The 114,563-nt window shown below is 65.7% G+C and carries 101 protein-coding genes and 2 tRNA genes (2 of these 103 running past the window's edge); 48 read left to right on the forward strand and 55 right to left on the reverse strand.

The window, feature by feature from the left end; genetic code table 11:
- Both AC3CD9_RS11785 and AC3CD9_RS11790 read right to left on the reverse strand, forming a co-directional pair.
- Positions 1-132, reverse strand: partial view of a trans-sulfuration enzyme family protein gene (locus tag AC3CD9_RS11785; protein WP_488364045.1) — the 5' portion only. It extends 1,128 nt beyond the left edge of the window; only the first 132 of its 1,260 coding nucleotides appear in the window; its start codon is at positions 130-132; its stop codon lies off the left edge, out of view.
- Between the two features lie 175 nt (positions 133-307).
- The gene (locus AC3CD9_RS11790) at positions 308-1,225 is read right to left on the reverse strand and encodes a LysR family transcriptional regulator (protein ID WP_488364046.1); all 918 of its coding nucleotides are present in this window, start codon (positions 1,223-1,225) and stop codon (positions 308-310) included.
- An 86-nt stretch (positions 1,226-1,311) separates the two neighbouring features.
- Between AC3CD9_RS11790 and AC3CD9_RS11795 the strand changes: the two genes are divergently transcribed.
- The 3 genes from AC3CD9_RS11795 to AC3CD9_RS11805 all read left to right on the forward strand — a co-directional run bounded on the left by AC3CD9_RS11795 (position 1,312) and on the right by AC3CD9_RS11805 (position 5,527).
- Entirely contained in the window at positions 1,312-2,547 is a 1,236-nt protein-coding gene (locus AC3CD9_RS11795; RefSeq protein WP_488364047.1) for a YeiH family protein, read from the forward strand.
- 321 nt (positions 2,548-2,868) lie between these two features.
- The gene (locus AC3CD9_RS11800) at positions 2,869-3,936 is read left to right on the forward strand and encodes an IS110 family RNA-guided transposase (RefSeq protein WP_488364048.1); all 1,068 of its coding nucleotides are present in this window, start codon (positions 2,869-2,871) and stop codon (positions 3,934-3,936) included.
- Positions 3,937-4,153: 217 nt separating this feature from the next.
- Positions 4,154-5,527, forward strand: coding sequence for an SLC13 family permease (locus AC3CD9_RS11805; RefSeq protein ID WP_488364049.1), 1,374 nt, complete (start codon positions 4,154-4,156; stop codon positions 5,525-5,527).
- Positions 5,528-5,697: 170 nt separating this feature from the next.
- Here AC3CD9_RS11805 and AC3CD9_RS11810 read toward each other — a convergent pair whose 3' ends face one another.
- Positions 5,698-6,285, reverse strand: a complete 588-nt coding sequence (locus AC3CD9_RS11810; RefSeq protein WP_488364050.1) for a GNAT family N-acetyltransferase — start codon at positions 6,283-6,285, stop codon at positions 5,698-5,700.
- Between the two features lie 165 nt (positions 6,286-6,450).
- Between AC3CD9_RS11810 and AC3CD9_RS11815 the strand changes: the two genes are divergently transcribed.
- A complete protein-coding gene (locus tag AC3CD9_RS11815; protein WP_488364051.1) occupies positions 6,451-6,777 on the forward strand; it encodes a GNAT family N-acetyltransferase in 327 nt (108 codons plus the stop codon).
- A 63-nt stretch (positions 6,778-6,840) separates the two neighbouring features.
- Here the strand turns inward: AC3CD9_RS11815 and AC3CD9_RS11820 are convergent, their stop codons facing one another.
- The gene (locus AC3CD9_RS11820; protein ID WP_488364052.1) at positions 6,841-7,413 is read right to left on the reverse strand and encodes a DUF2306 domain-containing protein; all 573 of its coding nucleotides are present in this window, start codon (positions 7,411-7,413) and stop codon (positions 6,841-6,843) included.
- A gap of 121 nt (positions 7,414-7,534) precedes the next feature.
- On the opposite strand from AC3CD9_RS11820, the gene AC3CD9_RS11825 reads away from it, so the two are divergent.
- Positions 7,535-8,281: a MerR family transcriptional regulator gene (locus tag AC3CD9_RS11825; RefSeq protein WP_488364053.1), complete on the forward strand. Its 747-nt coding sequence runs from the start codon at positions 7,535-7,537 to the stop codon at positions 8,279-8,281.
- Between the two features lie 141 nt (positions 8,282-8,422).
- Positions 8,423-9,880: an NAD-dependent succinate-semialdehyde dehydrogenase gene (locus AC3CD9_RS11830; protein WP_488364054.1), complete on the forward strand. Its 1,458-nt coding sequence runs from the start codon at positions 8,423-8,425 to the stop codon at positions 9,878-9,880.
- 72 nt (positions 9,881-9,952) lie between these two features.
- Here the strand turns inward: AC3CD9_RS11830 and AC3CD9_RS11835 are convergent, their stop codons facing one another.
- Together AC3CD9_RS11835 and shiA are read right to left on the reverse strand one after the other, a co-directional pair.
- On the reverse strand, positions 9,953-11,020 hold the full coding sequence (locus tag AC3CD9_RS11835) for a zinc-dependent alcohol dehydrogenase (protein ID WP_488364055.1): 1,068 nt from the start codon (positions 11,018-11,020) through the stop codon (positions 9,953-9,955).
- The gene (gene shiA / locus AC3CD9_RS11840) at positions 11,020-12,384 is read right to left on the reverse strand and encodes a shikimate transporter (protein WP_488364056.1); all 1,365 of its coding nucleotides are present in this window, start codon (positions 12,382-12,384) and stop codon (positions 11,020-11,022) included. Before shiA ends, AC3CD9_RS11835 begins: the two co-directional genes overlap by 1 nt.
- Positions 12,385-12,540: 156 nt before the next feature.
- Here shiA and AC3CD9_RS11845 point away from each other — a divergent pair, with 156 nt between their 5' ends.
- Together AC3CD9_RS11845 and AC3CD9_RS11850 are read left to right on the forward strand one after the other, a co-directional pair.
- Positions 12,541-13,338, forward strand: a complete 798-nt coding sequence (locus AC3CD9_RS11845) for an IclR family transcriptional regulator domain-containing protein (protein WP_488364057.1) — start codon at positions 12,541-12,543, stop codon at positions 13,336-13,338.
- 43 nt (positions 13,339-13,381) lie between these two features.
- Positions 13,382-13,891 (forward strand): putative immunity protein, encoded by a 510-nt coding sequence (locus AC3CD9_RS11850; RefSeq protein WP_488364058.1) that lies wholly within the window; start codon positions 13,382-13,384, stop codon positions 13,889-13,891.
- Between the two features lie 181 nt (positions 13,892-14,072).
- Here AC3CD9_RS11850 and AC3CD9_RS11855 read toward each other — a convergent pair whose 3' ends face one another.
- The 3 genes from AC3CD9_RS11855 to galU all read right to left on the reverse strand — a co-directional run bounded on the left by AC3CD9_RS11855 (position 14,073) and on the right by galU (position 17,934).
- Positions 14,073-16,235, reverse strand: coding sequence for a hypothetical protein (locus tag AC3CD9_RS11855; RefSeq protein ID WP_488364059.1), 2,163 nt, complete (start codon positions 16,233-16,235; stop codon positions 14,073-14,075).
- A 116-nt stretch (positions 16,236-16,351) separates the two neighbouring features.
- Positions 16,352-16,948: a GNAT family N-acetyltransferase gene (locus AC3CD9_RS11860; RefSeq protein ID WP_488367544.1), complete on the reverse strand. Its 597-nt coding sequence runs from the start codon at positions 16,946-16,948 to the stop codon at positions 16,352-16,354.
- Positions 16,949-17,031: 83 nt separating this feature from the next.
- Complete coding sequence (gene galU, locus AC3CD9_RS11865) at positions 17,032-17,934, reverse strand: UTP--glucose-1-phosphate uridylyltransferase GalU (RefSeq protein WP_488364060.1); 903 nt, start codon at positions 17,932-17,934, stop codon at positions 17,032-17,034.
- Positions 17,935-17,979: 45 nt separating this feature from the next.
- Here galU and AC3CD9_RS11870 point away from each other — a divergent pair, with 45 nt between their 5' ends.
- The 4 genes from AC3CD9_RS11870 (at position 17,980) to mscL (ending at position 20,621) form a co-directional block, all read left to right on the forward strand.
- Positions 17,980-18,633 carry a 5-formyltetrahydrofolate cyclo-ligase gene (locus AC3CD9_RS11870; RefSeq protein ID WP_488364061.1) on the forward strand — a complete coding sequence of 218 codons (654 nt, stop codon included), beginning with the start codon at positions 17,980-17,982 and terminating at the stop codon, positions 18,631-18,633.
- 123 nt (positions 18,634-18,756) lie between these two features.
- Positions 18,757-19,074 carry an FmdB family zinc ribbon protein gene (locus AC3CD9_RS11875; RefSeq protein WP_488364062.1) on the forward strand — a complete coding sequence of 106 codons (318 nt, stop codon included), beginning with the start codon at positions 18,757-18,759 and terminating at the stop codon, positions 19,072-19,074.
- A gap of 205 nt (positions 19,075-19,279) precedes the next feature.
- Entirely contained in the window at positions 19,280-19,909 is a 630-nt protein-coding gene (locus tag AC3CD9_RS11880) for an SAF domain-containing protein (protein ID WP_487489196.1), read from the forward strand.
- 250 nt (positions 19,910-20,159) lie between these two features.
- Positions 20,160-20,621 carry a large conductance mechanosensitive channel protein MscL gene (gene mscL, locus AC3CD9_RS11885; RefSeq protein ID WP_062862383.1) on the forward strand — a complete coding sequence of 154 codons (462 nt, stop codon included), beginning with the start codon at positions 20,160-20,162 and terminating at the stop codon, positions 20,619-20,621.
- Between the two features lie 521 nt (positions 20,622-21,142).
- Here mscL and AC3CD9_RS11890 read toward each other — a convergent pair.
- Entirely contained in the window at positions 21,143-26,119 is a 4,977-nt protein-coding gene (locus tag AC3CD9_RS11890; RefSeq protein ID WP_488364063.1) for a DUF4011 domain-containing protein, read from the reverse strand.
- A gap of 107 nt (positions 26,120-26,226) precedes the next feature.
- Here AC3CD9_RS11890 and AC3CD9_RS11895 point away from each other — a divergent pair.
- Positions 26,227-26,302, forward strand: a tRNA-Arg gene (locus tag AC3CD9_RS11895).
- 152 nt (positions 26,303-26,454) lie between these two features.
- Here AC3CD9_RS11895 and AC3CD9_RS11900 read toward each other — a convergent pair.
- From AC3CD9_RS11900 to pdxH, 6 genes are all read right to left on the reverse strand, one after another.
- Positions 26,455-27,519 carry a universal stress protein gene (locus tag AC3CD9_RS11900; RefSeq protein ID WP_488364064.1) on the reverse strand — a complete coding sequence of 355 codons (1,065 nt, stop codon included), beginning with the start codon at positions 27,517-27,519 and terminating at the stop codon, positions 26,455-26,457.
- A gap of 167 nt (positions 27,520-27,686) precedes the next feature.
- Complete coding sequence (locus AC3CD9_RS11905; RefSeq protein WP_139468172.1) at positions 27,687-28,187, reverse strand: HNH endonuclease; 501 nt, start codon at positions 28,185-28,187, stop codon at positions 27,687-27,689.
- A gap of 416 nt (positions 28,188-28,603) precedes the next feature.
- Positions 28,604-29,431 carry a C40 family peptidase gene (locus AC3CD9_RS11910; protein WP_488364065.1) on the reverse strand — a complete coding sequence of 276 codons (828 nt, stop codon included), beginning with the start codon at positions 29,429-29,431 and terminating at the stop codon, positions 28,604-28,606.
- A 459-nt stretch (positions 29,432-29,890) separates the two neighbouring features.
- On the reverse strand, positions 29,891-30,577 hold the full coding sequence (locus AC3CD9_RS11915; RefSeq protein WP_139908932.1) for an iron-dependent transcriptional repressor DtxR: 687 nt from the start codon (positions 30,575-30,577) through the stop codon (positions 29,891-29,893).
- A 263-nt stretch (positions 30,578-30,840) separates the two neighbouring features.
- Positions 30,841-32,313 (reverse strand): aldehyde dehydrogenase family protein, encoded by a 1,473-nt coding sequence (locus tag AC3CD9_RS11920; RefSeq protein WP_488364066.1) that lies wholly within the window; start codon positions 32,311-32,313, stop codon positions 30,841-30,843.
- A gap of 124 nt (positions 32,314-32,437) precedes the next feature.
- Positions 32,438-33,109, reverse strand: a complete 672-nt coding sequence (gene pdxH, locus AC3CD9_RS11925) for a pyridoxamine 5'-phosphate oxidase (RefSeq protein ID WP_488364067.1) — start codon at positions 33,107-33,109, stop codon at positions 32,438-32,440.
- A gap of 218 nt (positions 33,110-33,327) precedes the next feature.
- On the opposite strand from pdxH, the gene serC reads away from it, so the two are divergent.
- Positions 33,328-34,509 (forward strand): phosphoserine transaminase, encoded by a 1,182-nt coding sequence (serC, locus tag AC3CD9_RS11930; RefSeq protein ID WP_488364068.1) that lies wholly within the window; start codon positions 33,328-33,330, stop codon positions 34,507-34,509.
- Between the two features lie 430 nt (positions 34,510-34,939).
- Here the strand turns inward: serC and AC3CD9_RS11935 are convergent, their stop codons facing one another.
- The 5 genes from AC3CD9_RS11935 to AC3CD9_RS11955 all read right to left on the reverse strand — a co-directional run bounded on the left by AC3CD9_RS11935 (position 34,940) and on the right by AC3CD9_RS11955 (position 38,879).
- Entirely contained in the window at positions 34,940-35,437 is a 498-nt protein-coding gene (locus tag AC3CD9_RS11935) for a DUF456 domain-containing protein (protein ID WP_488364069.1), read from the reverse strand.
- 179 nt (positions 35,438-35,616) lie between these two features.
- Positions 35,617-36,894, reverse strand: coding sequence for an MFS transporter (locus AC3CD9_RS11940; protein WP_172170337.1), 1,278 nt, complete (start codon positions 36,892-36,894; stop codon positions 35,617-35,619).
- A gap of 8 nt (positions 36,895-36,902) precedes the next feature.
- On the reverse strand, positions 36,903-37,862 hold the full coding sequence (locus AC3CD9_RS11945) for a DUF3027 domain-containing protein (RefSeq protein ID WP_488364070.1): 960 nt from the start codon (positions 37,860-37,862) through the stop codon (positions 36,903-36,905).
- Complete coding sequence (locus AC3CD9_RS11950; protein WP_101543626.1) at positions 37,862-38,242, reverse strand: cold-shock protein; 381 nt, start codon at positions 38,240-38,242, stop codon at positions 37,862-37,864. The genes AC3CD9_RS11945 and AC3CD9_RS11950 overlap by 1 nt, the downstream gene beginning before the upstream one ends.
- Before the next feature lie 406 nt (positions 38,243-38,648).
- Entirely contained in the window at positions 38,649-38,879 is a 231-nt protein-coding gene (locus AC3CD9_RS11955; RefSeq protein ID WP_101543627.1) for a hypothetical protein, read from the reverse strand.
- A 73-nt stretch (positions 38,880-38,952) separates the two neighbouring features.
- On the opposite strand from AC3CD9_RS11955, the gene AC3CD9_RS11960 reads away from it, so the two are divergent.
- Together AC3CD9_RS11960 and AC3CD9_RS11965 are read left to right on the forward strand one after the other, a co-directional pair.
- Positions 38,953-41,034: a helicase-associated domain-containing protein gene (locus AC3CD9_RS11960; RefSeq protein WP_488364071.1), complete on the forward strand. Its 2,082-nt coding sequence runs from the start codon at positions 38,953-38,955 to the stop codon at positions 41,032-41,034.
- Between the two features lie 136 nt (positions 41,035-41,170).
- Positions 41,171-42,805, forward strand: a complete 1,635-nt coding sequence (locus AC3CD9_RS11965; RefSeq protein ID WP_488364072.1) for a DNA repair helicase XPB — start codon at positions 41,171-41,173, stop codon at positions 42,803-42,805.
- An 82-nt stretch (positions 42,806-42,887) separates the two neighbouring features.
- Here the strand turns inward: AC3CD9_RS11965 and AC3CD9_RS11970 are convergent, their stop codons facing one another.
- The gene (locus AC3CD9_RS11970) at positions 42,888-44,567 is read right to left on the reverse strand and encodes an ABC-F family ATP-binding cassette domain-containing protein (protein ID WP_488364073.1); all 1,680 of its coding nucleotides are present in this window, start codon (positions 44,565-44,567) and stop codon (positions 42,888-42,890) included.
- Positions 44,568-44,671: 104 nt separating this feature from the next.
- A complete protein-coding gene (locus AC3CD9_RS11975) occupies positions 44,672-45,634 on the reverse strand; it encodes an EamA family transporter (RefSeq protein WP_488364074.1) in 963 nt (320 codons plus the stop codon).
- Between the two features lie 228 nt (positions 45,635-45,862).
- On the opposite strand from AC3CD9_RS11975, the gene AC3CD9_RS11980 reads away from it, so the two are divergent.
- The 10 genes from AC3CD9_RS11980 to pspAB all read left to right on the forward strand — a co-directional run bounded on the left by AC3CD9_RS11980 (position 45,863) and on the right by pspAB (position 55,985).
- Complete coding sequence (locus AC3CD9_RS11980; RefSeq protein ID WP_488364075.1) at positions 45,863-46,462, forward strand: CGNR zinc finger domain-containing protein; 600 nt, start codon at positions 45,863-45,865, stop codon at positions 46,460-46,462.
- Between the two features lie 15 nt (positions 46,463-46,477).
- Positions 46,478-47,254 carry a hypothetical protein gene (locus AC3CD9_RS11985; protein WP_488364076.1) on the forward strand — a complete coding sequence of 259 codons (777 nt, stop codon included), beginning with the start codon at positions 46,478-46,480 and terminating at the stop codon, positions 47,252-47,254.
- Positions 47,255-47,488: 234 nt separating this feature from the next.
- A complete protein-coding gene (locus tag AC3CD9_RS11990) occupies positions 47,489-48,247 on the forward strand; it encodes a response regulator transcription factor (RefSeq protein ID WP_039208507.1) in 759 nt (252 codons plus the stop codon).
- Between the two features lie 30 nt (positions 48,248-48,277).
- Positions 48,278-50,356, forward strand: coding sequence for a sensor histidine kinase (locus tag AC3CD9_RS11995; protein WP_488364077.1), 2,079 nt, complete (start codon positions 48,278-48,280; stop codon positions 50,354-50,356).
- On the forward strand, positions 50,353-52,461 hold the full coding sequence (locus AC3CD9_RS12000) for a S1C family serine protease (RefSeq protein WP_488364078.1): 2,109 nt from the start codon (positions 50,353-50,355) through the stop codon (positions 52,459-52,461). The genes AC3CD9_RS11995 and AC3CD9_RS12000 overlap by 4 nt, the downstream gene beginning before the upstream one ends.
- A gap of 228 nt (positions 52,462-52,689) precedes the next feature.
- Entirely contained in the window at positions 52,690-52,977 is a 288-nt protein-coding gene (locus AC3CD9_RS12005; protein ID WP_172171469.1) for a WXG100 family type VII secretion target, read from the forward strand.
- Between the two features lie 339 nt (positions 52,978-53,316).
- Complete coding sequence (locus tag AC3CD9_RS12010) at positions 53,317-54,066, forward strand: PspA/IM30 family protein (protein WP_101543641.1); 750 nt, start codon at positions 53,317-53,319, stop codon at positions 54,064-54,066.
- Positions 54,063-54,347, forward strand: coding sequence for a PspA-associated protein PspAA (pspAA, locus tag AC3CD9_RS12015; RefSeq protein WP_488364079.1), 285 nt, complete (start codon positions 54,063-54,065; stop codon positions 54,345-54,347). The genes AC3CD9_RS12010 and pspAA overlap by 4 nt, the downstream gene beginning before the upstream one ends.
- A 79-nt stretch (positions 54,348-54,426) precedes the next feature.
- Complete coding sequence (gene htpX / locus AC3CD9_RS12020) at positions 54,427-55,338, forward strand: zinc metalloprotease HtpX (protein ID WP_101543644.1); 912 nt, start codon at positions 54,427-54,429, stop codon at positions 55,336-55,338.
- 47 nt (positions 55,339-55,385) lie between these two features.
- Complete coding sequence (gene pspAB, locus AC3CD9_RS12025) at positions 55,386-55,985, forward strand: PspA-associated protein PspAB (protein ID WP_488364080.1); 600 nt, start codon at positions 55,386-55,388, stop codon at positions 55,983-55,985.
- Between the two features lie 90 nt (positions 55,986-56,075).
- Here pspAB and AC3CD9_RS12030 read toward each other — a convergent pair whose 3' ends face one another.
- From AC3CD9_RS12030 to AC3CD9_RS12040, 3 genes are all read right to left on the reverse strand, one after another.
- Positions 56,076-56,294, reverse strand: coding sequence for an RNA-binding S4 domain-containing protein (locus AC3CD9_RS12030; protein ID WP_025780455.1), 219 nt, complete (start codon positions 56,292-56,294; stop codon positions 56,076-56,078).
- Positions 56,294-57,115 (reverse strand): hypothetical protein, encoded by an 822-nt coding sequence (locus AC3CD9_RS12035; RefSeq protein WP_101543648.1) that lies wholly within the window; start codon positions 57,113-57,115, stop codon positions 56,294-56,296. The genes AC3CD9_RS12030 and AC3CD9_RS12035 overlap by 1 nt, the downstream gene beginning before the upstream one ends.
- Before the next feature lie 230 nt (positions 57,116-57,345).
- Positions 57,346-58,095 (reverse strand): TSUP family transporter, encoded by a 750-nt coding sequence (locus AC3CD9_RS12040; protein WP_488364081.1) that lies wholly within the window; start codon positions 58,093-58,095, stop codon positions 57,346-57,348.
- A gap of 76 nt (positions 58,096-58,171) precedes the next feature.
- Here AC3CD9_RS12040 and AC3CD9_RS12045 point away from each other — a divergent pair, with 76 nt between their 5' ends.
- Positions 58,172-58,939 carry a DUF1707 SHOCT-like domain-containing protein gene (locus tag AC3CD9_RS12045; RefSeq protein ID WP_488364082.1) on the forward strand — a complete coding sequence of 256 codons (768 nt, stop codon included), beginning with the start codon at positions 58,172-58,174 and terminating at the stop codon, positions 58,937-58,939.
- An 87-nt stretch (positions 58,940-59,026) separates the two neighbouring features.
- Here AC3CD9_RS12045 and AC3CD9_RS12050 read toward each other — a convergent pair whose 3' ends face one another.
- From AC3CD9_RS12050 to AC3CD9_RS12075, 6 genes are all read right to left on the reverse strand, one after another.
- On the reverse strand, positions 59,027-59,410 hold the full coding sequence (locus AC3CD9_RS12050; protein ID WP_488364083.1) for a hypothetical protein: 384 nt from the start codon (positions 59,408-59,410) through the stop codon (positions 59,027-59,029).
- Positions 59,411-59,612: 202 nt separating this feature from the next.
- The gene (gene groL, locus AC3CD9_RS12055; protein ID WP_039208485.1) at positions 59,613-61,256 is read right to left on the reverse strand and encodes a chaperonin GroEL; all 1,644 of its coding nucleotides are present in this window, start codon (positions 61,254-61,256) and stop codon (positions 59,613-59,615) included.
- A gap of 782 nt (positions 61,257-62,038) precedes the next feature.
- Positions 62,039-62,242 carry a cold-shock protein gene (locus tag AC3CD9_RS12060; RefSeq protein WP_025780447.1) on the reverse strand — a complete coding sequence of 68 codons (204 nt, stop codon included), beginning with the start codon at positions 62,240-62,242 and terminating at the stop codon, positions 62,039-62,041.
- 480 nt (positions 62,243-62,722) lie between these two features.
- Complete coding sequence (locus AC3CD9_RS12065) at positions 62,723-63,286, reverse strand: LytR C-terminal domain-containing protein (RefSeq protein ID WP_488364084.1); 564 nt, start codon at positions 63,284-63,286, stop codon at positions 62,723-62,725.
- Between the two features lie 2 nt (positions 63,287-63,288).
- A complete protein-coding gene (locus tag AC3CD9_RS12070; RefSeq protein WP_025780444.1) occupies positions 63,289-63,555 on the reverse strand; it encodes a DUF3263 domain-containing protein in 267 nt (88 codons plus the stop codon).
- Positions 63,556-63,884: 329 nt separating this feature from the next.
- Complete coding sequence (locus tag AC3CD9_RS12075; protein ID WP_488364085.1) at positions 63,885-65,351, reverse strand: aldehyde dehydrogenase family protein; 1,467 nt, start codon at positions 65,349-65,351, stop codon at positions 63,885-63,887.
- Between the two features lie 485 nt (positions 65,352-65,836).
- On the opposite strand from AC3CD9_RS12075, the gene AC3CD9_RS12080 reads away from it, so the two are divergent.
- A complete protein-coding gene (locus AC3CD9_RS12080) occupies positions 65,837-66,538 on the forward strand; it encodes a uracil-DNA glycosylase (protein WP_488364086.1) in 702 nt (233 codons plus the stop codon).
- A 121-nt stretch (positions 66,539-66,659) separates the two neighbouring features.
- Here the strand turns inward: AC3CD9_RS12080 and AC3CD9_RS12085 are convergent, their stop codons facing one another.
- Positions 66,660-68,567 carry a threonine/serine exporter family protein gene (locus AC3CD9_RS12085; RefSeq protein ID WP_488364087.1) on the reverse strand — a complete coding sequence of 636 codons (1,908 nt, stop codon included), beginning with the start codon at positions 68,565-68,567 and terminating at the stop codon, positions 66,660-66,662.
- Positions 68,564-69,844 carry an amidohydrolase gene (locus tag AC3CD9_RS12090; RefSeq protein ID WP_488364088.1) on the reverse strand — a complete coding sequence of 427 codons (1,281 nt, stop codon included), beginning with the start codon at positions 69,842-69,844 and terminating at the stop codon, positions 68,564-68,566. Before AC3CD9_RS12090 ends, AC3CD9_RS12085 begins: the two co-directional genes overlap by 4 nt.
- Before the next feature lie 285 nt (positions 69,845-70,129).
- On the opposite strand from AC3CD9_RS12090, the gene AC3CD9_RS12095 reads away from it, so the two are divergent.
- Entirely contained in the window at positions 70,130-71,068 is a 939-nt protein-coding gene (locus tag AC3CD9_RS12095) for an SGNH/GDSL hydrolase family protein (protein ID WP_488364089.1), read from the forward strand.
- The gene (locus tag AC3CD9_RS12100; protein ID WP_488364090.1) at positions 71,065-71,829 is read left to right on the forward strand and encodes an alpha/beta hydrolase; all 765 of its coding nucleotides are present in this window, start codon (positions 71,065-71,067) and stop codon (positions 71,827-71,829) included. Before AC3CD9_RS12095 ends, AC3CD9_RS12100 begins: the two co-directional genes overlap by 4 nt.
- A 112-nt stretch (positions 71,830-71,941) precedes the next feature.
- Here AC3CD9_RS12100 and AC3CD9_RS12105 read toward each other — a convergent pair whose 3' ends face one another.
- The 4 genes from AC3CD9_RS12105 to AC3CD9_RS12120 all read right to left on the reverse strand — a co-directional run bounded on the left by AC3CD9_RS12105 (position 71,942) and on the right by AC3CD9_RS12120 (position 75,688).
- Positions 71,942-72,862 carry a tryptophan 2,3-dioxygenase gene (locus AC3CD9_RS12105; protein ID WP_488364091.1) on the reverse strand — a complete coding sequence of 307 codons (921 nt, stop codon included), beginning with the start codon at positions 72,860-72,862 and terminating at the stop codon, positions 71,942-71,944.
- A 17-nt stretch (positions 72,863-72,879) separates the two neighbouring features.
- Positions 72,880-73,224: a protealysin inhibitor emfourin gene (locus AC3CD9_RS12110; RefSeq protein ID WP_488364092.1), complete on the reverse strand. Its 345-nt coding sequence runs from the start codon at positions 73,222-73,224 to the stop codon at positions 72,880-72,882.
- Positions 73,221-74,345 (reverse strand): M4 family metallopeptidase, encoded by a 1,125-nt coding sequence (locus tag AC3CD9_RS12115; protein ID WP_488364093.1) that lies wholly within the window; start codon positions 74,343-74,345, stop codon positions 73,221-73,223. The genes AC3CD9_RS12110 and AC3CD9_RS12115 overlap by 4 nt, the downstream gene beginning before the upstream one ends.
- Positions 74,346-74,485: 140 nt before the next feature.
- Positions 74,486-75,688: a low temperature requirement protein A gene (locus AC3CD9_RS12120; RefSeq protein WP_488364094.1), complete on the reverse strand. Its 1,203-nt coding sequence runs from the start codon at positions 75,686-75,688 to the stop codon at positions 74,486-74,488.
- A gap of 160 nt (positions 75,689-75,848) precedes the next feature.
- Here AC3CD9_RS12120 and AC3CD9_RS12125 point away from each other — a divergent pair, with 160 nt between their 5' ends.
- Together AC3CD9_RS12125 and AC3CD9_RS12130 are read left to right on the forward strand one after the other, a co-directional pair.
- A complete protein-coding gene (locus tag AC3CD9_RS12125; RefSeq protein WP_488364095.1) occupies positions 75,849-77,195 on the forward strand; it encodes an MFS transporter in 1,347 nt (448 codons plus the stop codon).
- 131 nt (positions 77,196-77,326) lie between these two features.
- Positions 77,327-79,339 (forward strand): ABC1 kinase family protein, encoded by a 2,013-nt coding sequence (locus AC3CD9_RS12130; RefSeq protein WP_488364096.1) that lies wholly within the window; start codon positions 77,327-77,329, stop codon positions 79,337-79,339.
- A 279-nt stretch (positions 79,340-79,618) separates the two neighbouring features.
- Here the strand turns inward: AC3CD9_RS12130 and AC3CD9_RS12135 are convergent.
- From AC3CD9_RS12135 to AC3CD9_RS12145, 3 genes are all read right to left on the reverse strand, one after another.
- Positions 79,619-79,694: transfer RNA gene (locus tag AC3CD9_RS12135), tRNA-Thr, on the reverse strand.
- Between the two features lie 318 nt (positions 79,695-80,012).
- Complete coding sequence (locus tag AC3CD9_RS12140; protein WP_488364097.1) at positions 80,013-80,873, reverse strand: DsbA family protein; 861 nt, start codon at positions 80,871-80,873, stop codon at positions 80,013-80,015.
- A gap of 326 nt (positions 80,874-81,199) precedes the next feature.
- The gene (locus AC3CD9_RS12145; RefSeq protein WP_488364098.1) at positions 81,200-83,215 is read right to left on the reverse strand and encodes a serine/threonine-protein kinase; all 2,016 of its coding nucleotides are present in this window, start codon (positions 83,213-83,215) and stop codon (positions 81,200-81,202) included.
- A 65-nt stretch (positions 83,216-83,280) separates the two neighbouring features.
- Here AC3CD9_RS12145 and AC3CD9_RS12150 point away from each other — a divergent pair, with 65 nt between their 5' ends.
- On the forward strand, positions 83,281-84,870 hold the full coding sequence (locus AC3CD9_RS12150) for an alpha,alpha-trehalose-phosphate synthase (UDP-forming) (RefSeq protein ID WP_482400744.1): 1,590 nt from the start codon (positions 83,281-83,283) through the stop codon (positions 84,868-84,870).
- Positions 84,871-84,880: 10 nt separating this feature from the next.
- Positions 84,881-85,882, forward strand: a complete 1,002-nt coding sequence (locus AC3CD9_RS12155) for a trehalose-phosphatase (RefSeq protein ID WP_488364099.1) — start codon at positions 84,881-84,883, stop codon at positions 85,880-85,882.
- 19 nt (positions 85,883-85,901) lie between these two features.
- Here AC3CD9_RS12155 and AC3CD9_RS12160 read toward each other — a convergent pair whose 3' ends face one another.
- Positions 85,902-86,987 carry a substrate-binding domain-containing protein gene (locus AC3CD9_RS12160; protein ID WP_488364100.1) on the reverse strand — a complete coding sequence of 362 codons (1,086 nt, stop codon included), beginning with the start codon at positions 86,985-86,987 and terminating at the stop codon, positions 85,902-85,904.
- Positions 86,984-87,967: a LacI family DNA-binding transcriptional regulator gene (locus AC3CD9_RS12165; protein ID WP_488364101.1), complete on the reverse strand. Its 984-nt coding sequence runs from the start codon at positions 87,965-87,967 to the stop codon at positions 86,984-86,986. The genes AC3CD9_RS12160 and AC3CD9_RS12165 overlap by 4 nt, the downstream gene beginning before the upstream one ends.
- 227 nt (positions 87,968-88,194) lie before the next feature.
- Between AC3CD9_RS12165 and AC3CD9_RS12170 the strand changes: the two genes are divergently transcribed.
- From AC3CD9_RS12170 to AC3CD9_RS12185, 4 genes are all read left to right on the forward strand, one after another.
- Positions 88,195-88,902, forward strand: a complete 708-nt coding sequence (locus tag AC3CD9_RS12170) for an ABC transporter ATP-binding protein (protein WP_229663984.1) — start codon at positions 88,195-88,197, stop codon at positions 88,900-88,902.
- 3 nt (positions 88,903-88,905) lie between these two features.
- Positions 88,906-90,234, forward strand: a complete 1,329-nt coding sequence (locus AC3CD9_RS12175; protein ID WP_488364102.1) for a DUF4032 domain-containing protein — start codon at positions 88,906-88,908, stop codon at positions 90,232-90,234.
- A gap of 147 nt (positions 90,235-90,381) precedes the next feature.
- The gene (locus tag AC3CD9_RS12180; protein ID WP_488364103.1) at positions 90,382-91,269 is read left to right on the forward strand and encodes an SDR family NAD(P)-dependent oxidoreductase; all 888 of its coding nucleotides are present in this window, start codon (positions 90,382-90,384) and stop codon (positions 91,267-91,269) included.
- Positions 91,270-91,453: 184 nt separating this feature from the next.
- Positions 91,454-92,953 (forward strand): amino acid permease, encoded by a 1,500-nt coding sequence (locus tag AC3CD9_RS12185; RefSeq protein WP_488364104.1) that lies wholly within the window; start codon positions 91,454-91,456, stop codon positions 92,951-92,953.
- A gap of 66 nt (positions 92,954-93,019) precedes the next feature.
- Here the strand turns inward: AC3CD9_RS12185 and rlmB are convergent, their stop codons facing one another.
- Entirely contained in the window at positions 93,020-93,958 is a 939-nt protein-coding gene (gene rlmB / locus AC3CD9_RS12190) for a 23S rRNA (guanosine(2251)-2'-O)-methyltransferase RlmB (protein ID WP_139468133.1), read from the reverse strand.
- A 60-nt stretch (positions 93,959-94,018) separates the two neighbouring features.
- The gene (gene cysS / locus AC3CD9_RS12195; RefSeq protein ID WP_488364105.1) at positions 94,019-95,470 is read right to left on the reverse strand and encodes a cysteine--tRNA ligase; all 1,452 of its coding nucleotides are present in this window, start codon (positions 95,468-95,470) and stop codon (positions 94,019-94,021) included.
- 246 nt (positions 95,471-95,716) lie between these two features.
- On the opposite strand from cysS, the gene AC3CD9_RS12200 reads away from it, so the two are divergent.
- The 5 genes from AC3CD9_RS12200 (at position 95,717) to AC3CD9_RS12220 (ending at position 101,076) form a co-directional block, all read left to right on the forward strand.
- Positions 95,717-97,264, forward strand: coding sequence for a sodium-dependent transporter (locus AC3CD9_RS12200; RefSeq protein WP_488364106.1), 1,548 nt, complete (start codon positions 95,717-95,719; stop codon positions 97,262-97,264).
- 1 nt (position 97,265) lies between these two features.
- A complete protein-coding gene (locus tag AC3CD9_RS12205; protein WP_101543736.1) occupies positions 97,266-97,379 on the forward strand; it encodes a methionine/alanine import family NSS transporter small subunit in 114 nt (37 codons plus the stop codon).
- Between the two features lie 350 nt (positions 97,380-97,729).
- On the forward strand, positions 97,730-98,821 hold the full coding sequence (locus AC3CD9_RS12210; protein WP_172171511.1) for an S-(hydroxymethyl)mycothiol dehydrogenase: 1,092 nt from the start codon (positions 97,730-97,732) through the stop codon (positions 98,819-98,821).
- Positions 98,821-99,492, forward strand: a complete 672-nt coding sequence (locus AC3CD9_RS12215; protein ID WP_172171513.1) for an MBL fold metallo-hydrolase — start codon at positions 98,821-98,823, stop codon at positions 99,490-99,492. Before AC3CD9_RS12210 ends, AC3CD9_RS12215 begins: the two co-directional genes overlap by 1 nt.
- Positions 99,493-99,663: 171 nt before the next feature.
- A complete protein-coding gene (locus AC3CD9_RS12220) occupies positions 99,664-101,076 on the forward strand; it encodes an amino acid permease (RefSeq protein ID WP_488364107.1) in 1,413 nt (470 codons plus the stop codon).
- Positions 101,077-101,260: 184 nt separating this feature from the next.
- On the opposite strand, the gene AC3CD9_RS12225 is transcribed toward AC3CD9_RS12220, so the two are convergent.
- From AC3CD9_RS12225 to AC3CD9_RS12240, 4 genes are all read right to left on the reverse strand, one after another.
- Positions 101,261-102,436 (reverse strand): hypothetical protein, encoded by a 1,176-nt coding sequence (locus AC3CD9_RS12225; protein ID WP_488364108.1) that lies wholly within the window; start codon positions 102,434-102,436, stop codon positions 101,261-101,263.
- 98 nt (positions 102,437-102,534) lie between these two features.
- Positions 102,535-103,020: a 2-C-methyl-D-erythritol 2,4-cyclodiphosphate synthase gene (gene ispF, locus AC3CD9_RS12230; RefSeq protein ID WP_488364109.1), complete on the reverse strand. Its 486-nt coding sequence runs from the start codon at positions 103,018-103,020 to the stop codon at positions 102,535-102,537.
- Positions 103,017-104,054, reverse strand: coding sequence for an IspD/TarI family cytidylyltransferase (locus AC3CD9_RS12235; protein ID WP_488367545.1), 1,038 nt, complete (start codon positions 104,052-104,054; stop codon positions 103,017-103,019). The genes ispF and AC3CD9_RS12235 overlap by 4 nt, the downstream gene beginning before the upstream one ends.
- A complete protein-coding gene (locus tag AC3CD9_RS12240) occupies positions 104,048-104,530 on the reverse strand; it encodes a CarD family transcriptional regulator (RefSeq protein WP_025779034.1) in 483 nt (160 codons plus the stop codon). The genes AC3CD9_RS12235 and AC3CD9_RS12240 overlap by 7 nt, the downstream gene beginning before the upstream one ends.
- Positions 104,531-104,882: 352 nt before the next feature.
- Between AC3CD9_RS12240 and AC3CD9_RS12245 the strand changes: the two genes are divergently transcribed.
- The gene (locus tag AC3CD9_RS12245) at positions 104,883-105,446 is read left to right on the forward strand and encodes a hypothetical protein (protein ID WP_488364110.1); all 564 of its coding nucleotides are present in this window, start codon (positions 104,883-104,885) and stop codon (positions 105,444-105,446) included.
- Positions 105,447-105,641: 195 nt separating this feature from the next.
- Here AC3CD9_RS12245 and AC3CD9_RS12250 read toward each other — a convergent pair whose 3' ends face one another.
- The gene (locus tag AC3CD9_RS12250) at positions 105,642-106,325 is read right to left on the reverse strand and encodes a response regulator transcription factor (protein WP_039208435.1); all 684 of its coding nucleotides are present in this window, start codon (positions 106,323-106,325) and stop codon (positions 105,642-105,644) included.
- Positions 106,322-107,746, reverse strand: coding sequence for an ATP-binding protein (locus tag AC3CD9_RS12255; protein WP_488364111.1), 1,425 nt, complete (start codon positions 107,744-107,746; stop codon positions 106,322-106,324). The genes AC3CD9_RS12250 and AC3CD9_RS12255 overlap by 4 nt, the downstream gene beginning before the upstream one ends.
- Positions 107,747-108,013: 267 nt before the next feature.
- Here AC3CD9_RS12255 and phoU point away from each other — a divergent pair, with 267 nt between their 5' ends.
- On the forward strand, positions 108,014-108,676 hold the full coding sequence (gene phoU / locus AC3CD9_RS12260; protein ID WP_488364113.1) for a phosphate signaling complex protein PhoU: 663 nt from the start codon (positions 108,014-108,016) through the stop codon (positions 108,674-108,676).
- A gap of 99 nt (positions 108,677-108,775) precedes the next feature.
- Here phoU and AC3CD9_RS12265 read toward each other — a convergent pair whose 3' ends face one another.
- Positions 108,776-109,720, reverse strand: coding sequence for an EamA family transporter (locus AC3CD9_RS12265; RefSeq protein ID WP_488364114.1), 945 nt, complete (start codon positions 109,718-109,720; stop codon positions 108,776-108,778).
- A gap of 71 nt (positions 109,721-109,791) precedes the next feature.
- On the opposite strand from AC3CD9_RS12265, the gene AC3CD9_RS12270 reads away from it, so the two are divergent.
- Positions 109,792-110,709: a LysR family transcriptional regulator gene (locus AC3CD9_RS12270; protein WP_488364115.1), complete on the forward strand. Its 918-nt coding sequence runs from the start codon at positions 109,792-109,794 to the stop codon at positions 110,707-110,709.
- 83 nt (positions 110,710-110,792) lie between these two features.
- Here the strand turns inward: AC3CD9_RS12270 and AC3CD9_RS12275 are convergent, their stop codons facing one another.
- Positions 110,793-111,536 (reverse strand): phosphoglyceromutase, encoded by a 744-nt coding sequence (locus tag AC3CD9_RS12275; protein WP_139468119.1) that lies wholly within the window; start codon positions 111,534-111,536, stop codon positions 110,793-110,795.
- A gap of 167 nt (positions 111,537-111,703) precedes the next feature.
- On the opposite strand from AC3CD9_RS12275, the gene AC3CD9_RS12280 reads away from it, so the two are divergent.
- A complete protein-coding gene (locus AC3CD9_RS12280) occupies positions 111,704-112,747 on the forward strand; it encodes a bile acid:sodium symporter family protein (RefSeq protein ID WP_488364116.1) in 1,044 nt (347 codons plus the stop codon).
- A complete protein-coding gene (locus AC3CD9_RS12285) occupies positions 112,744-113,502 on the forward strand; it encodes a GNAT family N-acetyltransferase (protein WP_488364118.1) in 759 nt (252 codons plus the stop codon). The genes AC3CD9_RS12280 and AC3CD9_RS12285 overlap by 4 nt, the downstream gene beginning before the upstream one ends.
- A gap of 13 nt (positions 113,503-113,515) precedes the next feature.
- Here AC3CD9_RS12285 and AC3CD9_RS12290 read toward each other — a convergent pair whose 3' ends face one another.
- Positions 113,516-113,896 (reverse strand): iron chaperone, encoded by a 381-nt coding sequence (locus AC3CD9_RS12290; RefSeq protein WP_488364119.1) that lies wholly within the window; start codon positions 113,894-113,896, stop codon positions 113,516-113,518.
- Positions 113,893-114,563, reverse strand: the 3' portion of a protein-coding gene (locus AC3CD9_RS12295; RefSeq protein WP_488364120.1) for a YbjN domain-containing protein. Its footprint extends 46 nt past the window's final position; only the last 671 of its 717 coding nucleotides appear in the window; its start codon lies off the right edge, out of view; it ends in the stop codon at positions 113,893-113,895. Before AC3CD9_RS12295 ends, AC3CD9_RS12290 begins: the two co-directional genes overlap by 4 nt.

A 114,563-nucleotide genomic window follows, 5' to 3' on the forward strand; every position in this document is an offset into this window, starting at 1 on the left:
CGAGGACAGATCGATCGGCGGGTTCACCGAGGCGCCGTCGGCGCGCTGAGGTCGTCCGGTCTCGACGACAACGGTGTCCGGAGCGAACTCGGAAGGAGGGGCGGGTGAGGAGGCTGGCTCAGGCTGTGTCATGCCCCCAATATATGCCTCACCGCATCTCACGGAATCGACAGCGATATTTCGGACACTTTTCCGTAACTCTGAAGGGTTCGCCCGGTGTCCGCTGCTTCGGACGGCGCGGAGGCTTCGACCAGCTCGAGCCCCGTCACTCGGGCCCCATCACTCGAGTCCCGTCACTCGAGTCCCGTCACTCGAGGCTGTTGATCATGTGCTCGAGCAGCAGACGTGCCCCGGGTGACTGTCGCCGGGTCCGCGCCCATACGGCGTGGAGTTCGCGTGTGAGGTCGACGTCGTCGGCCACCGGCAGCGGCACCAGACGTCCGGCTCGGAAGTCATCACGCAGGGCGAGTTCGGACAGAACGGCCGGGGCCACGGATGTGGCGGCGGCGATGCGCAGGGCGGAGTTCGATCCGTACTCCCCCGCCACGCACACTCCCCCCGCGCCGAGCAGTGCCGAGTCGATGACCTCCCTGGTGCCCGAACCGATCTCACGCACCAGCAGCGGCACCTGCGCCAGCTCCTCGGCGGTGATCGGCTTCGTCCAGGCGTGGGCGAAGTCCGGGGCACAGGCGATCATGAGTCGGTCACGGCCGACCACCTCGGCGTTGAGGTCCTGCGGCAGGGACACGGATTCGATGAGCCCGAGATCGCTGGTCTGCCGGCGCACCCGGTCGATGACGGTCGCGGAGTTCTCCACCGACAGACCGATGTCGATTGTCGGGTGCGCGGCGCGGAAGGTCGTGAGGTGGTGTGGCATGAGGTATTCGGCGACCGTCAGCGAAGCGCTGACCTTGACGGTTCCGGCGCGGGCGTCCTGGATGGCGCGCGCCCCGGCGTAGAGCGTGTCGTAGGCTTCGATGACCTTCGACGCCCATTCGGCGACGGCGCGGCCCTCGACAGTGAGTTCGGTACCCCGCGGAGAGCGCCGCAGCAGCGGCACCTTGAGATCCCGTTCGAGGTTGCGCAGGCTGCGGGAGGCATTCGGCTGGGCGAGATCGAGTTTAGCCGCGGCCTGGCCGATCGACCTGGCGTTGCCGCTGAGGGCCACCAGCAGCCCCAGAGCCTGGAGCTCGGGCCAGTTCTTCATATTCCCGAGATCGTGCATATGCTCATCATGACATATCAGATCCATATGGGTTGCGAAGAAATCACCGTCTACTGCGACCGTGCAGGCGTTGACAGACTGATGTCATGAACCGCTTCGTCTCCCTCTTACCCGGACTCGCCTTCGCCGCTGTGGCCACGGCCGTCGCGTGGCCGATCTCCATGCTCGCCCCCGTGCTCTCACCGCTGCTCGTGGCGATCGTGCTCGGCATCCTTCTGGGCAACCTCGTGCCCAACCTGCCCGAGGCGTTCATGCCCGGACTCAACTTCGCCGCGAAACCGCTGCTGCGCCTGGGCATCGTCGCCCTCGGCGCGCAAGTGGTGCTCGGCGACATCCTCGACCTCGGGTGGCTCGTTCTCGTGCTCGCCGCCGTCATCGTCGCCGCCGGAATCCTCTCGGCCCTGGCCCTGGCGGGACCGCTCAAAGTCGACCGCCCCCTGGCCGTGCTCATCGGCAGCGGATTCGGCATCTGCGGTGCCGCCGCCGTCGCCGGAGTCGAGTCGACTCTGAAGTCGAAGAAGGAGGATGTGGCCGCAGCGATCGGCCTCGTCGTCCTCTTCGGAACCCTGATGATCGCAATCGTGCCCGGACTCTCGACCGCGCTGGGCCTGTCCCCGGACACCGCTGGAATGTGGGGCGGTGCCGCCACCCATGAGGTCGCCCAGGTCGTGGCGATCGGCGGAATCATCGGGCCCGCGGCCCTCGAGATCGCGGTCCTCGTCAAACTCGCCCGCGTCATCATGCTCGCCCCCACCGTCGCCGTGTTCAGCTACGCCGTGCGCCGCAGCGAGGACAAGGCACTGACGAACACCGGCACCGAGGCGGCCGCCGGTTCCGCCGAGACCTCCGCAGCCGCAGGCCGGGGTGGAGAGAGCAAGGGGTCGGGCGCATCGGCCGCGGGGGCAGTGTCGACCGGTGGGCCGGGCGCATCGGCTGCGGAGGCGGTGTCGACCGGTGGGCCGGGCGCGTCGGCTGCGGAGGCGGTGTCGACCGGTGGGCCGGGCGCGTCGGCCGCGGGGGCGGTGTCGACCGCGACGAAGCAGACTCCGGCTCAGGGCAAACGTCCGCCGATCGTTCCGCTCTTCGTTGTCGGCTTCCTCATCATGGCGGCTCTGCGCACCTTCGGCCTGCTGCCGGAGATCGCGGTCACCGGACTCAACTGGATCCAGACCGTGTGCTTGGCGATGGCGATGTTCGCCCTCGGCCGCGGAGTGCAGTGGCGATCGCTGAAGAACCTCGGCGCCCGACCGATCGCCCTTGCCGCACTCGTCACGATCATCGTCGCCCTCATCGCTCTCGGCGGAGCCCTCCTCCTCACTTGATCCCCTCCCCAATTGCTACTGTGAGTATTGATGGTGGCTGGTCTGGGACTGGCTGGCAGAGTAGGAACTGACCGTCCCATCGATCATCATGACTCTTATTGCTACTGACTCGAACGATGTCCTCGTCGGGATCTGTCTGATGATTGGTGGGCGGTCGGCACCGGCTCGGCCCACATCGATAACTTGATCAGAAGGTTGTCCGTTCCTGACCGAACGTGACTCATCACAGTAGTGTTTCGACGTGACTATCTCCCGGACCGGAGCCGACCGCTTTGACGGTCGGACCTCATCCGCTCTGACACAGGAGAGTCACGAACCGTCATGACTATCATCTCGCATTTATACGCGTTTGTCGTTGGCGTCGACACCCACGCGAAGAACCACGTCTACAGCGTGCTGACCAACACTGGCGAGCACGTCGACACGGCCGCATTCCCGACCACGAAAGCTGGCCTGAAACGGGCCCTGGCGTGGGCTGGCCGCCGTACTCGCGGCGACCTCGATACCCTGTGGGTCATCGAGGGCATCGGCACTTACGGGGCGATCCTGGCCGACCATGTCGCCGACGCAGGCTATACGGTCGCCGAGGCCGCCAGCATGAATGCTCGCGACCGGCACGCCACGGGCAAAGACGACCAGATCGATGCCCGACGGATCGCTGGCACGGTCCTGCCTTTGGACGAGTCACGGCTGCGGTTTCCCCGGCAGGCTGATGGGCCGCGCCAGGGACTGCGGATCCTGGTCAAAGCGCGGGAGTCCATGACCCAGGAGAAGACACGCACCATCAACGCACTCACCGCGCTGTTGCGGACTCATGACCTCGGTATGGATGCGCGTCGGAAACTGTCGGTCGTGAAGATCCAGACGGTGGCGAAGTGGCGGCTCAGGAACGAGGCTGTGGAACTGACCGAGGCTCGTCGGGAAGCCATCCGGTTAGCCAAACGCGTCATCGAACTCGAGGCGGACATCAAGGACTACGCCACCCGGATCGGGGCGATGGTCAAGGACAGTCCAGCTGCGGTGTTGCTGGCTGAGCCGGGGATCGGGCCGATCACCGCGGCTGTGTTCTACCTGGCCTGGTCGCATCATGGGCGGGTGCGTTCCGAGGCAGCGCTCGCGAAGTTGGCGGGGGTCTGCCCGATACCGGCGTCGTCGGGGAACGTGGTGAGGTTTAGGCTTAACCGCAGTGGCGATCGGCGGTTGAATTCTGCGTTGTACATGGTGGCCATCACGCGGCTTTCTCACCAGGAGAAGTCCCAGGCATACATGGCTAAACGGCTTGGTGAGGGGAAGACGAAGAAGGAGACGATCCGGTGCATGAAGCGTCACGTGGCTCGTTCTGTTTATCGGATTCTCGAGGCCACGAAACCGATCGGCCAGGCCGCTTGACAGACATAGAAGGATCCTGACGGCGGCCCAGCAACCTCGCGCGAGGTTGCTGGGCCGCCGTCAGGTAGTTCTGAAGCTGCCTCGGCGAGGATTTTCCGTCTATCGGGACTTTCCGACGGTTCGGACACGCCTCAGCGGTACCCGCCGGTAACACTGGTAGTCTCTCAGCGAATCAGCCAGCGATGCTCAGTGTCGCTTCAGCCTTCGCAAGGACATCATGCTCACTCAGATCATTGCTCTGCTCATATTCATCGCCCTCTTCGCCATCGGCGCCGTCCGCGGTGTGCAGATCGGCGTGCTCATGCTCGTCGGCGCGGCCGGAACCGGGCTCCTCTTCACAGATATGGCAGTCGAGGACATCATCGCCGAATTCCCGCTGAGCATCATGATCCTGCTGGCGGGAGTGACCTACTTCTTCGCGATCGCGCAGGAGAACGGGACCGTCGACAAGATCATCGACTGGGCCCTCGAACGCGTCGGATCCTCGGCAGTGCTGCTGCCTGTCGTGTTCTTCCTCATCACCGGCGGAATCGCGGCCATGGGTGCCCCACTGGCCGGTCTGGTGATGATGCCGGTGGGAATGCAGGTCGCCCGCAAGTACGACGTCGACTACGCGCTCATGGGACTGGCGATCTGCTTCGCCATCGGCGCCGGAGGCTTCGCCCCGACGAGCCTCTACGGAATCGTCACGTACTCGACCGCCCATGATGCCGGAATCGACCTCTCCCCGTTCCTGCTCTTCGGCATCGCCGTGGCCGTCTACCTCGTCATGCTCGTCGTCGCCTACTTCATGTACGGTCGGTCGCTGTTCTCGAAGACGACTGTGGCGGCCGCCGAGCATGCCTCGACCGGAAGTGCCCAGTCGAAGATCTCCCGCGGCTCCGCCTCGGCGTCAAGCGTCGCCTTCGGTGAGGACGATGAGGACGAAGCGCTCTTCGATTCCTCCACCACCGACGAGGCGGGAGAATCCAAGCCGTTCACCTTCGTACAGATCCTCACCGTGATCTTCATGGTCGGCCTCATCGGCACCGTGGTCGTGCTCGCGGCGCTCGGCCAGGAACCGGACATCGGTCTGTTGTGCTTCATGTTCGGAGCGATCCTCGCACTCGTCGATCCGAAGACGGGCAAGGCCGCGATCCCGAAGATCGACTGGCCGACCGTGCTGCTCGTCGGCGGCATCATCACCTTCGTCGGCGTGCTGCAGAACATGGGAGCCGTCGACCTGCTCGGCGAGGGCGCCGAGTCGATCGGTTCGCCGCTCATCGCCGCTTTCGTCCTCTGCATCGTCGGCGGCCTGGTCTCGGCCTTCGCGTCGACGACGGGCATCCTCGCTGCGCTCGTGCCGCTGGCCCTGCCGCTCATCGCCGCGGGCGGGGTGCCCGGCTGGGCACTCATCGCGGCTCTGGGCGTGTGCTCGGCGGTCGTCGACGTCTCACCGTTCTCGACGCTGGGTGCCACGGTCGTCGCGACCGCCCCGGTCGAGGACAAGCCGCGCCTGACTCGCATCCTCGTGAAGTTCGGCATGTCGATGGTCGTCATCGGACCGGTCGCGCTCGTCGGCGGCCTGGTCGTGCCCGCCATGATGTTCTGAGGCTGGGTCCCGGGCCAGGCTCGCGGGCCCGGGCCTCAGGGCCTCCAAGAATAGGTCAGCATCGGACACTTTTCTCCAACAGAAGTGTCCGATGCTGACCTATTTTCCGGCTGCACCTCGCTCTTCAGCTGCACCCCGCTCTCCGGCTGCAGCCGCGCTTCTGCCGCCCCTCAGCTCAAGGGCTTGGCCAGGAGCACGAATTCGAGGTCGTCGACCTTCGGCAGACCGAAGCGCTCGTCACCGTAGGGGAAGGGCTCGATTTCGCCGGTGCGCACGTAGCCGCGGCGCTCGTAGTAGGCGATGAGTTCGTCACGCTTGTTGATCACGCTCATCCGCATCGACGTCGCACCCCAGTGTTTGGCCACCCATGCCTCGGCGAGGCCGATGAGTAAGGACCCCACCCCTTTGCCCTGTCCCAGCGGAGAGACGGCGAGCACCCCGAGGTAGGCGGCTCCGTCTTCGGGCTCTCGCACATAGACGCTGGCCACGGCGCGACCCTGCCCATCGCGGGCGAGCAGGATCTGGGAGTCCGCCTCGGCGAGCATGTCCTCGGCCATGGGACCGTCGAGCCGTTGTCCGCCGAGGAGGTCCGCCTCGGTGGTCCACCCCTGTTTCGATCCTTCGCCGCGATAGGCCGAGGACACGAGCTCGACGTAGTCGGGGATGTCGGCGGACGTCAGTTCGGTGACCTCGAATCCGGCTGCACGCAGCCTCTCGCGGTGCGCGTCGACCAGGGTCGCCGAGGGGTGTGCGGTCATAGGTGGGACTCCTTCAAGTTCGTCCGGTCGGCTGCGTCTGACCAGGCTAGTCGCTTCCTCAGAAACAGAACTATAGTGTCAACTGTCAGGATGGCGACGATCGTCGATCGATCGCCGACGACCAGCGCGCAGTGCCGCCGGCACGGACATTCGGGAGGAATGACTATGGACATCGACATCTCGGGAGAGACCTTCACCATCGCCGAGGATGCTGCGACCAAACGCTTCACCGTCTCCCACGCGGGCAAGGTCATCGGTCTCGCCGATTACATCGACCGTGAGGCGAGTGCCGATGACACCGCCGACGGTCCGGTGCGCATCTTCACCCATACCGAGGTGTCGCCCGAGTGGGGCGGTCGCGGCTTGGCAGCCAAGCTGGTGCGCTATGCACTGGAGACCAGCGCCGAGGCGGGGCTGAAGTTCCGGACCACGTGCTCCTATGTGCAGAATTTCCTGGCCAAGAACGACGAGTTCGACAAGTTCGTCGCCTGAGCATCACGCCCGGGATCGTCATTACGCGACCCGGGGACGTCAACTCGTATCCCAGAGTCGTCATTACGCAGTGACTTGGCCTGCATCGCTCAATTTCGTGGGCGTCAGCGGTTCGCCGCTGGCGTTTTCTTCTGCATTGCCCACGGTGGTCGCGCTCTCGACGACCTCCTGCTGGCGGTCGTGTCCGGAGACGAAGCGCAGGACGAAGATCGCCCAGGCGGTGACTGCCACGATGACCGCGGCGACGAGTGACCACAGCAGTCCTGGGTCACTGACTGCCAGCTGTGGGATCTCTCGTCCGGGGACTGCAGCGGCAAAGATGCCTGCGATCAGTGCACCCAGATAGGAGCCGACCATCATTCCGATGTGGCGGCGGACATTGCCACGGCGGATCGCGATGACGCCGAGCGTGGTGGAGATGAAGGTCCAGATCGCCAGGGCGTGGAAGAGCGTGAACGAACCGGTGAGTGAGTAGATGAACATTCCGCTCGTGCACACGAAGTACATGAGGATGACCCAGGACCGTCCGATGAAACGGTGTTTGCGGTCCTTGGTGCGGCGGATGATCTGGATGGGTCCCAGCAGGACGACACCCGTGGCGGCAATGGCATGGATGGCGATGAAGAGTGAGAACATGTCATTAAGATAGTGTCACTAACTAAGATTGGCAACGTGGATAGTGAACGCCGCTTCCACTATCCATTCACCGTCGTCGAGGACGAAACCTGCCGAAGGAACCCGCAGAAGGAGGGGCACAGTGAAGCTCAGCGCATTGGCCGATGTCACCGGCGTCTCGGCGGCGAGTATCAAGTACTACATCCACGAGGGGCTTCTGCCGCCGGGACAGAAGAAGAATGCGACGACGGCCGTCTACGACGAGGCGCACCTGCACCGGCTGGCGCTCATCCGCTGGCTGCGCGAGGAGCTGGCCACTCCAATCGCCGACATCGCTGAACTCACCCGCGCCATCGACGACGAATCGCTGCCGACGATCGAGCTGATGGGCGTATGCCAGGAGCTCGCCTTGCGCGGGAATTCCGGACTGCCCGCCTCGGCGCAGCGCGCACCGGGTTCCCCGCCGTTCACCCTGCGGGCCTCTGGAGCACATCCGACCGCAGTCTCCCCCACCCCTGACCGCTTCGATGATCTGGTCTCCGAGGTGATCGATCGCCTCGGCTGGCCCGATGAGGAATCGGCGGCGAGGAATGCACTGGCCCGTGTCATCGCGATGGTCGATGCGGGTGGATATCCGGTCACCGTCGATTCGATCGTCGCCCAGTGCCGGGCCATTGCCCCTATCGCTCAGTCTCATGTCCGCCCGATCAGCATCGAGCACAGTCGCGACAGGGTCTGCCTGAGCGTGATCCGCGGCATCACGATGTCCAATCGTCAGCTCATCGCTGCGAGCGCGCTGGCTCATGCGTCACTGTCGATGATCGCCCGCGCTTCGGATGCGGTCGACGGCGGTTCCGGAGGCGATGAGCCCGACAGGTCCGGCACCTGACAGGCGACGCCAGCGAAATGCCCAAGGCGCAGTGACCCGACGAGGACTAGACTGGAAGCGGCCGCGTTCCGATACTGCGGCGGGGACGTTCTCACGCCGACCACGCGGTTCTGCACCGACGACACTCAAGGAGGACGCGTCGTGGACATCACCCCGATCATCGACAAGCTGGGCACCGGACTGTTCATCGGCGGCAGATGGCGAGAGGCCGAAGGCGGCAAGACCATCGAGGTTCGAAATCCCGCGACAGGCGATCTCATCACCACCGTGGCCGACGGCTCTGCCGCCGATGCCGAAGAAGCCATCAAGGTCGCCGGCGACACACAGTCAGGCTGGGCGGCCACCTCGCCGCGAGAGCGCTCCGAGATCCTGCGGCGGACCTTCGAACTGCTCATCGATCGTGCCGACGACATCGCCGCGGTCATGACCGCCGAGATGGGCAAGCCCTTCGCCGAGTCCAAGGGCGAAGTCACCTACGGCGCCGAATTCTTCCGCTGGTTCTCCGAAGAGGCGGTGCGCGTCGAAGGCGACTACTCGCAGTCGCCGGACGGCAAGAACCGCATGCTCATCTCCCGCGAACCCGTCGGTCCCTGCATTCTCATCACCCCGTGGAACTTCCCCCTTGCCATGGGCGCTCGCAAGATGGGTCCCGCCATCGCCGCCGGCTGCACCATGGTGTTCAAACCTGCGAAGCTGACCCCGCTGACGTCGCTCATGCTCGTCGACGTCCTCGTCGAAGCCGGCCTCCCCGCCGGGGTGCTCAACCTCGTCACTTCCGAGTCTGCGCGCCGTGTCGTCACTCCCTGGATGGAGTCAGGCATCGCCCGCAAGATCACATTCACCGGGTCCACCGAGGTCGGGGTGGGGCTGCTCAAGCAGGCTGCCGACACAGTCATGAAGACCTCGATGGAGCTCGGGGGCAACGCTCCGTTCGTCGTCTTCGCCGATGCCGACATCGAAAAGGCTGTCGAAGGCGCGGTGGTCGCGAAGATGCGCAACGGCGGCGAGGCCTGCACCGCGGCGAACCGCATGTTCGTCCATTCCTCACTGGCAGAGGAATTCTCCTCGCGGTTGGCCGAACGCATCGGCGCGATGAAGGTCGGCAACGGCCTCGACGAGGACACCGAGATGGGCCCGCTCGTCGATCAGGATTCCCTCGACAAGGTCGCCGGCCTCGTCGATGAGGCCGTGGCCAAGGGAGCAAAGGTCCTCACCGGAGGGTCCCGGATCGAAGGCAATGGGTTCTTCTACACCCCGACGGTGATGACCGACATTCCCGATGACGCCGAGATCCGCACCACGGAGATCTTCGGCCCCGTGGCACCGATCGTCACTTTCGACTCGGACGAAGAGGGCATCGCTCTGGCCAATGAGACGGAGTTCGGGCTCGTCGGCTACCTGTTCAGCGAGAACGTCGAACGCGCCCTCGGCCTTGCCGACAAGATGGAGGTCGGCATGGTCGGACTCAACACCGGACTGGTTTCGAATCCGGCGGCGCCATTCGGCGGAGTGAAGATGTCCGGCCTCGGCAGGGAGGGCGGCCGTGTGGGCATCGACGAGTTCCTCGAGGTCAAGTACGTGGCGATGCCCCGCAGCTGACCCAGGCCCGGAAAGCCGCTGCTGCGCGCGATCTTCGACGGCGGCTGACTCCCTCGGCGCTCCCCGGGACAGTCAGCCGCGCAGGTTCACCCACTGTTTGACCCCGAGCCGACGGCCGGCATTGATACCGAGCAGATGGGGTGCTTCGTCGAGCGAGAGCGCCGGGCCGACGATAGCCTCGGTCGGCAGCGTCTCGAGCATGGCGACCGCGGTCGCCATATCCTGCGGGTGCTCGTAGATGAAAGAGCCACGAATGCTCAGCTGCCGCTGGACGATGTCGAAGCTCGACGCGCCGAGGCGGTCCTGATCCTCTCCGACGATTGTGACCTTTGCGAAAGGAGAGAGCTGGTCGACGACTGCCGCGAGTCCCTCTGAGACTCCGGCCGCATCGATGACGACCTGAGGTGCCGGGCCGGCACCGGGGACGAATGCCCGGGCTCCGAGCTCGACCGCCAATCGGAGCCGGGCCTCGTCCGGTTCACTCACCCAGGGACGATAGCCGAGATCCACGAGAACGAGTAGTGCCAACAGTCCTTGAGCTCCGGCACCGATGATGAGGACGTCTTCCCCACCTTGCAGTTCGGTGCGGCGGATCGCCGATGCCGCTACTGTCAACGGCTCGGCGCATACGGCGCGCTCCACAGGTATCCCAGCCGGCACGCGGTGGCAGAATCTGCTGGGATGGTCGACCACCTCGGCGAGGAATCCCGGCTGAGTGAGCACGCCGGCGCTCAGCCGGGAGACACATGCCGCGGTCACGCCCCGAAGACAGTACTCGCACCGCCCACAGGTGATGTTGGGTTCAAGCGCGACTCTGTCGCCGATCGCCCATTCCTCGGCCCCGCGCCCCACCTCGACGACCTCTCCGATACCTTCGTGTCCGAGTCGCCACGGCAGCTCGGGAGGCGTCCGCGAACCGGAGGCCAGGCTGAGATCGGTGCCGCAGATTCCCACCGCGAGTATCCGCACCCTCACATGCCCGGAGGCAGGGCGCCCAGGCGGTCCCGGTCGAGTGAGGACCTCGACGCGACCGGGCGCGGTGATCTCGACAGACCGGATCGCTCCGCTCGAGGCAGACTTCGCTTCGACGCGCTTCTCACCGGTCGGCAGGGCGGCGGCGGAAGAGGGGCTGCGAACCATCAGGCGGACACGACCTGAATGGATTCGACAGTCGAGCGTTCGGCGCGGCGGCCCATCTGCCATTTGCGCACGAGGTGCATGGCGATCGAGATCGAGATGAGGCAGCCGCCCCCGAGGTAGGCCGCCACGAGGTACCAGGTCCCGTTGCCGAGTCCGACGAGGAATGTCGCGATGAAGGGGGTGAAGCCGCCGGCGATGGCGCTGGCGAGCTGGTATCCGACGCCCGCTCCGCTGTAGCGGAACTCGGGGCTGAACATCTCGGCGAACAGCGGCTGCTGGACGCTGACGACGGCATCGTGGGCGATGTTGATGAGCAGCACGGCGAAGATGACGATGCCGACGATGTTGCCGGCCTCGAGGAAGAGGAAGAACGGGACGGTGCTGACGAGGCCGATGACGCCGCCGGTGAGGTAGACCCGCAGGCGTCCGTAGCGGTCGGAGAGGTAGGCGAAGGCAGGGATCGTGACGATGCCGAGACCGCCGACGAGGAGCGTGATGTTGAGCATGATCTGTCGATCGAGTCCGAGCTGCTCGGTCGAATACGACAGAGCGAAGGTCGTGACGATGTACATGGTCAGCAGTTCGATGAAGCGCAGCCCGACGATCTGGAAGATCTGTGCGGGATAGCGTTTGAAGGCTTCGAGGATCGGCAGTTTTGCGGTCTTGTCGGTCTTCGCGTTCTTCACACGCTCGACGTACTCCTCGGATTCCTCGACGCCTGCACGGATCCACAGCCCGACGAGGACGAGGACGGCGCTGAAGAAGAACGGAATGCGCCAACCCCAGGCGAGGAATGCCTCAGCGGAGAAATTGCTGCTGAGCAGTGCCACGAGCCCGGTGGCCAGCAGCAGACCGAAAGAATATCCGATCTGCACTCCACTGGAGAAGAATGCCCGCAGCTTCGGCGGTGCGCTTTCGACGGCCATGAGCGCCGCACCGCCCCATTCCCCGCCGACGGCGATCCCCTGGATGCAACGCAGCAGCACCAGCAAGGCAGGAGCGAGCCAGCCGACGGATTGGTAGGTCGGCAGGAATCCGATGAGAGCAGTGGCCACGCCCATGATCGTCATCGTCCACACGAGCATGGACTTGCGCCCGAGGCGGTCGCCGAAGTGGCCGAAGATGATGCCGCCGAGCGGGCGGAAGATGAAACCGACGCCGAAGGTCGCGAATGCGGCGAGCGTTCCAGCATGGGAGCTGTAGTCGGGGAAGAAGAGCTCCCCGAAGACCAGTGCGGCGACGATTCCGTAGAGGAGGAAGTCGTACCATTCGACGACTGCGCCGATGAACGACCCGGCGGCGGCCCGCCTGGCCCGCTTGAGTTCCGCGGAGGCTCCCGCGTGCGTGCTGTCCGGTGCTGACATGACATTCCCCTTCGAATGATGGCCTCGCGGTTCCTCCGCGATGAGGGCGTGCTCGTGCTTGTCGCAGATCACAGTATCACGATGTGCGATAAACGTACATGTGTGCACATAGCGCACAATGCAGAATGGATCGGACCTTGCCGATACCCTGGGACGGTGAAGTCAGAGAAGAATTCAGGAGCAGATGCGTCGACCGGCGGCCATTACGTGAAGTCTGCCGAAAAGACGCTGTCGGTGCTGTTGGCGTTCACTTCTGACGATCCGCGACGGACGGTCACTCAGGTTGCCGAGGCGACGAGTCTGACTCGGGCCGCTGCCCGCAGGTTCCTTCTCACGCTCGTCGATCTCGGGTATCTCAGCAGCGACGGCACCCAGTTCTCACTCACCCCGCGTGTGCTCGACATCGGGGCGGGCTTCCTCGCCGGGCTCGACCTTCCGAAGGTCGCTCAGCCCCACCTCAACCGGCTCGCGAACGATCTCGACGAATCCGCGACGCTGAGCATCCTCGATGAGGACGATATCGTCTACATCGCCCGCGCCACTGCCCCGCGGCTGCACACCGTCACCGTCAATCTCGGCAATCGACTGCCCGCCTGGGCGACGTCGATGGGCCGGATCCTCGTCTCCGAGCTGCCGCCGACGGATCGGCAGGCTTTCCTCGACCGCACCGAGATCTCCACATTCACCGACAGGACAGTGTCTTCCCGGGAGGAACTCGGCGGGGAACTCGAGCGCATCCGCGAACAGGGATGGTGCCTCGTATCGCAGGAGCTCGACGAGGGGCTGCGAGGATTGGCCGTGCCCGTCCGCCGCGGCGATACCACCTTGGCCGCGCTCAATGTCTCATTGCACGCGTCCCATCTGCGTGGGCTCTCGATCGAGGACGACGTCGTCCCACGCCTACAGGCCGTCGCGGCGTCGATCGCTGAGGACTTCGGCGGGCGCTCCCAATGACGAACAGCTGCCCCACCGCAAGGGTGATTCTCCGGGTTCATTCATGATCCTGCCGGAGGTCCGATATCCGCGGATGATCACGATTCGCCGAGGCGGCTCCCTCACCGATGCCGACCACCGCCTTCTCGCGCTGTGGGCCGCCGACTGCGCCGAACACGTCCTGCCGTTCCTCGAATCCGTCTGTCCCGAGGATGAACGACCTCGCGAAGCCGTTGCCGCCGCCCGGGCGTGGGCAGCCGGTGAAATGCCGATGCTGGAGGCTCGCGCCCTCGGCGGTCATGCCATGGGTGCGGCACGACCCCTGCGTGGGCCAGCCCGGTTCGCCGCCTATGCGGCGGGGCAGGCGGCCTGTGTCGGACACGTCGCCGAACACGACCTCGGGGCGGTGGCCTACGCGATCAAAGCGGCCCGAGGGGCGTCAGGGAAGGACCTTGCGGCCGGTCGTGCCGAACGCGACTGGCAGCGTGACCGGCTGCCGAATGAAGTCCGCGAACTCGTACTGGAAGATCAGGCACGCCGCGATGCGATCTGCTGGTCGGTCTTCAGCGCCTGATCGCTGGTGGCACCCTCCACGGCAGACAGCACGCTTTCAAACGGGTGCTATCGAACTGGACTGCCAGCGACCAACCCTCGTGGACACCGTAACCCTGGCACGCAGAAGCCCCGCACGGATGGCGGGTTCTGCGTCGGCATCGCGAAATCCTTTCGGACTTCGTTTCAGCGGCTTCGGGGCATCACGCGCGCCGGCGAGCGAGAACGTCGTTGACGGCGCCGAGGTCGGCGGCCTTCGTCGTCCGGATCGCCTTGCGTCCGTGGCCGAGCGGTCCGTTCTCGCGGGCGGAGTCGCTGAGTTCCGGACGGTAGCCGAGCTCTTCGGCGAACTCAGCCGCGATATCTTCACGGCTGCGTGCCTCGGTTTCGTACGAGCTGGCATCGGCCGCCGACGCCGAAGGCACCGGATGCTCGGCCTCGGGTGCGTCGACGTAGCTGGGCACCGGCAGCGGGGTCGGCGACCAGCCGTCACGCGATTTCAGACGCTGCATGAACGGGTCATCGACCGTGCGAGCCGCCGCATCGAGTGCAGCGTGGACATCCGCATCGACTTCCTTTCGACCGGCCGCATCTGAGGCCGTGTCGGTCTCAGCGAGGAGGTCGGCTCCGAGCGAGACCGGAGCCTTGGTGGATTCGGTCCGGGACTTCTCTGCAGGCGTCGCCGATGTGGCGTCGGCATCGTTCTCACCGTCGACCGTGGTATCCGTCGCCTTCGGCTCTGCCGTCGACGTTGATTCCGCGGTGGCGACGGTGCCCGACGTCGAGGCGGCCTCGGAGTCGGCGGCCGCCTCGGCGGAAGTCGCGTCACCGTCTTCGGTGGAGTTCTCCTTCACGACCGGGATCGGTCCGGTGAGGAGGACCTGGCGCGTGGTGTGGCCCTCCGTGGCTTCCTTGCGGATGCGCACGAGCGGGATCTCTCCGGTGTCCGCCTCTTCGCGGGACTTCTTCGCCTCGGCGGAGCGGTTCATCGCTGCGCGAGCCTGCGCGGCCTTCGCCGCCGCGCTCGTGCCCTGGGCGGCCGCGGCGATCCGGGCAGCAGTCCCGCTCGAGGTCGATGCAGGGGCTGTGCGAGGCTGCTGATTGACCGGAACGGTCTGCGACTTCGCGGACTTCGCGCCCTTATGAGCTGCAGTCTGCGATCCAGTTGCAGGCTGAGCATCAGTCGTCGTCCTGGCCGTGGCAGTCTGTCTCGCCGTGGCTGTCGACGGTTCGGCCGGCTTCGACTCGGAGGCGCGCTCGACCTCGGCGGCGCGCTCCGGCTCAGTGGCACGCTTCGGCTGGCCCACTGACCGTGACCGTGCGGTCTCCTGCAGACGTCGCAGCTTCTTCTTCGTCTCCCGCTTGCGCAGATTGAGCGTGCGCACGAGGAAGAGAGTGACGACCGCGAGTCCGAGGAATACACCCGCCAGGGCGATGTGCACGACCGAGAAGGCTGCGAGCACACTCGACACAAGGATGCCGAGGACCGAGGCGAGGAAGACCAGGGAGAAGCCCCTGACCATGGTGTTCAGCGACTTCAGTGACTCCCGCAGGGTCGTGGCTTGCTCGGTCATCGCATGTTCCTCATCGGTTCCGATGGTCGGATTGGAAATCTGTCGGTTCTGTCCATCTGTGCCGGCCATCCCCTCGCCGAGGTGGCCGCCGCGTCCCGTCCGGGACCGGCCTTCACGTGGTCCGCCTCCGTGAGGAGCTGGACCGGCGCCGGCCGAAGCCATCCGGCTCGTCGACGCCTTGTGCCCCGCGCCGGTCGAGTGCGGCGGATGGGCCTGTGGCGAACGGCCCTGTCTGCCCGACTGCCCGACGGAGCGGCCGCTGTCGTTGAAGACGGCATGGACCGCGGGGTGGAGCAGTCGCACATTGTCAGTGGCAGCGCCTGCACGAACACCTGTGTCAGTGCCGACGCCTACGCTGGAAACGACAACACCGCGACCGACGGCCGCATGGTCGGCGGACAGGGAGGAGTAAGTTTCACCGACCGCAACGGGAAGGACGTTGAGCTGGGCGTGCTCGGCAGCCTCGGTGATGGTGTGTGCTTCGGCGTGACCGTCGATGACGGCGAGCTCGGGAGTGGAGGCCGAGAGACTCAGCTTCGGGGCCTCGACTTCCTGTGAGACGTCCGGGGTCGGAACCGACGGCACCTTCCGAGGTTTGTCGTGGAAGACCTGGATGCGCTCCGAATGGTCGTGCCCGGGGATGGCTGTCTCGGCGGAGACGACGGCCGCATTGTCCGGAACCGTGTCGATTTCGACGCGCGAGAGATCCGTCGCGGACTTCCGAATCATTGCGGGCACAGCAACGGCGAAGACCACGACGATGGCGATGACGACGATGATGCTGGTGTCCACAATGCCACCCTAAGTTGCAGGCATCAGGGAAGTCGTGAAGACGCGAGGTGTGTCGGTCAAACTGGGGCGAAGTTCACCGAATTCCCAGGTGGCGGCTGGACGTCCCCGGTTCGCGCCTACCACCCGCCGGTGCCGTGCCGGTATGCGGTCAGCAGACCCTGCGGGACCTCCTCGGCGAGGAGGGCGAATGTGCGGTGGTCGCACCACTGCCCATCGATGTGCATGTACTTCTCGCGCAGCCCCTCGTCGCGCAGGCCAAGCTTCTCGACCACGCGCAGGCTCGCGGTGTTCTCCGGGCGGATGTTGATCTCGATGCGGTGGAGTCCGAGGGCGAAGTAGCAGTGGTCGGCGGCCATCGCCACGGCGACCGGGGTGATTCCGCGCCCGGCCACGCGCGAGTCGATCCAGTAACCGATCTGCCCGGACAGGATCGAACCCCAGCTCAGTCCCGATACGGTGATCTGTCCGCGGAAGTTCCCGTCGACCTCGATGGCGAACGGCACGGTCTGCCCGCGTTTGGCCTGTTTGTCCTGCATCCGCACCATCGTGCGGAAGCCCGGCAGCTCCTGGCCCGGCGCAGGCAGGGTCGCGTCCCACGGGCGCAGCCAGTCGCGGTTGAATCGGCGGACCTCTCGCCAGGCCTCTTCGTCGCGGCGGCGCAGCGGTCGCAGCACGATATCGGACTGTCGATCAGTCAGGATGACAGGCCACACGCGGCTGCCCTCGCTCTCGGGATCAAGGTCGGTCTGCCCGGATGGGCTGAACCAGGACGGTCGGCTCGGACCCGTGTCGGCGCTCAGCCCAGCGTCGGCACGAACTCGCGCAGCCACGCTTTGAGATCGTCGCCGAGGTCTTCCCGGTCGCACGCGATCTGCACAACGGCCTTGAGGTAGTCGAGCTTGTCCCCCGTGTCGTAGCGGGCGCCCTTGAACACGACTCCGTAGACGCCGTGGCCCTCGTCGTCTCCCGCGAGCTCCTGCAGCGCATCGGTGAGCTGGATTTCGTTGCCGCGTCCCGGCTTCGTCGTCTCGAGGACGTCGAAGATCTCCGGCGCCAGCACGTAGCGGCCGATGATGGCGAGGTTCGATGGAGCATCCTCGGTGGCGGGCTTCTCCACGAGGTCGGTGACCTTGACGACTTCGTCGTCGGCAGTGGCCTCGACGGCGGCACAGCCATAGAGGTGGATCGCCTCGGGCGGAACCTCCATGAGCGCGACGACGCTGCCGCCGGTCTTCTCCGCGACCTCGATCATCTTCGGTAGGATCGGGCTGCGCTCATCGATGAGGTCATCACCGAGCAGGACCGCGAACGGCTCGTTGCCCACATGCTGACGTCCTTTGAGCACGGCATGGCCGAGTCCCTTGGGGTCGCCCTGGCGGACATAGTGGATATCAGCGAGTTCCGAGGGATGGCGCACAGCGGCGAGTTTCTTGTCATCGCCCTTCTGCGCGAGCGCCGCCTCGAGCCCGTCGACCCGGTCGAAATGATCCTCCAGCGGCCGCTTGTTCCGACCGGTGATCATGAGAACGTCCTGCAGGCCGGCATCGACGGCTTCCTCGATGACGTACTGGATCGCCGGCTTGTCGACGACGGGGAGCATCTCTTTGGGGGTGGCCTTCGTGGCGGGGAGGAACCGAGTTCCGAGACCGGCGACGGGGATCACGGCCTTGCGAACGGTGCGCTGCGCTTCATCACTCATGAAGTCATCTTAACGAATTCGCCGAGCCCGGTTAGTCTGAAATGCGTGGACTCACAAACTTCGAAGGCGCAGCTGCGGTCCCGCATCCGCGCCGCTCGCGCAGACCGCTCCCTCACCGAGGCGGCTCCGGGTACCGTGGCGGCTGCGGGGACCGTGGCGGCCGCTGCGTGGGACCTCATCCGAGAAACACCGGTTCGTTCCCTTCTTGCCTATGCGGCGCTGCCCGGAGAGCCGGACCTCGACCCTGCACTCGATCGATTCCTTGCCGCCGGCGGTGCCGTCTACCTGCCCGTCGTCACCAAGGTGGGCGAACCTTTGATGTTCGGCCAGGTCACTGGTTCAATGGCCAGCCTGAGACCGCAGGGCCGATGGGGAATCCGCGAACCGGCCCGGGATGGTGAGCTGCTCACCGCCGCCCAGCTGCTCTCCCCCACGATCGGCCTCGACCTCGTCTTCGTCCCCGCCCTGGGCTTCGGCGCCGATGGTGCTCGGCTGGGAAACGGAGGCGGCTTCTACGACAGGACCTTCGGCCCGCACGGGGCGGAGCCTCTCGGTTCGGCAACATCTGGTTCGGGTCCCCGCATCGTCGGGGTGTGCTTCGCCGACGAGCTCAACCTCAAGGGCCTCGCCGCAGAGGATTGGGACCTGCGCATCCCGGAGGCCGTCACCGACGATGGGACTCACATCTTCACGGCCTGATCGTCGGGAATCAGCGCCCACTCGCGCGTGTTGATATGTGGATAACCTTGTGCATATCCCGGACCGGTGCTCCGGGGAGGTTCCGACGTGCACTATAATTTTGTCGTCGAAGAAAGGTCTCGAATGCCCGTCTACTCCTACGCCTGCAAGAGCTGTGGTCACGCCTTTGATATTCATCAGGACTTCAGCGATGACTCGCTCACCGTCTGCCCGGAATGCCAGGGCCGCCTGAAGAAGGTCTTCGGCGCCGTGGGCATCAGCTTCAAGGGATCCGGCTTCTACGCCACTGACTCCCGCTCGAGCAAGTCGAGCACCGTCAGCTCCTCGAGTTCAGACTCCTCCTCGAAGGAATCCTCGAGCTCGTCGTCGAAGGAATCCTCCAGCTCGACGACTTCGTCATCGAGCAGCTCCTCGGCAGCGAGCACTCCAGCCGCCAGCTGAGCGACGCCGGTCGTCAGCGCACCTTCCCAGCCGCCAGCTGGCCGCCTCTGCCCACGAGGTGATTCGCCTCAGCCGCCAGCCGACCGTAAACTGCATCGATCCGGCTCTCGTCACTCAGACACCGATCACCTGTGGACGGCACGAACTGTCCACAGGTGAGTTCCAAACCCTTGCCGCTGGCCGCGCAGCGCCGCAGGCTCGGTGCATGGGCATCTTCCACCGCATCCGGTCCTCGTCTTCTGGCTGGTCACGGCCGTCTCGCATTCGGCCGCAGCGCATACTCGCCGCCGTGTGCCTCGCGTGCGCCTGCGCTCTTGCCGTCTGGGTGCTCACACCGAGCAGCGCAGGAACGGCGATCGTCGTCGCGAAGTCGGACCTGGCGCCCGGAACCGAGCTCAAGGCCCAGGACCTCACTCTCACTCAGTTCCCTTCCGACCTCGTCCCCGACAAGGCATTCAGGTCCGTTGAAGAGGTGAAGGGGCGGGCCACCTCGGCGGGGTTATCGAAGGGGTCACCTCTGACCTCGTCGATCGTGCTCGATCAGCAGGCGCTGCCGAAGGGCAGTCGTGATCTGCTCATGCCGATCCGGTTGGCCGATGATGCCTCGGCGGCACTGCTCCAACCGGGGCAGAAGATCCGTCTCTTCTCGTCGCTGCCCGACGGCGGGTCTGAAGTCGTCGTCGAGAAAGTGACGATCGCCCGCCTCGTCGACAAACCCGAAGGAATAGCTGCGGAGTCAGGACAACTTGTTTCCGTGATCCTCTCTGCCGATGATGCCGGGCGTGTCGCCGAATTCGCCGGACTCCCCATCAGCTTTGCGATTCTCCCTCGCTGAACCATGTCATCGCCGGGCCTTTGGCCCTGCTGATCTGCGGGGGTCGGAGACGTCTGCGTTCACCCGACCGACGCTCATCACTGCAAACCGATTACCCGGAGCATCACAGCGATTACCCGGAGCGTCAATACGATGATCAGACTCGCAGAACATTTCTGCTGACAATGAGTTACCCATGTGTACTATTGGAACGTAATTGAGCTATTCGATAACAGCATTTCAGTGAACACACACCGAAAGGGTTTCTCTAATGCTTAAGGGATTCAGAGACTTCATTCTCCAGGGGAATGTCGTCGAACTCGCAACAGCGGTCATCATCGGCGGCGCTTTCACCGCCATCGTCACCGCCTTCTCCGACAAGATCATCAACCCGCTCATCGCCGCTGTCGGTGGTGCTGAGGGACCGGCCCTGCAGATCCCGCTCAAGGAGGGCGTGCCCGAGGCAACCCTTGATATCGGTGCGGTCATCACTGCGGCCATCAACTTCCTCATCGTGGCCGCGATCGTCTACTTCATCATCATCGTGCCGATGAACAAGCTCAACGAGCTGCGCAAGCGCGGAGCTCCCGAAGAAGAAGTTCCTCCGACCACCGAGGATCTGCTCGGCGACATCCGCGAGATCCTGCGCAACCAGGTTGCCTCGCCTGCCGGGCCCGCCGAGGGTCCCGCCACCGACGGTCCGATCGATCCGAACCAGCCTCCGCGGCACTGATCACCAGCTGATCGCGAAGAAGGCCCGCTCTCATCCGAGAGCGGGCCTTCTTCATGTCTGAGACCTATCCAGCCCGCTTGAAACCTACCGACCCGTCGGAAAACTATCGGGCTATCTGCGACCGATCGGGCGCAATTGACCAACCGGATAGGGCGGGTTCGACGCCCGGACAGATCGAAGCCACTAGACGGAACAGGAGCTATGACCAGTGCGGGGGCTTCTGCGAACGGTAGTAATCCTCGCTGAAACCGCCGCCACCGGATTCGGCTTCATTGCGCAGAGTCGCTCGGTATCGGCGCTTCGCCGCTTCGATCCGGGCCCTCCGAGACTCAGCAGTTTCGGCATCGCCGTCGCCGTGTGGTGGCTCTGTCGGCTCAGTGCCGGACTCGCCGTCCCCGTGCGGTGGCTCGTCCAGTTCAGCGTCGGACCCGCCGGCCCCCGTGGCGCTGGCATCGCCCGATTCTCGGTCGCTGCCGCCCGTTCCTCGGTCGCAATCAGCATCCTCGGCGCCGGTGGGCCGGTCAGGCATCGTCGTTCTTCAACCCCGACTTCGCCGAGGTGGTCCCGTCCGTCCCGGAATCACCCGACTCCGCCTCGGCCGAAGCCGACCCGTCGGAATCAGCGGCGGTCGAATCCTCGTCGGCGGAACCCGCGTCTGCGGACTCGGCCCCAGCCGCGCTGGCGGCCTCGGCGTCGTGCGTTCCAGTTGCCTCTGCGGACGAACCTGCACTGTCGTCACCGGCGCTGTCGGTCCTCGCACCGACCGAATCAGCGTGGGCGGGCTCGTCGGCCGCCTCGGGTACCTGGTCATTGCTTGCGGTCTGCACGAGGCCGGCGGAGCGGAGCTCATCGGCACGGATCTTACCGGTGTCGAAGGTCGGCAGGATGTCGTTTTCGACGGGGCCGGCCGAGTTCGACCGTGGGATGAACACCTCAGCGCCCGTGACCTTCTTCGCCTGCGCATGGCGTTCGCGGTAACGGTCCACGGCGGCCTGCAACCGGGAATCGCCGCGGCTCGAGTTGCCCTTCTGCGCCAGCGCGGTGCGCAGCAGGTCCTTGATCTCACCGTCGCCGCGCACGACCGCATCCGACTGGATCCAGTCGATCATCTGATCGAGGCCTTCGGCGGTGTACTTGTGCATCGGCAGACCGGGCACGAGCTTCGGTCGGCTGCCGGTACGGCCGACGACCACCGAGGCGGCACGCGCCGCGTTGAGCACGGCCTGCGGACTCATCGTCTCCACGGTGGCACGCCAGGTCTCGAAGATCTTCTCGGTCTCGGTCTGCGGGTCGACGAATGCATCGGTCGACCACACTCGCATGAACTTCCAGCCTCGGCGGCTCAGCTGTTCGGGCAGCACCCGGTCCCGCTGGCGCAGGCTGCGCATCGACGCGTATTCGGGTCCGTCACCGGCGACGGCGATGATCATTCCGTGCTCGTCCTCGGTGGAGTTCGCCACGGCCAGGTCGATGCCGTTGTAGTGTTCGTGAGCGACGACGCCGAGCTGCAGCAGCCGGTCAGCGATGTCGTTGAACAGTGGATCGTAGATCTCGCCGTGCGGTCCGGGCTGGTGGACGCCGCCGGTCGCGACCTCCTCGAGCAGCTGCGGGAGCATGACCGCTCCCCCGTTGAGTTTGCTGCGGTCGAAGTCCTCGGCCTCGATGCTCGAGACCAGGGTCAGCCGCTTCCTGGCCCGCGTCATCGTGGCCGCGAGGATGCGACGACCATCCGGCCCGGACAGCGGACCGAAGTCGTGGATGACGCGACCGTGGACGGTGCGGCCATATCCGAGGGTGAAGATCACGGCATCGCGCGACATGCCCTGGACGCGTTCGGCGTCGGTGACGACGAACGGTTCCTTCGAAGAATCGTTGAAGAACGCCGCCACATACGGCAGATCCTTCATCGCCCGCGAGATCGCCGTAGCCACTCGCTGCGCATGATGCGGAGTGAGCGCGACGACGGCCAGCGACTCCCGCGACCGATTCCGCGCGTGCTTGAGCACCAGATCGACGACGCGTTTGACCTCGGCATCGGGGCTCTCGACCCGACCGGTCCCGATGTCCGTGGGGCCCCTGCCATCGGCGACATAGGAGAATTCGAGGCCGCTGCCCTCACCGGTATGCGCGGTCGGCAGCGTCGAAATCGTCGAATCGTAGAAGTGGCGATTGGCCAGGTCGATGAGCCCGACCGGGGACAGTCGGTAGGAGTTCGACAGTCGCATCCGCGGCAGGAACTCGCCGAGGCGGTCCTGCACCGAGCGGGGATGTTTCCCGTCGTCCATGCCGAAGCGATCGACCGCGATCGAGAACGGGCGCGGTCCGAGCAGGCGGGAGTCGCCGAGGGAGATGACTTGGCGGGCCCGGGTGATTCCGGGGACGACATCGGCGACCGAGAGTCGTCCGGCATCGGCGATGACGACCGCGTCGAAGAGAGGCAGAGCGGAGAAGAGTTCGGGCACCGTGTACGGGCTGCCCATCCACACCGGGGCCAGAGTCGTCAGCAGTTCGGGTGCCTGGGTGGAGATCCGCTTCGTCGAAGTGTGCTTCGACAGCAGCTCCTGTTTGATGACTCCGGCGGCGATCGGATCAGATTCGATTCCGCGCTTCCATGCCTGCGCATGGTTGAAGCGCAGTCGGGAGGCACCGGCGGCGACGAAGGCGCGGTCGTTCTCGCGGAAGCCTTCGGCGACCTGGTGGAGAGCGGCACCGTCGTGGCGGCCGATCGCGGGGTCTTCACCGGCCATGGTCTGCAGTACGGAGGCCCAGTAGGCGAGGTCGAATTCCGGGCCGACGAGTGACTCGTCGACCTTGCGTCGGCGCAGATCGGCCATGAGGTCGCCGAGGCCCTCGCCGTCGAGTTCACGCTGCAGGCGGGAGCGTTCGGGCAGGTCGGCGAGGTTCTCCGAGTCGCTGCCCATCGCTTCGGCACGTGCCTGGAGTTCCTCGATGAGCATCGATCCGAGGTCCCCGCCGTCCGGGGTCGTCTCGAGGATCGGAGCGAGCTTGGCCATATCGGCTTCGACGCTCTGGAGGATCTCGTCGGCTTCGAGGACGCCGCGCGGGATCTGCGGCCGGCCGTCGTGTCCGGCGAGGTCCGAGAGGATGACTCGCTGGGCGCGGACGTCGATGAGGGCCTCGTGGAGGTCGGCCACCTCGGCGCCGGGGCGGAGGAACTCCGCGGCCGACTTCTTCAGCCGCCGGCGCTGCATCATGCCCATCTCGACGCCGACATCGGCCCGGTATTCGGGTGTGCCGGTGGCGGCGATGAGGTCATCGAGGCGGTGGTCGTAGATGTCCGGTGCGAAGTTGTCGAGCGTCTTGCGCACGCGCAGGAGCACGCGGATGGCGCGGGACCAGTCGTCGACATTTCGGCGCGGGTTGAGTTTCGCCTTCTGCAGCACCGGTTCGGTGGCTGCGACGAGGTCGGGGATCATCCGACCGATGCGTTCGGCCACGGTGCGTGCGGCTTCGGCTTCTTCGACGGATTTGAGATCGGCTCCGAACCAGACGGTGTCTTCGACATCGAGGGTGAAAGCACCCAGTCCGGCGAGTTCACCGAGTTTTCCACGCAGGATGTACCGGCGGTCGTCACTGGCGCCGAGGATATCGTCGTCGAAGCGCACCGGGGTCTGCGGGGAGTCATCGCCGGAGGTCAGTTCGGCGAGGTGCTGCATGGTTTCGTAGACGGAGACGTCCCACGGCTTGCGCCTGCGGTGCAGGGAGGAGACGTGGTCGGCCAGGGTCGCGCGCTGTTCGTTGAGTTCGGTCAGCAGGTGGGACAGGTCCGGGCGTTCGGATTTCTCTGCCGAGGCGATGAGACCGATGAGCTGTTTGCGGATGTCTTCGGAGCCGACGCGGGTGTCGACAGCGAAGTCGGAGAGTCCGACCTCGCCGAGGCGGGCAGAGAAGTCGTCGAGCGCATCGGAGGTCTGCGCGAGGAAGAGGACGCTCTTGCCGGTGTGCGCCAGTGTGGTCGCCACGGCGACGGCAACCTGGGTGGCGCCGGTTCCGGGCGGGGTGTCGACGACGACGGAGTGACCGGACACGGCAGCGTCGACGACGGCCTGCTGGTCACCGTCGACATCGATGACGAGGAATTCCTCCTGCGGCTTCCGGTCGGGAAGCGGGGTGATCGGCTCCTGCAGCGCAGCGGGTACGACGTCCTCACCGTCGGCGTCAGCCGCGGCAGCTGTCTTCTCAGACTTGGTCGCTGATACGGCTTCGGCGTCGGTCGACGTCTTCTCGTCGTCGGTGGACGTGTCGACGGCGGAATCAGTGGCAGTGACCGGCTCTGCGACCTCGAGTGGTTCGTCGGTGATCGGCACGGTCGGCTGACCGTCGTCCACATCGGCATCGGCATCCGCTGCATCAGCGGCACCGGCAGCTGGCTCGGACGAAGGCTTCTCGGTCGCAGCCTTCTCACCGGTCTTCTCGACGCCGCTGATCCCCTCGTCGCCGCTGGTCTCCTCATCGCCGCCGGTTGCCGACTCTTCGGCGGACTCAGCGGCATCCTCGGCGGGGTCGCCTTCTGCCGTTTCCGCAGTCTTTGTCTCAGCTCCGGACTTCGCTGCGTCCGCGGAGGTCGCTTCCGGCGCTGACTTCTCGTCGCCTGCGGGTTCGGTGTCTGTGTCTTCGGATCCGGCGGCAGCAGCGACACCGGCGACTCTCTTCGCTTCGGCTCGCTTCTGCTCGGCTTCGGCCTTCTCGGCGGCGGCGATCTTCTCGTCCGGGAGGACGCCCGGCTGCGGCACGTAGGACGGACCCCCGAGGGAGGCACGCACGTCTTCGTCGCCGGCCAGCGCCCGCAGAACGGGGTGTTGGGTGGGCAGGTAGTCGGTGGAGAACGGGTTCGCAATGTTGGCGAATGTCGAAATGATCAGGCGGTGGTTGATCCGCAGGCCGGGCACGTTCTGCCCCAGATCGCGCAGACGGTCGAGAGCCGGGCCCGGGTCGAATCCGTGCGGTCCGCCGGTCGCGTCGACCCATTCGTCGACGGGCACGTCGAGGTCATATTCCTCGCGCAGATGCTGGACGAGCGCAGGGTTGATCGTGATCTCGTTGTCGAGCACGATTTCGTAGTCTTCGACGCGGGAACCGCGGGGCACCAGCGTGATGTGGCGCATGACGACGGGGGCGTTGAACTTGAACTTCGCGTCTTTTTCCGTCCACGAAGCGAACCCGAGTGCCAGGTGGGCGGTGCGGATGCCGCGTTCGTTGTCGAGCTGCTCTGCCTTCGATCGGATGGATTTTGCACGGCGACGCGCATCCGTGAGGATGTCGTGGTCGCGGATGAGGCTGGAGAGTCGGGTGGCGCGACCGGCCAGCAGCTGTGCCAGGCCGGAGGGGTGGGCGCCGGAGAGGTCGATGCTTCCGTCACGGGAGTCCCGGAAATGAAGCATGGTGTCGCGACCGCCCAGATGGGCAGCCTGCTTCTTCCACTCGGCGAAGACATCTCCGAGTTCTGGGAACTGTTCGTCTCTAACGGAATCCGACACAATTCGACCCTAACGAGAAACTGTCCATAATAGGTGCTGGCACACCGTGGAACAGTGAGGTTTCTTCTACGCTACACTGGGTGATCGTGGTTGAGGACGACCACCTGGCCCCCGTAGCTCAGGGGATAGAGCACGGCTCTCCTAAAGCCGGTGTCGGCAGTTCGAATCTGCCCGGGGGCGCCAGAACCACCTGTCCGAGTAAGATCCACTTGCGGATGTCGCCCAGACCCACCATCACCGAGGCGGCCGATCGTATCGATCGGCCGCCTCGGTGATTGTCTTCCGACCTGAAGGATCCGATCCTCGTGATCGGGATTCACGGACTCAGGCGGGGTCTAGAGACCCGGCTCCGCCGGAGGCTCATTCTGTTTGCGGCGACCGTGATCGCGGGCGACGCGGACGACCATCGTCGGGCACTGCGAGTACGGCAGCACCGACTGCGAGGTCGAACCGAGCAGGAGGCCGGCGAATCCACCGCGGCCACGCGATCCGATGACGAGGACTTCGGCGGTGTCAGAGGCTCGAACGAGCACCTCGGCGGGCTGGCCGTCGAAGAGTGTCCACGTGACGTCGAGATCAGGGAACTCCTCGGCCAGGCGCTGTTTGGCGACGACGAGTTTGTCCGCGCCCTCGTTGACGAGGCGTTCGAGGTCGGCGGTGCTCGGCAGCCACTCGGGACCGATCACCGTTGTGGTGATCACGGCGACGATGTGCAGCGGTGATCCACGGCGCACAGCCAGTCGGGCCGCCTTCCACAGCGCCGGGGATTCGGCGCCCAGAGAGTCGACGCCGACGACGACCTTCCCGTCGAAGCGCAGCCCTTCGATCGATTCGGCATTGGGGTCGTGGGTTTCGACCTCGACGCCGTCCTGTCGGATCGGCCGCGACGAGGTCGGGTGCGCGGGGCGTTCGGCCTGGTTGTCCCAGCAGGAGGGGACGACGACCGTCGGGCACGCGGAGTGCGCCGGCAGAGCGCTCGAGACCGTGCCGAGGAGACGGCCGGCGAAGCCGCCGCGCCCGCGGGACCCGACGACGGTGAGGCAGCCGGTCTTCGATTCGTCGATGAGCACACCGGCGGCGTCTCCGATCTCGATGACCGCCTCGACGGGAACACCGGCGGCCTTCACCTCGGCGGCGGCCTCCTTGAGCGTGTTCGTCACGGCCGCACGGATCGAGCTGTCGTCGATGGGCACATAGGACACGTCGATGGCGGCCGCGGCCACGCTCGGGATCGTGTAGGCGCCGACGAGGCGGATCGGACGGTCAAGGGAGCGTGCCTCTTGGATCGCCCAGGCCAGGGCGTTGCGGCTCGGCGGCGAACCGTCGATTCCGACGATGACAGCTTCGGGCTCACCGGCCGGGGCCGGGTCGGGGTTCTGTGGGCGATCCTGCTCACTCATCGCAAGCTCCTTGGGTCGAAGCGAACTTCTGTTTCGTCCACCCTAGAGCACATTGACGGTGAGAACTTCACCTATGTCACATCGTTATCCGAATTGCGCCAACATATGGACAACACGGTCCCCTATCTGGGACGATGCCCTGTTTTCAGGCGGCGCTGGAGTTGTTGTCAAGCGGCGCTGGAGTATTCGAGGAATGGTCGCCACTTCTCGACGGGCTTGTCGATCCCACGCATCCACAGCTGACCCAGGCGGGGCTCCTGCGGCAGGAAGCTGAGCTTCCATCCGATCTCGCTGAGAGTGCGATTGCCCTTGCGATTGTTGCATTCGCGGCAGCACGCGACGAGATTCTCCCAGGTGTTCGCTCCTCCGCGGGACCGTGGGACGACGTGGTCGACGGTGTACGCCGGTTTCGAGCAGTAGGCGCAGCGGTGGCCGTCTCGACGCAGGACTCCGCGACGGGAGAGCGAGACGCGACGATTGCTCGGCGGGCGCACATAGCGGGTGAGCAGGATGACGGAGGGCTGATCGAGACTCATGTGCTCGGATCTCACCGGAATGTCCTCTGCGGCCAGGACTGTCGCCTTTCCGGTCAGCACGAGCACCACGGCTCGTGTGAACGGAACGATCGACAGCGGTTCGTAACCGGCGTTCAGCACGAGAGTCTTCATATCTCGCCCCTCATCTTCTTCTCTACTGGGCCGAAACCGGCTGCCCCGGCCCCAGGGAACACAAAAGGCGCCGTGCTCATGGGCACGACGCCTGGGAAAGAGGGCACGGAGACAGATATGTACTCCGCACCAGAGACTGGAGCGGCTATTCGAATTATTCGACTATGCCCCATCTGCTTTCCTTCGCATCAGCGGTTGACACCACTTGGCGCCCACCATTTATGGAACTCAATCTTCTCCAGAGTAACGCCGCGCGCGCCCGTGACCCAATTCATACGGCTCGCGTCACGGAAACTTCGGTTTCCGTTCACCGAATCTGGTATGCGCGAGTGTGCGCCCAAAGTGTCCGGGCATACGAAAGCTCCCCGTCCGACTCGAGGACCGTCGAGTCGTACGGGGAGCAATCGGAAAGAAGATCAGAGAACGCGGATGAAGGTGACGTTGCCCATCCAGCTGTAGCTGCGCTTCGAGGTTCCCGAACTCGGCGAACCGGCATCGTACATCTGTCCGCCACCGGCGTAGATGCCGACGTGGCCGGGGTGCCAGATGAGGTCACCGGGCTTGGCTTCGGACTGCGAGACGATCTGGCCTGCGCCCTTCTGAGCACCGGAGGTGCGGGGCAGGTTCACGCCGACGTGGCTGTAGACCCACGAGGTGTAGCCGGAGCAGTCCCAGCCGCTCTGGCTGGTTCCACCCATGACGTAGGGGGTTCCGACGCCCTTCTGGGCCCAGGCGAGGACCTGCTCGGCCTTGGATCCGTCGATGGATCCCGAGTCCTTGGAGTCGGACTCGCCCGAATCGGACGATCCGCTGTTGGCGTCCTCGTCGGAGTCGCCGGAGGTGGCGGCCGAGTCGGGAGTGGAGGTTTCGGTGGGGGTCGGCTTCGGCTTGGGCTTCGGAGCAGCCTCAGCGGTGATGGCGTTGCTCTCGACACCGAAGGAATCGGACTTCTCGTCGTCCTTCTTGTCCTTCTTGCTGTTCGAGTCGTCGCCGATGGTGACGGTCTGGTTCTCGAAGTCGACCTTCTGGGTGGTCTCGGCTTCTGCGGAGACCTTGCTCTGGTCGTCGGCTCCCTGACCGGCGGCCGGCATCACTGCGGCGGTCAGCAGACCACCGCTGGCAGCGACAACCGCTGCACGACGGCCGAAGACGCCTGAGTTGGCGTTCAGAAGTTCAGTGAGTTCGGTCAGTGGAGTCTTGACCTTGGCATCGGCGGCGCGGCGGCCATGCTGCTTAGTTGCCACGTTTTCCCTCTCGTCCCTATTGGCTTCTCTCAGCCAACCGCCACTATCGGTCCTTGGTATCTCACGGCGAGCGTGGCGCTCGGATCTCGCTGTGAAGTCGTCATTGCGTGAACGACCTCCACAACTGTAACCAATCGGTGACTGATTGTCACGTTTTTGTCACAACCACCGGAGGGAAACCGTGATGTTTTCCATAAAACCCCAGGTCAGAGGCTCAAAATGGCTTGAAATATTCGTAACATTTTCTCGTTATACGACGTGACCCAGGGGTGGAAGAACCACTCCCTGGGCCAGAGATCACACTGATTTGTAACGAATCGGGGTTCAGGCCCCCGCTCTTTCGTTACCGTAGCTCGGTCGCGCCGTTATCGAGACACAGCCTTGCCGTCACCGAGACACGATCTCGTCCCGTTACCGAGACTCAGTCTCGTCGCTATCGGGCGGAGGCCTCTGGGCGTCTCAGCTTCGGTAGGCGAAGACGTGCGAGGCGGTCTCGACCGGCAGGTCGAGTACGTCCTGCGCACCGGGCACCTGCACGGTGATGTATTCGCCGTTGCGAGAGATCTCGACATCGCTACCCGGCAGGACGCCGGCGACCTGGAACTGCTGAAGCAGGTGGATATCGACCTGCAGGGGTTCGGCCAGCCAGGCGATCGTCAGCTTCTTCGCGCCGTCTCGGCCGACTGCCGTGGCGAGGTCGATGACGTCGGTGGTCTTCGAGGCTTCGCCGCCGATAACGTCGAGGCCGGGGATCGGATTGCCGTAGGGCCCGGTGGAAGTCTCCGAGAGCAGCGTCACGAGCTTGCGCTCGACCTGCTCGCTCATCACGTGCTCCCAGCGGCAGGCCTCGTCGTGGACGAGTTCCCACTCGAGTCCGACGACATCGGAGAGGAGACGCTCGGCCAGACGGTGCTTGCGCATGACGTCGGTGGCGATCCGTCGGCCTTCCGGAGTGAGCTCGAGATGGCGGTCGTTGCCGACGTGGAGCAGTCCGTCGCGCTCCATCCGGGCCACCGTCTGTGACACGGTGGGGCCGGAGTGATCCAGGCGCTCGGCGATGCGGGCACGCAAGGGCACGATCGACTGTTCCTCGAGCTCGATGATCGATTTGAGGTACATCTCGGTTGTATCAATGAGGTCGTTCACTTCTGACCAGCCACTCCACTCTTCGTCTTCAGGTCGTTTCGACCGTTTCAGGCGTTGTCACCATTTCGGGTCGTTCCGACCCTGCCCCGCCCCGCACAGGCGAACCCGTTCGCGGCCGTTGCGATCTGCCCCAATCCTATCGTGCGTTCAGCAAATCCCGTGAGTCGAGCAATCGCCCCGTCCCGGACGCGGCATCAGCCGGTGCCTGATGGCTCGGCCGGGGTGTGCATCTGCCCGCTCGGGAGGAATTCGCACCGGCCTGCTCAGCCCGCATTCGTGTAGGCCGTCTTGTGCACTGTGAAGAACTCGCGTGCCGCCCGGGCCTGTTCGCGGGGACCATAGCTCGACCCTTTCCGTCCGCCGAAGGACACGTGATAGTCCACTCCTGCCGTCGGGGCATTGACCATGACCATCCCGGCATCGGCGTAACGCTTGAAGTGGGTCGAATATTTCAGGGAGGTCGTGAAGATGCCCGCGGACAGTCCGAACTCGGTGTCGTTGGCCACGGCCAGCGCTTCGTCGTAGTCGGCGACCTCGATCACCGAGGCGACCGGACCGAACACCTCTTCGACGTTGATCGTGTCGCCCGGCTTCGTGCCCGTGACGAGTGCGGGGGCGAGGAAGTATCCGTCCGTGTCCGCATCGATGAGCTCACCGCCGGTGACCTCCCCGCCTTCGGCTCGGGCCTTGGCGATGTAGTCGAGGTCCTGGTCGAGCTGGGTCCGGGAGACCACGGGTCCGATGGCGACGCCCTCGGCGCGGGCGTCTCCGACGGTCAGGGCCGCCATCTTCTCCTTGAGCAGCGCGACGAATTCGTCGTGGACATCGGAGGTGACGATGAGGCGGGAGGACGCGGTGCAGCGCTGGCCGGTGGAGAAGAAGGCTCCGTTGATCGCCGCATCGGCGGCCGCTTCGAGGTCGGCATCGCCGAGCACGACGAGGGGGTTCTTCCCGCCCATTTCGCACTGCACCCTGATCTGGTGGGCCGCAGACGATGCGATGACGGACCGTCCGACGGCGACGGACCCGGTGAAGGTCACGGCGTCGACCTTCGCCGAGGTGGTCAGTGCGTCCCCGACCACGGAGCCCGGCCCCATGACGAGGTTGAGGACCCCATCGGGCAGTCCCGCCGCGGCGAGGATATCGACCAGCGCGTACGCACTGGCGGGGACGAGCTCGGCAGGTTTGAACACGATCGTGTTGCCGAAGGCCAGAGCCGGGGCGATCTTCCATGCCGGGATGGCGATCGGGAAGTTCCACGGGGTGATGATGCCGATGACGCCGATGGGCTCGTGCGTCATCTCGGCGATGAGTCCGGGGCGGACCGAATCGACGATCTCTCCGGTGTTGCGGATGGTCTCGCCGGCGAAGAACTTGAAGATCTGGGAGGCGCGCAGCACCTCGCCCTTGGCTTCGGCGAGCTGTTTGCCCTCTTCCCGGGCGAGCAGATCGCCGAGTTCGTCGGCGCGTTCGGCGATGAGGCTGCCGGCCTTGTCGAGGATCGCGAATCGCTGCTGTGAGCCGAGGTCCGCCCAGGCGGGGGCGGCAACGCGAGCGGCATCGATCGCCGAGGCGACCGTGGCGGCATCCGCGCGGGCGTAGCGGCCGATCACATCGGACGGGTCGGACGGGTTCGTATTCGTCGACCGGTCGTCACTGGGCACACGTGCGCCGTCGATGAGGTTGTCGAAGACGGCGTCGGGTCCGTACTGGGTGCTGAGTACTGGGGGTGTCATGGGTGCTCCTTTGCATCGTCTGCGCCCGGTTGCGGTGCGCATGTTGTGACCATCGTGCCGGGAGGCCGGCGCCCTGTGCTGATTCGTTCTGCAACACGGAAGGTCAGGGCCCTGAGGAAGAGCTTCAGGGGTAGAGGCGGACGACCTCCCAGGCCGAGGCATCGTCGAGGTCAGCCGCTTCGTGACTGCCGTCGGCGCGGCGGAAGACCCACCGGTCGTGGAACCGGTTCTGCTGGCCCTGCCAGAATTCGATCTCGAAGACGCGCACGCGGAATCCGCCCCAATGATCGGGCCGCGGCACGTCCTGCCCCTCGAGCTCGGCCGCCGCGGCATCGTATTCGGCCTGCATCTGCTCGCGGCCCGTCACCGGCTGGGACTGCTTGGACACGGTCGCCCCGATCTGCGATCCACGGGGGCGGACGGCGAAGTACGCGTCCGAGTCCTCGGGGGCGGCCACCTCGGCGAGACCGCGGATGCGGACCTGTCGTTCCATGTCCTGCCACGGGAAGTTCACGGCGATGCGGGGGTCGGCCCGCAGTTGCCGGCCCTTCGCGGAGTCGTAGTCGGTGAAGAACAGCAGTCCGCGCTCGTCGAGGCCTTTGAGCAGGACGATGCGCGAGCTCGGGCCCCATTCGTCCAGGGTCGAGACGGTCATCGCATTCGGTTCGCGGACATGGTCGGCCGCCTCGTCGTACCACTGGCGCAGCAGGCCCAGGGGTGCGGTGTCCGGGTGTTCGAAGACGGCTGAGTCATAGGACTTCCGGGTCTGCGGGAGACGATCGACGGGCTCACTCATGTCTTCACTCTACGACGCGGCACGGACACGAGTCAGCCAGGTCCCGCCTCGGTGGGGCGGCCAGGTCCCGCCTCGGTGGGGCGGCCGGGTCCCGCCTCGGTGGGGAGGTCAGGTCCCGCCTCGGTGGGGCGGCCGAGGCAGGGAATGTCGAGTCGGCACGTCCGTCACATGACGGACCGGTCCCGGGTGCCGGGCGGGCCCGCCGTAGAATGTCGAGCGTGACTGCGACGAATATTGAGATCCCGAAGAACTTCCTGCCCGCCGACGGACGCTTCGGGTCCGGCCCGGCCCGCATCCGTCCCGCCCAGATCGAGGCGCTCAACGCCAATGCGGCGAAGGTGCTCGGCACCAGCCACCGCCAGGCGCCGGTGAAGAACCTCGTCGGCCGTATCCGCTCCGGCCTGGCCGAGCTGTTCAGCCTGCCCGACGGCTACGAAGTGGTGCTCGGCAACGGCGGGTCCACCGTCTTCTGGGACGTCGCGGCCTTCGGCCTCGTCCGCGAACGGGCAGCCCACGCGACCTTCGGCGAGTTCGGACAGAAGTTCGCAAAGGCCACCGACACCGCCCCGCACCTGAAGTCCTCCCTCATCCTGGGCGCCGAACCCGGCACCGCTGCGATCCCGACTCCCGAGGCCCTGGCTGCCGCTGGTCTCGTGGACTCCCCCGCCGAGGCGGCCACCGGCGAGAACGCCGCCGACGTCTTCGCCTGGCCCCACAATGAGACCTCGACCGGTGTGGCCACTCGGATCGCACGCCCGGCCGGGATCGCCGAGGATGCCCTCGTCGTCATCGATGCCACTTCCGGCGCAGGCGGACTGGCCGTCGACATCGCCGAGACCGATGTCTACTACTTCGCCCCGCAGAAGAACATGGGCTCCGACGGCGGACTGTGGGTGGCGATCATGTCGCCGCGGGCGATCGCCCGCGCGCAGGAGATCAAGGACTCCGGACGCTGGATCCCGACCTCGCTCGACCTGGTCACCGCGATCGAGAACTCGGCGAAGGACCAGACCTACAACACCCCGGCCGTGGCGACCCTGCTCCTGCTCGCCGAACAGATCGAGTGGATCAACGGCAACGGCGGTCTGTCCTGGGCAGCCGAGCGGACCGCTGAGTCCTCCGGGCTCGTCTACGACTGGGCGGAATCCGCCGAGGCGACCCACCCCTATGTTGCAGACGCTGCGGATCGTTCGTCGGTCGTGGCCACCATCGATTTCGATGAGTCGGTGGATGCTGCTGTTGTGGCCAAGGTGCTGCGGGCCAATGGCGTCGTCGACGTCGAGCCCTACCGCAAGCTCGGTCGCAATCAGCTGCGCATCGCGACCTTCGTCTCCGTCGACCCCGACGATGTGCGGGCACTGCTTAACTGCATCGACTTCGTCATCGACGCCCTCAAGTAGCGCGGAGCCGCGGCTGGCTGCTGCGGACGCGACGCATACGCAGGTGCCGAGCGCCAGCTACCAGCGCCTCGGCCGCGCAACTCCTACACTCAGTGCCATAACGCCCCGTTGCAAAGGGGCGTTATGGCACTGAGTGTGTCGGATGCGTGGGCCGCGGTAGAAGAAGCCGCTCAGAGGACGTAGTGCCGCTACCGGTGAAGGATGCATGCGCCTCGGGCGGAACTTGGGGCATCCCTCACCCCTCGCGACAAAACACCCCACTGCAACGAGGCGATTTGGCGCTCAAGGTGACAGATGCCCCAGTAACCGTAGGAGAAGCCGCTACGGGTGCAAGTTGTCACTAATGGTGAGGAATGCTTACGCCGCCCCCTCATGTGAGGTGTGAGGGACGTACAGGCGTCTCGGCGCGAATCGTGCTCCGCACTGAGCCTCAGGCGAAGAAGTGGATGAGCACGCCGATGCCGAAGGTGATGCCGGCGAGCATGGCGAGGATGAACTCGATGCCCGCGCCGAGGCCGATCGCCTTGATCGACTCCCAGCTGGAGTTCCACGCCGTCTTTCCGTCCTTGAGGCGGGAATACTCGGCGAGATACAGACCGGCGACGAAGCCGATCGGCAGGCCCAGCACCGGAATGACGAAGAAGCCGATGACGGCGAGCACCCCGCCCAGCAGCACCGACGAGTTCGGCACCTGCATGGATTTGAGTTTGCGGCCGGTGAGCACGAGCGAGGCGCTCATCCCGGCCGCGACGAACACGGCGACGATGGCGAAGATGATCCACGTGGTCGGTCCGCCGATGATGATCGCCCAGATGAGAACCGCGATGGCGATGAGGATCGACCCGGGCAGCACCGGCACGATGATGCCCAGGCAGCCGACGAGGATCGCCAGGCCGACGAGCACCGAGGTGATGATGTCAGTTGTCACAGTCCGTCCGTTTCCCTTGCTCGACCCTCGAATCCCTCGCCGAGGCGGTCGATCGAAATTCTATGACACGAACCTCCGGACCCGCCGAGTGCCGAATCCCGCCGATTGCCGGCTTCCGCCCGACACCGCCCCAGGTCGAACTCCCACCTGCGGACGTCGACCCCGCCCGCTCGAACCCGTCAGTGTCCGCTGCCGCCGGGCGGCCTGCCCTGATAGCTCATGTGCAGCCGGATCCGCGACTTCGGATCCCGGTGGAGGCGCAGGTCCTTGGCCATGATCATCCACAGCAGGCCCACGGCGAAGGCGATGATCCCCGAGGCGGCTCCGACGACGAGCGCCATCCGCGGTCCGAAGGCGTCGGCGACCCAGCCGGCCAGCGGTGCCCCGATCGGGGTACCGCCCATGACGACGGCCGCGTAGATGGCCATGACTCGGCCGCGGTAGTTCGGCGCGGTGGTCGTCTGCACATAGGCGTTCGCCGAGGTCATCATCGTCAGCGATGCGAAGCCGACGAACATCAGCGAGGCGGCGAAGAGATAGTAGTTGGGCATCAGCGATGCCACGCCGACGGCGACACCGAATCCGCCGGCGGCGCCGAAGATGAAGCGCAGGCGGGGCTTCTCCCGCCTGGCCGAGGCGAGCGCCCCGGTCACGGAGCCGATGGCCATGACGGAGTTGAGCAGGCCGAAGCCGCTGGCGTCCTTGCCGAACTCGATCTTCGCCATCGTCGCCGTGTAGATGTTGAAGTTGAATCCGAAGGTCGCGACGATGAACAGCACGACGAGCACGACAGTGATGTCCGGGCGCCTGCGCAGATATTTCAGTCCGCCGAGGACTCCGCCCTTGCCGCGCCGACCGGAAGGGTGCAGCTTCGACTTGTCGAGCCGGAGGAGCACCGTGAGCGTCGCGGCGAAGCCGAGTCCGCTGATGAGGAAGACGGGACCGGGGCCGATGACGGCGGTGAGCACACCTGCCACTGCCGGACCAATCATGCGGGCGCCGTTGAAGGACGCCGAGTTGAGGCTGACGGCGTTCGGCAGCAGCTTCTCACCGACGAGTTCGGAGACGAAGGCCTGCCTGGCCGGGTTGTCCAGGGTCGTGAGCATCCCGAGCGTGAACGCGAGCACGTAGACGTGCCAGAGGACGATGACGTCGGTGATGGTGAGGACGAAGAGGACGAGTCCGATGAATCCCAGCAGCGCCTGAGTGACCATGAGCAGACGCCGTTTGTCGAACTTGTCGACGAGGTTTCCCGCGAACGGGAACATGATCAGCTGCGGTCCCAGCTGCAGCGCCATGGTGAGGCCGAGCGCCGAAGCGTTGTTGTCCGTGAGCATGGTCAGGACGATCCAGTCCTGCGCCGTGCGCTGCATCCATGTCCCGGTGTTGGAGATCAGGGCACCGGCGAACCAGTGCCGGTAGTTCGGCTCCGACAGTGACCGGAACATCTGGGACATCGAGTGGTTCAGCCCTCCTGGAACTCGAGCTCGCCGGAGTAGTCGTCGACGACCGCTTCAGCAGGCTCGTTGTTCGGCCGTCTCACATCGGTCTCCGAATGCGCACCGCACCCGGATTCGAGTCCGACCACGCGACCGTCGAACGGCGACCACGCATTGGCGCAGACCCCGAACTTCTGGCGCAGCGATCCGGCGATCGGCATGAGGTAGCCGCAGCTGCCGCAGTGTCCGGCCGCGCGTGAGGCGAACTCGCTGTCGGGTCCGGCATCGGATTCCGCCCATCGGCTTGCGGCCGCGCTCAGCCCGTCGGAGGAGAGCACGCGTTCACGACCGAGACCGAATTCGAAGTTCTGGATCTGGTCGACGTTGTCCGCCGCATTGTCCTCGGTCTGCTGGAAGCCCGGCTGCAGGTTCGGGTCCTGGTCGAGCTTCGGCAGGGTGTCACGCGGGCCCAGGTCGCCGGGTTCAAGTCGTTCCTCCCACGGCACCCATTCGGGGGCGACGAGGGCATCGGGCCCGGGCAGCAGTGCGGTTTCGCAGACCGTGACCTTCTTCGCGCGCGGAGCGCGGGCGAGCACGGCCACCCACCGCCAACCGCGGTAGGTCGGGTCGGTGCACACGAAGTAGTGGGTGACGAGACGGGTCGCCTCGGCCACCGTGCCCAGGTGTTCGCCGACGACGGCAGTGCCGGCCACCTCGGTGATGGCGGTGCGGGCGATGTCGATCGCCGCGGCCAGCTGGGTGTCGAGGACGACCTTCTCCGTGCCCGATCGCGGACGACCGGTCTTCGCTGCCTTCGCCGAGGCGGTCGTGCCGGAATCCGCGGCGACCGCACTTCCAGCGGCGGTCGATTCGCCCGCAGCGGCGGGCACATCGTTGCCCGGGGCCGCCTCGGTGGTCTGTTCGGCGTCGTTCTCGGCGGGCGCGGCGGTCTGCCGGGCCAGCCAATCACTGAACAGTGATGACATCAGGACTCCAAATCGTCGGCAATCGCCCGCAGCAGGCTGGCGACCTTGTTCCCATGGGTGGGGTCCGGGTAACGGCCGTGCTGCAGTCCGTTGTTGAGGTCATCCAAAACTTTGATGACATCTTCAACCATAACTGCCATGTCCACGGCCGGACGTCGGCGGGCCTTGGCGACCTTGCCGGGAGTGGTGATCGGGCGGGCCTTGAGCACCTGCGCTCCGCGGCGGGAATCGACGACATCGTATTCGAGCCGGGTGCCCTTGGTGACTTCGACTCCCTCGGGCAGCACGGAGGAATGGAGGAAGGCCTGCGAGCCGTCCTCGGCGATGACGAAGCCGAAGCCCTTGTCGGCATCGAACCATTTCACGCGTCCGGTGGGCATGATGTCCTTTCTGTCTGTTCGTACCCGTTGAAGCGGGCTGATCGTACGGCGCCCGCAGGTGCGGGCTGTGTGTCGGTCGGCTGCGGAGTCGGATTCCGCGGCCGGGAAGCTGGTCGGGTGGTGTGGTCGCTGTGCTCGTGTGCCCTCATCGCCGTCGGTCGGACCATGCCGACTGCGGGACCGAGGGCATCGCGTCGGCGCTGTGATCCCTGGCTCTCAGCTATCCGTGGAGGTCACGTGCAGGGTGGCGGTGAGCACCTTGTCCGCGGCGGAAGATCACGGGGGCGTGCGCGATTGGGTGGTCGGCCGCCTCGGCGAGGTGGGGATCCGCACCGCCTGGATCACACTGTGCGGGTGTGGCTCATGCCCGTACCCGAACCTGCGGGGTGAGGCATGAGTGATGGTTTCAGCGGTGGCCCACCCCGGTCTGTCTGCGTCGGATGGCGGCTCGGATCATGGCCACGCAGGCGAGGATGACGGCGATGGGCACGAGGATCATGGGCAGGTAGGTCAGCAGCGGACTGGGCGTGAGTCCCATCCAGGCCTGGCCGAGGACGCCGATGAGGCCGAGCGCCCCGATGGCTGCGGCGGCAACCGCGGCGACGACGATGGTCGTGTCGACTCGAGTGGCTGACAATGCGCGTCCTTCCGTCCGATCTCTGATCCTTCTCTGCGCCTCCATTGTACCCCTCGCGATAGACTGATCTGCGATGTCAATGACCTTCAGCCAGTGGCTGTCCCACAGTGCAGATGCCGACTTCGAGTCCTTCGTCCGGACTCGACGCGACCTCCTCCAACCCGAGTCCCCGACGATGGCGGCCCTGGCCGCGGCCGCGTCCTCGCGCATCGGGGTCTCCCGCGGCATCGAAGCTCTCGATGCGCAGTCGCTCGAGGTCTTCATCGCCTTGGCCAAGGCGGCCCGGACGACGCCGGAGATCAAGATCACCGGCAATCCGCATATCGATCCCGCCCTCGCCGAGGCGGCCCTGCCCCGACTGCGCGACCTCGGCCTGGCATGGCCGGCCGGTGGGGACGGGAACTGGCGGATCCAGTCCGAGGCCATCACCCTGCTGCCGACCTCGGCGGCCGAATCCTCCCGAGCCTATCCCTGGCAGATCGATCCCTCGTCGGTCGATGCGAGCACGGCCACGATCGGCCAGCCGCTCATCCACAACAGCGAACAGGCCGCCGTGGCCGAGGTCATCTCATCCCTGCGCGGCCTCGTCGATGAGCTCGCCGCCTCCCCGATCTCCCGGCTGACCAGCGGCGGCATCTCGAAACGGGACGTCTCCCGACTCGCCCGCACCCTCGACCTGGGTCTCGAGCAGACGATCACCCTGCTGCAGGCGGCGAAATCGCTGCACCTCATCGGGGTCCTCGACGATGCGCTCGATCCGCAGTGGACGGCCGCCGACGATGCCGACTCCGCCCTCGCCGGCGATCGTGCCGAACTGTGGGCGGCGCTGGTCGGGGCGTGGCTGCGCGATCTGCTCGACGTCACGCAGCTGGCGGCGGGGGCGAGCGAGAACGAACGCCTCACGGTGCTCGCGGCTCCGAAGAAGTCCCTGTTCAAGGGCTATGGGCTGTCGGTGCCGGCGATGCCGCTGCTGCGCATCGCCGTGCTCTCCGTCCTCCATGACATCGGTCTGGGCTCGGCACGGTCGGCCGGGTGGATCCATGCCGAGGTGCTGCGTCGGCATCCGCTGCTGCCGGCGCACGAATTCGCAATGACCGAGGCCGTTCTCCACACCTGTGTGAGCTTCGGGTTGGCGACGACTCCGCTGCAGGAGCCGGATCATTTCGGTCCGAGCCGGTTCGGTCTTCGACTGGCCGCCGGGCTGGATCGGGCGATGGCCGAGCATGCCGAGCAGGACCCCTCGATCCTGCCGTTGGGTGTGTCCGTCGAGGCCCTGACAGTGCCCGGCGATGTCATCGCCGCGGTCGCCGAGGGGCTGGGGGCCGAGGTCGACACAGTGCTCATCCAGTCCGATCTCACCGCCGTGGCCACCGGCCCGATCGAACCGCGGGTCCACCGTATTCTGCGCAAGTATGCCGTCGTCGAGGCACGCGGCCAGGGCACCGTCTATCGCATCGACGCCGAGACCATCGAAGACACCATGCAGTCCGGGACCACCCCGGAGGAGGCCTTGGCCGAACTTGCAGGCATCAGTGCCGAAGAGCTGCCGTCGACCTTGGAATTCCTCGTGCAGAACACGGCCTCGAAGCTGCGCCGGGTGCGGGTGGCAGGGGCCCGGGCGGTGCTCATCGTCGACGACCCGGTCGACCTCGATGTCATCCTCTCCGATCAGGCGATGATGCCGGCCGGTCTCGAACGTCTGGCCCCGACCGTGGCGATCGCCCAGCTGGGCCCGGAGCGGACGATGCATCTGCTCGAGGCCGGGGATCACCATGCTCTGCTGCATTCGGCGGCCGGGCCGGTGCGCAAGCGCCGGGTGATCACCGAATCGGAACCCGAGGTCAGCGTGAGGCGACGTCCGCGGGTCAGCGACGGCCACCTCGGCGAATATATTCGAATCCTGCGGTCCGCACCGGCGGCGGCCGCCCAGGTGAGCACGGATGAGCCTTTAGGGCATATGGATCGGCTGCGGGAAGCGGCGGAGGCGAAGCGGCGCGTGCTCATCCGGATCGCGGATTCCCACGGCAAGGAACGGACGATCGAGATGCTGCCGGCCACCCTCAACGCCGGCCGCGTCCGCGGAGTGGTGACGACCACCGGAGCCGAGGCCTCCCTGTCCGTCGCCCGCATCGTCTCCGTAGACCCCTCCCCTTAATTGCTACCTGACGGGGGCCCAGCAACCTGGCGCCAGGTTGCTGGGCCCCCGTCAGGTAGCTCGGAGCGGGAACAATCGGGGTGATGGACGTGTTGTGTCCTCTGGTGTCATCACACTTCGGGAAGGGAAGTATTGAATGAATGGTCCGTTGATCGTGCAGTCCGATCGGACTGTGCTGCTGGAATCGGGACATCCTCTGGCCGTCGAGGCGGCCGTGGCGATCGCCCCGTTTGCGCAGCTGTCACGGACCCCGGAGTACATCCACACCTATGAGATCACTCCGCTGGGGCTGTGGAACGCTCGCGCCAGCGGCCATGATGCCGAATCCGTCGTCGATGTGCTCCTCGAATTCGCGAAGTACCCGGTCCCGCATGAGCTGCTCGTCGACATCGTCGACATCATGGACCGCTTCGGTGTGCTCACCCTCATCGACCACCCGATCCACGGCTTGACCCTGACCTCGACGGAGACGGGACTGCTCGATGAGCTCGTCGGTCAGCCCGACCTCGTCGGCAAGTTCGGCAAACGCATCGACGCCGAATCCGTCCTCGTCCACCCCTCCGAGCGCGGCGAACTCAAACACGCCCTGCTGCAGCTGGGCCACCCGGTCTCCGACCACGCCGGCTACGTCGACGGCGAAGCCCACGAGATCTCCCTGTCCGATGATGCCCACGGCGGTCAATGGCACCTGCGCGACTACCAGAAGCAGGCGATCGACCAGTCGCTGTCCGGTGAGTCCGGGGTCGTCGTTCTGCCGTGCGGTGCGGGGAAGACTATCGTCGGCGTGGCCACCATGTCTCGGGTGCAGACGACGACGCTCATCCTCGTGACGAACTCGGTCTCGGCCAAGCAGTGGAAGGACGAGATCCTGCGCCGCACCACCCTGACCGAGGACGAGGTCGGCGAATATTCGGGATCGACGAAGGAGATCCGCCCGATCACCATCGCCACCTACCAGGTGCTCACGACTCGCAGGAAGGGCTCGTATCTCCACCTCGAGCTCCTCGACGCGAAGGACTGGGGCCTGGTCATCTACGACGAGGTTCACCTGCTGCCGGCGCCGATCTTCCGGCTGACCGCAAGTCTGCAGGCTCGCCGTCGCCTCGGCCTGACCGCGACGCTGGTCCGTGAGGACGGACGCGAGGACGAGGTATTCTCCCTCATCGGCCCCAAGCAGTACGAGGTGCCGTGGAAGGAGCTCGAACGGCTCGGCTATATCGCCTCGGCGGCCTGTCATGAGGTCCGCGTCCGGCTCGACGGCGGAACCCGAACCGCGTATGCCCGCGCCGACGGGGAGGACCGGTACCGGTTGGCCGCGACATCGGATGCGAAGCTGCCGATCGTCTCCGAGCTCGTCGCCGATCATCCGGATGCCCAAATCCTCGTCATCGGTCAGTACCTCGACCAGCTCGAGGAGATCGGAGCCGAACTCGGTGCGCCCGTGCTCACCGGGCAGACCCCGGAATCGGTGCGCCAGGAGCTCTTCCGCGAGTTCCGGTCCGGGGAGATTCCGGTGCTCGTCGTCTCGAAGGTCGCGAATTTCTCAGTGGATCTGCCGGCCGCCTCGGTGGCGATCCAGGTCTCCGGAGCGTTCGGGTCCCGGCAGGAGGAGGCTCAGCGCCTCGGGCGGATCCTACGTCCGAAGGAAGACAAGGGTTCGGCCACGTTCTACACGGTCGTCGCCGCCGATACCGTCGATGAGCACTTCGCCGCTCAGCGCCGTCGGTTCCTCACCGAGCAGGGCTACAGCTACAGCATCGAAGTCCGCTGACTCTCCCCTCAATTGCTACCTGACGGGGGCCCAGCAACCTGGCGCTAGGTTGCTGGGCCCCCGTCAGGTAGTTCGGGGAGACTCACCTGCGGTCGCGAACCACACGCCCTTCGTTCCAGACTGGTGTTGTCGACTCATAGACTTCGCCGGCGGCCCCGAAGACGAGGAACCTGTCGAAGTCACGAGCGAACCAGCGGTCGTGAGTGACCGCCAGTACCGTCCCATCAAACGATTGCAGCGCAGTCTGCAATGCCTCAGCGGAGACGAGGTCGAGGTTGTCGGTGGGTTCGTCGAGCAGCAGAAGGGTTGCGCCCGCGAGCTCGAGCAGCAGGATCTGAAAGCGCGCCTGCTGTCCGCCCGAAAGCGAATCGAAGGACTGTTCTGCAGCTCCGGCCAGCTCGTAGCGGGCAAGTGCCCGCGAAGCCGGTTCTCGCGGCAGGCCTGCTCGATGTTCGTCCCCGTGGTGGAGGATGTCGAGCAGGGTCCGCCCGCGCAAGTCCGGGCGGCCGTGCGTCTGCGCGAACCAGCCGGGACGCACGCGGGCTCCGAGTCGCACTGTTCCGTCGTGGGCGACGGGTGCGATGTCGATGTCAGAGACCGGGCGGTGCTCGGGTTCGGGGTCGCTGCCGCCGGCTGCGAGCAGCCTCAGGAAGTGCGACTTTCCTGACCCGTTCGATCCGAGTACGGCGATCCGATCCCCGTAATGGACTTCGAGGTCGAACGGCAGCATGAGGTCGGTGAGTTCGAGCGCATCGGCGACGATCGCGATCTTGCCCGTGCGTCCGCCGCGCAGACGCATTCCGAGGTTCTGTTCACGCGGAATGGCTTCGGGCGGGCCGGCGGTCTCGAAGCGCTCGAGACGAGTCTGCGCGGCTCGGTACCGCGAGGTCATGTCCGAGTTGTAGGCGGCCTTCTGCTTGTACATCTGCACCAGCGACCGCAGCTTCGCGTGTTCCTCGTCCCATCGCCGGCGCAGCTCCTCGAGCCGTTCGAACCGGTCCGACCGGGCTGCGTGGTAGGTGCCGAATCCGCCCGGGTGCACCCACGCGGTGTTGCCCGCCGCAGAGAGCTCGACGGTGATGATCTGCGTGGCCGCCTGAGCGAGCAGCTCACGATCGTGGGACACGAAGAGGACGCTCTTGTCCGTGTCCTTGAGCTCGGCTTCGAGCCATCGCTTTCCCGGGACATCGAGGTAGTTGTCGGGCTCGTCGAGGATGAGGATGTCATCGGGTCCGCGCAGGAGCGCTTCGAGCACGAGCTTCTTCTGCTCCCCTCCCGACAGGGTGGTGATCTGACGGTCCCGGCAGCGGTCGTACGACATTCCCAGCGCCGAGGTGGTGCAGGTGTCCCACAGCACCTCGGCATCGTATCCGCCCACGTCCGACCAATCGTTGATCGCCGTGGCGTAGTCCATCTGCACGGCCGTCGACTCGCTCTCGGGTCCGAGCAGCTTCTCTTCGGCCCGACGCAGATTCGCCGCCGCACGACGGATCGGCTTCGGAGCCAGTTCCTCGAGCGCCTCGGCGATGGTATCGGCGGAGATGAACTGACGCATCAATCCGATGCTGCCGGTATGCGAAACGGCTCCCTCATCAGGGACGAGCTCACCGGTGAGGATCCTCAGCAGAGTGGTCTTGCCGGCACCGTTGGCACCGATGAGCGCGGACTTGGCCCCGTCCCCGACGCGAAACGACACCGATCCGAGCAGAGGCCTGCCGTCGGCGAGGGTGTAGGAGACATCGTTGATCTCGATATGGCCCATGTGGTCAACCTATCAACATCTCTTGCGATCGCAGATGTCTTCGAGCTACCTGACGGGGGCCCAGCAACCTGGCGCCAGGTTGCTGGGCCGCCGTCGGGTAGCAATTACGTAGTGATGAGGGAGGGTTCGGACTTGGCGACGACCTCGCGGCGGGCGACGCGGCGGGCCAGGCGGGACTCGCCCCACTTGATGAAGCCGACGCCGCCGAGGATGAAGACTCCGCCGAAGAGCTGGATCGGGGCGGGCATCTCGAAGAGGACCAGCCAGGCGACGATGACGGAGAACGGGACCTCGACGAGATTGACGAACGATCCGACCGTCGCCCCGACATAGCGCAGACCGAGGATCCCGGTGATGTAGGCGCCGACCGTGAACACGACGATCATCGCCATCGGCACGACCCACGACATCGACACCCCGCCGAAGTCGACGTCCGCCGTCACCGCGTTCCACGGCATGACGCCGGCGAGCACGATGGCCGACATCGCCAGCGCCCCGATGCCCATGCCCAGACCGGTCAGCGCGACCGGTGGGATCGTGATCGTGTCCTTCGCTGAGACAAGGAAGTAGCTGGCCAGGCAGACCGCGGCAGCCATCGCCATGACCACGCCGAAGATGCTGATCGACGATCCGCGCAGGTTGAGCACGAGCAGGAGCCCGATCATCGAGACGACGACCCCGATGAATGTCACGGTCGCCGGCCGGGTCCGCGTTCGCGCCCAAATCCAGAAGACGATGAGCATCGGCGCGGTCATCTCCAGCAGCAGCGCCACAGCCACGGTGAGGTGTTCGACGGCGACGAAGTAGAACCCCTGGACGCCGGCCATCGAGACCAGACCGTAGATGACGACGGTGCGCCAGTGCGTGAGCACTTCGCCCCAGCGTCCGCGCAGGGCGATGAGGGTGGGGATGAGCAGCAGGACCGCGGAGCCGGCCAAGCGGATGAGCACAACCGCGCCCGGCGTCCACCCGATCGCGTACATCGTCTTCGCGATCGGCCCCGACACCGCGAAGAAGAACGCGGAGGCAAGAGTGAGCAGGAACCCTGCGATGACGGTGCGATTCATTCCTGACCTCCTGATGTGGTGAAACGTTGAGTGGCGTACGAGGACAGACGTCCCCCGAGGTGGTGGTGCGGTGTTGAGTTGACAGTGCGACGCTGAGCGGATGGCTCGGTGGCGGATCATCCCCTCGCCGAGGCGGCCCGACGGCTGCTGGTTTCAGTATCGACCCTGAATCTGAAATGGGTCAAGTGCATTTTGGTCCTTACATCCTGTGGCAGAATGTTATTCACCATGGCTTTCATCTACGACATTCGCGCGAACCTCACGATGCTCGTCGACCTCCTCAACACCTCCGGCGACATCACGGACGGCGGTGACGAACTGACGACAACCGCGAAACTCCGCGAATTCGCGGCCCGGCACGACTTCTCCGGACCATTGACCGCCACCAGAAGCGACGTCGACGAGACATTGGAACTGCGACGCAGATTCGCCGCAGCACTGGATGCGAGCATCGACGCCGAGACCGACGACGAGGTCGAAGCGGGGACGATCGCGGTCGTCGATGAGATCAATCTCACACTGAGTGACTCGGGGTCAGTGCCGCAATTGGTCAAACACGACCACTGGGACTGGCACCTGCACGCGACCGGCACTCAGGCCAGCCTGGCCGACCGAGTGGCCGCCGATGTCGCTCTGGTCCTCATCGACCTCATCCGCTCCGGCGATCTCGACCGGCTCGGGCGCTGCGCCGCCGAGGACTGCCGTGCCTACCTCGCCGACTTCAGCCGCAATCGCTCGAAGCGCTTCTGCGATACCGGCAGCTGCGCCACCCGCACACACGTCGCGGCCTTCCGCGCCCGCCACTCCGACGCCGACTCCCACAACTGACCCGAGGAGCCGCCCATGTCGCTTCAGCCCTTGCGCATCACCGCCGGACGCAAGCTCGCCGCCGGCCTTGCAGGCATCATCACCGTGTCGGCCACACTGGCGTCGGGCTTCGCCATCGTGCTGCTCGCCTTCCTCCCCACCGGCGTCGGCGGAGAGCTGACCGAGAAGCCTTTCTTCCTCGCCCTTGCCACCATCATGGCCATCTTCTCCGTCGCCTTCAGCCACGCACTCATGCGCGCCGCTCTCGGTCGCATCCGCACCGGCGGCGGTCTCACTCGCTTCTTCCGGTATCAGCTGGCAGCACTCGGGTGCGGCGGCGGACTCGGCCTCGGCTTCGTCCCCGCCGCGACCGACGCCGCGCCGGCCTGGTGGGTCGTGTCCATTGCCACCGGCGCCGGACTCACCGCCGTCTCCCTGCTCGCATTCCGTAAGGCCCGGTATCCGATTCTCGACCGCCCTCCCTCCCCCAATGCAGCCTTGGCCGAAGGCAGCGTCATCGATTACTGGCCCGGCTCCTCGGCAAGAGCACCGAGCCTGACCGTTGTTCACTTCGTCGACAACCGGGGCCGGGACCGCTGGGCCCGTCACCTCGTCCAGCAGGACCCTTCACTACGAGGCACTGTCGGCCAGGTGATCTATGACCGCCACCGCCCTGAGCGGGTTCGGCGCTTCGCCGTCACCCGGCAGCTCTTCGACCTCCGCCCACCGCGTGAGATCCGAGAGAATCCGACGTCCCGGTCGGGCACCGTCTTCCCGATGCCACCTGACCCTCGCCCGCCGCGCCCACGCTGAGCCGAACACCCATACTCAGCTGAACGCGCCCTCGCACACCCACCTCGGCGGGCAAATCTGAAAACAAACTGGGCGCGGCCACATTTTTCACTGAAATCGAGCCTTCGTTCCTGAGAACGAATACCCGATCCAGGACCCAAAAGGACTTTCCTGCGAGTTTTCAAGTGACGCATGTCACATTCGTATTCAGCTGACCTCCAGCCCACTCCCAGAAATGGGTCTCAGACTGGATTCATGACTACAGCACAGAACGACACCGACATCGAAGCCACCCTGCTCGTTGTCGATGATGAACCCAATATCCGCGAACTCCTGTCCACCAGTCTCCGCTTCGCCGGCTTCGACGTCGTCTCCGCCGCCAACGGCGCCGAGGCGCTGCGACTCGCCGAGCAGACCGACGTCGATCTCCTCGTCCTCGACGTCATGCTCCCGGACATGGACGGCTTCACCGTCACCCGCCGTCTGCGCCAGATCGGTATGAACGCCCCCGTCGTGTTCCTCACCGCCCGTGACGACACCTCGGATAAGATCACCGGTCTGACCGTCGGCGGTGACGACTATGTGACGAAGCCCTTCAGCCTCGAAGAGGTCGTCGCCCGCATCCGCGCCGTCCTCCGCCGCACCCGCAATCTCGAGGACGAAGAAAACGCCGTCATCGTGGCTGGCGACCTCGAACTCGACGACGATACCCATGAGGTCCGCCGCTCCGGCATCCTCATCGACCTCTCCCCCACCGAGTTCAAGCTGCTGCGCTACCTCATGCTCAACACGAACCGCGTCCTGTCGAAGTCGCAGATCCTCGACCACGTGTGGGAATACGACTTCGGCGGCGATACCGGAATCGTCGAGTCCTATATCTCCTACCTGCGCCGCAAGATCGACGTCACTCCGGAGACGGATGCCGCCGGCCACCCCGTCGAGATGGAGTGGACACCGATGATTCAGACCAAGCGCGGGGTCGGCTACATGCTGCGCACACCGGAATCCAAGTAGTCGTCCATGCAAGGACGATAGATTACATACGTGGCAATAGAATCCCGTCCCTCCCGTCCCGGCTTCTGGGAAGAATGGTCTCTGACCACCAAGCTGCTGGCCATCATGATGCTGCTCATGCTGCTCGTCCTCACGGGGACGAGCGCTTGGGTGTTGGAGAACCTGCGCGACAGCCTCGTCCAGCGCACCGATGAACGACTCATCAGCGCCTCCGAGACCCTGGCGAAGCAGGCCTACCAAGATGTGTTCCAGAAGGCCGAACTCCAGTCCGGGGACGACGACGCCGAGGATGCGCCGTCGTCGACGACGATCGATTCGAATTCCTGGGATCAGCTCAAGAGCCTCCTGCCGGGAGGCTTCTACGTGCAGTTCTACAACACGGACGGGGATCCGATCCGCGACCCCGTCGCCCCGGAGCCGCAGAACCATCCGATCCTGCCGAAGATCAATGAGAAGGAAGTCTATTCCCGCGCCGGCGAGCCCTTCACCGTCGCCGGAACGAGCTCGCAGTGGCGAGCGCGTGCGATGAAGGTGAAGAACACCGACGTGCTCGTGTCCATCGCGGTGCCTTTCGACCGGGAAGTCGACAACATCAACGAGCGGGCCCGGAACACGATGATCGGCATCGGCCTGTTGGCCCTGGCGATGGTCGCAGGAGTCGGCTATTGGGCGATCAACAACACGTTCCGGCCGCTGCGCGATATCGAGAAGACCGCCTCGCGCATCGCCGCCGGAGACCTGTCCCAACGTGTGCCCAGCTATCCGCGCAACACCGAGCTCGGGCGGCTGTCGGCGGCACTGAATACGATGCTCGGACGCATCGAGGACTCCTTCGACGGGCAGACCCGCTCGGAGAAGCGCATCCGCCAGTTCGTCTCCGACGCCTCGCACGAGCTGCGCACGCCCCTGGTCACGATCCGCGGTTATGCGGAGCTGTACCGCCAGGGTGCGATCACGAAGTCCGAGGACGTCGCCAATGCGATGGAGCGGATGGAGTCCGAGGCCAAGCGCATGGGCGTCCTCGTCGACGATCTCGTCGTCCTGGCCAGGCTCGACGAGCAGCGTGCCGCCGAGATCGGTCCGGTCGATCTGCACAAGGTCGTCCGCGATGCCGCCGCCGATGCCGCGGCACAGGCCCCGGACCGCGATATCAGCTTCATCGGACTCGATGGTGAGGACGCCCAACCCGTGCCGATGATCCGCGGCTCCGAATCGAAGATCCGCCAGGTCATCGTCAACCTCGCCGGCAACGCCGTACGCCACACCCCCGAGCATGCGGCGATCGAATTCGCCGTCGGCGTCGTCGGTCTCCCCGATTCCGTCGACCCCGATTCCGCAGACACCGGCGAGATCCGTGAGGGCGGCGCCCGCGGCCAGAACGGTCGCAATGGTGCGAAGAACGGGGCGAAGGACAAACCCCGTGAGCGCGGGTTCGTCACCGGCGGGGTCCGCATCTTCCGCCGAGGCGACTCTGCCGGACACGACCAAGCCGACACCCAGCCGACTCCCCGGACCGCTGCACAGTCCCCGACCAAGCCCGACCGTCAGGTGGGTCCCGAGAGTCCCCCCGCGAATGCGGAGCAGGGAGAGGGGCAGCACAACGGGCAGCTCAGGACACCGTCCGGATCGCAGTCGGCGCAACCCACCGGTGCTCAGAATTCCGGACCGCAGAATGGGGCAGCGGCCGAATCCCAGACTGCGTCGCAGTCCGAATCATCAGCCGGGCCCCAGTCGGGACCTCAGTCCAAGGCTCCCGAGCCGGCGAACATCGTCCCCGATGTCACGGCGGCCGGATCGATCACGGTCGATGAGTCACTGCGAGGATTCCCCAACGGCAGGGTCCGCTTCGAGGTCAGGGACCACGGCGACGGAATCGACCCCGAGGTGGTTCCGCGCATCTTCGAGCGCTTCTACCGCCTCGACGTGTCCCGGACGAGGGACACCGGCGGATCCGGGCTCGGGCTGTCGATCGTCAAGGCGATCGTGGAGAACCACCATGGCGCGATCTCCGTCCACGAAACTCCGGGCGGCGGTGCGACGTTCCGCATCGACCTGCCCATCTCCGACAACGGCGAAACCACTGCGGACACGCGAAAGGATGAGCGATGAACGAGAACACCGACCCTCAGAATCCGGATGAGGTGTCCCGCAGCTCCCGATCGGATGATCAGACACCGCCTCCGTCGGGGAATCAGGGCAGCGGTTCCGCCGCCGGGGGACGTCGCAGCCCATCGGCTGGTGGCTACCGCGGGTCAGGAGCCGAGGTTCCGCGCACCTTCCCGTCCCAACCCAACGGCCCTGCACGCGTCAGTCCACCGGTCGCACCGCCCGAGAGACGCCCCGACGTTCCGTCGACTCAGGCACAGAACCCTGTGGACGGTTCCCCTCACCGAGGCGGCTCTCCCTCCCAGCAGCCGTCGCCGTATCAGCCGAACGGGCAGCAGCACTCTTCGTACCAGCCAGGCAGCCAACAGCAGGGCGGCCAGCAGGGACACCAGAGCGCCCACGGCAACTACGGCAGCCAATCGCAGCCGGATCGGCAGAACGTCCAGCCGAATCAGGCTCAGCACCAATCTCCATACGGGCAGCCCCAGCAGAATGGTCCGCAGTCGTATCCGGGGCAGAACAACGCCGGACAGAACAGCACCGGCTCGACCGCTGACGGAACCGGTCCCTCGGCAGGAGCCGGCGCAGCAGCAGGAGCCGGAGCGGCAGCTGCTGGCGCTGGTGCTGGTGCTGGTGCTGGTGCCTATCACGCCGGTGCGAACTCACAGCAGACAGGTTCCGCCGGCTATCCAGCCGCTCCTGGCAACCCGAACGGCCCCGGCAACCCGAACGATCCCCAGAACCCGCACGGTCCCGGGTACCTGAACGCTCCGGGCCAACAGCCTGGTTCCGGTCAGCAGGTCGCTTCGAACCAACAGAACGCTCCCGGCCAGCCGACCGGCTCCAACGCCTATTCGGCGGCACCCGGCTCTGTCCCCTATTCCTCGGAATTCTCAGCCGTCGGTTCCCAGCCCGGGTCCGGTGGACCGGGAAATCCCAACGGCCCCGATGGTCCGGTCGGGCCGGACGGGTTCGGTCCGTACGGAGCTCAGCAGCCGCCTCGGCGAGAGAAGAAAGGACCCGGTTGGGGTGCGACGATCGCGATCGGCCTGGTGGCCGCGCTCCTCGGTGGGGCTCTCGCGTTCGGCGGAAACTATGCGCTTTCGGCGCTGCAGCAGGACGAACCGCGCAAGGTCGCCGAGGAGACGATCGAAACCCCCGATTGGACGCAGGTCGCAGAGAAGACCTCGGACAGTGTGATGTCGATCCAGGTCGGCACTCGAGGCCAGGTCCAGGGACTCGGCTCGGGTGCGCTGTATGACGATCAGGGCCACGTCATCACGAACAACCACGTCGTCGCGCCGGCGGACACCCCCGACGGCGAGATCGCCGTGACCATGAAGAACGGTGAGACGACGGAGGCGAAGATCGTCGGCCGCGATCCCTCGACCGATATTGCCGTCATCAAGCTCGAGCAGGTGCCCGACGGAGTGAAACCTCTGGTCATCGGCGATTCGAAGAAGCTGACCGTGGGCGATCCGGTGATGGCCCTGGGCAACCCGCTCGGACTGGCCAACACCGTGACCACCGGCATCGTCTCCGCGCTCGACCGTCCGGTGTCGACGGAGAACATCGGCGACGATGCCTCCTCGCAGGAGAAGGAGATGACGATCACGAACGCCATCCAGACGGATGCGGCGATCAACCCCGGCAACTCGGGTGGACCGCTGGTCAATGGTGATGGCCAGTTCATCGGTGTGAACTCGGCGGCCGCATCGCTGAGCCAGGGCGAGGGAGGTCAGTCCGGGTCGATCGGCATCGGATTCGCGATCCCCGCGAACCAGGCTGTGATGATCGCCGATCAGCTCATCTCCTCCGGCAAGGCCCAGCATCCGTTCCTCGGTATCACTCTCACCGACGGGCACATCAACAGCGGCGGGATCAGCCGAGGCAGCGCCAAGGTGCAGTCCGTGGCCGGCGGATCCCCCGCGGCCAAGGCCGGAGTCAAGGACGGAGACGACATCGTCGAGGTGGCCGGAACCAAGGTGAACAACGCCATCGCCCTGCGTGCCCTCGTCCGTGCTCAGCCGGTGAACACCCCGGTCGAGGTCACCGTGATCCGCGGCGGGAAGGAACAGAAGCTCGACGTCACGCTCGTGCTGCAGTAGGCACGTCGCCGAGGCGGTCCGCCGGCTCAGCGGTCAGCCGCCCTAACTTCCACCACTCAAGCGTCCGCGCTTGGGGATCCCGTCGTGACTCAGCCACCTGGAGGGTGTGGACAGCCGAACGCTGTCCACACCCACTTTCCGTGCTCTTCCTCCCTTCGGCCACAGTCGCCGACACTGATGTCGTCTCGCCCGACCGCGGCGGAACGTCTCTGACCAAGAGGAGTGATGATGAGTTTCGAAGTCGACGCCGAACGCGTCCAGTCCGCTGCCACAGCCGCCGCGAACACCTCCCGCAATCTCGTGTCCGAATCCGACACGATGATGCGCAATCTGCTTGCCCTCCAGGAATGCTGGCGCGGCAGTGCGGCCCAGAATTTCCAAGCCGTGGTCAACCAGTGGGAGCGTGCGCAGAAGCAGCTCATGGAATCGCTCGACTCAGTCCACGGAGCGCTCCACACCGCGGCCCGGCAGTACTCCGAAGTCGAGGCGGCGAACTCGCGTCTCTTCGCCCCCTGAGCCGATCGGATTCCACACTCACGATCGAGCTTGCGCTCGTGACGGGCAGTTCCCTTTCCGCCTCGTCGAGTCCCTGCTCGGTCGGGCGTCCCGACCGGATCTGCTCGCGCTGCACGCCCTGTCGAGTCCCGTTCGCCGAGCGTCACAGACCCCCGCCGCGGGCACCCGAGATTCCGCGGCCGGGATCTGTTCGTTCTCGTAGTCGGCGTCTGGCAAACTATCAGCCTTTCTCAGTAGACTTGAGAGCGATAGTTCGCGGCGGTGTTGGCCAAGAATCTCCGGACCGGAGTGGATCGGGTTGGCAGCGTCGGGTCAAACCAATGCAGGAGTCGACTACGGATGAGTATCTTCCAACGGATCGCGACGATCTTCGGTGCCAAGGCCAACAAAGCTCTGGACAAGGCCGAAAACCCCAACGAAACCCTTGACTATTCGTACCAGAAGCAGCTGGAGCTGCTGCAGAAGGTCCGTCGTGGTGTTGCCGATGTCGCCACCAGCCGCAAGCGCCTCGAGCTGCAGATCAACCAGCTCGAACAGCAGCAGAACAAGCTCTCCGGTCAGGCCGAGAAAGCCATGCAGATCGGTCGCGAAGACCTCGCTCGCGAGGCACTGACCCGCAAGTCGGGGCTGACCCAGCAGATCACCGACCTGCAGACCCAGCACGAAGGACTGCAGGGTGAGGAGCAGAAGCTCACTCTCGCCTCGCAGCGTCTCCAGGCCAAGGTCGACGCCTTCCGCACGAAGAAGGAGACGCTGAAGGCCACGTACAACGCTGCCGACGCACAGACCAAGATCGGCGAGGCGTTCTCGGGCATCTCGGAAGAGCTCGGTGACGTCGGACTCGCCGTCCAGCGCGCCGAAGACAAGACCGCGTCGCTGCAGGCGCGGGCCGGTGCCGTCGATGAGCTCCTCGCTTCAGGTGCCCTCGACGACGTCACGGGAACCCAGAAGGACGACATCACTGCCCAGCTCGACTCCCTCTCCAGCGAGAACGACGTCGAGATGGAACTCCAGCGGATGCGTGACTCCCTGCCTGCCGGGTCCGAGAAGCAGGACCAGAAGTCGCTCGAAGGTGAGGATCAGCAATGATCATCCGCATCATGGGCGAAGGACAGTTCGACGTCGAGAACGTCGACCAGGACCTGCTCCAGAAGTACGACAACCAGGTCGAAGATGCCGTCAACGCCGGCAACGAGGAAGCCGCCCGCACCGCGCTGAGCGCCCTCCACGACTACGTCACGGCCAACGGGCAGCCCGTCGCCGATGACTACCTCGGATCCTCCGATGTCGTCATCCCCTTCGTCGACGCCACCTTGGCCGAGATCGCCGAACTGCTCACCGGCGAGGGTTTCATCCCGGACCCGGCCTGAAACCACAGAGCACCGAAATGCACCCGGCCCATTGTCTTCGACAGTGGGCCGGTTCTGCCACTGCCAGAGAGGAACCCCGATGAAGAATCGCTTCGTCAAAGACAACGGACTGACCATGCGGATGGGATGGACGATCTTCCTCAACGGCCTCATCTATGTCGTCCTCATCCTCGCGATCTGGTGGATCTTCGGACAGAACATTCCCGGAGTCATCATCGCCGTCCTCATCAGCGCCGGCGCGTTCTTCTTCCAGTGGTACTTCTCCGACAAGATCGCCATGCGTGCCATGGGCGGACGGGAGGTCTCCCCCGAGGAGGCTCCGGAGCTGCATACGATCGTCGACCGACTCTGCCAGCTGGCCGATTCGACGAAACCCCGCGTGGCGGTCTCGAACTCTCCGATCCCCAATGCCTTCGCCACCGGCCGCTCCCCCGAGCGCTCGGTGGTGTGCGTGACCCGTGGTCTGCTCGAGAAGCTCGACCGTGATGAGGTCGAGGTCGTGCTCGCCCATGAGCTCTCACACGTCGCCCACCGCGATGTCACGGTGATGACCGTTGCCGGAGTCACCGGTGTCGTCGCCGCACTGATGATGCGCGCCGGTTACTACATGAGCTTCGGACGGTCGAACAACAATAACAACGGCATCCCGATCCAGCTGCTCTTCATCCTCGTCGGAGCAGTCGTCTACGGGCTCTCGTTCGTCCTCATCCGCGCCCTCTCCCGGTATCGCGAGTTGGCCGCCGACCGCGCCGCAGCCATCCTCACCGGTGCACCGTCCACACTGGCGTCGGCACTGACGAAGCTCAGCGGAGATATGGCCAAGATCCCGGAGAAGGACCTGCGGTCGTCCGCCTCGGCGAACCACCTCGCGCTCATCCCCGCCATCAGCGGGAAGGCCGCCTTCGGCCAGCTCTTCTCCACTCACCCCTCACTCGAGAAGCGACTGGAGCAGCTGGCCCAGATCTCCGCCCAGCTCTCCCGCCCCGAGTGAGCGCCCACCGCACCTTTTGAACTGCGCACCACCGACATAGGAGCTCCATGGGATTCTTCGACGCACTGCTCGGCCGGTCCAAACCGAAACGGGCCAACCTCGACGACCTCTTCGCCCTGCCGCCGGCGGCACTGACTCTGCAGGCCGCGACCGGCTTCACCCCCACCGGTGTCGGGGCCGTCGCCTTCCGTCAGGTCGAGGGAGCCGCGTTCCAATCCGCCGAGTCCGAAAGCGTCGCCCTCATCGGCTCCGACCCGGCCGCCTCGGTGAGGCAGGAGAACGACGGCTTCGGGTTCACGTGGCAGGTCGTGGCCGATGAGAACGCCGAGGTGGTCAACCTCGTCACGAACATCCACGCCGTGAACTCGGCGCTGGTCAATCAGGGCTTCGACACGATGCTGCTGTGCACAACCGTGTACTTCGTCCATCCCGATGGGCGTCGGATGGCGCTGGTCTACCAGTACAAGCGCGGAACCTTCTATCCGTTCGTGCAGTTGGGACCGAAGCAGCGGGACAATCCCCTGGAGATCCAGGTCAAAGGCATCCTCTCGAACGAGCTGCCGTTCGAAGAGGACACGTCGAACTGGTCGGCGCTGTGGGACGCCCCGGGCATGAAAGACACCCCGGGAGCTCCTGAACTGCAGTAGGCAGTTCAGCCGGAATAGAAAGCAGTTCAGTCCGAACAGACTGATGGAGGGCGTCCCCGCAGGGACGCCCTCCACTCATAACTGAAGCTGTCAGCCTTCTTCAGCAGCCACCTCGATGACTTCGCCGAGAGCTTCGATGCGGTCGCCGGGTCGGATCGTGGCACCGCGGCGGGTCTCGACCTCGCCGTTGACGCTGACCTCACCGTCGGCGATCATGTCCTTGGCCATGGCACCGTGTTCGGCGATTCCGTGGAGCTTGAGCAGCTGACCGAGCCTGATCGACTCGCCGCGGATCTCGATCGTGTCCATCAGAATATGTCTCCGAATCCGTCGAACAGGCCGCCGCCGTCACCGCCGTCGCCTCCGAAGAAGCCGCCGCCGTCACCGCCGCCCATGTCTCCGCCCATATCGCCACCGGCGTCGCCCATGTCGCCGCCGTATGCGCCGTCCCAGCCGCCGCCCATTCCGCCGAACATCATGGCACCCATGAGGACGCCGGGCAGCAGGCCGGAGCCGGCGTAGGAATTGAAGTAGCCGCGGTTGTATTCGGCGTAGGCCGGCCCGGCCTCCCAGTAAGCGCGACGGGTGTGTCCGTCACCGGTGACGACCTTGCGCACCAGCGGATCGGCGCCGACAGCGACGCGTTCGGCGTCGGCGGCGCACACGGGCACGGGGCGCAGCTGGCCGCCGGCCGGTGCCCAATCGATGTCTTCGACCGAGGGACCGTGCTGCGGGTTGAAGAAGCAGGGCGGACGGCGCACCGGCAGGGGTTTGCCTTCGACCCGGGCGCGAACGCATTTTGCGGCATAGCGGCCGTCTTCGAGCGCCTCGGTGACGTGGCGGATGTCAGTGGGTTCGGAGACCTTCTCGAGTGTCTCCTTGGCGACATCGTACGAGTCGAGCGCCTGCTTGTAGTCCTGCGCTCCGCCGGTGTCGAGGTCGACGCCAGCGGTGATGACGTCGAGTTCGGCGACTTCCTCACCGAATGCGGTGACGTCCTCTTCAGCGGTCTTCTTCACCTGCTGAAGTTCAGCGGCGTGCAATTCCCGCTGCCGCTTCTTCTCCTTGCGGTGACCGATGAAGAAAACGGCCCCGAGAACTACGAGCAGCAACAGAAATACTTCAGTCACGATCCATGCCTCCCAGGCTAGCTTTGTCCTCGAACAGTATGCCCGATGAAACTGGAAGACGTCTGAGCCTGTGCCCCACATCTGCTCAGTCCGCGGCCGTCGACGACGGCTCAGTCCCGGCGGTGGAAGACCGGTGCATGCAGGTCACGCGACGCCGTTGCGCGCGGGTCATCGAACACCGTCGCTCGCCCAGTGCGCCACCGCCTCAGACGGGCCAGTCCCCCGCCGCCTCAGACGAGGGCCACGAGACCTTTGACCAAGGCCGCAATCCCGCCTCCGAAAGCGAGGACGAGCATCCCGATCCGCGCTGCGCCCACGTCGATATGGCGGGAGAGCCAATCGCCTCCGGCGAGGCCCGCGACAAGGACGAGCCCGAGTCCGATCCAGACTCCGATCTCCAGATGCGGCCAGGTCCCTCCGTCGAGGATCACCTTCATCACCACCGCCGAGGCGGTCCCGACCACGAGGAAAGGCTGCAGGGTGGCCGCGAACGACCGCTGTTCCCAGTTCGTCAGCACAGCGTAGGCGCTCACCGCCGGTCCCCCGGCTCCTGCCGCGGCAGACATCGCCCCGGAGAAGAGACCGGCCGTCAGGCGTGTGCCGATGTTCGCGGGGATCGTCCGCCCCAGCTTCCCCAAGGTCAGCGAGCTGATGAGGGAGACGATGATGAGTGCGCCGATGAGGATCTGCAGCGGTGGAGTGGGCAACGATGACGACAGGAGTGCGCCGGGGATGGTGCCGATCACCGCGCCCAAGGCAAGATGTCGGAAAGGCGGCCATTCCACCTCGGCGAAGGTGCGGACGAAGACGGAGAATGAGGCGACGATTCCGCAGATGTTGACGAGGACGACGCCGCTGAACGGATCGAGGAGGAGGACAAGGAAGGGGCCGCTGACCAGGCCGAATCCCATCCCGGTGACGCGTTGGGACAAGGCGCCGAGGAACACTGCGAAGAGGATGAGCACGACGACGGGTTCCACTCGGTCGAGTTTAGTCCAGCCCGATTCCCGGCTGATCCTCAGTCTCACCGCTGATCGCGGGGTTAGAGTATTCACCATGAATGCCAGTCCCCTCTGGTCGCGGTTCAGCGCAGATCCCCGATCGTATGGGCAGGTCCGGGCCTCTGATGCCGATCGCGCGGTCGTCAGTGATGTCCTCTCGGAGGGGTATGCCCTCGGTCAGCTCGATGTGGAGGAATTCGATGAACGCACCGAGGCGGCTGCGAAGATCAAGACGCTCGGTGAAGTCCCAGCGCTGATCGAGGACCTCGTCCTCGCCGATCCAGCCGAGGTCGAACCTGGCAAGCTCGATGATGCGGGCCGCGCGCAGGCATTGGCTCGCCTCGAGGCGGACCGGGTGCCGATCACGCCGGAGCAGATCGATGCCGCGGCGCAGAAGTACTACCGGGACCGGGTGCGTCGTGCACTGCTCGGTGCTGTTGCGGGCCCGGTCGGGATCGTGCTGGCGATCTGGGCGATCACGTCGATCGCGCGCGGTGACTTCATCTTCTTCTGGCCGATCTTCGTCATCATTCCCACGTTGCTCGGCGGACTGGGACACATCGCACGCAAGGACGAGATCATCCGCAACCGGAAGAAGGAGCTCACTCGCCGGGCCCGGGCCCAGCTCGGTGATGCTGAGGCCAAACGACAGCTCGACGAGGGCGAGGCTCCCGAGCGGGATTATGAAGCGGACTTCGGCACGGGCCTGCAGCCGCCGCATCCGTCCCATCCGCCGTACTCTCCCGGACAGAACTCACGGCGGGAAGAGAGGGACCGGCGCCGGTCCCACCGCCGCCATAACCGCGACAATCCCTGGGACTGAGATTACGTTCCGAATCTTGCAGGGTCTGGGCCTCTTCAGGCCCGGAAGCTCCGTTTCCTACTCAGACCGGGCACGTCCGGAACCGTCTCAGACTTGGAAGATCCGGACCTGGCCGAACTCCTGTGCTTTGTGCGTGGTGAACCACATGGTGTGCGAGAAGTGCCGCAGGTCGTCGCCGTCAGCCTCGGCCTGCCAGTATCCCCACGCGGCCGCGGCCTTGCCGTGGGTGATCGCGGCTTCGAGGTGGCCGACCTCGTGAGAATGGCCGGACAATTTCAACAGCGCTTCGACGACGGCTTCCCGACCCGTGTGGGTTTCAACGTCGGAAGGGTGGACGATCTGCAGCACGCAATCGTCGGCGATCACCTCGTTGAGTGCTTCTCTGTCGCCGTTGAAGAGATTCTCCTCGAACGTCGCAACGTAGACGTTCTTCGGACTGTTTCCGCAGGCATCGGTTCCGGTGAAAGTCATGGGCCCAGCCTATGCGGGGCGAGGTTGCGGAACAACGGGTCGGCGGGCCGCCTCGGCGATGATGGTCGCCGACGCACGACGGGCGGACACTTCCGCGTGAACGATCTGACCGTCGGGCCGGGACCCGAGAGTCCGGGCACGAAAACGGCCGTGCCGGCACCCTTGCGGGCACCGGCACGGCCGATCGAACAAGCGGTGGCTATCAGAAGCCCATGCCGCCCATTCCACCCATTCCGTCCATACCGGCAGCTGCGTCTGCACCTGCGGCGGCCTTTTCGGGCTTGTCGGCGACGACCGACTCGGTGGTGAGGAACAGACCGGCGATCGAGGCGGCGTTCTGCAGAGCAGAGCGGGTCACCTTGACCGGGTCGTTGATGCCGGCGGCCAGCAGGTCCTCGTACTCACCGGTTGCGGCGTTGAGACCGAATCCGGCTTCGAGGTTGGCGACCTTGTCGGCAACCACACCGGCTTCGAGGCCGGCGTTCGTCGCGATCTGCTTCAGCGGGGCTTCGATGGCAACCTTGACGATGTTGGCACCGGTGGCCTCGTCTCCCTCGAGTGCGAGGTCGGCGAATGCGGCCTTGCCAGCCTGGATGAGCGAGACGCCGCCACCGGCGACGATTCCCTCTTCCACAGCAGCCTTGGCGTTGCGCACGGCATCTTCGATGCGGTGCTTGGTTTCCTTGAGCTCAACCTCGGTGGCGGCTCCGGCCTTGATGACTGCAACACCGCCGGCCAGCTTGGCCAGACGTTCCTGCAGCTTCTCACGGTCGTAGTCGGAGTCCGAGTTCTCGATCTCGGCGCGGATCTGAGCGACCCGTCCGGCGATCTCCTCGGCGTCTCCGGCGCCCTCGACGATGGTGGTCTCGTCCTTGGTGATGACGACCTTGCGGGCGGTGCCCAGCAGATCGGTGGTCACGCTGTCGAGCTTGAGCCCGACTTCCTCGGACACGACCTGGCCACCGGTGAGGATGGCGATGTCGGCCAGCTGCGCCTTACGACGGTCACCGAAGCCCGGAGCCTTGACGGCCACGGACTTGAAGGTGCCCTTGAGCTTGTTCAGCACCAGGACGGCCAGGGCTTCGCCCTCGACGTCTTCGGCGATGATGAACAGCGGCTTGTTGGACTGCTGGACCTTCTCGAGGACGGGCAGCAGGTCCTTCACGTTCGAGATCTTGGAGTTGACGATGAGGATGTAGGGATCCTCAAGGACAGCTTCCTGGCGGTCGGTGTCGGTCACGAAGTAACCGGAGATGTAGCCCTTGTCGAAGCGCATACCCTCGGTCAGTTCGAGCTCGAGTCCGAAGGTGTTGGACTCCTCGACGGTGACGACACCTTCCTTGCCGACCTTGTCGATGGCCTCGGCGATCAGTTCACCGATTGCGGGATCTCCGGCGGAGATGCCAGCGGTAGCGGCGATCTGTTCCTTGGTCTCGATGTCGATGGCGTTGTTCAGCAGGACGTTCGTGACGGCCTCAACGGCCTTCTCGATGCCGCGCTTGAGGCTGAGCGGATCAGCACCGGCTGCCACGTTGCGCAGGCCTTCGCGGACGAGAGCCTGTGCGAGCACGGTAGCGGTGGTGGTTCCGTCGCCTGCGACGTCGTCAGTCTTCTTGGCGACTTCCTTGACGAGCTCGGCGCCGATCTTCTCGTAGGGGTCCTCGAGTTCGATCTCCTTGGCAATGGAGACGCCATCGTTGGTGATGGTCGGTGCGCCCCACTGCTTTTCGAGCACGACATTGCGACCGCGGGGTCCAAGGGTCACCTTGACCGCGTCCGCAAGCTGGTTGAGGCCAGCTTCGAGTCCTCGACGAGCTTCTTCGTCGAATGCAATCATCTTTGCCATAGTGGCTTAGATCCTCCCTGATGGAGTGGAGTGGGAATCCAGAGCAGTCATCAACGCCCGCGACGGCAGAGAGTGTGTCCGCATGTTCCATTCCACATATGGACCACGCTCTCGAGACGACTGGTGGGAACCCATCGGTTTTCACCAGTACTAGATTTAGCACTCTCCCCATGCGAGTGCAAATGTTTGTCGCCCGCCAAGATGGGCGAGGGCAGTTCAGATCCGCGAGTTGTCGGCGCGCGATGGAGGCGCAGCGGGCAGTTCGGCCCAGCGCGAAACGGTTGGCGCAGGTGGCGCGCCCGGGGTGGTGCGGGCCTCAGACCCGGCCCTCGGCTCGCGCCCCAAGCTTGCGAACGGACTCCGCCCGCGACCCGCAGGTCGACTCCAGAGGCTTCCCCGTCCGCACTTTCGGTATTCGGTAATGCCTACTCTGAAAAGCACACCGAGGAAAGTGAGCATTACGAAACACGGTGGTCAATTACGCTGATTGATCCACGACCAGCAAGTGGCAGGCATCAAATCGTCACGTTCCAGAGGCCACTCCCGCGCGAGCACTCCGCTCCGCAGACACTCCGCGGGAGGGCACTCCCGCGAGCACTCCTCCCGCAGACACTCCCCTGCAGGCACTCCACCCGCGGGCCAACTACCGCCCGCGGGCACTGAAAAGCGCCGAGCAGTTGCCTGCTCGGCGCTTCCCCCGTGCGGTTGGTGCCGGTCGATCCGAAAGCCGTTCCGACGTCCCGCCGCAGCGGATCAGAAAACTGTGCTGACAGCAGTCAGTCTCAGAGGAGGGTGACGGACTCCGCCTGAGGACCCTTTTGTCCTTCTCCAACTTCGAACTGAACCTGCTGGCCCTCTTCGAGAGAGCGGTAGCCGTCCATCTGGATTGCGCTCCAGTGAACGAACACGTCCTGGTTATCGCCTTCGAGGGTGATGAATCCATAGCCCTTTTCAGCGTTGAACCACTTGACGGTACCTTGTGCCATTACTTCTCCATACAGTGCAGTGCCATTGAAATCCCGCATCGCAGCCGCGATCAGATGACCTCACCCGAGATACGGAAGCTAGTAAAACTCAACTGACCCCGCGACTTCTCTCATTGACCTCTAGAGAATAATCTCGGTGAAGCACGAATAGAACACAAGGTGCTGTGCTTGCCTAGCTGTTGCAACTCTACCGCAGGCGCGCATTCCACCTAGAGCGGTTCAATACTGTTATAGATTCGTTACCTAAGGGTTTCTGCCCTGTTCACAGCGGGGATCGCGGCGAATGGAATCAGACCGTTCGGTCAGGAATTCGCCGAGGTGGCCGACCCTCCTATGACCCGACCACAGCCGAGCAGTCCCGCCGTGTCATGCCCTCATCGCCGAGGCGACCGAGGCCGAACCGATCCCGCCGTCTGATGCTCTCACCGCCGCCGAGGCGACTCACTCAGTCGCGCTGCCGCGCCGCCGAATCGCCTCGGATCACTCCGAACCCCCGCCTCCGCTGGGCTCAGGTCCGCGATCGGCGATGTCCGAACAGATGACGACCGTGACGTCGGCTTCGAAGTCGGACGAGGCTTCCGTGGCAGAGACCCCCAGCGACTTCGCGACGAGCTTGGCCTGGGACGCGTTCTCTTCGCCGTTGTAGTACACGGTCGAATCAGAGAGGTTCGTCGAGTAGTTGCCGACCTGGCCGAGCTTCCAGCCCTTTTCTTCGACCGCCTCGGAGAACTTCTTCGCAGCACCGGAGACGCCGGAGCCGTTGAGCACGTCGACGGTGATCGAGTCGTCTGCGACGCTGACTTCGCTCTCACTCGGCGAGGGTTCGGCCGACGACGATTCGGAGGCCGGAGGGTCGGCGATCTTCGACTCGGGGTTGCCCATCGAGGAGAAGATGATGTTGATGGCGGCCACGACCAGCAGGACGGCGACCAGGGCGAGGATGATGACCAGCGAGATGGCCCCGATGTTCGACGACGCCGCGGACTCCTGTCGATGGGCACCGCTGCGCCGGCCGGGCTCGATCTCGTCGAATTCGTCGGTCATGTCTACCTCGAGACGCGGGCTTGGGCGCGTTCGCTCTGCCGCGTGCTGCGGATTCGGCGAAGGCGCTTGACCAGCATGGGGTCGCTGGCCAGAGCTGCAGGGTTGTCGAGAAGCGAGTTGAGGATCTGGAAGTAGCTGGTGGCTGACATGTCGAAACGCTCACGGATCGCGTGGTCCTTGGCGCCTCCGTATTTCCACCACCGCCGCTCGAACTCCAAAACGGCCACCTCGAGCTCGCTCAGTTCTGAGGTGTCGTCGTTCGGCGGCATAGAGGTTGTGCTCCTTCGAGAGGTGTCTGTGCTTCTATCCTATCGCCGGATCGGCGGTACCGAAATTTTCGGCGCGCCGTCGCGGATGTGAGGTCGGTCCCGACCGGGGCACGGCTCGCGGGACGACAGCTCGCACATGCCCGGCGGCTGCTGCGCCCGCAAGCGCATCACCCCGCCGCAGGTCATCGGAATGATGCCGACTGCGACGGGGTGAAGGGAACGACCTTCGCCGAGGCGGGGCCGCCTCGGCGAACCGGGTGACCCGATCTCGGGGATCGGATCGACCCCACATTCGACCGCGAGGACAGACCCGCCTCGGCGGGATCGGATCAGCGGATGCGGATGTTGACCTGCTTGATCTGGGTGAAGCCTTCGAGCATGCCCTCGAGCGAGGCCTCGCGGCCGAAGCCGGAGGTCTTCATGCCGCCGTAGGACTGGCCGGCCAGCTGGCCGCCGCCCTGGTTGACCTGGACCCAGCCGGATTCGATCCGGTTGGCCATGGTCAGGGCCGCGTCGACGTCCTTGGTGAAGACGAAGGCCGCGAGACCGAAGTCGGAGTCGTTGGCCATGTCGATGACCTCGTCGATGTCCCTCCACGGAATGACCGAGAGGACGGGGCCGAAGATCTCTTCACGGCTGGTCTGCCAGTCGTTCTTCGCCTTCGAGAAGATCACGGGCGCGTGGTAGAAGCCGGGTTCGCCGACTTCCAGCGAATCGGAGCCGTCGTAGGCGATCTCGACGCCGTCCATCGACTTGCCCATCTCGATGTAGCTGGCGACCTGGTCGTACTGCTTCTCGTTGATGATGCAGCCGATGTCGGTGGACTCATCGCGGGGGTCGCCGACCTTCATCTTCGACACCGCGTCGACGAGCTTGGACAGGAAGTCGTCGTAGATGTCCTCGTGGAGGAACAGACGCGAACCCATGGTGCACGACTGGCCCTGGCGGGCGAAGCGGGTCGACAGCAGCACCTGCTCGAGGGTGTCGTCGTCGTTCGAGTCCGGGAAGATGATGTTCGGGGACTTGCCGCCGAGCTCCATCGACGAATGCGCGAGACGACCGCCGGCTACCTCGGCGACGTGACGGCCGACGCTCGTCGATCCGGTGAACGAGACCTTGTCGACGTCGGGGTGGACGTTGAGGGCCTCACCGATGACCGAGCCCTTGCCGGTGACGACGTTGAGCACACCGGCAGGGAGGATGTCGGCGATGATCTCGGCCATCTTGAGAATCGTCAGCGGTGCATCCTCGGCGCATTTGAGGACGATCGTGTTGCCGGCGGCGATCGCGGCTGGGGTCTTGAAGGCGGCGATCATCAGCGGCGAGTTCCAGGGCAGGATGCCGGCGACGACACCCAGCGGCACGCGCTTGGTGTACTGGAGCTGCTTGTCTCCGGCGGGCAGGGTGTTGCCCTTGACCTCACCGGCGACGCCGCCCATGTAGCGGAACAGGTCGGCCAGGGTGATCGTCTCCGGGCGAGCCTGGGTGCGGATCGCGTTGCCGGTGTCGAGAGCGGTCAGCTGGGCGAGCTCCTCCGAGGCGGCTTCGAGCGCATCGGCACAGGCCAGAAGCTTCTTCTGGCGTTCCTTGAACGGCAGGGACGCCCACTCGGGGAAGGCTTTCCGTGCGGCTTTGACGGCGCGGTCGGCGTCGGCCTCTTTGCCGTTGGGCACCTTGGCGATGACGACGTTGCGGTCGATCGGGGTGATGACATCGGTGGTGTCGCCGTCAGCGGCGTCGACCCACTGACCGCCGATGAGCATCTTCCAGTTCTTGGCCTCTGGGAATTCCGACATTTCGGTCCTTTCGTTCAACGATGAACTCCTTAGGCCGAGCATAACGCGTGGCGCTGAACGGCAATACACCGGTTCGATAGGCGATCGCGCACACCCGATCTGCGCTCCGTGCACATGCACGCAGGTCGATTCCCACCCTCGCCGAGGCGGTGCCGACGTTATCGTCCGCCTCCCCCGAGGTGGTGCTGACGTTATCGTCTGCCGTCGCCGAGGCGGTGCCCGGGTTCGCAACGCTCGCCCTTCCCTCGTCTGCGCGGTGGATGGCGGATTGTTGGGTCGATCCACGGTGATATCAGTGAGGAAACCACCGTGGATCGACCCAACAATGACGTCCGTGGCGTCTTCCCGCCCCCGCTTCCCTCCGCTCGCGACAGCGCCGCCGTTCCTGCTCCGCCCATTCTTTGGCAGCTGACGCCCATTCCTTGGCAGCTGACACCACTGTGCCAGCGCGACCTCGTCCGCCGAGCATCGATACACTCGTGCCCATGACGTCGACGCCTCCGCTGACCGAGATCATGTCCCCCGATTGGGCGAACGCCCTGGCCGGAGTGGAAGAGCGCATCCACTCGATGGGCAGCTTCCTCCGCGATGAGATCGCCGCCGGTCGCGCCTACCTGCCTTCCGGGGACTTCGTGTTCCGCGCCTTCGCCGAACCGCTGTCCGAGGTCAAGGTCCTCATCGTCGGCCAGGACCCCTATCCGACGCCCGGCCACGCCATCGGCCTGTCATTCGCCGTCGACCCCGATGTCCGCCCCCTGCCGCGGTCGCTGGGCAACATCTATAAGGAGCTCGAGTCCGACCTCGGGATTCCGCCGGCCGCGCACGGGGACCTGCGTGCCTGGTCGCGCCAGGGAGTCATGCTGCTCAACCGGGCGCTGACCGTCTCCCCCGGCGAACCCGCATCCCACCGCGGCAAAGGCTGGGAGGAGATCACGGAACGGGCGATCACCGCGCTGATCGAACGCGATCAGCCGCTTGTCGCGATCCTCTGGGGCCGCGACGCCCGGAACCTCGCTCCCCTGCTGACATCAGGAACCGCCGAGGTGGCCATCATCGAATCCGCACATCCCTCACCTCTGTCGGCACGGCGGGGATTCTTCGGCTCCCGACCGTTCTCGCGCACGAATGAATTGCTCGCGCAGAAGGGCATCGACCCGATCGATTGGGCCCTGCCGAATCAGGTCTGAACTCGGCTCAGGCCCGCAAGATAGGGCATGATCCCGGATCCGATGAGCCCGGATCAGGTCTGAGTCCGGATCAGATCTGAACTCGGGTCAGGTCTGAGTCCGGGTCCGATCTGAGCCCGGATCAGATCTGAATCGGACCGGTCTCGGTCTCCTCTGAGGATCCCGTTCCTCCGGCCCCACTCGGCTGAGGCTTCGCTGCTCCGGTCTCGGTCGACTGCGCCTTCGCTCCTCCGGGCCCACTCGACTGCGTCTTCGCGCCTCCCGGCTGCACCGAGTCGATGACGGCGGTCGAGGTTTCGCCGCTGCGCACCTCTTCGACCTTCTCCTCGGCCGAACTCTGGCTTTTGAGGTTCTTCAGCGGCAGCGCCAGATAGCTCCCGAGCACAGCGCCGACGGCCAGGGCCGCATTCGCCAGGATCGCAGTGAACAGTGAGGACAGGCCCACAGCGAACGTGACATTCTCCGAATCCGAAGCGATCTGATAGACGGCGGTGAAGATCGACAGCCCCTGCAGCAGGGTGTAGATGCCGGGAATCATGAGCACGATCGCCGGGGCCCCCAGCCTCAGCGCGAGCGGCCGCGACAGGAAACCGGTGACGGTGGCAGCCAGCAGACTGGCGAGCACATTGTCGATCTCCAGCAGCGTCAGCGACATCATCGTGATGTGCGAGGCGAGGCCGACGAGCGCCGCAGGCAGGATGAACCGGCGCCTGGCCGACATCGCCACAGCGCCGGCCATCGACACCACGGCCGCCGCGACCATCGACAGGATCGCCGTGACCACATGCGGACTCGTCTTCGGCACGAGCACTTCGATATGGCTGAGCCCGATGGCCTGACCGCACACGATGCCCAAGGCGATGCCGGAGACGATGCCGGCCAGAGTCATGAACACCCCGACGACCCGTCCGGCCGCGGTCAGCGGGAAGTTCGTCAGCGCGTCCTGAACCGCCGAGTACAGCGACTGGGTCGGCAGCAGCAGCACGATTCCGGCAGCCACAAGGTACTGCGGAGAGCTGATGATGCCGACGTCGCCGGCGATGGTGGCGATGAGCGTCGCCGAGGCGGCCTGCAGAGCGGTGATGAAGAACGACGGCAGGTGGGTGCGTCCGAGCAGCTTGCCGAACTGGAACACGACGATGGCCATCGTGATGCCCAGGGGAATCGCGACCGGGCCTCCCCCGAGCAGCAGGACGAGGGCACCGACCATGAAACCCCAGGCTCCGGTGGTGAACCATTCGGGGAACGGTCGCCGCTGCGTGCGAATCGCGTCGAGACGACTGCGTGCCTCATGGAATTCCAAACGCCCGTCGACGAGGTCGGTGACGAGCTTGTGCACCGAGGCGAGCTTCGCGAAATGCGTGGACTCACCGCGGTTGACCCGCATCACCGTCAGCAGACGCCCGTCCGAAGTCGAATAGTGCACGACGAGAGTGTTCGATGTCAGATCGACCTCGACGGTGGCCAGACCGCACGCCGTGCACGCGGCGATGACGGAGACCTCGACATCGCTGGTGCCGGCACCGGCACGCATCATCATCGCCGCGATATCGGCGGCGAGGTCGAGGATCATCCGGGCTTCGTCTTCGCTCGGCTCATTCGCCTGGACGGGCGCCTGGTACGGGGTGCCCTTGAGCGCGGTGACGATCGGCACCGGCTGCGTGTTCTCCGTCGTACCGGAGACGAGTTTGCCCACGGTGCGCCGGGCGACCTTCTGGGCGATGCGCTGAGACGCACCGAGGTGGTCGGTGCGGGACTTCGACCGCCCGCCGCCGCGCTCGGCCTTCGCCGCCTTCGCCGCGGCGGCCCTAGCGAGATCTTCGGGCTGGGGTTCCGGTGAGGAGTCCCTCAGTTCGGCAAGTCGCTGCAGGCGGGTGCGTTCGAGGAGTTCGCGCAGGGCCTGGGATCCGGCCTCCGGATTGCCGCCGGAGGCCGGGGCCGGGGACGAACCGCGGACAGGGCCCGGCTCAGCCGGATCCTCGACCCGAACCTCGGTGGTGGTGGCGTCTTCGAGTTCTCTGTCGCTCACGGCTCGCTGATGAGTGTCGGGCCGAGCGGGTCGGCGATGTGCGCGGTTCCTGAGGCGGCGTCGTAGTCGAAGACGCGACGGCCGGAGACGAAGACGGTCTCGGCGCGGGACCCCAGATCGAGCGGATCGCCGGACCAGATGACGATATCGGCGTCACGGCCCACAGCCAAGGAACCGAGGCGGTCGTCGAGGCCGAAGATCGCAGCCGGATTGATCGTCAGCGCTTCGATCGCGACGACCGGGTCGAGTCCTTCCTTCACGGCCAGGGAGGCTTCGTGGATGAGGAAGTTGATCGGGATGACCGGATGGTCGGTGGTCAGCGCGATGCGCACACCCGCCTCGGCGAGGGAGGCCGCGGTGGCCAGGGTGCGGTCGCGCAGTTCGACCTTCGACCGAGATGTCATCAGGGGTCCGAGGATGACGTCGATGCCCTTGGCGGCGATGAAATCGGCGATCTTGTGGCCCTCGGTCCCGTGGTTGATGACGAGGCGGTAGCCGAATTCCTCGGACAGGCGGATGGCAGTGGCGATATCGTCGGCGCGGTGGCAGTGCTGGTCCCATGCGAGCTTGCCGTCGAGGACGTCGGCCAGGGTCTCCTTGACCAGGTCACGGTCGAACGGGGTGCCGTCGGCTTCCGCTTGCGCACGTTTGGCCTGGTAGTTCCGCGCTTCGACGAAGGCGTCGCGGATGATCTTGACGGTGCCCATCCTCGTCGATGGGGTGACCTTCTTCTCCCCGTACACGCGTTTCGGGTTCTCACCGAGTGCGGACTTCACGGACAGATCCTGTGTCACGAGCATTTCGTCGACGATCCGACCCCAGGTCTTGAGGAAGGCGGTGCGACCGCCGATGGGATTGCCGGAACCGGGTTTGATGAGCGCCGAGGTGACACCCCCACGCAGGGCATCCTTGAATCCGAGATCGGTGGGGTCGATGCTGTCGAGCGCGCGCAGGCCCGCACCGTTGGGATCGGTCATCTCGTTCGTATCGTCACCGGACCAGCCTTCACCGTCCTCATGCACGCCGAGGTGGCCGTGGGCTTCGATGAAACCGGGCAGGACCCAGCGTCCACCGGCATCGATGACCTCGGTGTCCGCTGTGAGGGATGAGTTGTCAACGGAGCCGGGGGCCACCTCGGTGATGCGTCCGTCTCTGACCGTCAGCGTGCCGGATTCGATCGTCTCGGCACGGTTCCCGGACGCATCGGCCACGGGCACGATCCGCGCGTTCGTGATGATGAAATCTGTGGCTGCGGGGACCGGGACTGACCGATACATTCTGCTCCTAGCGAGGGGGTCGGCGACGACGTCTGGCTGCGGTGTCGAGTCTACGCCACTCGAGGTTTCGGCTGGGTGACCTCGGGGCCGTTCGTCGCGTTGGCGGGAGGCCTCCGACGGGGCGAGTTCCCGCCCTCGCCCCGCCCAATTGCTACCTGACGGCGGCCCAGCAACCTCGCGCGAGGTTGCTGGGCCGCCGTCAGGTAGCAATTGGGGGCGGACGGGTCCCCGCGTCGGGTCCGGCGTATAGTCTGGATGAATCGCACGAAGAGAGAAGGATCCCTGATGCTTGAGCCGATCACCTCATACGTCGCAATCGGAGACTCGTTCAGTGAGGGTCTGATGGATCGCGACCCGCGGGTCGAGGATCGGTACCGCGGCTGGACGGACCGGCTCGCGCTCATGCTCACCGAATCGTCGGTGGGCAGTCCGGACCTGTCCTATGCCAATCTGGCCATCCGGGGGCGGCTGCTCGACCGCATCGTCGACGACCAGGTGCCGCAGGTCCTCGAGATGAAGCCGGACCTCGTGAGCCTGTGCGCCGGCGGCAATGACTGCCTGCGCCCGAAGGCCGATATCGATGCCCTGGCCGCGAAGTTCGAACGCGCCGTGATCGCGATGCGTGAGGCCGGTATCGAGGTGCTCATGTGCAATGGCTTCGATACCGAGTTCAGCACCCCGCTCATCCGTGCGGTGCGTCCGCGCGTGGGAATCTACAACGCCCACCTGTGGTCGATCGCGCAGCGGCACGGCTGCCATATGGTCGACCTGTGGGGGCTGCGTTCGCTCTACGCCGCGGAGATGTGGGCCGACGATCGCATCCATCTGTCGACGAAGGGCCACCATCTCGTCGCCGAGCAAGCTCTGGCAACCCTGGAGAGCGGCCGCTCCCTGCCGGTGAAGGGCTTCGGTGTTCCTGCCCGTCCGACGCGGGCGATCCGCGAGGTGATGAGTGAGGAGTCGCGGTGGGCCCGGGAGTACCTGGCCCCGTGGGTCGGTCGCCGGCTGCGCGGGCAGTCCTCAGGTGACACTCTGGACCCGAAGCTGGCGGAGCTCACCCGCGTCCGCGACCTCGTCGAACGCTCGCGCGAGGTCGACCGTGCCCGGGAGAACGGTGAGACAGGCGCCGCCGGCGAAGCGGGCGCTGCCGACCGGACCGGCTCGGGCGAAGCTCACGCAGGTGAAGCCGGTGAGGTGAACGCACCTCGGGGTTCCGAAGGATGAGCGTCGAGTCCGTGCGCATTCCCGAATTCTCCGCCGCCGGGACCGACGTGGCTCCGTCCTTCCGGCACGCCTACGGGGAGGCCCCCGAGCAGTTCGTCGAGGTCTATGGTGACCCGGCGACCGCCTCGGCGACAGTCATCTTCGTCCACGGAGGCTACTTCCGCCCCCGCACCGATCTGTCCCATGCCCGACCGTTGGCTCGGGCGCTGGCCGAGTCGGGAGTGCTCGTCGCCTCCGTCGAGTATCGACGCCTCGGCGGTCAGCCGCTCCTGCTCGACGATGTCACCGCGGCCATCGAATCGGTGTGCGCCGAACTGCCGCGCTGGGGTGTGAGCGAACGAGCACAGGGCAATCTCATCGTCTCGGGCCATTCGGCCGGTGGCTGCCTCGTCCTCGCCTGGGCTTCGCACCTGCCCGACGAGGGACCGCGGATCCGTCTGCGCCCACTGGCACCGGTGACCGATCTGCTGCGGGAAGTCGAGGGCCACCTCGGCGATGGAGCAGTCCTTGACTATATGGGTGTGCGTCCCGAGGACGGTCTGGAAGCCTACCTGCGCCACGATCCGCGCTCACGGGCCGCCCTCATCCCGGCTCGCGTCGACGTGCATTCGATCCACGGGGATGCCGATGCCACCGTCGACGTCGAATTCTCCCGTGTCTTCCCCGCCGCCCTGACCGAACTGCCGGGGGCGAACCATGCCGATGTCATCGACCCCGACTCCCCGTTCTTCCCGCAGGTGAAGAGCCTGCTGCTCGGCTGAGGAACCTGCCGCTCAGCCGAAGAGCCTGCCGCTCGGCCGAGGGCCGGCTCCACAGCAGAAGAGCCGCCCCGGTGAAGGCCTCGGCGGCTCCGCCTGCCCTCGAGCAGGCGCCTCAGACCCCTTCGGGGCTGATTCCGGGGCCGTTCTCGATTCCGGTGCGGATGTCGAAGAGTTCTGGAAAGAACGTGAGATCGAGCGCTTTCTGCAGGAATCCGACTCCGCTCGAACCGCCTGTTCCGCGTTTCATGCCGATGATCCGCAACACGGTGCGCATGTGCCGGTAGCGCCAGATCTGGAAGTTCTCCTCGAGGTCGACGAGCTCTTCGCAGCTCTCGTATTCCTGCCAGTACTTCTGCGGGTTCTCGTAGATGATGCGGAAGACATCGCACAGTTCCTCGTCGAAGGTGTGGGCGACCGATTTGTCTCGGTCGAGGAGCCGCTGCGGCACCGGAAGACCGCGCCGGGCCAGGCAGGCGAGGAACTCGTCGTAGATGCTCGGTTCCTCGAGGTACTGTTCCAGGGCCGCACGCGCCTCGGGTTCACCGTCGAAGACCGGGAGCATGGCCCGATTCTTGTTGCCGAGCAGGAACTCCACGGCCCGATACTGCCAGGACTGGAAGCCGGAGGCACGGCCGAGCTGATCGCGGAAGCCGACATATTCGCTCGGCGTCAGCGTGGCGAGGACAGACCACTGCTCGGTCAGGGTCTTCTGGATGTGTTTGACGCGGGCGATGCGCTTGAGCGCGGTCTGCAGCTCATCGGCGGCGATGAGTCGCCGGGCGTCGAGGAGTTCGTGGATGACGAGCCGGAACCACAGCTCCGTGGTCTGGTGCTGGATGATGAAGAGCAGCTCATCGTGGTGTTCGGGACTGCTGACTGGATGCTGGGCTCCGAGGAGCCGGTCGAGGTCGAGATACGACCCGTAGGTCATCGACTCCCTGAGGTCGGTATGGACCCCGGCTTCGAGGTCGCGTTCGTTCTTCTCGGCCGTCGTCCGAGCGTCGCTGCTCGGGTCATGGTTGGTGTCGGTCATGACCTCCAGCATAGGGGTCAGCTGGGTTGCCGCCTCTGCGGTTCGGCGACTTCCCGCACATCATCGACCAGCTGCTTCCACTCCGGCGGCATCTGAGACTCGCCGAAGCGGACTCGCCCGTACCGGCTCTCGATGAGGTAGGCGAAACGGTCGGCCCCCGTCGTCTGCGGGGAAGCATCATGCTGAGTCACACCATCGCTCTGCCCGCTGTCGGACCAGGGAAGTTCGGCGATGCGCGGACCGAGGTCATCGCGTCGGGTGCTTGCGTCGATGTCGACTTCCCAGACGAGCAGCATCCCGCCGATCCCGCCCGAGCGTTCCACGAGCAGATGCCCGAACCCATCGGCAGACTGCTCGTTCACCAGCTGCTCCCCTGGTTTCCGCGGGCCGAACCGGCGTGGGAGATGCCCACGGTTTCCCATCCGGACACGATCGCATCGTGAACGTCGGACCCGGCTCCGAACTGGTCGGCCGCCTCGGCGATGGTGAGTTCTGCGAACTCCGCGAATTCGGTGCGCTGCGTGATCTCGGCCCCTGTGAGGACGGAGTACCAGACCTGTCCGACGCTTTCCCAGGCCGGGCCGCCCACGGCGATGGCGGCGAGCGCGAAGGCCCGGTTCGGGATCCCGGAGTTGAGGTGGACCCCGCCATTGTCGGAATCGGTGGTGACGAAGTCATCCATATGCGCAGGCTGCGGATCCTTGCCGAGGACGTCGTCGTCATAAGCCGCGCCGGGTTCGATCATGGAGCGCAGGGCACGGCCGGTCACCTCGGGGGTGAAGATTCCGGCACCGATGAGCCAGTCTGCGTCCTCGGCATTCTGTCCCGCGTCGTGCTGTTGGGTCAGGGCACCGAAGACATCGGCACAGTGCTCGTTGAGCGCTCCCGGCTGGCCGAAGTATTCGAGATCGGCGGTGTGGCTGATGACGCCGTGGGAGAGTTCATGGCCGATGATCGACAGCGAGCCGGTGAACCCGGTGAACACTTCGTCGTCGCCGTCGCCGAAGACCATGAGGCGGCCGTCGAAGAAGGCGTTGTCGTAGTCCTTGCCGTAGTGGACGCTGGCCATGAGCGGCATTCCCGCGCCATCGAGCGAATCGCGCCCGAACACCTCGGAGAACAGCGAATACGAAGCACCGAGCCCGTCATAGGCTTCGTTGACCGGCTCATCGTCGACGGGTTCTTCGCCCTCGGAGCGGACGAGTTCGCCGGGCAGCACCTCGGTGTTCTGAGCATCGTGGACGAGACGCTGCAGTCCTGCAGGAGCGGATGCGGCGAGCGCGGATTCGTCTTTGCCGAGATCGGCCGGAGGGGTATAGCGCAGCCCGGCCAGGCGCAGGTTCCGGCAGCTCTCATCGGACATCCGGCAGCTTGCCGCGGCGGCCGCGGCCTTCGGGAACCGTTCGGTGCCGCGCTCGGCGATCGCATCGAGAAGGTAGGGCGGGACGACACTGTGAAATGGGACGACGCTCTGAGAGACCATGACTCCAGCGTGCCACTTTCACCTCGGATGCGGTAGTGTCGCGCGGCATGCGGTGGCTTCAAGAGCCCGGCCCTCCCCTGCAGATGCCCATCGACGGTGCGCTGGTGTCGGTGAGCCGCGCACCCCTCAGCGGGGCACGCTCACCGCACGACCGCCTCGGCGCCGGTCCTGCCGTCGTCGTCAAGCGGAGGGAACACGACGAGGGTGATGACGATGATGACCATGAAGAACGTCGTGAGGAACGTCGGGACCGGGATGATCGGGTCGAGGAGGACGAGCAGCGCGCAGGCCGGGACGACGGTGTTGACGACGGCATTGGCGTTGGCGCGGATGGCGACCACCCATACCCCGAGGACGAACACCGCGATCGGCACCGAGACCGTGAACGTCGCCAGCACCGGATTCAGAGCGCTGGCACCGAGCTGGGAATCAGCCTCCACGCCGACCCCGGCCGAGAATGCTCCGGCGGCGGCGAAGATGAAGTAGTGGCCGTAGCCGTATTTGAGCGATCCGCCGAGGCTGCCGATCGCCCGGTGATGCGGCGGCCAGAAGTAGATCCACCACATCGCCGCAGTGACGATGAGGCAGAGAACGCCCAGTGAGATCAGCGGGACGATGTCCTCGACTTCGCCCAACGCGTCGAAGACAGTGTTCGCCGAGGCCAGGAGGCTCTCGCCGAGGACGATGATCGTGAAGCAGCCATAGCGTTCGGTGATGTGGTGCGGATGCCACGGAGTCTTGCCGCGGGCTTCGGCGATGACCGGCACAGCCACCTCGGCGAGGATGAGCACGACGAGGCCCACGGACCGGATCATGGGGTCGTCGATGGCCAGCCACATCACCCACAGGATCTGGGCCAGGCCGATCCCCGCCGCGTAGATGATCGTCGTCCACCGTGCGGCCCCGGCACCGCGGGAGGCCCGCAGCCATTGGGAGATCATGATGATGCGCATGAGCACGTAGCCGCCGATGAGCAGCCGGTAGTCCTCGTTCTCGAAGACGGGGCCGATGCCGGCGGCGAGGATGAGCACCCCGCCCATCTGCACGATCGTGAGCACTCGGTAGAGCCAGTCGTCGGTGTCGAAGGAGGTCGCGAACCACGTGAAGTTCATCCACGCCCACCAGATCCCGAAGAACACGACCAGGTAGTTGACCACCCCATCGCCGAGGCGGCCCGCCGTGATCGTGTCATGCAGGTGTGAGGACGCGATCGAGACGGCGATGACGAAGACGAGGTCGAAGAAGAGTTCGAGCGTGCTGGCTGCCCGCCCCTCTTCACCCGGATCTCGCGGTTGCATCGGACTGAGGCGGAACCGTGGTGCGGCTGAGTGCTGTGCGGTCATGGGATCCTCAACGGTCGGATTGAGTGCTCGCACATTCTATGGCCGCCCGGCCGACTCCGATACCCGCCGTGCTGTCACGCCCGGTGATCCGCATACCGCACAGCCGCTCTCACCTCGGACTCCGCGAACGCCTCGGCCCCGCCTCAACTAAGCTTGTCACGTGCTCAAACCCATCCTGTGGCCGGTGCTCGTGCCGTTCGCCCTCTTCGCCGTCGGCCTGGGTGCGATCATGCCGATCCTCGTGCTCGGGGCACTCTCGCTGGGGTCGACGCAGGCGTTCGCCGCCGCCATCGTCGGCATCATGGGGGCCGTGTCCCTGATGGCCACGGTGCCGGCCGGGATCCTCATCGACCGCCTCGGCGATTTCCGGGCCATGTTCGTGGCCACGTGCGGGGCGATCATCGTGCTCGGCTCCATCGTCGCCGCCTTCATCTGGGATTCGCCGTACTCGCTGCTCGTCTACACGGTCGCGCTCATGGTCTTCGGCCCGGTCTCCGACGTGTGGAGCCTGGCCCGGCAGGCCGTCGTCGCCGAGGTGATGCCGCCGGCCGACCTCGCGAAGGCGATGACCGCGCTCGGCGGCACGCAGCGGGTCGGCAACCTCGTCGGGCCGATGATCGGCGCCGGCCTCATGCTCGTCTTCCCGATCTGGTCCGTGTTCATCTTCTCCGGCCTCACCGCCGTCGCCGCGATCGCGATCATGGCCCTACCGATCGCGCAGATCCCCGATTTCGACGACCATCCCCGACGCGCCGAGGCGGCCCCGACCTCGCCTGCGAACGATGACGGTCCCTCCCCCGCCGATGCTCCCAACCCCGCCACGGCGGCCGACCCCACCGCGGCGACCGAGCCTGCACACGGAGACGTCACCCAGCCTCAGCGGGAGAAGAAGAATCGTCGACCGCCGCTGGACGTGCGGTGGAAATCGGTCATCCTCACCGGCGTCACGATCATCGCACTGGCAGCCGCCCGCGCCGCCCAGCCGGTCGTCGTCCAGCTGTGGGGCGTCGAGATCGGTCTGCACAAGTCCTCGATCTCGCTCATCATCGCCTTCGGCGCGGGACTCGAACTCATCGTCATGTTCCTCGGCGCGTACATCAAGGATCACCTCGGTCGGGTCGCGACCCTCGTCGCGTGCCTGTCCATCTTCGGCGCCGGGTTCGTCATCATGGTCGCGAAACCGGATCTCGCCGGGATGGTCATCGCCGCCGCGGTCATGGCCTTCGGCAACGGCCTCGGCGCGGGAGTGAATATGACGATCGGGGCGGACCTCTCTCCCGCGGTCGGGAGGCCGCGGTTCCTCGGCATCTGGGCGATCTTCAACAACGGCGGCAAACTCGGCGGGCCGACGCTGCTGTCCCTCATCATCACCGTGACCACCCTGCGCTTCGGCGTGCTCTTCCCGGGACTGCTCGCCTTCCTCGGTGCGGTGTGGATCCTCATCTGGGCCCGTCAGGTGGGTCTGCCCGGAAGGCGGAGGCGCCTCGATCCGCCGCGCACGGACTGATTCGACGGACTAGGCTGGAGATGACCGAATCGACGAAGTTCGGCTGACAGCCCGAAGCTGAAGGCCCTCAGCGGCCGGCCGACAGCGTCGACCGACAGCTGAGAGTCCGAACAGGATCAGGAGAGTCATCGATGGAAGCACTGGACGTCGGCGGATATGTGCTGGTGAGCCTTGCTGCGCTCGTCTTCCTCTTCCTGCAGTCATGGTTCGCCGCCACAGTGGTCCGTCGCGTCGTCGGCGTACCCACCGGCTGGCCGCGCACGCTGGCCGTCGGTCTCGTTATGAGCGCCGTCGTTGCCGTGACCGTCCAGTACCTCTACCGGGCCGGTACCGGGCAGAACGTCGACGGTCTCGACGTCTCTCCCGGAGTGGCGGTGCTGTTCATGGTGCTCGCCCTCGGGTGGATCTTCGCCCTGGGCGTCGGTGCTCTCGTCATGCTCGAAGCGGCCTTTCCGACCGGATCCCTGCCGAGCCCTCAGTCGCTGTTCTTCGGGTGGAAGTCCCGCCGTCGCCGCGGCCGCCGCTATGCCCAGGTCGTGTCCATCGCCGTGCGGCACGGGCTCGGCTCCCAGCTGCGCGGTTTCGGAGGGGATTCGCCGGGTCGCGACGTCAAGACCGCACGAGCGCTCAAGGAATCCCTCGCCGAGGCGGGGGTGACCTTCGTCAAGCTCGGACAGATGCTCTCGACCCGCCGGGACATCCTCCCGCCGGTGTTCGTCCGTGAGCTCGAAACCCTCCAGACGCAGGTCACGCCCGAGCCCTGGTCGGTCATCGAACCGGCCATCGCCGAGCGGCTCGGTCGACCGATCGGGGAGGTGTTCGCACGGATCGGCTCTACGCCGCTGGCGGCCGCCTCGGTGGCGCAGGTCCATGAGGCGACCTTGCTCGACGGCACGGAGGTCATCGTCAAGGTGCAGCGGCCGAAGGCGCTCAATCAGGTCACTCAGGATCTCGACATCATCCTGCGGTTGGCGGGCTGGCTGAACGAGACCACGACCTGGGGCAGGGATCTGGGTGTGCGGTCGCTGGCCGCGGGGTTCGCGAACACGCTCGAGGAGGAACTCGACTATCGGATCGAGCTGGACAATATGGCCAGCATCGAGGCCTCTCTCAAACGGTCGGGGAAGTTCGACGTCACCGTTCCGCACGGCTATCCGGGCCTCAGCGGCGAACGTCTGCTGGTCATGGATCGGTTGTCCGGGCAGCCGGTCTCACGTGCGGGGGCGCTGCTGACCGGGCTCAGCGATGCCGAACGGTCTCGGCTGGCCACCACGCTGCTGGGTGCCACGCTCGAGCAGATCATCGGTGATGGGATCTTCCACGCCGATCTGCATGCCGGCAATATCTTCATCACTCCCGAGGGGAAGCTGGGGCTGCTCGACTTCGGTGCGGTCGGCCGACTCGATCCGGGCACGCAGACCTCGCTGGGACTCATGCTCTACTCGATCGACCAGAACGACAGCGCAGGGGCCACCGACGCCCTCATCGAACTCCTCGGTCGTCCCGACGGGCTCGACGATCGGGAGGTCGAACGGGCTGTCGGTGAACTCCTGCTGCGCTACGGCGGCGGCACTCGCGCGGCGCAGGGGCAGAAGCTCTTCGACGATCTGTTCAATCTCGTGCTCGCGCACCGGTTCTCCGTGCCGGCGCCGATCAGCGCCGCATTCCGGGCGATGGCTTCCGTGGAGGGTGCGCTGCTGACGATCGATCCGCACTTCGATGTCGTCGCCGTGTCCCGGCAGGAGGGTAACAGGCTCGTGAGGTCGAAGCTCAAGGGCACGAAGATCACCGATGAGCTGCAGCGTCGGGCCCTGCAGCTGATGCCGATGATCGACCGCATGCCGCGCCGGATCAACAAGATCACCGAGGACCTCGAACAGGGACGGTTCTCGATGAACATGCGTGTGCTCGAGAATCCCTCCGACCGCAGCTTCCTCACCAGTCTGTTTCAGCAGCTCATCGTGGCCGTGCTCGCGGGGGCCGCCGTGGTGGGAGCGATCATGCTCATCACCAGCGATGAGGGTCCGCTGCTGACGAAGGACATCCACTTGTACTCGTTCTTCGGCTTCGTGCTGCTCTTCGGCGGCTTCGTCTTAAGCATGCGCTCCCTCATGCTCGTTTTCAGACGCGATGGCCAGACCTAGCCGGTCGCCCGACGGCTCGCTTCCGCCGCTCGCCTCCGCCGCTCGTCTCCGCCTCCGCTGCCTCGTTCAAGGCTGAGCGCACTTTTCGCGCCGTGTACGCATCGATATCCGCGCTCCGCCTTGAACGAGAGATGTTTGCGCTTGAACGAGAAGCTTTTGCTTGAACGAGCGCGGCCAAGGCCCGTCGCCCGCAGCAGCGCAGATCACAGCCACGGCACGGCCCGGGCATGAAGAAGCCCCGCGCTCACTGTTTCCAGCGATGCGCGGGGCTGTCCCGAGTGGAGCCCCCTGTCAGACTCGAACTGACGACCTTCGCTTTACAAGAGCGGTGCTCTACCAACTGAGCTAAGGAGGCGTGGTGCGCACCGAGCGTGCGCGCCTACACGATAGTAGTCCATGGCCGGGTCCGGCCACAAAACCGGTGGGAGACGAGTCCGCAGGATCTCTCACCGAGGCGGCCCAGCCTCAACCTGTACCGTCCCCTCCCCGAGGCGGCCCCGACCTCACCGTATGCAATTCCCATGCGATAGGCACCGCCCATCCTGCGGGGACGACGAAGGCCGGGCCCCACCTCGGCGGGGTCCGGCCTTCATTCGTGCACTGCCGGGCCGAGCGCTGCCCCGGACGATGTCCGGTCAGACGTCGACTGGGAGCCGATCAGGACCCCCGGCGATCAGCCCTTGAACTCTCCGGTGGCCTTGAGGATCTCGGTGGCCAGGGCCTGCGAGTCGCTGGTCTTGTCGGTGTGCTTGCCGTTGATGAGCACCCACGGGGTGGCTTCGACACCGTCGTCCAGAGCGGTCTGGCTTGACTGTTCGACGAACTTGTCGAAGGTGCGGTCCGTGACGCAGGACTTCACGGTCTGCTCGGGATCGGCCTTGAGCTTCTTCGAAGTGTCGACGCCGGCGTCCTCGGCCACCTTCAGTAGCTCCTCATCGGTGCGGCCCTCGCTGCCTTCTTCCGGCTGCTGAGCGTAGAGTGCGTCGAACAGGTCCATGGCGACCTCGGGCTGGCTGTCGACGACACAGGCGGCGAGGTTGGCGGCGCGAGTGGAGTACTCGTTGCCGCTGGACATGCGGTCGAGGAACGACACCGGCTTGTAGTTGACGACGATCGACCCCTCGTTGGCGAGCTTGCGCAGCATGCTCGCATTGCCTTCCTCGAAGGCCTTGCAGCCGGGGCACTGGAAGTCGAGGTAGACGGTGACCGTGGCAGCGCCCTTCTTCGCACCCGCCTCGGTCGGAGCCGGCAGATCCGATTCCTCACCTTCCGGCATCTTCAGCGGCTGCACGAGCGTGTTGTCCTTGCCCACGGTGATCCCGTCGGAGACATAGTTCGAGGGGCTGACAGCGGGTTTGCTCTGCTGGAATACGAGCACACCGACCACAGCGAGCACGGCGACGACGACCACTGCGATCCCGGTGTACAGGATCGTCTTCGCCGTCTTCTCCTTCTTCGCCTGATTCGCCGCGATCTGGCGGGCGTTCTCGCGTGCGCGGTTCCGCTTGTCGTCCGCGGAGTTGTTCTTCGCCATTGTTCCTCACGTTGGATCGTCTGACATCGGTGCGGCCTGAGGCCCGAACGGTGCGGGACGGCTTCCGCGACCCGACGGCACCACTGTACCGAAATAGGTGCTTGGCCGACTCCCAGAAACATTCAAGGTTCAACTACAACGTTCAACTACCTCGGGCTCTTCCGGCGCTCAGTTCGGATCGAATCGCACGATCGCACGGTTGAACAGGTGCCCAGTCGCCCAGGCGCCCAGTCGCCCAGGCGCACGATCGCCCAGGTGAACTCTCACATTCCCGCACGCGTCGAACCGACCGACCCGCACCAGACCGAACAATCAGTCTGATCGGCTCACACCGGTCCGGGCAGGTAGTCGAAGGGGTTGATCGTCAGCGGCCACCACGACATGGCCGCCCCCGACTGGATGACCATGACGGCGAGGATGACGAGCAGCGCGATCACGGCCAAGGCGATGAGACGGCCGAGCTGATTGCGAGTGGCTCCCGAGACGAGCAGACGTGAGCCGAAGCGCAGGCTCGAGGCACCCGGTCCAACCCACAGCACCAGCGAACCTGCGGCGCCGGCCGCCCACACCGACCATTGTTCGGAAGACCCGCTGGGCACGATCCCGGCGATGTCGAGCCGGGTGAGCACGAGCGCGGCAGCGGCCGCGATCGCCGGCAGGATGAGCGAAGCCACCGAGGTCAGGATCGAGGCCAGCACGGCCCCCGGCGCCGAGGCGAGCGCCCGGAAGAATCCGCCCGAATCCGTTCCGCGGTCGAACCGGTACCGCTGGACCTTCCGATCCAGACGTGTGCCGGTGCGGGCGAGCACCGACCAGATCAGCGCGACGACGCTGATAACCAGCGGGCCGAGAGGCATGACGGCGACGGCTAGGACGACGAGTCCGAAGACGACCCAGCCGCCCGACCGCACTCGTCGGTATCCCATCGGCGCCCACGGCTGACCGCCGGGCTGCATCTGCTGTCCGCCCTGCTGCATCGGCTGGCCGCCGGGCCCCATGAGCTGACCGTCGGGACCAGACTGGCCGCCCCACTGTCCTTGGGCGACCTGGCCATGCTGTCCGCCGGGACCACTCGGTCCGACGAGGTTCTGTCCGTGACCGGGTTGGACGAAGCCGGAACGGCCGAGGTCGGCACCGGCCATCGGGGAGCCCGGCCCCGCTTGGATGCCGCCGTTAGGATTGCTGATCGGCGGTGCGGTTGCCTGCTGCGGCGGCTGCCCGTGCATCTGCCCGGGACCATGGCCCGATCCCTGGCTGGGCCCGGCACCGTGACCCGACCCGGCATGATTGGTCGGTCGGCTGGATCCGGGATATTGCGGCTGCCCGTTGCCGGACGGGCCGGCTCCCGGGTACCCCGTGCCCGCACCCAGAGCCGCACCCCCGAGCGCTGCCCCAGCGGCCCCGGCACCACCAAAACCGGCACCACCAAGACCGGAACCGCCATGCCCGCTGCCACCGTCGTCGACGGCAGGCATGACTGCGGTCCCGCTCGATGTCCGCTGCGGACCACCCGCGCCGCCCCCTCCGCTGGGACCGGAACCGAGCTGCGGCATCCGCCCGGACTCGATGTCGACGAGAGCGTCGAGGATCATCTGCCCCGATGGACGACGTTCGGGTTTCGGGTCGAGGCAGGCGGAGATGAGCGGAGCGAAGTTCTTCGGCGCCCCGTCGAGGTCGAATTTGCCCATGGCCACACGACCGAGCACGGCTTCCAGAGGTCCGGAGCCATAGGGGTTGCGGCCGGTGGCGGCGAACGCCATGGTCGCGGCCCACCCCCACCAGTCGGTCTTCTCACTCGACGTCTTGCCGTCGGCGATCTCCGGGGAGAGATAGCCGGGGGTGCCCATGACCAGCCCGGTGGCGGTCACGCGCACTTCGTCGGCGACCTGGGCGATGCCGAAGTCGATGACCATCGGCTCACCGTCCATGATCATCACATTGGCGGGTTTGAGGTCGCGGTGGATGACGCCGGCATCGTGGACGGCGTTGAGAGCGTCGAGGAGGGCGTGGCCGAAGTGGACGAGCTCATCCTCGGCGAAGGGGCCGTTGTCGCGGACGTCATCGGACAGGGTCTGCCCGTCGACGAATTCGGTGATGATGAACGGCTGCGCGGAATCGAGTTCGGCGTCGAGCACCTCGGCGATGCGGGGATGTCGGATCCGGCGCAGGGTGCGGGTTTCGCGGGCGAGACGCTTCCTGGCGGTCTCGTCATTGGCGATATGCGGATGGAGGACCTTGACCGCGACCGGGTTGTTTCCGCCATCGACACCGAGGTAGACGACACCCATGCCGCCCGAGCCGAGCTCCTCGATGAGGCGGTAGCCTCCCAGTTCCTGATCCATCACCTGGCCAAGCCTAGTCGAGCGAGTACAGTTCATTCCAAGGACCGACACAGGAGGAGGCGCAGATGAGCACCGTCGACTCTGCCGAGCCCAGCACCGAAATCCCCTACGGCGACAGCGATTTCGTCGTCGTGGCCAACCGCCTGCCCGTCGACCGCGATCCCGACGACGAGAATCGCGGATGGCGCACCTCACCTGGGGGTTTGGTCACTGCAGTGGCTCCCGTGATGAAGGCCCAGGAGGGCGCCTGGATCGGGTGGACGGGCGTCGCCGACGAGGACTTCGAACCCTTCACCATCGACGGCATGCACCTGACCCCGGTGACTCTGACAAGTGAGGATGTCCTCAGGTACTACGAAGGGTTTTCCAACGCCACACTGTGGCCGCTCTATCACGATGTGATCGTCCCTCCCGAGTACCACCGCACCTGGTGGGATGCGTATGTGCGGGTCAATGAGCGCTTCGCGGCCAAGGTCGCCGAGGTGGCTGCGCAGTCCGCGACCGTGTGGGTTCACGATTATCAGCTCCAGTTGGTTCCGCAGATGGTCCGACGTCTGCGCCCTGACCTCGCGATCGGGTTCTTCAACCACATTCCCTTCCCGCCTTACGAGCTCTTCGCTCAGCTGCCGTGGCGCGACGAGATCCTCCGCGGGCTCCTCGGTGCCGACCTCATCGGGTTCCAACGGCCGGCGGACGCAGCGAACTTCCGCCGTGCCGTCCGCGGGCGTCTGGGATACGCGACGAAGGGGTCGACCGTCTCGGTCCCGCCGGGTGACTTCCTCCCGGCCCACCTCGTCCGCGCCGAGCCGTTCCCGATCTCGATCGACACCCCTTATCTCGAGGAGCTCGCCCGCGATCCGAAGATCCTCGAGCGGGCGAAGCAGATCCGCGAGGAGGTCGGCAATCCTCGGGTGGTCATGCTCGGCGTCGATCGGATGGACTATACGAAGGGCATCCGCCACCGGCTCAAGGCGTTCGGGGAGCTGCTCGCCGAGGGCCGACTCGATGTCGAGGATGTCGTGCTCATTCAGATCGCGACACCGTCGCGGGAACGCCTCGAGCAGTACAAGATCATCCGCCACGACGTCGAACTGGCCGTCGGGCGGATCAACGGTGAGCAGGTCGATGTCGGATCGATTCCCGTGCGCTACCTCCACCATTCCTATCCGCGCGACGAGATGACGGCGTTCTTCCTCGCCGCCGATGTCATGCTGGTGACCGCTCTGCGGGACGGAATGAACCTCGTTGCCAAGGAATATGTGGCGTGCCGAAGGCGGGACGACGGAGCCCTCGTGCTCTCCGAATTCACCGGGGCTGCCGAACAGCTCAAGGGCGCGGTGATGGTCAATCCCCACGACATCGCCGACCTCAAGGCGGGCATCCTCGAAGCCGTGCAGATGGACGAGAGGACTCGCACACGACGGATGAAGCAGATGCGCAAGAGGGTCGCCACGGACACCGTGAGCCGGTGGTCGAAGAACTTCCTCGCCGAACTCGAGCACATCAAGGACAATCCCGAGGTCATCGTCCCGGAACGGCCCGTGGTGCAGAAGAACCGAACCGCACCGCCGCCGGATGTGCCGGCGGCCCCGTCCGATCGCGCCGACAGACCCGATGATGCCGAGTGGACAGACGATATCTCCACCGCCCGCTAGGAGACGAACAGTGACATCGAAGCCGACCGTGCTCGGTCCTGCCCCCTCCGCCACCGCCGAGGTGGCCCTGCGTGATCTCGCCACCGCCGATTCGCTGCTGCTGGCCTTGGATTTCGATGGGGTGCTCGCACCTCTTCAGGACGATCCGTCGACGTCCCGGATGGTCCCCGATTCGGCCTCGGCCATCGCGGCGCTTGCCGGTCTGCCGCGCACTCGGGTGGCACTGGTGTCCGGACGCGATATCGCGACCCTGCGACGCCTGTCCGAGGCGCCGGACTCGGCGTGGCTGATCGGTTCGCACGGCGCGGAGGCCGAGCTCGGCAGCGACGCTGATCGCGATCCTGACTCCGCCGTGATCCGGTCTCCCGGGCTCGCTCCGGCCGAGGCGGAGATGCTCGCCGCCATCGACGCACACCTCGACGCGTTCGAACACACTCTTCCGGGCGCTGATGAACGCCCCGGTTCGGCCGCGGCGACGACGGGTTCGGCGGCAACGATGGGTTCGACCGCAACGATTGGCGCGAACGACTCGTGCAATGTCGACGGCCCCGCGGATTTCCTCATCGAGCGCAAACCCTATTCGCGGACGGTCCACACTCGCGGACTCGCCCCCGAGGCCGCCGCGGTACTGCACGAACACGCCCTCGACGTGGTCGAGGAGTTCCCGGACATCCGTGTCATCGAAGGCCACGACATCACCGAACTCGCCGTCAAACAGGCGACGAAAGGCGATGGCATCCGGCTGCTCGCCCGTGCCGGCCAACCGACGGCGATGGGCTACCTCGGCGACGATGTCACCGATGAGGACGCCTTCGCGGCCCTCGACGAACTCACGGGCTCCCGCGCTCTGAACGCCGGCCTCACCGTCAAGGTCGGGTCCGCCCCGACTCGCGCTTCGTGGCGGATCGCCGATCCTGCGGCCGTGGCCGAACTGCTCGGCCGCCTCGTTGCCGAGCGCACGGATTTCCTTCGCACCGTCCACGTCACGGCACGGCCGCCTCGGCGAGGATGATTGTGATCGAAAACCGAGATCAGCGGCGCTGCGGGGGCACGGCGCTGGCCCGGAGGACGAGGTCCGGGTCGACCGTGTAATCGACGTGCACGCGCGCATCACCGGCGGCGATCATCGCGCGGATCTCATCGATCGCCGACTGCGCCACGGTCGCCCAGTCGTAGACGACCTGGGACAGGGGCGGTTGGACGACATCGGCGTCGGGGACGTCGCCGACCGTGAGCAGTGACAGGTCCCGGGGCACGTCGAGCCGCAGCCGCTGGGCGGCCTCGAGCATGCCGAAGGACAGGGACGGGGCGCAGGCGATGACGGCGGTGCAGCGCAGATCGAGCAGCTCCTCGGCGGCGGCGACTCCGGCCATCGCTCCGCCGGCGGCCTCGACGACGGGGGCCTGATCACGGGTGGCGGGAATGTGGAGGATCCCTGCCATCGATCTGCGGAAGCCGGCGATGCGGGCCGGGGCCGCCGAATCGCGCAGCACGGCGAGCCCGATCCGTTTGTGGCCGAGGTGGACGAGGTGCGCCACGGCGGTCTCGATTCCGCCGGTCGCGTCGAGGTAGATGCGCGAGATCCCGTCGTCGTGGCGGGCATTCGAGATGCGGATGAGCGGCAGCCCGCGTTCGGCGAGCATCCCTGCGAGCACACCGGCGGCACCGCCGCCGACGACGATGGCTCCGGAGATCGTGGGGCCGCCGTGTTCGCTGCCGAGGATGGTCTCGAGCAGGGCCTCATTGCGTTCGGCGATGGCCTCGATGTGGACGACGGCGATGCCGAGCCCGAACATCCGGTTCGTCAGGATCTCCGCAAGCCGCGAATACGGGTCCACGTTGCCTGCTGACACCGCGGGTTTGATGAGCGCGATGAGCGACGAGGCGGCACCCGATCCGGCCCCAGCCCCTGATCCTTCCCGTGTCCCGGATGAGGCGTACGGGGCCTGCCCGGCAGCGCCGAGGATCGCCAGGGCCTGCCGCACCTTCGCCAACGAGGCGGCCGACACCGATTCGGGATCGCGCAGAGCTCGTGAGGCGGTGGCTTTCGAGACTCCGGCGGTGCCGGCGATCTCGGCGAGACGGACGTGCCGGTGCTCGGGCAGGTGCTCCCTCATTGGCGGGCCGCCGTCGTCGAGGTTCGGGCGACGAGTCGAGGACGGAACACCGGAGGCACCGAAGGCAGACCCGTCGTCGAGATCCGCAGGGTCTGCAGCGTCGCATCGATGAGGGCATTCGACAGCCCCTCGACGTCGAGGCCGAGCACCGTGGCCGGCGGGCCTGTGAACTTCATCGTCGGGGAATCGCCGAATCCGACGACCGACATGTCCCGCGGCACTTGCAGATGCCGATTCCGCAGTCCGTGGAGGGCGCCGTGCAGCTGCAGCGCGGACTGGACGATCACCGCTGTGCAGGTCGCATCCTTGAGTTCGAGCACCGCACGTGATCCGCCCGAGAACGACTTCGGCACCCGTGAGATCCAGTCCTCGAGGTTGAGCCCGAGGTTTCTGGCCGGATGTTCGGCGAGGAAGCGGCGGATCAGCTGGATGGCCAGTTCACCGCTGTCGTTGCAGATCAGCCCGATGCGCCGGTGGCCGATCGCCCGCAGATGTTCGAAAGCCGTGGTCATCCCACCGCCGAGGTCGAGGCGCGCGGCGATGACCTCCGTCCCGGCTTCGGAGACCTCCTCGGTGGCGGACTGTTCGGCGACGCGGATGCAGGGGATCTCCGTATTCAGACTCGTCATCGTCGTGGTCACCAGGGCCACGGCGCCCGCGTCGATCGCGGTCTGCAGCGGTTCCGGGTCGGTCTCGACGAGCGGGCGGGTAACGAGGAGATCATGATCCTGCAGGGCCTTGGCCACGCGGGTGCAGACCTGGACCTGCCAATGTTCGGGATTGCCGGGAGCGCTGACGGCCACGAGCCGCCTCGGCGCATCATGGAGCAGGGTCGAGCGCGAATAGCCGAGCTCGCTCATCGCCTCCAGCACCTTCGCCCGGGTCGACTCGGCGACGGCACCGCGTCGACCGAGCACTCGGGAGACCGTGGCCAGGGAGACTCCGGCCCTGGCAGCGACCTCGTCCAACGTGACCTTCATACGAATCAGTCTACTTTCGCGCCGTGGTCTGCGTCGGCGCATCCGGCGGGGTGGACGCCGCGGTATGCGTCGGCGCACAGCCATCGTGCTGAGAATCACTCTACGCTTTGTCGAATTCACAGAGTACCCCAACCATCCACCCCTTAGGATGAGAGTGACTGAGCATCCCTGCCGGGTCACCGACGACCAGCTGCTCACGGAGTTATTCAGAAGTTTTAGGAGGACTTATGTCAACGGTGTCGTTGAATGGCCTCAGTCATGTCTACGAGAACACGACGTCCGAATCCGTCCACCCGTTCAATCTCTTCGTCGATGACGGAGAGTTCCTCGTCCTCTACGGACCCAGCGGGTCGGGCAAGTCGACGATCCTGCGGATGCTGCACGGACTTGAGACCCCGAAGTCCGGCACGATCCTCATCGACGGCGCGGATATCACCCACGCCGCCGTCAACGACCGCGATGTCACCCTGGCGTTGGAGAGCTACGCGCTCTACCCGCATATGAGCGTGCGCGACAATCTCGGCTTTGCGCTGCGCGTCGACGGCCTGCCCGCCGACGAGATCACAGAACGCGTCGAATCCGTGATGGACAAGATCGGGCTGAGCGACATCCTCGATTCGGTTCCCGGCGACCTCACCCAGCTGCAGCGCCAGACCGTGGCCCTGGCGCGTGCCGTGGTGCGCCGACCCAAGGTGCTCATCATGGACGAGCCCGTGGTCAATCTCGTCCCCGAGCAGCAGGCGGAGACTCTTGCGCTCATCAAGCAGCTGCAGCAGGAGTTCGGGCTGACGACGATCTACGCCACTTCCGATCTCGAGGATGCGAAGGTCCTCGGCGACCGGATCGCCTTCCTCGATCGCGGGCGGCTCATCGGCGTGGAGACACCCGACCTCGCCGAGGCGCTCGTGGCCTCGGTCTCCGACACGGACTCCTGAGCCGTGCCGGGAACCCTGCCCCCGCCGGACCCGTCAGCACAGGCCTCACCATCGACTGCAACTTCGAATAGCGCGGCCGCATCGGTCGGCGCGGCCGCTCCCTCACCGGAGATCCACACTGTCCGGAACGCCGATCATGCGGCCCTGGCCGAACTCCCCTGGCACCTGCCCCTGGCCGAATGGCCCGAGAAGCTGCTCGGCGGCCTGCCCCGCGGAATCTCCCGCCACGTCGTGCGCTATGTCGAGATCGGAGACGAAGTCCTCGCGATCAAGGAGACTGACGACGCGCAGGCCACGCGTGAGTTCGACATCCTCGGCGCGCTCGGCAACCTCGACGTCCCCCTCGTCGAAGCCCGCGCCGTCGTCGGAAAGCGCAGGACCTCATCGGGCCAGGCACTCAAGGGCGCTCTCATCACCGCCTATCTCGAATTCTCGCTGCCCTACCGTGCGCTGTTCTCCCGGGACCTGGCCGAGGACACCGGCGGGCGCCTCGTCGACGCTCTGGCCGTGCTGCTCGTTCGCCTCCACCTCGTCGGCTTCTACTGGGGAGACGTGTCCCTGTCGAACACGCTCTTCCGCCGCGATGCCGATGCCTACGCCGCCTATGTCGTCGATGCCGAGACCGGCGAGCTGCACGACCAGCTCTCCGACGGGCAGCGGAACATGGACCTGCGGATCGCGCGGATGAACATCGCCGGGGACTTCCTCGATCTGCAGGCCGCGGGACTCATCGCCCCCGAGACCGATCCGCTGGCGGCCGGTGAACGGCTCTGCGAGTCGTACAACGCGCTGTGGGCGGAGCTGACCCGGGTCGAGGAATTCAGCGTCAACGAACGCTGGCGCATCGACGAACGCATCCGCCGCCTCAACGACCTGGGCTTCGACCTCGGGGAACTGACTGTGACGACGGATCTCGACGGCATCAGCCTCCTCGTGTCCCCGAAGGTCGTCGAACCCAACCACCACTCACGGCGTCTGCTTCGCCTGACCGGGATCGGCGCGAACGAGAACCAGGCCCGAGCGATGCTCAACGACCTCGATTCGTTCCGTTCGGCTCCCGAGATCGCCGAATTCGACGAACTCGACGAATCCCAAGCCGCCCGCCGCTGGCTCGACGAGGTGTACAAACCCCTCATCCAGGCAATCCCGGAGAACCTCACCCGCAAGCTCGAACCCGGGCAGATCTTCTACGAGTTCGCCGAGCACCGCCGCACCATGGCGCGCGCCCGCCAGCGCGACATCCCCACGATGGAGGCCATCGCCTACTTCATCGTCGACTACCTGGCGAACCTCCCCGACGAGATCCGCTACGTCGACAGCAAGAAATTCTGACACCCTCCCCGAGGCGGTCCTGACCTCAGCCGATGTTCCACAAGGTGAAACGGGGACCGCGGGGCCGCCTCGGCGGGCATACCTTTGAAGTCCACGGAGCGACACCGGTGTCGCTCCGGAACCGAACCCCGCCCGGAAGGATTCCCGATGTCGACGAACGAGCCGATGCCCACGAACGAGAACAACCCGTCGATCCCGTCCCTGTTCGACCTCAGCGGGCGCACGGCCGTCGTCGTCGGGGCCGGCTCCGGACTGGGCCAGGCCAGCGCGATCGGGCTCGCCGATGCGGGGGCGCACGTCGTCGTCGCCGACCTCAACCTCACCGGCGCCGAGGAGACCGCCGCCCTCATCGCCGCTCGCGGCAGCGGGTCAGCCGCCCACTCCACGGCGCAGGGTACGGCGGCGGACGGATCGGCCGCGCCGGGAGCGGACGGAACGGCCACGGCTGCAGCCGTCGATATCACGGACACGGCCTCCGTCGATGCCCTCGTGGACGCCTGGGCCGATGCCGAGATCCTCGTCATCACACCGGGGGCGAACGTGCGCAAACGCCTCGTCGACACCACCGACGACGAGTTCGACCGGGTCATCGACATCAACCTCAAGGGCACGTACCGGCTGATGCGCGGGTTCGGCCGTGAGATGGGTGAGCGCGGTCGCGGGTCGATCGTCACCTATGCATCTTTCCGGGCGCTCGCCATCGAACCCGGCCAGGGAATCTATGCAGCAGCGAAAGCCGGTGTCGTCCAGCTGACGAAGACGATGGCCAGCGAGCTCGGCGGTCAAGGAGTGCGCGTCAATGCGATCCTGCCCGGCCCGTTCGACACTCCCCTGACGCAGCAGATCAAGACCGACGGCAAGTGGTGGGACGCGTATGCGGACAAGACCGCCCTGGGCCGCTGGGGTCGCCTGCACGAGATCGCCGGGCCCGTCCTGTTCCTCGCTTCGGACGCCTCGAGCTATGTCACCGGGCACTCGCAGCTCGTCGACGGCGGCTGGATGGCGCAGGACGGCCGGTTCACCCCCGACGTGTGAGCACGGCTGCCTCCGGGCGGCCAGCCATGTGGACTCGTTGTCGCCGTGTGAGACCTCTGTCGTGTGGGACCTCTGCCGTGTGAGACCTCTGGCGTGTGAGATCCGCGACGCTGCGGGGCGGAGTGACCAGTGATCGCGCGGGGACCCGGCGAGACAATATTCATGATTATGCAAGAATATTCAGATGACCGTTTCGCACACTTCGCCCACCCCGCCGGCGCACACTCCCACAGGAGTGCTGCGGCAGCTGGGGCGACGCAAGTCGATCAGCGCCATGACCGCCGAGGCCCACACCGATGCGCAGACCGCGCAGCAGGGTGGGCTGCGGCGGACCTTCGGCGTCTTCCAGCTGACGATGATCAGCGTCGGTGCCACCTTGGGCACGGGAATCCTCGTCATCCTCGGCGAGGCGGTGCCGGTGGCCGGCCCCGCAGTGTGGCTCGCTTTCGTCCTCGCCGGAATCACCGCGCTGCTGTCGGCGGTCAGCTACGCCGAGATGGCCGGAATGGTGCCGGTGTCCGGGTCGAGCTATTCGTATTCCTACGCCACCCTGGGTGAGGGCGTCGCGTGGGTCTGCGGCTGGTGTCTCGTCCTCGAATACGCGGTCTCGGTCGCGGCGGTCGCCGTCGGCGCCGCCGACTACGTCAACGAGACCCTGCGAGTCTTCGGCCTCGAACTGCCCGCGTCCCTGACCACGGGGCCGGGCCTGGCCGAGTATCCGGACGGAATCATCAATGTCTCGGCTCTCATCGTCGTGGCCCTGGCGACCGTGCTGCTCATGCGCGGCGCCCGCGAATCCGGTGTCGTCAACACCATTCTCGTCTTCGTCAAGATCGGCATCCTCGTCTTCTTCGCCATCGTCGCGTTCACCGCGTTCAAGGCCGGCAACTTCGCGCCGATGCTGCCGATGGGGGCCGCCGGTGTCACCGCGGCCGCCTCCAGCGTGTTCTTCTCCTATATCGGCTTCGATGCCGCGTCCACGGCCGGTGAGGAAGCGAAGAATCCGCGCCGTGACCTGCCGCGGGCGATCATCTTTTCGATGCTCATCGTCACCTCGATGTACGTCCTCGTCGCCGTCACAGCGATCGGGGCACGGCAGTGGCAGTGGTTCGACGGCGCTCACGCCCCGCTGGTCCAGATCGTCGAGGAGATCACCGGATCGAATATCGCGGTGCTGCTCTTCGCGGTGGCCGCGGTGCTCGCGATCTTCTCCGTCGTCATCACCGTGCTCTACGGACAGTCGCGGATCCTGCTGACGATGGCCAGGGACGGAATGGTGCCGAAGATCTTCGGCCGCGTCTCCCAGCGCACCGGCACTCCGTTGATCGGCACTCTCATCGTCGGCGGCCTCGTGGCCATCACAGCGGCGTTCATTCCGCTCGGCGAACTCGCCGACGCCACGAGCATCGGCACCCTGTTCGCGTTCTGCCTCGTCAACATCGCCGTCATCTACCTGCGGTTCAAACGCCCCGACCTCGAGCGCTCATTCAAGGTCCCGTTCGGGCCGGTCGTGCCCGCGCTGGGAGCCGTGGCGTGTGCGTTCCTCATGGTCAACCTCGGCGGGCGGACCTGGATCGTCTTCGGGGCGTGGATGGTCGTCGGCGCGATCGTCTACTTCACCTACAGCCGCCGCCACTCAAGAGTCGGGGCATTGGACGAGCAGACCTACCGCACCACCCTCTGATTACTACCTGACGGCGGCCCAGCAACCTCGCGAGGTTGCTGGGCCGCCGTCAGGTAGTAAGAGGGGTCAGGGGCGGCGGGCTCTTGCCACCTCGTAGAGGGACACGGCAGCGGCGATGCCTGCATTGAGCGACTCGGTGGTCGCGGCGATCGGGATCGACACGATCTGATCGCACTTCTCCGCGATGAGCCGCGATAGCCCCTTGCCTTCGGAGCCGACGACGATGCACAGCGGGTCGCGGGTGAAGGTCAGCTCGGGCAGCTCGACGTCTCCGTCCATGTCGAGGCCGACGACGAAGACGTTCTGCTTCTTCAGCTCGTCGATCGCCCTGGCCAGGTTGACCACCTGTGCCACGCGGATGCGCGAAGCGGCACCGGCCGAGGTCTTCCACGCGGCGGCCGTCATCGAGGCGGCGCGACGTTCGGGGATGATCACACCGTGACCGCCGAAGGCCGCCGTCGACCGGACGATGGCACCGAGATTGCGCGGATCCGTGATCCCGTCGAGGGCCACGAGCAGCGGCGTCTCGGCACGTTCGGCCGCGAACTCGAGCAGATCGGAGGGATCGGCATAGTCGTAGGGCGGGACCTGCAGGGCGATGCCCTGGTGGATCGCATCATCGGTGAGCCGGTCGAGGTCGGGCTTGCTCGCTTCGAGCATCGAAATGCCGCGCTGAGTCGCGAGAGTGATCGACTCGCGGACCCGATCGTCGGAGTCGATGCGTCCGGAGACGTACATCGCGGTGGCCGGAACGCCCTCGCGCAGTGCCTCGAGGACCGAATTGCGCCCGGCGACCATATTCGGTCCGAGTTCCTTCTTCTTCCGCTTCGCCTGCGCCGAGGCGTTCGAGCTCTTGCGCTGCTGCGCGGCCTTGTGCGCCTTGTGATAGACGCGGTCCTCGGCCTTCGGCGTCGGCCCCTTGCCACGCAGGCCACGCTTGTTCTTACCGCCCGACCCCTTGGTCGGACCCTTCTTCGAACCGCCGGAGCGGGGATTGGAAGCCATCTGATTCCTTCAAATACGTTGGGGCCGCGAGCTCGTGCCCGTGACCGAAAATCGTCGCCCTCAGCCCTCGCCGAGGTGGTAGCGGTATCCGTCGGCCGTGTCCTCGATGACGATGCCGGCTGCGGCCAGCTCGTCGCGCAGGGCATCCGCGGTGGCGAAGTCCTTCTTCGCCTTCGCCTCGGCCCGTCGCTCGGCCATGGTGGCCACGAGGGAGTCGAGCGCCGACTCCGCCTTGGCATCGGCCGCCGAACCGGCCCAGACCGCAGCACTGGGATTGACACCGAGGATGTCGAGCATGAGCTCCGCCTCGGCGACGATCCGCGCCAGGCCCTCCCGGTCGCTGCCGGAGTCGAGGAGCTTCGCCCCCTCACTCACGGAGGCGAAGACCACGGACAGGGCACGAGGCACACCGAGGTCGTCGTCGAGAGCAGCGGCGAATTCGGCGGGCACGTCGACGCTGCGTGAAGCGTAGGAGTCAGTGACATCCGGCAGCGCCGGCGCGTCCGCGCCGAGTGCCGGGCGGGCGCGCTGGAGGAAGTTCTGCAGCCGTTCGAGCGAGGCCGCGGAGCGTTCCATCGCCTCGTTCGAGAAGTCGAGGATCGACCGGTAGCTGGCACCGGTGAGGAAATAGCGCACGGCCAGCGGGCTGAACGTGTCGAACAGGTCGGAGGCGAAGACCGAATTGCCCAGAGACTTCGACATCTTGTCCCCGCCCACATTGAGCAGGCCGGAATGCATCCAGATGTTCGCGAACTGGTCTCCGGCGGCACGGGACTGCGCCAGCTCGTTCTCGTGGTGCGGGAAGCGCAGGTCGAGTCCGCCGCCGTGGATGTCGAAATTCGACCCCAGGTACTTCGTCGACATGGCCGAGCACTCGATGTGCCAGCCCGGTCGGCCCCGTCCCCAGGGCGAAGGCCACGAGGCGGTGATCGGCTCGGAGTCCTTGTGCGCCTTCCACAGCGCGAAGTCCCGGGCGTCATTCTTCCCGCGCAGCTCGGCGCCCTCGGACAGCTCCATGTCGTCGAGCTTCTGGTTCGTCAGTGCCCCGTAGTCTCTCCACGAGGCGGCGTCGAAGTAGACATCGGCGCTGCCGTCGAGCGCGGGGTAGGCATGACCGGCCTCGATGAGGCGGGAGATGAGCTCGATCATCTCCGTGATGTGCCCGGTTGCGCGCGGTTCGCTGCTCGGCGGCAGAACGTCGAGCGCGTCGTAGGCTGCGGTGAAGGCGCGTTCGTACTTGTACGCGTGAGCGAACCACTCCCGCCCCTCTTCGACGGACTTCGACAGGATCTTGTCGTCGATGTCGGTGACGTTGCGGATCATGGTCACCCGGTAGCCGCTGTAGAGCAGCCAGCGGCGCAGGGTGTCGAACACCGAGGCCGACCGCAGGTGGCCGATATGCGGCTCGCCCTGCACCGTGGCGCCACAGACGTAGATACCGACCTGACCGTCGTTGACGGGGCGCAGTTCTTCGGTCGTGCGGCTGGCGGTGTTATAGAGCGAGATAGTCACGCCCACAAGTCTACCGGGCCCGGCCGATTTCCCCGTTTCCCGATATTCGATACGCGACTGTTATGCGCATCACGTGACGCGTGGCACATTGCACAGAATTTTCACAGTAAAGTGGGGCCATGCAATGAAGACGCAGATGAGAACCATGCTCTCACAGCCGACTTCAATTCCGCCGGACCGCCTCACAGATGAGATAGGCTCCGGCACTCGGCCTCACAGCAAGCAGGCCGGACAAGAAAGGACACCATGTCGACTAAAGCCACACCCCAGAGGGAGGTCTTCGCCACCCGCGGCGCGTTCATCTTCGCTGCCATCGGTTCGGCGGTCGGCCTCGGCAACATCTGGCGCTTCCCGTACATCACCTATGACAACGGCGGCGGCGCCTTCCTCATCCCCTACCTCGTCGCACTCCTGACAGCAGGCATCCCGCTGCTGTTCTTCGACTACGCGATGGGACACCGTTCGCGCGGTTCCGCCCCCTTGGCATTCCGCATGGCTTCGAAGGTGACCGAGCCGATCGGCTGGTTCCAGACCGGCATCGCCTTCGTCATCGGCATCTACTACGCAGCGATCATCGCGTGGGCCGGTTGCTATATGTTCTTCTCACTCAATCAGGCGTGGGGAGACGATGCCGCCGGATTCTTCACCGGTTCCTTCCTCAAGGCCGGCGACCCGGGTGTCTCGTTCGAGTTCGTCCCCGGGGTGCTCATCCCGGTCATCATCGTCTGGATCGTCACCCTGGGCATCCTGCTGGCAGGTGTGCAGAACGGCATCGCCCGCTTCTCGAAGATCTTCATCCCGCTGCTCGTCGTCCTCTTCCTCGCGCTCGTCGTCAGGGCGCTGTTCCTGCCCGGTGCGGCCGAGGGCCTCGACGCCCTGTTCACCCCGGATTTCGCAGCGCTGACCGATCCAGGCGTGTGGATCGCGGCCTACGGTCAGATCTTCTTCTCGCTGTCGATCGCCTTCGGCATCATGATCACCTACGCCTCGTACCTCAAGAAGAAGACGAACCTCACCGGTTCGGGTCTCGTCGTCGGCTTCTCGAACTCCGCATTCGAGATCCTCGCCGGCATCGGCGTCTTCGCCGCACTCGGCTTCATGGCAGCCGCCGAGAACACTCAGGTCTCCGAAGTCGCCGACAGCGGCATCGGTCTGGCCTTCATGGCCTTCCCGACGCTCATCTCCGAGATGCCCGGCGGCGGAATCTTCGGTTTCGTGTTCTTTGCCTGCCTCGTCTTCGCCGGACTGACCTCGCTCATCTCGATCGTGCAGGTGCCCATTCAGGCGATGCGCGAGAAGTTCCGCCTCAGCAACAAGACCTCGACATTGCTCGTCGGCGGGGTCATGGCGATCATCTCGATCCTCCTGCTGACCACCATCACCGGCCTCTATGTGCTCGACACGATGGATGCCTGGGCCAACAACATCGGCATCGTCGGTGCCGCGGTCGTCGGACTCATCGCCATCGCCTGGTTCGCGCGCAAGCTGCCCGTGCTGCGTGATCACCTCAACGCGATCTCGAGCTTCAAGGTGGGCTGGTTCTGGATGATCATCCTCGGCGGCGTCACCACACTGCTGCTGGCCTACATGCTCATCACGCAGATCATCACCTACTCCACCGAAGGCTACGAGGAGTACCCGACGAGCATCATCGGCGTCTTCGGTTGGGGCATGATCGGCGTGCTCATCGTCTTGGCAATCGTCTTCACGCTCATCAAGTGGCCGAAGAAGACGCTCGTCGAGGCAGAAGCCGCAATCGCCGACTCCGTCGAACAAGAGAAGAAGGGAGCCTGAGATGGGAACTTCAGCAATCATCATGATGGTCATCGCCATGGTCACGGTCTGGGGCGGTCTGATCGCATCGCTGCTCCACCTGCGCAAGCACCCCGACGAGGAAGCGGCCGAATGACCTGTCCGGGGTGAACCCCACCCCGTGATCACGTCCGGCTGAGTCGGATCCGCAGCGCCGCCTCGGCGACGTGGATCGGCTCACCCTCGCCGAGGCGGCCCGATGCATCCGTGCATCGGGCCGCCTTCGTCGTTCCACCTTCGTTTCACTCCGCCCACAGACAGCCCGCCCACCACCGGTCCTGCCCCGCCCATGTCGAACGCATCGTCTCACTCCCGAACCGCCCGCTGGTCGCAGACGTCCGGCCTGGTTAGGGTGGGGGTGTGAGCACTCCGTCCAAGGGTGCACTCAGTCCACTTCGGGTGTTCCCGTCCGCGGACATCCGTCACCGAAGACATTTAGGAGACGCAATGCCACAGACCGTCAAGGGCGTCATCTCCCGCAGCAAGGGAGCCCCGGTCGAACTCACCGACATCGTCATCCCGGATCCGGGACCGGGCGAGGTCGTCGTCGATGTGAAGTCGTGCGGCGTCTGCCACACGGACTTCCACTACCGCGAGGGCGGGATCAGCGACGACTACCCGTTCCTGCTCGGCCACGAGTCGGCCGGAGTCGTCTCCGAGATCGGCGAAGGGGTCACCGAGGTCGCGGTCGGCGACTTCGTCATCCTCAACTGGCGCGCCATCTGCGGCGACTGCCGTGCCTGCAAGCGCGGCGAACCCTGGTACTGCTTCGACACCCACAATGCCTCGCAGAAGATGACCCTGCCCGACGGCACCGAGCTCGAAGCCGCTCTGGGCATCGGATCCTTCGCCGAGAAGACACTCGTCGCAGCAGGCCAGTGCACGAAGGTGCCCGAGGCGGACCCGGCAGTCGTGGGTCTGCTCGGCTGCGGAATGATGGCCGGTATCGGGGCGGCCATCAACACCGGTGAGGTCACCCGCGGCAAGACCGTCGCCGTGATCGGCGCCGGCGGTGTCGGCTGCGCGGCGATCGCCGGTTCGGCTCTGGCCGGGGCGAACACGATCATCGCCCTCGACATCGATGAGAAGAAGCTGTCCTGGGCCAGCGACTTCGGTGCCACGCACACGGTGTCGACGAAGGGCATGAGCGAGGACGAGGTCGTCGCGGCGATCCAGGAGCGCACCGGAGGCTTCGGCGCCGATGTCGTCATCGACGCCGTCGGACTTCCCGCCACCTGGCGGCAGGCCTTCTACGGCCGTGACCTCGCAGGCACCGTCGTCCTCGTCGGTGTGCCGACCCCGGAGATGGAGCTGACCGTTCCGCTGCTCGATGTGTTCGGCCGCGGCGGCAAGCTCAAGTCATCCTGGTACGGTGATTGCCTGCCCGACCGCGACTTCCCGATGCTCGTCGACCTTTACCAGCAGGGACGTTTCCCGCTCGAGAAGTTCGTGTCCGAACGCATCGGCATCGGCGATGTCGAATCCGCTTTTGAGAAGATGGCCAAGGGCCAAGTCCTACGATCGGTGGTGGAACTGTAATGACAGCTATTGAGCATCTCGTCACGTCTGGCACGTTCTCCCTGGATGGAGAGACGCACGACGTCGACAACAACGTGTGGATCATCGGCGATGATTCCGAGGTCATCGTCATCGACCCGGCCCATGATGTCGATGCGATCGCCGAGGCGGTCGGATCCAGAGACGTCAAGGCCATTCTCCTCACGCACGGTCACGACGATCATGTGCGCGTCGTCCGCGACTTCGCACAGCGGGTGGGCAACCCCACCGTGTACCTCAATCCCGATGACTATGTGCTGTGGGATATGACCTTTGAGAACTACCGTCCCGACGGGCAGATCGCCCACGGCGACACCTGGACCGTCGGCGGAATCAAGCTCAAGGCTCTGCACACTCCCGGCCACTCCCCCGGTTCGACGTGCTTCTTCGTCGAGACTGGTCTGCCGGCTCCGGCATCGGCCGGTGCGGGACGGGCCGTCGGTCCGGTGCTGTTCTCGGGAGACACTCTGTTCAACGGCGGTCCCGGAGCCACGGGACGGTCGCATTCGAGCTTCGAGACGATCATCGAATCGATCCGCGACGTGCTCTTCCCGCTGCCCGAGGCGACCGTCGTGCTCACCGGGCACGGCGATTCCACGTCGATCGGCGCGGAGAGCCCGGCCCTCGAGGATTGGATCAAACGCGGCCACTGAGCCGCCGCAGGCCGGGCTCAGACCGCTCGCCGGCGAAGACGCAGATCGCATAGCCGACCTGCCTACGGTCAGGCTCTGACCGACCAGTGCAACTCGCAGACGCGGGTCGCGACCCACACGGGTTCGCGACCCGCGTCTGCGCTTTCTGCCCCTGCCGGATAGACTCGTCGGGTGCCTGAATCACAGTCTTCGCAGCCCGCCGAGTCAGCGTCCGCCTCGGCCTCCGGTTCTTCTGATACCTCGTCCGACGGTCTCAAGGTGGGGATGAAGCCCCGCCATCTGGTGATGATGAGCCTCGGCTCGGCGATCGGCGCCGGTCTCTTCGTCGGCTCCGGCGCCGGAGTGCAGGCGGCTGGTCCCGCCGTGCTCATCTCCTACGTCGTCGCGGGTCTCATCGTCATCTTCGTCATGCGGGCGCTGGGCGAACTCGTCGCCGCTGACCCGAATCCGGGTGCGTTCTCGCACTATGCGGGCAAGGCCATGGGCCCGGCTGCGGCCTTCGCCGTCGGTGCTCTGTGGTGGGTCCAGCTGTGCCTCGTCGTCGCCGCCGAGGCCACGGCCGCCGCGCAGATCGCGGCTTCCTATATTCCGGCAATCCCCCAGTGGGTCATCGCTTTGGCGATCATGCTCGTCTTCACGGCCATCAACCTCACCACGTCGGGCAGCTTCGGTGAGTTCGAGTTCTGGTTCTCGCTCATCAAGGTCGCTTTCGTCGTCCTCTTCGTCGTGCTCGGTGCCGCATACCTGTTCGGATGGACCCCGGCCGAACCGCCCGCGCAGATCTTCGCCGACGGGTTCATGCCCACCGGCATCTCCGGCATCGCCGCGGGCCTGCTCGTCGTCGCGTTCGCCTTCGGCGGCATCGAGATCGTTGCCGTCGCCGCGGCCGAGACCGCAAATCCCGAGCGCAGCGTCTCCCAGGCGATCAAGACGATCGTGTGGCGCATCCTGTTCCTCTACATCGGGTCGGTGGCGATCATCGTCCTCGTCCTGCCGTGGACGGACGACCGCCTGGCAGAGTCACCTTTCGTGGCCGTTCTCGAGACCGCCGGGCTGCCGTTCATCGCCTCGCTGCTGGCCGCGGTCATCGTCATCGCGCTGCTGTCGTCGATGAACGCGAACATCTACGGAGCGTCCCGAATGTCGTTCTCGATGTCGCAGCGGTCCATGCTGCCGCGCGGGCTCGGCCGCACCAATCGCCGCGGGGTGCCAGTGGCAGCGGTGCTGGCCACCTCGGCATTCGGCTTCGTCGCCGTCGCACTCAACTATTTCTGGGCCGCCGAAGTCCTCGGGGTCCTGCTCAACATCGTCGGCTCGACGCTCATCGTCACCTGGGTCGCCACCCTTGTATCGCAGATCGTTCTGCGTCGTCGCGCCGAGGCGGCCGGTCAGTCCCTGCCGCTGCGCATGTGGGGCTACCCGTGGCTGTCGTATGTCACCTTGGCCGGAATCGCCGTGATCATCGGGCTCGGCCTGACTGTCGAATCCGTGCGCTTCCAGATCGTCGGCACGCTCATCTTCGTCGTCGCGCTCTACCTCGTCGGAGTCATCGTCACGAAGCGTCACCCGAACGCGAAGGTCTGAGCCCGCCGTTCACCGCCACCGCGGCGGCTGTCGGCTTCCGCGCCCGGACCGCGGCAGTCCCCGCGGCAGTCCCCCACCGCCGGACCGTGGCGATCCCGCGCGACCGGGCCGTTGCGATCTCCCTCGCGGCCGGTTGCTCAGTCGCAGCCTTCCGTCCAATGCGGGCATCCGGACTCGTCGAGCCTCAATCGTCAAGTGCGTCCAATGCAGCAACGAGCTCCCGCAGGGCGTGGGCTGAATCTGCCGTTTCCGCCCAGCCGGCGAGCATGTCCCGGGTCTGGCCCACGTGCCGGTTGAAGTGCCTGCCCGCATAGCTCGTCACGTCGATCGGCACGATCCTCTCGACTGCTTCGAGCACGAAGTGCGCGGCGGAACCGAACACGGGAACCTGCACCCCGAGGCGGGTCCGCACTGCTTCGCTCGCTGCCTTCGCGGGGGGATCAAGGTGTGATTTCAGTGCGGCCCAGCTGCCGTCGCGGACGCTGAGTTCGGCGACGAAGGGAATGAACACCGTCGGCGGCAGCAGTACGGCCTCCATCGGCACTGCCAGAACGAGTCGACCCAGCCTGCTGACAAGCGAACGCACCGCGGTCGAGGGTCCTGCGACGAAGAACCGCGGCGCACCTGCAGGTGCCCAGAACCTCACTTCTCGCCCCGGTTCGGCGTCCCTGTCGGCTCCACTGCCGTGACCACCGGCTGCGCGCACACCTCTGTCGGCCTCCCCGACTCGGCTGCCGGCGCTGAGCGCACCACTGTCGGCCTCCTCGACCCGGCTGCCGGCTGCGCACACAACTTCCGCCGGCCCACCCGAATCCAGGCGTTCGGAGAGGAACGCGGGTCCGAATATGACTGCCCGAGTACCAGGGAAGACTGCTTGTGCTCGCTCGAGGTCTCCCTCGACCTGGCTCGTCGTCGCAATGAACGCAGGCGAGATATCCCGAATCGCCGAGACCATCTCTGCGTCGAGATCACCCGGCCGAGTCGTGAGCACGATGAGGTCCCATCTGCCATCAGCGGCAGCATCATCCCAGTCTGTGATCGTCACCCGCCGAGTCGCAGCCACGCGAGTCACCGACCAGCCACTGCCCGTGCTCGCTTGTCTGCCTTCAGCTCCCCCGTTTTCTCGCCCGGCTTCTCCCTCGTTGTTGCCCCCGGCTCGCCCGCTTCCTTCCCTGCAGCTGCCGTGTCCGACACCCACCTGGCCCGAATACGTCGGGTCGAAGGTGCTCACGCGCCTCGGAAAGGCCGTCCGCCCATTGGGACCAGCCGTGCGGGAGACGACGGCGACCTCATGAGCATCGACGAAGAGCGCGGCCCCGGCGATGCCGATGGCTCCGGCCCCTTGGAAGAGGACTCTCACTGCTTGCTCCTTCCTCGACTCTCGTAAATCGGTTCGAGCAGATCATTGCGAATGAACAGGTGCGGGTGATTCGGAGTTCTTGAGATAGTTCGAATACTTCAATTCGGATGAATCAGCGCGGTGGCGATGGCGGCGATTCCTTCGCCTCGCCCGGTCAGCCCGAGTCCGTCAGAGGTGGTGCCCGAGACCGACACGGGTGCGCCGGCAGCAGCCGACAGCGCCTGTTGAGCCTCAGCACGGCGTGTGCCGACCTTCGGACGATTGCCGATCACCTGGACGGAGATGTTCCCGATCTCGAAACCTGCGTCACGGACGATGCGGGCCGCCTCGGCGAGCAGCGCCGAACCCGAGGCACCGGCGAACTCCGGACGGTCGACGCCGAAGTGCTCACCGAGGTCGCCGAGCCCCGCTGCGGAGAACAGCGCGTCGCAGCAGGCGTGGGCGGCCACATCGGAGTCCGAGTGCCCTTCGAGTCCTCGTTCGCCCGGCCACAGCAGTCCCGCGACCCACAGTTCGCGTGCGGGATCGGCGGCGAAGGCATGGACATCGACGCCAGTGCCGATGCGTGGAATGATCTGATTCATCGCGGCTCCTTCGCCGAAGCCGGCGCACCCGGTCCGGGGACGACAGCTCCGTCACGCATCCGGGCGAGCTGTTCCGCGAGGACGAGGTCGAGCGGATAGGTGATCTTCAGCGCCTCTTCGTCACCGTCGACGGCGACAACCTCAACGCCGAGGCGTTCGACGAGCCCCGCATCGTCCGTCGGCAGCACTCTGCCCTGCCGGCCTTCCCCGGGCGTCGGATCTGCCTCTGCAGTCGAGCCCGCCCCGTCGGTTGGGCAAGCGTCATCGGTCGGGACAGTGCCATCGGCCAAGCCAGCCCTTTCTGACGCGCCGACCCAGTCGGCAGCAAACTCGTCATGGGCCCGCCGGAGCACCTCGGCGCGGAACCCCTGAGGTGTCTGGACCCGTCGCAGCTCGGCCCGGTCGAGGTCGCCCCGCACCACTGCACGCCCGCCGGCGCCCACAGCGACGGCAGAATCCGGATTGTCTGGTCGATCCGCGGTGATCTCAGCGCCAGAAACACCGTGGATCGACCAAACAATCCCATCGGAAGCGCGCTCCGCACCCGTGCCTGCACCTGAGCTCGAATCCGCACCGACAGCCCCGTGCGGAACGACCCTCCGCACGGTGTCGATCATCGGCAGAACCGGAACGACTGCCTCGGCGCCGGATTGCAGCGCGGCGACTACTCGGGTGAACACATCGGGCGGGGTCAGACACCTCGCCGCATCATGGATGAGAACGTATTCCGCATCTCGGTTAAGTTTCAAGGCTGTTTGCACCGAAGAATTGCGATCACCGCCACCTGCTACGGCTGTAATTGAAATTTCGCATTTCATCCGCGTGGCTGCTTCGGCGATTTCTTCTTGCGCCCGCAAAAGAAAATCCTCGGGAGCGGCCACCACGATTGCGGAGGCGACTCCCGAGGAGATGATCATCTCGAGGCTGCGGGCCAGAAGGGTTCGACCGTTCACACGGACGAAGGCCTTCGGCTCGCTGCAACCCAGACGGGATCCCGACCCTGCGGCCGGGATAATGACACAGGTGCTCAGGATGCGAGCACTTCGTCCAGCAGAGCTTCTGCTTCGGACTCTTCCTTCTTCTCGGCCAGTGCGAGTTCGGAAACGAGGATCTGGCGAGCCTTCGAGAGCATGCGCTTCTCACCGGTCGACAGGCCGCGGTCCTGCTCTCGGCGCCAGAGGTCACGGACGACCTCGGCTACCTTGATGACGTCACCGGACTGCAGCTTCTCGACATTGGCCTTGTACCGACGGGACCAGTTCGCGGGCTCTTCGACGAATTCGGCACGCAGGACGTTGAAGACCTTTTCAACGCCTTCTTCACCGACGACATCTCGCACACCGACCAGATCGCAATTCTCTGCCGGAACTTCGATCACGAGATCGCCATGGGCGACCTGGAGCTTGAGATACAGCTTCTCCTCACCTTTGATGGCACGTTTCTTGATTTCTTGGATTGTCGCTGCACCGTGATGTGGATAGACAACAGTGTCGCCGACCTGGAAACTCATATTCTCTTCAAACCCCTTTCGCGGAATACCAGTTTACCATGAGGCTCGCCACAGAAATCGTTCAGGGCAGCGAAACTTCATGCTAGGCTCCGCCTCTGCCGCACACCGTGATGAGCCCGACTGCCGCCTCTGCCAGCGAGTACATCGGGAGAGGGCGCATTGCCGAGAAGCTCGGCAGAGATCCTCGACCGACCGCGATGCAGGCCGAACTTCGCTGCCTCTTCACCGAAACTTCAACCGCGACGCGCCCGAGCGTCGCAGAACCTCGACCACTCCGACCACCCGGTTCTACAGCGGGTCAAAAACCGGGTAGTATACAGACTGATCTTGTATTGCCACTTCAAGGAGCATAATGAAACGGCACAACCGCGCGGCTCTCGCCGTTGCCGCACTCGCTCTCGTTATCCCCGTCAGCGGATGTGCAAGCCTGCTGTCTCCCCATCAGACCGCCGAATACCACTACAACGGCGGCGATGGAGCCTCGGGAGCCGTCGGCGACGTCGAGGTCCGTGGGCTCATGCTCATCACGGATCAGGAGAGCTCCGGTCCGGCTCAGCTGTTCTTCACCCTCATCAACAAGGGTGACTCCACCGCCAAGGTGTCCATCGAGGTCGCGGGCACCACGGTGAGCGAATCGATCAAGGCCGGCGACACCTTCGTCCAGGACCCGAAGAGCCCCGAGACCTCGTCCAAGGAAGTCGTCACCGTCGACAGCCTCAAGGCGAAGCCCGGCGATCTCGTCGACATCACCGTCAAGAACGGCGGCGAAGAGAAGGTCATCGAAACCCAGCTCCTCACCGACACCCTGCCGTATTACAACGAGTACGTGCCGTCGGAATCGCCGTCCGAGTCCCCGTCGGACATGCCGACCGAGGACGCCGGAGCCGCGGAAGGCACCGCAACGGCCAACGGCTGATCCGTCTCCCTCGAGCACCGGGCCCAGTCCCGCGCGAGAGCACAGAAGGAGCCGCTCATATCAAATGAGCGGCTCCTTCTGCATTCACGTCCAGTCAGCCGATCCCGGTCTGACCGTCTAGGCGAGCCCGACCTCGCCGGCACAGAATCTCAGGCTTCGCCGGTCAGCAGAGCCGGGTCTCGCAGCCCCAGAAGCTCAGGCTTCGAACTTGTACCCGAGTCCGCGCACCGTGGTGAGCAGACGCGGTTCCGAGGGGTTCTCCTCGATCTTCGCACGCAGTCGCTTGACGTGGACGTCGAGAGTCTTCGTATCGCCCACGTAGTCCTCGCCCCAGATCCGGTCGATGAGCTGACCACGGGTCATCACGCGGCCGGAGTTGCGCACGAGGATCTCGAGCAGTTCGAACTCCTTGAGCGGCATGGACTGCTCTTCACCACGCACGGACACGACGTGGCGTTCGACGTCGATGCGCACTCCCCCGGCCTCGAGCACGGACTCGTCCTCGAATTCCTCGGTCTCGACATTGCGGCGCAGCACCGCCCGCACGCGAGCCAGCAGCTCACGTGAGGAGTACGGCTTCGTCACATAGTCATCGGCGCCGAGCTCGAGTCCCACGACCTTGTCGATCTCCGAATCCTTGGCCGTGAGCATGATGATCGGCACATTGGACTTCGCCCGCAGCTCGCGGCACACCTCGGTGCCGGAGGCACCGGGCAGCATGAGGTCGAGCAGGACCAGATCGGCGCCGGTGCGGTCGAACTCCGCCAGAGCCTTGAGCCCGTCATCGGCGACCGTCACCTCGTACCCTTCCTTGCCGAGCAGGTACGACAGCGGGTCCGAGAACGAATCTTCGTCCTCGACAAGCAGAATACGAGTCACGTTGTGAGCTTCCTTTGTTCGCTTTCTTCGGTCAGATCCTTGGGTGGGTCGGCGGTCGCCCCGCCGTCTCCATTATCACCGGAGGGCTCGTCGTTGTCGCCGGCCGGGTCGTCCGCGCCGGACGCGGCGGTTCCGTGCCCGTCGTCATCCGCCGAGGCGGACCCCGTGGGCTCGCCCTCTGTCGCCGAGGCGGCTCCGGTCGGTTCGTCATCATCCGCCGAGGCGGTCCCGGTCGAATCCGCGGAATGTTCGATGAGGACACCGGCCGGGGCCGAATCGGCAGCGGAGGCTTCCGTCGCAGTTCCGGCCAACGGGAGCACGATCGTGAATGTCGATCCCTTGTTCAGCTGGCTCCACACACGCACTTCACCGCCGTGGGTGGCGACGATGTGCTTGACGATGCTCAGCCCCAGTCCGGTGCCGCCGGTGATCCGGGAGCGTGCCGGGTCCACTCGGTAGAAGCGTTCGAAGACGCGCTCGGTGTCCTGGGCGGTCATCCCGATGCCCTGATCGGTCACGGCGATCTCGATGCGCTCGTCGACGAGGTCGACTCCGACGCCGACGCGGGTGCCCTCGGGCGAGTAGTTCACGGCATTGTCGATGAGGTTGCGCACCGCGTTGACGAGCAGTTCGTAATTGCCTTCGATGAGCAGATCGCTCGGCGGGGAGACCTCGATGTGGATGTTCTTGCCTTCCGCCCCGGTCCGGGCGCGGTCAGCGGCGTCGTCGACCACCTCGGCGACGGAGATCTTCTCGGTCGTCGCGGGAGCGGCGTGGTCCTGAACGCGGGAGAGGTCGATGATCTCCTGGACGAGCTGGGTCAGCCTCTTCGACTCCCGCTGCATCCGCCCGCCGAAGCGTTCGACGGCGGCTGGGTCGTCGGCGAAGTCGGTGACCGCCTCGGCGAGCAGTGCCATCGCACCGATCGGCGTCTTGAGCTCGTGGGAGACGTTGGCGACGAAGTCACGGCGGACGGCGTCGACGCGCTTGGATTCGGTCTGATCGTCGCAGAGGACGAGGACGAAGGAGGTGCCCAAGGGAGCGACGCGGGCGTGGAGGAAGCGGAGCACGGAATCGGAGTTCTCCCGTGTCTGCTCGAGGTCGATCTCTTCGATGAGACCGCGCGCGCGGACGCGGCCGACGACCCGCAGCATCTCGGGCGATGCCAGCGAATGCCCCCTGACCAAGCCGAACGTGTACGCGGCCGGCGACGCCTTGACGACGTCGTCACCGGCATCGATGACGATCGCGGCAGAGGGCAGGACGGCCAGCACCTCGGCGATGCCTTCGGGCAGATCGTCCTCGGAATGCAGATCGGCAGCATCGCGGGAGCGTTCGCTGAATCGGAACGCAAGAATTCCCGCTATACCCAGGCCCAGGCCGACGACGCCGGTCAGGACCGCCACGACTAAGAGATCCACAGCCTCAAGCTTAGGCGCTGTCCATCGTCCCGGCGCACCGAATTCACTTCTGCTGGAAGTATTTGCCGAGGAATTCACCTTCCCGTCTGGAGTCGTTCACTCGATCGTGCGATGCTGACGTCTGTGTGCCTGCGTTCCCCGTCGTTCCCACCTTCTGCTTTCCCCCGCTGAGGGTGCGGACCGGAAACGCCGGCACCCCTCAAGACACCCAGCACCGCCGACAGTCACTCCAGATTGTCACAATCGAGAGTTAAGGAACCGCAGTTCATGCGCGAAGTCTTCAGAAACGAATTGGACGACCTGGCCACCCAGCTGGTCGGCATGTCCACCAAGGTCCTCGACGCCATCCGCCTGGCCAATCAGTCGCTGCATTCGAATGATCTCGAGCTGGCCGAGCAGGTCATCGAAGCCGACTCCGTCATCGACAATATGCAGTTCACCCTCGATCAGCAGGCTGCCGAGATGCTCGCTCTCCAGGCTCCGGTGGCCGCAGATCTGCGTGCCGTCATCGGCTCGCTGCGGATGTCGGCGTCGCTCGAGCGCATGGGCGACCTCGCACGTCATATCGCCCAGCAGGTGCGCATCCGCTATCCCGAGTCGGCGATCCCCGATCTCTTCGGACCCGTATTCGTGCGGATGGGCGAGTCGGGTGAGAAGATCGCCGAGGCGACCCAGAGCCTGCTCTCGAATCCCGGCCTGTCCGATGTGCCCACGATCAACGCCATCGACGAAGAGCTCGACGAACTCCACCTGAGCGTGTTCGGGAAGCTCGGCGAAGCTCCGGCCGGCTCGCTGGCTCCCCGTCATATCGCCGATGTCACCCTGCTCTCGCGCTACTACGAGCGCTTCGGTGACCACGCAGTGTCCGTGTCGCAGAAGGTCGAGTACCTGCTCACCGGAAACTGGGAACCCTACCTGTCGAAGAAGTAGGAATCGGGCTCGACGAAGCACGAATCCAGCGAAGCGCCCCGACACTGTCGGGGCGCTTCGCGCATTCTGCGCCGGGGGTTCACTGACGCGCCCGAAGCCTCAACTGGAGGCCGAGACCTCTTCCGACGCCTGACTGACGACGACCTTTCGTCGCCGCCTGGGCCCGTTCCTGATGCCGCGGGCCAGGGTCTTGAGCACTCCCGTCGTCACAGCGACGCCGAGGAGCAGCAGAACTCCGCCGATGAGTTCGGCGATGCTCGGGCGGTCCCCGAGCACGATCCAAGCGGAGACCACACCGCCCGGCGGGACGAGCAGGGAGAACGGCGCGACCTGCGAGGCCGGGAAGCGGGCGAGCAGCGAGTTCCAGATGACATAGCCGACCAGCGACGCCAGTCCGGCGGTGTAGACGACCGAGGCCACGACACCCCAGGTCGGGTGCGTGAGTGCGTGGGCCACCTCGGCGGGTCCGTCGATGAGCGTCGACAAAGCGACCATCGGAATCGGGACGACGAGAGCCGACCACACGGTCATCTGCACTCCGTTCGTGCCGGGTTTCACGCCGCGGGCGATGACGTTGCCCGTCGCCCAGGACAGGGCGGCGCCGACGGCGACGAGGAAGGCGACGATCGGCACGTTCGCCTGCAGGCTCAGACCGATGACGGCCAGGCCGACGAGTCCGATGAGGATGCCGATGATCTGGCGGCGACTCGGGATCTCGTGCAGCACGAGGGCCGCGACGATGACGGTGAACGCGGCTTGGATCTGGATGACGATCGAGGTCAGACCGGCGGGCAGGCCGAGCGCCATGGAGGTGTAGAGAAGGCCGAACTGGCCGGCCGACATGAAGGTGCCGATGAGGAGGATGCGGCCGAACGAGCCGCGGGGGAAGCGGACGAAGAAGATGGCGGGCACCACGACGAAGGTGAATCGGGCGGCGACGAGGAGCAGCGGCGGCCAGTCGCGCAGACCGAGGTCGATGAAGATGAAGTTGACGCCCCAGAGAACGACGACGAGGAGGGCGAGCATGTAGTGGACCGAGCGCATGACTCCAGCATTCCAGTCTCGTCGTCAAATTTCCATTGAAAGTCCGTCCATTGTTTCATTAAGATAATTTGATGATCGATACTGTTGCACTGCGCACCCTCGTCGCCCTCGATTCGCTCGGTTCGGTCACGGCGACGGCCGAGTCTCTGGGATATACGCCGGCGGCGGTGAGCCATCAGCTGCAGAAGCTCTCGCGCTATCTCGGTGCACCGGTGACGGAGCGGACGGGCCGCGGCATTGCGCTGACACCGGTGGGCCGGGAGCTCAGCCGACGCGGGGCCGGACTGCTGGAGGAGCTGGAGAGTCTGGAGACCGCGGCCCGGGCCCAGTCGGGTGAGCCGCGGGGGCGGATCACGGTCGGCGGGTTCTCCACGGGGATCCGCGGACTGCTCGTACCCGCGCTGCCGCGATTGGCCGCCTCGGCGCCGGAGCTGACGGTGTCGAACTTCGAGGAGGAGCCGGACGAGCTCATCGAGATGGTCACGGCCGGCAGGATCGATGCCTCGCTCGTCTTCGGCTGGGATTCGTCCTCGCTGCACCTGCCCGCGACGCTGACCTCGGAGACGATCACTGTGGATCGAGCCGATATCGTCATGCCCCGGGATCATCATCTGGCCGCCTGCACCGAGGTGACCCGCAGCGATCTGCTCGGCGAGATGTTCGTGTCGGCTCCGCGCAATGCCGTGTGCCATCGATGGCTGACGGCGCTGTTCGAGGAGCTGGGCAGCAAGCCGCAGATCGACTATTGGGCCATCGAGTACGACACGCAGGTCGAGTTCGTCCGAGCTGTCGGGGCGTTGGCGCTCGTGCCGCGGCTGGGCAGGCCGCACCTGCCGGCCGATGTCGTGGCGGTGCCGCTCGACGATCCGAGCATTGCCCGCACGATCTCACTGGTGTGGCGGAAATCGATGTCGGCCTCCCCTGCGATCGCCTTTCTGCTCGAAGAGATGAAGGCGATCGCCGGGAAGGCCGACACGATCGGTGCATGAGTGGGGCCGCGGTTCGGCGTCCGAGTGCTGTCTCGGCGCCCGAGCTCGAACGGACCCCGCCCCGTCTGCGGTGGGGCCGGGACTCAGCGCCCCTGGTTGGCGACCTGGCCGATGGCGGCCGCGGCCGCCTCGGCGTCGAGGTAGGTTCCGCCGGGGGTGACCGGGGTGAAATCCTCGGTGAGCTCGTAGTGCAGCGGAATGCCGGTGGGGATATTCAGCCCCGTGATGTCGGCATCGGAGATCCCGTCGAGGTGCTTGACCAGTGCACGCAGCGAGTTGCCGTGGGCGGCCACGAGCACGGTCTTGCCGACGGTGAGTTCGGGCACGAGGGTGTCGTACCAGTAGGGCAGCAGGCGATCGATGACGTCGGCGAGGCATTCGGTGCGGGGCAGCGCATCGCCGAGGTTGGCGTAGCGGGCTTCACCGGCCTGAGAGAATTCCGAGCTGTCGGCCAGGGCCGGCGGCGGGGTGTCGAAGGAGCGGCGCCAGGTCATGAACTGCTCTTCGCCGAACTCGTCGCGGATCTCCTTCTTGTTCTTGCCCTGCAATGCGCCGTAGTGGCGTTCGTTGAGGCGCCAGCTGCGGTGGACGTCGAGCCAGGACAGATCCGCTGCCTCGAGTGCGATGTTCGCGGTCAGGATCGCACGCTTGAGCCGCGAGGTGTAGACGACATCGGGGATGAGATCTTTCTCGCGCAGCAGCTCGCCGGCGCGCTTGCCTTCGGCACGGCCTTTGTCGGTGAGGGTCACGTCGACCCATCCGGTGAACAGATTCTTCTGGTTCCATTCGCTTTCGCCGTGGCGCAGCAGGATGAGGTTATACGTCATGGCTCCATTTTGACACGACCACTCAGCCGCGGGCGCCGACGACCGTCATCACTGCCGGTCTCCTCCGGCGGTGACCCGCCAACACCCCGCCGCTCTTCCTCGCCGATCGGGTCTCAATTTCTGGGCATGTGTCTCGAATGACAAAATCCGCGGAGTAGCCTGGACCCATGTCACAAACGCCAGCACATCAGGCTTCCGGAGGCACAGCCGCTCCCGCTGCCGATCGCAGTTCGATCATCGCCGTCACGGCTCTGCCGGTCCTCGTCGTCATTGCGGGAGTGCTCGGGTTCCTGCTGCCCGATGCCTTCACTCCTCTGGCGCCGTCGATCACGTGGGCGCTCGGCGTGGTCATGTTCTTCATGGGTCTGACCCTGACGCTGCCCGACTTCGCCCGCATCGCGAAGCGGCCGTGGATCGCGGTGCTCGGAGTCGTCACTCAGTTCGTGGCGATGCCGCTGCTCGGCCTCCTCGTCGTGACCGTGTACTCGCTTCCGACCGAGATCGCTGTCGGCGTCATCCTCGTCGGCTGCGCGCCCGGCGGCACTGCGTCGAATGTCGTGACCTATCTGGCCAAGGGCGACACTGCGCTGTCGGTGTCGATCACGACCCTGTCGACGCTGCTCGCTCCGGTGCTCACCCCGCTGCTGACTCTGTGGCTGGCTGGTTCGTATATGGACGTGCCGTTCTGGTCGATGTTCGTCTCGATCTGCCAGACCGTGCTCGTTCCGGTCATCGTCGGCGTCCTGGTCCGCGTGTTCGAGTCGAAGTTCGTCGACAAGATCTCGCCGGTGCTGCCATGGCTGGCCTCGATCGCCATCGCCTATATCGTCTCGATCGTCGTGGCCGGATCCGCGAGTTCGATCGCCACTGCCGGTGTGCTCGTTCTGCTCGCCGTCGTCACGCACAATCTGCTCGGGCTCGGCGTCGGCTACGGTGTGGCCGCGGCCTGCCGTCTCGACACCCCGACCCGTCGCGCGCTGTCGTTCGAGGTCGGACTCCAGAACTCCGGTCTGGCATCGACCCTGGCCACCACGTACTTCTCACCGCTGGCAGCACTGCCCGGAGCCGTCTTCAGCGTGTGGCACAACGTTTCCGGCGCCCTGTTGGCCTCGCTCTTCGCTCGTCGACCCTACGGCAAGCCGCCGGTCGCTGCGTCCAACCGTGAGTCGGCAGCTGCCGGAGCGACCTCCGCTGGGACCGCAAGCCGATGACCACCGAGGCAGCCCCGGACGAGGGCAGACCGGGTCAGGTCAGACCGGGCCAGGGCGATTCGGACCGAGGCTTCGACGGGTTCTCCCCTCAGACCCTGGACCTGGCGGGCCGGACGTTCGTCATCCGCCGCGCGACCGAGGCCGATGTGCCGGCCATGGTTGCGCTCCTGCGTGACGACATGCTCGGTGCCGCCCGTGAGGCCGCCGTCGAAGTGGTCGACCGTGCGGGCGCTGTCGCAGCCGGCGCTGCACCTGCCATACCCGACGCCGAGGATGCGGCCCCCTATGCTCGTGCGTTCGCGCTCATCGACGCCGATCCCAATCAGCTCCTCGTCGCCATCACCGAATCAGCAGGACAGGCTGACCCGAGGGGCCAGGCTGACCCGACGGGCCGGGCTGCCATCGCCGGCCAGGCCGACATCGCAGACCAGTCCGAGTCAGCCGAGCAGTCCCGATCAGCTGGCCAGACCCGCGACGGTTCGACCGTCGTCGGGACCCTGCAGCTGAGTCTGCTGCCCAGCCTGTCTCGCCGCGGCACGCTCCGCCTGCAGATCGAGGCGGTGCGAGTCGGCCCCTCGGCTCAGGGCATCGGGCTCGGCACGGCGGTCTTCGAATGGGCTCACGAGTGCGGACGTCGCTTCGGCGCCGGACTCGTTCAGCTCACCACCGATAAGTCGCGCACCGGTGCTCAGCGTTTCTACGATCGGCTCGGCTATGTCGCCAGCCACGAGGGAATGAAGCTGCCCCTCGACTGAGACCGGCGCGCCCTCACATCCACTTCACTCCGTCGACCTCGAATTCGCGGATCCGGTGGGCGATCATCTCGGTCAGCAGCTCGGTCGGAATCTCGCCGTCATAGGGCAGTTTGATCGAGCCCTTACCGGTGTCGAAGTCCTGCAGACGGTCGGCGAAGGCGTCTTTCGTACTCGGAGTGAAGACGACGTTCGCGTGCTTCTTGTACCCGGCGAACACGAACAGGATCGAGCCGAGGGCGTAGGCGGGGCTGCCCCATTTGAGGCTCTCCTCGGCCTGCGGTGCGGCGGCACGACTGAGCTCGCGCAGCCGGGTGAGGAAGGCTCGGTGTCGCTCGTCGTCGAACGAGGTGATGTATTCGTCGACGCCCGCCGGCTTGGAGGCGGCCGCACTCATGAGCGCGGGCCCTGGCTCGGACCGTCGGCAGAACCCCGCGAAGCGCCCGGAACGGACTCTTCCCCTGCTCCTCCACCAGGCTGATCGGCCTCCTCATCGGTTCCCTCACCCGTCCGCTCGGACGCATCACCTGCCTGGCCAGCCCCATCGCTCTCCCGATCGGCCGACACCGCCGGGGGTTCGGAATCGGCGTCACCGAAGGTGCCGAGGAATTCGTTGTCATCCCCGCTGAGCACCTTCTCGAAGGCCGCGAGGTTGCGCGTCGACTCGCCTCGGCCGACCCTCCAGGCCCACTCCTTCTTCATTCCGGTGAGGAACCCGATCTGGAGGAGTTCGTTGAATGAGGAGTCCGCCGTGGCGAGCATCGCCCCGAGAAGTCCGTCGAGGTCATCGAGCAGATGCTCTCGGGGCACGCTCGCGCGCAGATAGACATCGCCGAGGCTGTCGATCGCAAATGCCACCGGCCCGGGTTTGAGGTTCTTCTGCAGCAGCCACCGATTGAATGCGGCCGAGTTCTCGTCGGGATGACGGATGACGAACGCCTGCAGATGGGCGGTGCGAGCGAAGACGCTGATCGCCACGTTCGTCTTAAGCTTCTTCTCCCCCGGCAGGGTGACGACGATCTCGGCATCCTCGATCGAATCGACGGGAACGTCGTTGTTCTCGG

This window comes from Brevibacterium sp. MGP-B1 (assembly GCF_057766545.1).

What these genes read in the sequence shown, in the direction of transcription:
- AC3CD9_RS12280 (WP_488364116.1), top strand. Translation starts at nt 111,704, where the DNA reads ATGTCACAAACGCCAGCACATCAGGCTTCCGGAGGCACAGCCGCTCCC.
- AC3CD9_RS12005 (WP_172171469.1), top strand. Translation starts at nt 52,690, where the DNA reads ATGAGTTTCGAAGTCGACGCCGAACGCGTCCAGTCCGCTGCCACAGCC.
- pdxH (WP_488364067.1), bottom strand. Translation starts at nt 33,109, where the DNA reads ATGAGTGAGCCCGTCGATCGTCTCCCGCAGACCCGGAAGTCCTATGAC.
- AC3CD9_RS12070 (WP_025780444.1), bottom strand. Translation starts at nt 63,555, where the DNA reads ATGCCGCCGAACGACGACACCTCAGAACTGAGCGAGCTCGAGGTGGCC.
- mscL (WP_062862383.1), top strand. Translation starts at nt 20,160, where the DNA reads ATGCTTAAGGGATTCAGAGACTTCATTCTCCAGGGGAATGTCGTCGAA.
- galU (WP_488364060.1), bottom strand. Translation starts at nt 17,934, where the DNA reads ATGAGTGATGAAGCGCAGCGCACCGTTCGCAAGGCCGTGATCCCCGTC.
- AC3CD9_RS11800 (WP_488364048.1), top strand. Translation starts at nt 2,869, where the DNA reads ATGACTATCATCTCGCATTTATACGCGTTTGTCGTTGGCGTCGACACC.
- groL (WP_039208485.1), bottom strand. Translation starts at nt 61,256, where the DNA reads ATGGCAAAGATGATTGCATTCGACGAAGAAGCTCGTCGAGGACTCGAA.
- AC3CD9_RS11920 (WP_488364066.1), bottom strand. Translation starts at nt 32,313, where the DNA reads ATGACACCCCCAGTACTCAGCACCCAGTACGGACCCGACGCCGTCTTC.
- AC3CD9_RS12010 (WP_101543641.1), top strand. Translation starts at nt 53,317, where the DNA reads ATGAGTATCTTCCAACGGATCGCGACGATCTTCGGTGCCAAGGCCAAC.
- AC3CD9_RS11985 (WP_488364076.1), top strand. Translation starts at nt 46,478, where the DNA reads ATGTCGCTTCAGCCCTTGCGCATCACCGCCGGACGCAAGCTCGCCGCC.
- AC3CD9_RS11820 (WP_488364052.1), bottom strand. Translation starts at nt 7,413, where the DNA reads ATGTTCTCACTCTTCATCGCCATCCATGCCATTGCCGCCACGGGTGTC.
- AC3CD9_RS11975 (WP_488364074.1), bottom strand. Translation starts at nt 45,634, where the DNA reads ATGAATCGCACCGTCATCGCAGGGTTCCTGCTCACTCTTGCCTCCGCG.
- AC3CD9_RS12215 (WP_172171513.1), top strand. Translation starts at nt 98,821, where the DNA reads ATGACAGCTATTGAGCATCTCGTCACGTCTGGCACGTTCTCCCTGGAT.
- AC3CD9_RS11795 (WP_488364047.1), top strand. Translation starts at nt 1,312, where the DNA reads ATGAACCGCTTCGTCTCCCTCTTACCCGGACTCGCCTTCGCCGCTGTG.
- AC3CD9_RS11970 (WP_488364073.1), bottom strand. Translation starts at nt 44,567, where the DNA reads ATGGGCCATATCGAGATCAACGATGTCTCCTACACCCTCGCCGACGGC.
- AC3CD9_RS12045 (WP_488364082.1), top strand. Translation starts at nt 58,172, where the DNA reads ATGAATGCCAGTCCCCTCTGGTCGCGGTTCAGCGCAGATCCCCGATCG.
- AC3CD9_RS12275 (WP_139468119.1), bottom strand. Translation starts at nt 111,536, where the DNA reads ATGACGTATAACCTCATCCTGCTGCGCCACGGCGAAAGCGAATGGAAC.
- pspAA (WP_488364079.1), top strand. Translation starts at nt 54,063, where the DNA reads ATGATCATCCGCATCATGGGCGAAGGACAGTTCGACGTCGAGAACGTC.
- ispF (WP_488364109.1), bottom strand. Translation starts at nt 103,020, where the DNA reads ATGAATCAGATCATTCCACGCATCGGCACTGGCGTCGATGTCCATGCC.
- phoU (WP_488364113.1), top strand. Translation starts at nt 108,014, where the DNA reads ATGCGCGAAGTCTTCAGAAACGAATTGGACGACCTGGCCACCCAGCTG.
- AC3CD9_RS12060 (WP_025780447.1), bottom strand. Translation starts at nt 62,242, where the DNA reads ATGGCACAAGGTACCGTCAAGTGGTTCAACGCTGAAAAGGGCTATGGA.
- AC3CD9_RS12240 (WP_025779034.1), bottom strand. Translation starts at nt 104,530, where the DNA reads ATGAGTTTCCAGGTCGGCGACACTGTTGTCTATCCACATCACGGTGCA.
- rlmB (WP_139468133.1), bottom strand. Translation starts at nt 93,958, where the DNA reads ATGGCTTCCAATCCCCGCTCCGGCGGTTCGAAGAAGGGTCCGACCAAG.
- AC3CD9_RS12140 (WP_488364097.1), bottom strand. Translation starts at nt 80,873, where the DNA reads ATGGCGAAGAACAACTCCGCGGACGACAAGCGGAACCGCGCACGCGAG.
- AC3CD9_RS12000 (WP_488364078.1), top strand. Translation starts at nt 50,353, where the DNA reads ATGAACGAGAACACCGACCCTCAGAATCCGGATGAGGTGTCCCGCAGC.
- htpX (WP_101543644.1), top strand. Translation starts at nt 54,427, where the DNA reads ATGAAGAATCGCTTCGTCAAAGACAACGGACTGACCATGCGGATGGGA.
- AC3CD9_RS11960 (WP_488364071.1), top strand. Translation starts at nt 38,953, where the DNA reads ATGTCAATGACCTTCAGCCAGTGGCTGTCCCACAGTGCAGATGCCGAC.
- AC3CD9_RS12170 (WP_229663984.1), top strand. Translation starts at nt 88,195, where the DNA reads ATGTCAACGGTGTCGTTGAATGGCCTCAGTCATGTCTACGAGAACACG.
- AC3CD9_RS11990 (WP_039208507.1), top strand. Translation starts at nt 47,489, where the DNA reads ATGACTACAGCACAGAACGACACCGACATCGAAGCCACCCTGCTCGTT.
- AC3CD9_RS12290 (WP_488364119.1), bottom strand. Translation starts at nt 113,896, where the DNA reads ATGAGTGCGGCCGCCTCCAAGCCGGCGGGCGTCGACGAATACATCACC.
- AC3CD9_RS12130 (WP_488364096.1), top strand. Translation starts at nt 77,327, where the DNA reads ATGGAAGCACTGGACGTCGGCGGATATGTGCTGGTGAGCCTTGCTGCG.
- AC3CD9_RS12065 (WP_488364084.1), bottom strand. Translation starts at nt 63,286, where the DNA reads ATGACCGACGAATTCGACGAGATCGAGCCCGGCCGGCGCAGCGGTGCC.
- AC3CD9_RS12245 (WP_488364110.1), top strand. Translation starts at nt 104,883, where the DNA reads ATGAAACGGCACAACCGCGCGGCTCTCGCCGTTGCCGCACTCGCTCTC.
- AC3CD9_RS11900 (WP_488364064.1), bottom strand. Translation starts at nt 27,519, where the DNA reads ATGAGTGAGCAGGATCGCCCACAGAACCCCGACCCGGCCCCGGCCGGT.
- AC3CD9_RS12105 (WP_488364091.1), bottom strand. Translation starts at nt 72,862, where the DNA reads ATGACCGACACCAACCATGACCCGAGCAGCGACGCTCGGACGACGGCC.
- AC3CD9_RS11965 (WP_488364072.1), top strand. Translation starts at nt 41,171, where the DNA reads ATGAATGGTCCGTTGATCGTGCAGTCCGATCGGACTGTGCTGCTGGAA.
- AC3CD9_RS11980 (WP_488364075.1), top strand. Translation starts at nt 45,863, where the DNA reads ATGGCTTTCATCTACGACATTCGCGCGAACCTCACGATGCTCGTCGAC.
- AC3CD9_RS12100 (WP_488364090.1), top strand. Translation starts at nt 71,065, where the DNA reads ATGAGCGTCGAGTCCGTGCGCATTCCCGAATTCTCCGCCGCCGGGACC.
- AC3CD9_RS11950 (WP_101543626.1), bottom strand. Translation starts at nt 38,242, where the DNA reads ATGCCCACCGGACGCGTGAAATGGTTCGATGCCGACAAGGGCTTCGGC.
- AC3CD9_RS12265 (WP_488364114.1), bottom strand. Translation starts at nt 109,720, where the DNA reads ATGCGCTCGGTCCACTACATGCTCGCCCTCCTCGTCGTCGTTCTCTGG.
- AC3CD9_RS12145 (WP_488364098.1), bottom strand. Translation starts at nt 83,215, where the DNA reads ATGGATCAGGAACTGGGAGGCTACCGCCTCATCGAGGAGCTCGGCTCG.
- AC3CD9_RS12285 (WP_488364118.1), top strand. Translation starts at nt 112,744, where the DNA reads ATGACCACCGAGGCAGCCCCGGACGAGGGCAGACCGGGTCAGGTCAGA.
- AC3CD9_RS11835 (WP_488364055.1), bottom strand. Translation starts at nt 11,020, where the DNA reads ATGGTTCGCAGCCCCTCTTCCGCCGCCGCCCTGCCGACCGGTGAGAAG.
- AC3CD9_RS11905 (WP_139468172.1), bottom strand. Translation starts at nt 28,187, where the DNA reads ATGAAGACTCTCGTGCTGAACGCCGGTTACGAACCGCTGTCGATCGTT.
- AC3CD9_RS12270 (WP_488364115.1), top strand. Translation starts at nt 109,792, where the DNA reads ATGATCGATACTGTTGCACTGCGCACCCTCGTCGCCCTCGATTCGCTC.
- AC3CD9_RS12150 (WP_482400744.1), top strand. Translation starts at nt 83,281, where the DNA reads ATGAGCACCGTCGACTCTGCCGAGCCCAGCACCGAAATCCCCTACGGC.
- AC3CD9_RS12050 (WP_488364083.1), bottom strand. Translation starts at nt 59,410, where the DNA reads ATGACTTTCACCGGAACCGATGCCTGCGGAAACAGTCCGAAGAACGTC.
- AC3CD9_RS12160 (WP_488364100.1), bottom strand. Translation starts at nt 86,987, where the DNA reads ATGAGGGAGCACCTGCCCGAGCACCGGCACGTCCGTCTCGCCGAGATC.
- AC3CD9_RS11805 (WP_488364049.1), top strand. Translation starts at nt 4,154, where the DNA reads ATGCTCACTCAGATCATTGCTCTGCTCATATTCATCGCCCTCTTCGCC.
- AC3CD9_RS12180 (WP_488364103.1), top strand. Translation starts at nt 90,382, where the DNA reads ATGTCGACGAACGAGCCGATGCCCACGAACGAGAACAACCCGTCGATC.
- shiA (WP_488364056.1), bottom strand. Translation starts at nt 12,384, where the DNA reads ATGTCAGCACCGGACAGCACGCACGCGGGAGCCTCCGCGGAACTCAAG.
- AC3CD9_RS12095 (WP_488364089.1), top strand. Translation starts at nt 70,130, where the DNA reads ATGCTTGAGCCGATCACCTCATACGTCGCAATCGGAGACTCGTTCAGT.
- AC3CD9_RS12185 (WP_488364104.1), top strand. Translation starts at nt 91,454, where the DNA reads ATGACCGTTTCGCACACTTCGCCCACCCCGCCGGCGCACACTCCCACA.
- AC3CD9_RS11815 (WP_488364051.1), top strand. Translation starts at nt 6,451, where the DNA reads ATGGACATCGACATCTCGGGAGAGACCTTCACCATCGCCGAGGATGCT.
- AC3CD9_RS11945 (WP_488364070.1), bottom strand. Translation starts at nt 37,862, where the DNA reads ATGTCATCACTGTTCAGTGATTGGCTGGCCCGGCAGACCGCCGCGCCC.
- AC3CD9_RS11875 (WP_488364062.1), top strand. Translation starts at nt 18,757, where the DNA reads ATGCCCGTCTACTCCTACGCCTGCAAGAGCTGTGGTCACGCCTTTGAT.
- AC3CD9_RS12080 (WP_488364086.1), top strand. Translation starts at nt 65,837, where the DNA reads ATGACGTCGACGCCTCCGCTGACCGAGATCATGTCCCCCGATTGGGCG.
- AC3CD9_RS12090 (WP_488364088.1), bottom strand. Translation starts at nt 69,844, where the DNA reads ATGTATCGGTCAGTCCCGGTCCCCGCAGCCACAGATTTCATCATCACG.
- AC3CD9_RS11790 (WP_488364046.1), bottom strand. Translation starts at nt 1,225, where the DNA reads ATGCACGATCTCGGGAATATGAAGAACTGGCCCGAGCTCCAGGCTCTG.
- pspAB (WP_488364080.1), top strand. Translation starts at nt 55,386, where the DNA reads ATGGGATTCTTCGACGCACTGCTCGGCCGGTCCAAACCGAAACGGGCC.
- AC3CD9_RS11850 (WP_488364058.1), top strand. Translation starts at nt 13,382, where the DNA reads ATGATCCTGCCGGAGGTCCGATATCCGCGGATGATCACGATTCGCCGA.
- AC3CD9_RS12115 (WP_488364093.1), bottom strand. Translation starts at nt 74,345, where the DNA reads ATGGTCTCTCAGAGCGTCGTCCCATTTCACAGTGTCGTCCCGCCCTAC.
- AC3CD9_RS11810 (WP_488364050.1), bottom strand. Translation starts at nt 6,285, where the DNA reads ATGACCGCACACCCCTCGGCGACCCTGGTCGACGCGCACCGCGAGAGG.
- AC3CD9_RS12120 (WP_488364094.1), bottom strand. Translation starts at nt 75,688, where the DNA reads ATGACCGCACAGCACTCAGCCGCACCACGGTTCCGCCTCAGTCCGATG.
- AC3CD9_RS11880 (WP_487489196.1), top strand. Translation starts at nt 19,280, where the DNA reads ATGGGCATCTTCCACCGCATCCGGTCCTCGTCTTCTGGCTGGTCACGG.
- AC3CD9_RS12205 (WP_101543736.1), top strand. Translation starts at nt 97,266, where the DNA reads ATGGGAACTTCAGCAATCATCATGATGGTCATCGCCATGGTCACGGTC.
- AC3CD9_RS12075 (WP_488364085.1), bottom strand. Translation starts at nt 65,351, where the DNA reads ATGTCGGAATTCCCAGAGGCCAAGAACTGGAAGATGCTCATCGGCGGT.
- AC3CD9_RS11940 (WP_172170337.1), bottom strand. Translation starts at nt 36,894, where the DNA reads ATGTCCCAGATGTTCCGGTCACTGTCGGAGCCGAACTACCGGCACTGG.
- AC3CD9_RS12200 (WP_488364106.1), top strand. Translation starts at nt 95,717, where the DNA reads ATGTCGACTAAAGCCACACCCCAGAGGGAGGTCTTCGCCACCCGCGGC.
- AC3CD9_RS12165 (WP_488364101.1), bottom strand. Translation starts at nt 87,967, where the DNA reads ATGAAGGTCACGTTGGACGAGGTCGCTGCCAGGGCCGGAGTCTCCCTG.
- AC3CD9_RS12210 (WP_172171511.1), top strand. Translation starts at nt 97,730, where the DNA reads ATGCCACAGACCGTCAAGGGCGTCATCTCCCGCAGCAAGGGAGCCCCG.
- AC3CD9_RS12030 (WP_025780455.1), bottom strand. Translation starts at nt 56,294, where the DNA reads ATGGACACGATCGAGATCCGCGGCGAGTCGATCAGGCTCGGTCAGCTG.